This is a genomic window from Mesorhizobium loti, from assembly GCF_003148495.1.
Classification (GTDB): domain Bacteria; phylum Pseudomonadota; class Alphaproteobacteria; order Rhizobiales; family Rhizobiaceae; genus Mesorhizobium; species Mesorhizobium loti.
Window position 1 is genome coordinate 1 of the sequence record NZ_QGGH01000011.1, and the last position, 110,052, is coordinate 110,052.

Below are 110,052 nucleotides of genomic sequence, written 5' to 3' on the forward strand. Positions count from 1 at the left end.
CTGCCGGCGCGCCGACGGCACCAGCGTTGCTGCGTGGATGGTCGAGCACGGCCAGGCGCTCGATTGGCCGCGCTACAGCCACGGCGCGTACGCAGAGCAGCACGCAAAGGCCGAGGCGGCAAAGGTCGGTCTGTGGGCCGGGACGTTTCAGGCACCCTGGGAATGGCGCGCGGGGCATGCGGACGGCGCGAAGCCGGCTGCCAGCAAACCGTTAGGGATCATCAGCCGGCGGCTCTTCACGCAGAGCGGCTATTCGTGCGAGCCCCGGCGAACGTGCAAACAGATCGGCTCGTGCGAGGAAGCCAACTGGTATCTGCAGAACTGTTCTTGGGGCGGCAAGCTCGACCGCGACAAAGACGGTATTCCGTGCGAGAGCCTATGCTGAAATATGTCCTGGTGCTTTGTTTAGCCTCGACGCAATGCCTCGCCGGCACGCCTAAAGGCGAGTGCCCGAACCTTTGGAAGATGTACGGATTGTTCATGCGGGCTTCCCTGATCTGCAACTTTCCGGAGTCGAATGCGATCAGGAAGACCCTCAGTCTGCTGAAAAAGGACTGCCCCACATCGACGGAAGTCCTAGCCCGTAGGTACATGACTGACGGATTTCGCCAGTTCGACAAGGACTCGGCGAGCAAAGGCCATCCGAAGGCGTGCGGAGAGATGTTCACCTTCATGGACTCGGTAGGTGGGCAATAGCAGCGGCAGGGACGCGCCAAAATGAATTACTATATCTATGAGAACTGGGCCAACGATCGTGGCCGGATCCATCGAGCCGATTGTGGATTTTGCAACGGCGGTGAAGGCACACAAGCTGGAACGGGAGATAGGAACGGCCGCTGGCACGGCCCGTTTGACCGAGAATCTGCATCCGCAAGAGCTGCCCAACTCGGTCGCGCCGACATGCGAGCCTGCTCAATATGTGATCCCTAGGCTGTCACTCGGGCGGGCACAAACCCTAGTTCCATAGCGGCAAATCGGTCCAGTTCGCGGGGAAGCCCGCGTGACCGATCTTGATATTTGGCGCCACAGGGAATGTCGCCATATGTACTCTCAGGCGATCCGCCCAGTTGGTTCGCGGGTTAATACCTTTGAGTAACACCCTCATTATTGCCAATGCCGCATAAAGCCTGCGATTAGCTCCAGCCATCTGCAGCAAATGGTCCAGCTCAGGATTTCTCCCTGGCTAGGCAGCGCTGGTTGGTCGACGAGGGGCTTGTTCCAAAGTCGGGAATGATGGGCGCACACGTTTCGTATCACGCTGAGTGACCGTGTCCACGATTTGATGAGATGCGGGCGCAGCCCGCCATAGCTTGCCGAAACCATCTGAATGTCTGAATACCGCATCCCTGATAGAAAGTAAGATAGTGGTCCGAAGTCCAGCAACTCGACGGCGATCCAAACGGGCATATTTTCGCCGGGGTATTTGGCTCTGAAATGATCGGCAAATTCCTCTTTTGAGCTTGCCGACCGGTCATCCAGTTTTTTCAACCATCCCGCATGCATGGAGTCAGCGAAAGCCGGATTTTTGGCGGTCGTGAATCTCTTATCAAGCAAGGCTGGGTTTCGGTGAGCGCGAGGGTCATGCCTGCCGATCGATAATGCCACTTCAGTCCGAACCGATATTTCAATGCGTTCGATTGCATCGAGAACCAAGAGGCGGAGCCCTTTGTCAAAGGCGTATAAGTCGGTTGCGTGTTTGAATTGAGTGCCGGGCTTAAACTCGTTTCCGAGTGCGAAGGAACCGTCTTGCTGCTGGACCACTTTCCGAAACGGATACCAATAGGCGCTGAGGCGGTAGTACCCGATCCGCTGTAAATACTCGTCAGCTTTTGGCGCGTCGGCAATTTCCATGCCCCTCGATTCCAGTAGCGCGCGCTGCTGCGGAATCGTCAAATAAGGCTTGTTGTATGGCATGAAAATAAAAAGGCCGACGCTTGCATTGCAGGGGCGCCGGCCGTGTCGACCCGTTACATGGGTGATTTGACCGGTAATGTCAAGTCACGCGACGCCCCTCCTGTGTCGCGTACCACGACGCAAACTTAGCTGCTTACCAATCAAATGCCAATGGTGTGAACCTTTCCGTGCCCGGTCGCCGAAACGGTCGGCCGCCGCGTTTCAGACGCTTATGTGAGACGCGTATGTGGGACGCCCGATCCTCTTGGCGACAAAGTACCCTAAGCCAATGAAATTGTTGGCGCATCCGACGGTTCGAACCTGTGACCTCTGCCTTCGGAGGGCAGCAGTCAACCTCTGCCCTCAGAATTGGAGAGCTTCTACTAAGCGGCGTGCCTCCGATAGCAAAAGAATGCCCCTTCAATAGTGGGTCTAGCGATGTAGCGGTCTCCCGCTACCAACCCCCGATGGGCAGAGCCTTTCCCATTCGCGCGCCGCAGCCGCCGTTTACACCCCGAGCCGAACGCAGGTCTTCACTGCACCAGGAAAGGCCGCCTACGTATAGGGCATGCTTCATTCATGGCCTTGCAAAAAGGCGAAGCAGTGAGGCGATATTCGCCCGCGCTTCAGCCAATCACCGTGCAGCGGATCGAGCGAGCGCTCGACCGCGTGGCCGAGATCATCGTGGCGCGCGGCAACCAAGGCGAAACGTGGCTACCACTATACGACCATCTTGAGCGCGCTCTGAACGACTACCAAGCGAAGGAGGGGCGCCTCGCTGGAGTCCATCAGCGCGTTACACGATTGAGGGATCAAAGGGCAACACGATCTTCATAAGTTCTTCCTGCCACATCTTCATGTCGCCGCCCTCGCCGTATTTCGGACGGTCGATGGTGTGGCCCATTAGCATCCGCCTTAGCTCCTCATCCAGTCTACCGTTCTTCATGCGGTCTTCGAAAGAATGGCGCAGCGAATAAACGGTGTGCTTGTCGGTCGGGAACAATTTGTGGTTCTCGAAGTGCTTGTTAAGCAGGGCGGATAGCGACGCCTCGCGATCCTTGTACCTCGGAAAGCCATTAGGGTGCCGCTTGAACACCTCAAGCGCCACGCCAACGAGCGGTATCTTACGCACGGATGAGGCTGTCTTGATTTCGCGTGGGTCCTCAGGATCCTCGCGCGGCTGCACCGAGATGTGAGGCACCTCGTGGTCGAGGTGTATGACGCCGTCGTGCAAGTTCGCAAGCTCACTCGGGCGAGCCCCCGTTTCCGCGAAGGCTAGCACAATGCCTCGCGCATCATCGTTGAGTGCCGCAAGCGCGCCGGGCGCGAAGATCCTGTCGCGAATCCAGTCGGTCGGGAATGGTGGGCGACGGCGTTTCGACTTGTCGCTGAATGAGAGATCGGCGAACGGATTCTTCTGTTCGGGTGAACCGAGATGACGATAGTAGTCGCCGTAGAGGGTTCGCAGGTTGCCCATATTTCGGTTGCCGGTCGATGCCGAACGGTCTGGCCTCCCCTTCTCGGGCGCGATTCGATCCAACCAATATTTATGCACCGCACGCGCGTCGTCGCGCGTGATCTCCCCCATTGGCTTGTCGCCGACAAGTGTGATGAAGACATCGACGCTCATTTGGCGTTTTGCCTTCCATCGTTTCTTCTGATCAGCACTTTTGGTGCGGAGTTCGTCGCGGACGATCTCGTCGAAATAGAGCTTCAGCGCTTCCGAAATTTTGTCGTCAGGACGGGAGACAGTGCCAGTGACAGCGTCAACCACGGGAGAGCTGGCAGGCTCTCCGATCGTGGCCTCGGCCCGCTGTAGGATGGTATCCAGCGGCTCGGCAACGAGGATGTCGGCGAGCGGCCGATAGACGAACCCTAACGCCTCGGCGCGCTTGATAGCGCGCTGGTAACGAATGCGCGCAGCTTCTGGGTTTTCGCCAAGCATGAGAGAGGACCATAACGCGTTATCGGCAGCCTCATGGAGGTCACGGGCGGTGCGCGCCTTTAACCGGTCGGTCGTGTCCAAGGAGCGCCGCACATGCTCGCCACGCGCATCAACGTCCCTGAGCTCCTTTGGGACGCGTCGATAATAATGAAAGTGACTGCCTCTCAACCGCAGGAAGCGGTCCGGTTCTTGCTCTTCGCGGCGTCTTCCCATGGTCCAGCGCAGCCATTTGTAGCACAATAGGTAGCACAATAGGTAGCACAAATGACCAGATCGGTGCAAGCACACGGGCACAATTCATAAGATTATCTAGCAAAATCAATGACTTAACGGAGAAGCCGGTGGTACCGTTGGCTGGGATCGAACCAGCGACCTCCGGATCCACAATCCGGCGCTCTAACCATCTGAGCTACAACGGCACGTTTGCCTGAGCGGGATCGAAACAGAAACTCATCCCGACCGCTCTGTCGTTCGGCGATGCGTCCTTACGGGCTTATGGATTCTAATTCAAGGCCTTTGGAAAGCAAAGGTCACTTCCCCACATCGGCGCGGCATTTGCCTGGCAAAAAGAGGGCACAAGGCAAGAGCAGGGCGCCAGACAAAGAAAAAGGCCGGCGGGAGGAGGTGCCGGCCTTTTCCTGTTACGAGCCAGCGGGAGGAGGTGCTGGCTGGTCACCCCGGAGAGCAGAGGGAGGAGGTTCCACCCGCCGGGTATTCCTTGATGGCTACCATCATAGGCCTGATCGTTTTTAAGAAAATGCGACCTTTTGTTGCATCCTCAGATCATGCGTAAATGTTAGGCAACCTTGATTTCCTTCATCGCCTTCTCGAAGGCGGTCTTGATCGGCTTGGAGACGTCCTCGGCTGCCTTGGAGGCGACGGCCTGGAAGTCCTTGGCCTGCTCGACGGTCGTTTCAACGCGCTTGCGCAGGAAGGCGGTCTGCAGCTCGACGACTTCCGACAGCGACTTGGCGCCGATCAGCGCTTCGAGATGGGAGAAGCCGGCCTCGGCATTGGCGCGCAAAGCGGAAATGGTCTTGAGCGACAGGTCGCTGGAAACGGTCTTGGCGGTCTCAAAGGTCGACTCCAGAGCCTTCTGGGTCTCCTCGGCACCGGTCTTCAGCTTAGCATAGGCTTCCTTCGACTGCTCAACGCCCTTTTCGGCGAAAGCGCGCATCTGGTCGGTGGCCTTGGAAGCGTCGAAGCTCGGGAATTCAACGTTTTCGATCGTCTCGGCGGTTTTGGTCCTGGACATTTTCCATCCTTTTTCAGCGGCGGCGGCTTTGACAGAAGGCCGTCTCGTTCATGTATGATGGCAATATAAAGGCAAATTTTGTGCATTGCAATATCTTTGTTGCAGTGCACCATAAATTTCTTTTGGGCCGTTAACCAAGAGCCCAGATTCCAGCCTTTGCACGTTCTGGCTTGTGGACCTTCGCGCCTCCGGCTTTTATTAACAAAGCGTTAACTGCAAATTCGCCGCTCCGTGAGGGTTCGCCAAGCGCATGCCGTCCGAATATTCCTTCCTCGACGTCGCCGTACTCGACGCGGTCCGCCAGCGCTTTGCCGCCGGCGACGCGATCGCGATCCTGTCGGCGGATCTGGAGCAGGTGATCTGGGCCAATGGACCGGGCGCCGCGATGTTCGGCTATCCCGACATCGAGGCGATCATCGGCGCCTCGGCGCAACTGCCCTTGATCGCCAGGCGCCAGATCATGGCGACCAGCGGATTTCCCGAGATTGGCAGTGACCGCGCCATCATGGTGCGGCTGGCGACAGGCCTGACCAGCCGCGCCGTCAGCTTCCTGGCCAGTGCAGTGACCATGCCGGACGCCGAAAAGGCGATCATGCTCGCTGTGCCGGCGGCGCAGACAGGTTCGCGCAGTGCCGGCGAAATCGCCGCTCGCGCCATCAGCGGCTTCACCGAGGATGGCCACTTCATCGCCTTTGTCGACGCCGGCGGCCATGTCGAAGCGGCCTCGGAAGGATTTTCGGCACTGGGCATCTTGCCGGAGACGCTGGCTGCGCTCGTCGCCGATGTCGCGGCCGAGAGCGACCGCATCGTCAAGCGCCTCGTCCCCGGCCGCACGGTCTCCTATCCGGCAGGGCTGGCAAGATTGACCGAGGAACGGCATCTGCTGGTGGTGATCGACGAGGACCAGCTCGACGACAAAGCCGCTGCCGACGACAGCGTCGTGGAAGCACTGCAGCCAGCCCCAACCGAGACTGCAGCTCCGGAAAGCACGATCGCCCAGCCGGAACCGGATCAGGACAACAGACCGACAGTCGACAGCGAACACCCGGCTGCCGCGGTGGACGAACCGAGCGTTGCGGAAGCCGCCGAGACCAAATCGGTGCCTGCCGAGCCTGAGAATGTCCATACAGCCGAGCAACCCGCGGAGACGGCGGACAACGACCCGGGGAGTGCCGACGGCACGCCGGCACAACATGATCACTGGTACTTCAATGCCGGTGAGGATGATGCACAACGAACCGACCGGCCAGCCGCAACCGAGCCCGTTGAGCCTCCCGGCACCCTTCCGGAGGTTGCAGCGGAAAATCCGACGCAGGACGATACGAAGGCCGCCGCGCCTCTCGAACGCCCGGTTGCGCGGTCGATCGACCGCACGGCGGCCCCGGTACGCTTCGTCTGGCGCACCGATGCCGAGGGTAAGTTCAGTGCGCTGTCGCCGGAATTCACCGACATCGTCGGCAAGCCGGCAGCCGACGTGATCGGCCGGCGCTTCAGGGATGTCGCGGCCACCTTCGGCCTCGATCCCTCCGGCGAGATATCAGGCCTCCTGGAACGGCGCGATACCTGGTCCGGGCGCTCCGTGCTGTGGCCGGTCGTCGGCACCGATCTTAAGATACCAGTCGACCTCGCGGCGCTGCCTGTCTATGGCCGCAGCCGCGCCTTCGAGGGTTTCCGTGGCTTCGGCGTCGCGCGCGCCAGCGATGCAGTCGTCGATCCGGAAGCGATCGGCATGGCGCTGGTCCCCAATGGCGAGGCGCCGGCGACGCCGGAACCGCAAGCCGTCGAACCCGCGCTCGAACAGCCTAAGGCTGAAGAGCCGAAGGCCGAGGACGCTCAGGCATTGGACCCGTTCAAGGGCGAAGTGCCGGCGCTGACCATCGTGCCTAAACAGGAACGACGCTTTGCCGATAAGGTGATCCGGCTCGCCGAACATCGCCAGCCGGCCAACGACAAGGGTCTGTCGACCCTGGAACGCAGCGCGTTCCGCGAGATCGGCGAGCGACTGAAGAAGGACAGCGCCCCGGTCGAGCCGGCAGAGACCGAGAAGCACGGCCTCGAAAGCTTCGGGGAAGCGACGACCGAGACATCTGCTGAACCTTTGGCGGAAACTGCGGATGTGCCGACCGCTAAGGCCGAAGCTTCAGTCGAGGCGGCCGGCGACCCGACGCATGCCAGCGAGATCACTGCGGCAGAGCCAGAGAACGAACCGGTCGAGCCGTCCGATGTCGATGCCGAAGACGAGCGGGATCTGGCGCGGCTTGACGGCGGCCATCTGGACGAAGCGGCTCGTGAGGAACCTTCCGAGCCGAATGTGACGGGCTCGTTGCTCGACTATGCTGGCCATGATGACGACGGCGGTCCTGTCGCGGACAACAGTGACGAGGCCCCTGTTTCCGAACCGGTGGCGGCGAAACCAGAAATCACCAAGCCCGTCGCGGCTGGCGAAGAGCCGGCTGGCGCTGATGCGACACATGACGCCGTCGATGACGACAGCATGACGTCAGCTGATTTTCGCGATGCCGAGGATAGCGAGGATTGGGCGCAGCCCGACGCGGATGGCGCGGTGCCTGACAAGGAGGCGGCTGCATCCGCCGAGGAAACCACCAGCGCAAGCGACGCCGTCGCGGCACGCGTCGAGCGCCCTCGCCTGCAGGTGCCGCCGCTCAAGACTGAAGGCTTCGTGCCGTCGGCGTTTTCCGTCGGAGATGAGCACAAGGCTCCAGACACCTCGCTGCTCGGCAAGCTGCCGGTGCCGCTGCTCATCCATTCCGGCGACCAGTTGCACTATGCGAACGAGGAATTCCTCAATCTGACCGGCTATGAGGCGCTCGATGACCTGGCGGATGCCGGCGGCCTCGGCGCGCTGTTTGCCGACCCCTACGCCGACGACGGCGCTACCGACGGCACTGATCGTGCGCTGCGGTTGAAGACGCGTGACGGACAGGAATTCCCGATCGAGGCCATCTTGCGCTCTGTTCCCTGGCGCGACGGCAAGGCGCTGATGCTGGTCGTGCGCCGCTCCGGCGAGGATGACGCACCGGCGGCCCTGCATGCGGTTGGCGACGAGCAGACGCAACCCGACATTCCCGAGCTCAAGGCGCGCATCGCCGAGATGCGCACCATCATCGACACCGCCACCGACGGCGTCGTGCTGATCGGCCGTGACGGCACCATCCGCTCGATCAGCCGTCCGGCCGAAGCGCTGTTCGGTTTCGACAGCGACGACGTCACCGGCAAGCCATTCGCCTCGCTGTTTGCGATCGAAAGCCAGCGCGCGGCGCGCGACTACCTCAACGGACTGTCCGAGCCTGGCGTGGCGAGCGTCATGAATGACGGCCGCGAGGTGATCGGGCGCGAGGCGCAGGGGCGCTTCATCCCGCTGTTCATGACCATTGGCCGGCTGCCCAACGATAGCGGCTTCTGCGCTGTCGTGCGCGACATCACGCAGTGGAAGCGGGCCGAAGAGGATTTGACGCAAGCGCGTGCGGTGGCCGAGCGCGCGTCTTCACAGAAGACCGATTTCCTCGCCCGCATCAGCCACGAGATCCGCACCCCGCTCAACGCCATCATCGGCTTTTCCGAACTGATGGTCGACGAGAAGTTCGGACCTGTCGCCAATGACCGTTACCGCGACTATCTGCGCGACATCAACCGCTCGGGCAATCATGTGCTCGACCTGGTCAACGACCTGCTCGACATCTCGAAGATCGAAGCCGGCCAGCAGGAGATGGCCTACGAGGCGGTGTCGCTCAACGACACACTGGCCGAGACGGTGGCGATGATGCAGCCGCAGGCCAACCGCGAACGCGTCATCATCCGCTCCAGCTTCGCTTCGCGGCTGCCGGAAGTGGTGGCCGACCTGCGCAGCGTGCGCCAGATCGCGCTCAACATCCTGTCGAATGCCATCCGTTACACCCAGGCCGGTGGCCAGGTGATCGTCTCGACCGCCTATGAGACATCGGGCGACGTCGTCATGCGGGTACGCGACACCGGCATCGGCATGAGCCAGGCCGAGATCGAGCAAGCGCTGAAACCGTTCAAGCAGATCAACGCGCTGAAGCGTGGGCGCGGCGACGGCACGGGCCTTGGATTGCCGCTGACAAAGGCGATGGTGGAAGCCAACCGCGCCCGATTCACCATCAACTCGACACCGGGAGAAGGCACTCTGGTCGAGGTCGCCTTCCCGTCGACCCGCGTGCTCGCGGAATAGGCCAGCCCCGGTACCGATAAAAGAAAAGGCGCCCAAAGGACGCCTTAAGAGATGGGATTGCTGTCACAACGGGGGCTTGAGCGAATTCGGATCCTCCGGGGGCTGAGGAACGGGATTTCTCCCTCAAGTTGTATGCGACTATCGACGCCGGACGTTAACAACTCCTTACCGGCGCGGCGGAAAATTTACGAATGTGTACCACTCGTGAAATCTAGGTAAATTCTACCGACATATTTGGTTAACCATGCCGGATAGTCTTTTTCATGCATGTCGGTGTCTCAAAACCGGGGTCACTTTCGAGCGACATGCATTAGCAGCTACTCGGCCAATTGCGGCAGGTTCTTGAACAGCTCCAGCGCCTCTGGATTGGCGAGCGCCTCCTTGTTCTTGATGGCGCGGCCGTGCACGACGTCGCGCACCGCAAGTTCGGTGATCTTGCCCGACTTGGTGCGCGGGATGTCGGTGACGGCGACGATCCTGGCCGGCACGTGGCGCGGGCTTGCGCCGCTGCGGATCTTGGCGCGAATGCGTTTTTCGAGTTCCTCGTCGAGCTGCACGCCGGCGGCCAGGCGCACGAACAGCACGACGCGCACGTCATTGTCGAAGTCCTGGCCGATGCACAGCGCTTCCAGAATCTCCGGCATCTGTTCGACCTGGTTGTAGATCTCCGCCGTGCCGATGCGCACACCGCCCGGGTTGAGCGTGGCGTCGGAGCGGCCATGGATGATCAGGCCTCCATGCACGCTCCATTCGGCGAAATCGCCATGACACCAGACATTGTCGAAGCGCTCGAAATAGGCCGCCCGGTATTTCTTGCCCTCGGGGTCGTTCCAGAAGCCGATCGGCATCGCCGGAAAGGCCTTGGTGCAGACCAGTTCGCCCTTCTCCTGTCGGATCGGCCTGCCATCGTCGTCCCAGACATCGACGGCAAGGCCGAGGCCGGGTCCCTGGATCTCGCCGGTCCACACCGGCTGCGTCGGCACGCCGAGCACGAAGCAGGAGACGATGTCGGTGCCGCCGGAGACCGAAGCCAGGTGCACGTCCTTCTTGATGCCGTCATAGACGAAGCGGAAATCCTCCGGCGACAGCGGCGAGCCTGTGGAGGAAATCGCCCGCACATCAGACAGATCATGCGTGCGGATCGGCTTGAGACCGGCCTTGCGCACGGAATCGATGAACTTGGCCGAGGTGCCGAAGAAGGTCATCTTCTCGGCATCGGCGAAGTCGAACAGCACATTGCCGTCGGGGTAGAAGGGCGAGCCGTCATAGAGCAGCAGCGTGGCACCCGAAGCGAGCCCCGACACCAGCCAGTTCCACATCATCCAGCCACAGGTGGTGAAGTAGAAGAAGCGGTCGCCGTCGGTGAGACCGGCATGCAGCCGATGTTCCTTGACATGCTGGATCAGCGTGCCGCCGGCCGAATGGACGATGCATTTGGGAATGCCGGTCGTTCCCGACGAAAACAGGATGTAGAGCGGATGCGAAAACGGCAGCGGCTCGAAGGTAACGGGCTTGCCGGCGAAGGGCGACAGCGCTTCTTCCAGCGCCACCGCCTTGTCGATGGTAGCAGCGACATCACTCGATGTGCCGAGATAGTCGACGACCAGGATCTTGCGGACAGTGCCTAGCTTGGCCGCGACCGCGGCGATCTTGTCGGCGACCTCGATCGCCTTGCCATTGTACCAATAGCCATCCGGCGCGATGAAGACGACGGGCTCGATCTGGCCGAATCTGTCGAGCACGCCCTGCTCGCCGAAATCGGGAGAGCAGGACGACCAGACGGCGCCGATCGAGGCGGCTGCCAGCATGGCGGCGATGGTCTCCGGCATGTTGGGCATCATGGCGGCAATGCGGTCGCCCTTCTTCACCTTGAGCGACAGGAAAAGCTGCCGCAGCCGCGAGGTCAGTGCGTGCAATTCGTTCCAGGACAACCGACGCTCGACCTTGTCCTCGCCGCGAAACACGATTGCCTCACTGGCGCCGGTCTTCCTCAGCAGATTCTCGGCGAAGTTCAGCGTGGCATTGGGGAAGAAGGAGGCACCGGGCATCCTGTCGCCATCGACGAGCGCGGGCTCGCCCCCATCAGTGCCCTTGTCGCCGACGATGCCGCAGAAATCCCACACCAGGCTCCAGAACCCTTCGCGGTCCTCGACCGACCAGCGATGAAGTTCGGCATACGAAGAAAACGTTACGCCGGCTTCCACAGCGGCTGCCTTGGTGAAAGCGGTCAAGGGCGCGGCGTCAATCTGGTCTTGTGTCGGGGTCCAGAGCGGTACTTCGGCAGCCATGATCGTTCCTCCACGGTCGCCATCGCTTATGCATATCGCAGCGCAGCAGAGCAAGATTTTGTTCGGTCAATGCGACCAGATGTGCGCAAATGCCATCGCCGGGCCATAAAGACTTGAAATGCCTCAGCCCTAAGTCGTAGTGACGACTGGAAGTCGTGGTGACGACTGGGTTACGCCCGTCGGGCGATTTTTGTCGGAATGGAAGCATACGGGGCGATATGCCATCATCTTTGATCCGGCGCGGAATATGGACGATCGGCGCTGCCGGTATCGTCATCGCGCTGGTGGTTGCCGCCCTGCCGCTGATCGCTTCCACCCGTATCGTGCGCGACCGCATCGCCTGGGAAATGAGTGCGTGGAGCGGCTTTCGGGTCGCCATCGAAGGTTCGCCGCGCATCGAGGTCTGGCCGACATTCCGCGCCATCCTGACCGATGTGACGCTCTCACAATGGACCGACACCGACGCGCCGCCGGTCGTCGAGGCAGAACGGGTCGAGGTCGACCTGTCCGCCATGGCGGCACTGCGCGGCGACGTGGTGTTTTCGACGGCGCGGCTGGTGCGGCCGACGATCCGGGTTCAGCGCACGCCAACCGGCCTCTTCCTGCCCGCCGTCCCGACCGGCGGGCGCATCACGCGCTCCATCGATACGGCCCGCCGCGTGGTCAATGCCGACCCCGCCAAGCCGGACCTCGACAAGCTGCCGGCCGACACCTTCGGCACGGTGGAGTTCCGCGACGGCCGTATGGTGGCCTCCATTGCCGGCAAGGACGTCGAAATCCTGAGCAGTTTGACCGGCCAGGCGAATTGGGCGGCGATGAACAGCAATGCGACGCTGTCGGCAACAGGGATCTGGCGCGGCGAAAGCGTTGCGCTGGACGTCGCCTCGCCGAAACCGCTTGTGCTGTTTGCCGGCGGTACGGCGCCGCTCACGCTGTCCTTCAAGGCGGCACCCGCTACCTTCTCGTTCGATGGCACGGCCAGCATGTCCGAAAATACCTATTTCGACGGTCAGGCGAAATTCTCGGCACCCTCGCTGCGGCGTGTCCTGGAATGGTCGCAGGCCGGCATCGCTCCGGGTGCTGCGATCGGCTCGGTCAGCATTTCCAGCAAGATCACGGCGACCGGCGGGCGCGTCAAGTTCGACAACACGGCCATTGCCCTGGACAACAATCCGGGAATGGGTGCGCTGGACCTCTCGCTTGGCGAAGCACAGCCGGTGATCTCCGGCACGCTCGCTTTCGACACGCTCGACCTCAGATCGTTCCTGTCGGCCTTCACGCCGCTGGCGCCAACCGGAGGGGCGGGGCCTGGCGAAATCGACACCAGTTTCGCCGACAAGATCAACCTCGATCTGAGGTTGTCGGCAGCACACGCCACGGCGGGACCTATCCAGCTCGCCGATGTCGCCGCCACCGCCCAGGTCAAGGACGGTCTTTCCGTCTTCGACATCTCCGACGCCTCGGCCTTCGGCGGCAACATCCAGACCAGCCTTCGCTTCGACCGCAAGCCGGAAGGCTCGCAGGTCGAGATCCGGCTGCTGGCGTCCGACATTGACGGCGGTGCTTTCGGCACGGCGGCCGGAATGACCCGGCTGGTGCCGGTCGGCACGGGTACCGTCTCGGTGATCCTCAAGGGACCGGGCAGAACCTGGGACTCCATCTTCGACAATGCCGACGGCTCAGTCTCGGCGACCTTTGGACCGGGTGCGTTGAGCAAGCTCAACCTGCCGGCCTTCCTCAAGCATACCGAGCAAGGCGGCTTCTTCGCGCTTGATGACGTCTCCGACGGAACGCTGCCGATCGACGGCGCCGAGATCAAGGCCAGCATTTCAAAGGGCGTGGCACGGATCGACAAGGCCGAGGCCAATTCGGCGAAGTACAAGATCTGGCTGTCCGGCATCGCGTCCTACGCCGGCCGAGGACTGGCCTTGTCCGGTGGTGTCATTCAGGCGGACCAGGCGGCAACACAGACCAATGGTCAGCAAGGCCCCAACCAGTCGTCGTTCTTCGTCGGCGGGACCTGGAGCACGCCATTCATTTCCCCGATCAGCCGCGGCGTTTCGGGGGAATAGGCCGCCGCGCTTTCCACCTTCAACCGCGCTGTGCGGCCCGTTCGTCGAGCTGGCGCTGCACCTCGCGCCGCTTGTTGGCAAGCGAGGCGATGATGACGCCAATCGCCACAACGGCAATCAGGATGGTGCAGGCGGCGTTGATCTCCGGCGTCACGCCGAGGCGAACCTGGCTGTAGATCTTCATCGGCAGCGTCGTAGCGCCCGGCCCGGAGGTGAAGCTGGCGATGACCAGATCGTCGAGCGACAGAGTGAAGGCCAGCATCCAGCCGGACACGATGGCCGGCATGATGACCGGCAGCGTGATCTGGAAGAAGGTCTTCACCGGCGTTGCGCCCAGATCCATTGCGGCTTCCTCAAGCGAGCGATCGAAGGTGATGAGGCGCGACTGCACGACGACAGCGACGAAGCACATGGTCAGCGTGATGTGGGCGAGCGTCACGGTGAGGAAGCCGCGGTCGAGGCCGACAGCAACGAAGAGCAGCAGCAGCGACAGGCCGGTGATGACTTCCGGCATGACCAGCGGCGCAAAGACCATGCCTGAAAAAAGCACCCTGCCCTTGAAGCGCGTGTAGCGGGTCAAAGTGAGTGCAGCCAGAGTGCCCAGCACCGTCGCAACGGTGGCCGAGATCAGGCCAACACGCGCCGTCACCCAGGTCGCGTCCATGAGGCCCTGGTTGTGGAACAGCGAGACGTACCATTTGGTCGAGAAACCGCCCCAGACAGTGACCAGTTTCGACTCGTTGAAGGAGAAGACGATGAGCAGCACGATCGGCAAATAGAGAAAGGCAAAGCCAAGCACGATCGAGGTGATGTTGAAGCGGCTCCAGGTGGTGTTCATGAGGTCACCTGTCCATTTCTTGAGCGCGCGCCTGAGCCCGCTGGAAGAGCATGATCGGCACGATCAGCAGCAACAGCAGGATGACGGCCACGGCCGACGACACCGGCCAGTCGCGATTGGCGAAGAACTCGTTCCACAGCGTCTTGCCGATCATCAGCGTCTGCGATCCGCCGAGCAGGTCGGGAATGACGAATTCGCCGACGGCCGGAATGAACACCAGCAGACAGCCGGCGATGACGCCGGGTAGCGACAGCGGGAAGGTGATCTTCCAGAAAGCGCTGGTCGGCGGGCAGCCGAGATCCTTGGCCGCCTCGATCAGCGAATAATCCATCTTCTCGAGAGCGGAATAGAGCGGCAGCACCATGAACGGCAGGTAGGAATAGACGATACCGATGAAGATTGCCGTATAGGTGTTGAGGATGATCAGCGGCTGGTGGATGACGCCGGTGGCAAGGAGCAGCTGATTGAGCAGCCCTTCGGGCTTGAGAATGCCGATCCAGGCGTAGACGCGGATCAGGAACGAGGTCCAGAACGGCAGGATCACCAGCATCAGCAAGGTTGGGCGGATGGTTGCCGGCGCGCGCGCCATGCCGTAGGCGATCGGATAGCCGACTAGCAATGTCAGGACCGTCGAGATCGCGGCGATGATGACGCTGGTCACATAGGCGTTGAAGTAGAGCGCGTCCTGCGTCAGCCAGGTGTAGTTGTCGAGGCTGAGCTGTTTCAACTGGGCAAGGAACCCGGAAATGCCGCCGCTGAAATCGAGTGCCGGCGTATAGGGCGGAATGGCGATCGCCGTCTGCGACAGCGAGATCTTGAAGACGATGACGAACGGAATGAGGAAGAAGAACAGCAGCCAGACATAGGGGATGATGATGACCAGGCGGCCAAAGAAGGCAGCGCCCAGCCTGGCGAGGGCGGATTTGCCGGCATTGGTTGCCGGAGAGGCTGATGCGGTGGTGACGGCGGCGCTCGACATGCTCGCCCCCTACCGCGTCAGCACGACGCCGGCATCCGGCCGGAAGGAAACCCAGGCCCGGTCGTTCCAGCTCAACGGATCCTCGGTGATGCGGGCCGCGTTCATGGTGCTCGCGCGCACCACCTGGCCGTCGTCCAGCCTGACGTGATAGACGGTCATGTCGCCGAGATAGGCGATGTCGTAGACCTCGCCCTCGATCGCGTTGACCGCCTCGGCCGGCTTCTTCGACGACACCTTGATCTTTTCCGGCCTGATGGCGAAGGTGACGGCCGTCCCGGCGCCGGCGGTACCGGCATTGTCAGTGCGGATGGTGATGCCATTGCCGGCATCGATGCTGGCGCCGCCCGCCTCGCCACGCGCGATCTTGCCCTCGAACATGTTCACATTGCCGACGAAACCGGCGACGAAGCGCGACCCCGGCGCCTCGTAGACTTCGGCCGGCGTTGCCACCTGCATCACCTCGCCCTTGTCGATGATGGCGATGCGATCGGCCATCGTCATCGCCTCTTCCTGGTCGTGGGTGACGACGACGAAGGTCAGGCCGAGGTTCTGCTGCAGGTCCATCAGTTCGAACTGCGTTTCCTCGCGCAGTTTCTTGTCCAATGCGCCGAGTGGCTCGTCGAGCAGCAACACCTTCGGCCGCTTGGCGACCGAGCGGGCGAGCGCTACGCGTTGGCGCTGGCCCCCGGACAGCTGATGCGGCTTGCGCTTGGCGAACTGCTCGAGCTTGACCAGCTTCAGCATCTCGGCAACGCGCGACGCGATCTCGGGCTTCGGCATGCCGTCCTGCTTGAGGCCAAAGGCAATGTTGTTCTCGACCGTCATGTGCGGGAACAGCGCATAGGACTGGAACATCATGTTGACCGGCCGCCGGTAGGGCGGGATGCCACGCATATCCTGCCCATCGAGCAGGATGCGGCCGGCTGTCGGCTCCTCGAAGCCGGCGAGCATCCTGAGCAGCGTCGATTTTCCGCAGCCAGAGGCGCCGAGCAGAGCGAAGAACTCGCGCTCGAAGATGGTCAGCGACAGATTGTTGACGGCGGTGAAGTCACCGAACTTCTTAGTGACGTTGTCGAACTGGATGTATGGCTTGGCGTTCGGGTCGTTCCACGGCGCAAAATCCCTGCGGATGCTGCCAAGCGATTTCATGTCCCACTCCGTCCTGATTCTTGCTTCTTGCCCCAGAAAGAATGGTCCCGGCAGGTGGCTGCCGGGACCATGTCAGATTGCTTACTGGCCAGTAACGATCTTGGTCCAAGTGCGCGTGATCACGCGCTGGGTCTTGGGATCGTATGGCGAGACGGTGTAGAGCTTCTGTATCGTCTCGGCATCGGGATAGACCGAAGGATCATCCAACAGTGCCTTGTCGACGAATTGCTGCGACGCCTTGTTGCCGTTGGCGTAGAGCACGTAATTCGACGACTTGGCGATAACTTCCGGCTTCATCATGTAATTGATGAACTCGAGCGCCTCCGCGACATGCGGCGCGTCGGCAGGGATCGCCATCTGGTCGAACCACATCTGAGCGCCCTCCTTCGGCACGGAATAGCCGATCTCGACGCCTTGCTTGGCCTCGACCGCGCGGTTGCGGGCCTGGAACACGTCACCCGACCAGCCGACCGCCAGGCAGATATCGCCGTTGGCGAGCGCGTTGATGTATTCGGAGGAGTGGAACTTCCTGATATAAGGCCGGACCTTGAGCAAAGCCTCCTCGGCCTTGGCGATGTCATCTGATGACGTGCTGTTCGGGTCGAGGCCGAGATATTTCAGTGCCGCCGGGATGATGTCGGCTGGCGAGTCCAGCACATAGACGCCGCAGTCCTTCAACTTGGCTAGGCTGTCGGGATTGAAGAAGACATCCCAGCTGTCGATCTTGTCGGTGCCGAGTGCCGCCTGCACCTTCTTGATGTTGTAGCCGAGACCAACGGTACCCCACATGTAGTTGACCGAGTATTCGTTGCCGGGGTCATATTTGGCGGTGCGCTCCGAAACCGTGTCCCACATGTTGGAAATGTTCGGCAGCTTCGACTTGTCGAGCTTCTGGAACACCCCGGCCTGGATCTGGCGCGCAAGGAAATTGCCGCTGGGCACGACGACGTCATAACCGCTGCCGCCAGCAAGCAGCTTGGTTTCAAGGATTTCGTTGGAATCGAAGGTGTCGTAGACGACCTTGATGCCGGTTTCCTTGGTGAAATCGTCGATGATCGAACTGTCGATATAGTCCGACCAGTTGAAGACGTTGACGACACGGTCTTCGGCGTGACCGCCGACGGTGAAAAGCGTCAGAAATGCCGAGGTTGCCGAAAGCCAGAGCGCTTTGCGGATCATGCTATTCTCCTTTGGTGAGTGTTCCTTCGCCGGCTCGTCGCGGAAGCCGCGCGACCGGGCATTTGTTTCAGACTATTGAGCTTTCCAAGGGGCGACAAGCGCGAACTGCCGACACTATGCAGGCGGTTCGATGAGCGACAAGAGATTGCTCTGTGTCCCTGCGGCGGCTTGGGAGGCGTGCCTATGCCGTCAGAGGCTTTCGCCATGGCGCGGGCAGAGATACGACGATATGGTCCGGTCTCGATCTGACCGGCTGGGAGACTTGGCAAGATACGCCTGTCTTGTTGTTGCCGTATTCCCAGCCTGCCCGCGCGGCTACGAAGTTGTCAATGGCAAAGCTGCGCGCCGCCTCAATTAGGCGATGGCACCCCGGTGACCCCAGCGCGCTCGGGCCGTGTTTGGCGCTTGAATTCGAGCCCGATATGGACAAGCAACGCCGTCACCACCACCGCGCCACCGATGATGGTGCGCGCCGACGGCACCTCGGAATGGATGAGCCAGACCCATATCGGGCCGAGGATCGGCTCGAACGTGCCGAGCAGCGCCGCGATGGCTGCCGGGATCAGCCGTGCGCCGGTGGCGAAGAACGCGAGACCAACGCCGAGATTGACCACGCCGAAAGCAAAGAGAAAGCCCATGTCACTGACCGATACAGCGAATGTCGATGCCTGTGAGGCGGCAAAGCCTGCCGCAAGCATGGTGCCGAGGCACGTTGCCGGCGTCATGCGTACGCTGGAAAACCGCCGGGTTATGACTGTGGCGATCGAGAACATGATCGCGATCAACAGCGCCAGCCCGTCGCCTATCGGCGAAACGGCGCCATCAAGCGATTCCGACACCATGATGGCGCCTCCGGCAATGACGGCGGCAATCGCCACCCAGGTCGCGGCACCAACCCTTTCGCGAAACAACGCCCAGGCAAACAGCGCCGCCAGCAACGGCACGCCGGCCTGCATCAACAGGATGTTGGCGACGGTGGTGTAGGTAAGCGCCACGACGAAGGCGGTCGATGCTGTGGCGAAGCAGATCCCGACGGCAAGGCCGGGCAGGCCCATGTCGCGGAACATTTTCAGCATGCCGCGCCAGCCGTCGCGCCAGACCATGAAGCAGATCAGGAAGGCGGCCGCCCAGACGGAGCGCCAGAAAATAACCGTCCAGCTGTCGCCGGCGGTGATGAAGCGGGCGATGGTGCCGCCGAAACTCCACATCAGCGCCGACAGGAACACCAGCAGGAAGCCGATGCGCTCCTCCCGCTGCGGGACGGTCGAGGAAGCAAGGATCGGCGATGATGCGGTGTCGGTCATGGGCGCGACTGTCGGGCTTTTGTGGACGGGACGATGCGCAAGGGACGACGAAAAGGTGCCCTGTTCGCGTAACGCAAAGATGCCGGCTGGGGGTGAGCCAGCGACCGGCGACAATTGTGGCACCTTGCCGTGGCGTTACTGGAAATCGAAGGCGCTCAAGCCCGTCACCATCTCGTCGAGGCCAAGCGGACGCGTCACCGGTGGTTCGGCGCGCGCCAGGCAGCCGACGCGTTCGCAAAGCCGGCAGGCAGGCCCGACCGGCGTCGCCGCTACACTGCCGGCCTCGGCCTTTGCGGAGGTAACCACGCCGGGCAGTGCCGCGCCGTAAATGATGTCGTCACGAAAGCCGATGTCGCAACCGAGCAGCAACGCGGTGCGGCGCGGGCGTTCCGAGAACGCGCCTTGCGGCCCTTCCAGCGTGCGGGCGATGCACAGGAACTCGGCGCCGTCGGGCATTTCCACTGCCTCGACGAAGATCTGGCCGGGCTGGGTGAAGGCAACATGCACGGGCAGTTTGGGACAACCGCCGCCAAAGCGGCTTTGCGGAAAGCCCTGGCTGCCGGCCTTGCGGAAGCGGTTGCCGGCATTGTCGACCTCCAGCATGAAGAACGGCACGCCTGAGGCACCCTGCCGCTGCAGCATGGTCAGCCGGTTGGCCACCTGTTCGAAGGAGACACCGAAGCGCGAACGCAGGACGTCGATGTCATAGCGGGCGCGCACGGCAGCCGCGTGAAAGGCCTGGTAAGGCATCATCAGTGCATGCGCCGCATAGCGGCCAAGTTCGAAGCGGGCCAGCCGGCGTGCTTCGTCGGTGGTGAGTTTGAGCGCCTGGATCTCGCCGGCGATCGCGACCGTCATGCGGATCAGACAGGCCTCCATCGCGACTTCGCGCAACTGGTCGAACGGCGACAGGCGTTCGGACAGGAACAGGCGCTGCGAATGACGGTCGTAACGGCGGCGCCAGTTCGGCATGGTGGCGACCGGCAGCACCTTGACGACGATGCCGTATTCGCGCTTCAGCCAGGCCTTCAGCGCACCGAACAGGTCGTCGCCGGGATCGAGCACCGAGGTGAACGCCGCGGCCTCCTCCTCGAGGGCTACAAAATGGTTCGGCCGGCGCTCGAAAATCTCGTGCACCTCGTCGATCGGCAGGCGGGCGCCGGAGAGCGCCGTCGCCCGACCCTCGCGCGCCAAAAGCTCGTTGAGGTCGGACAGGCGCTCGGCCTGCTCGCGATAGGCGCGGAACAGCTTTATCACCGCCGCGGACGCGTTGGGCGCCGCATCGGCAAGCTCGATCAACTCCTGATCGCCCGGCAGCTCGCCGACCAGCAGAGGATCGGTGAACACCTCCTTCAGGGCCGCGACAGACCCTCTTGCCTCGCCCTGCAGTTCGTGTGGGTCTACCTTGTAGACGGACGCCAGTTTCAGGATCAGCTGCACCGTCAGCGGCCGCTGGTTGCGCTCGATCAGGTTGAGATAGGATGGCGAAATGCCAAGGCCCTCGGCCATCGCCGTCTGAGTCAGGCCCTTGGCGTTGCGGATGCGGCGGATGCGCGGCCCGGCGAATATTTTCTGGTCAGCCATCGACTATCCTTGACAGAATTTACACAAATTTCGCGGCGATCTCGCCGCGTCGTGCTTTACAAGCGTGACAAATTTACAGCGCAGGCCTGTCAAACGCAACACAGGTTTTCCTTTATATTTTAGCGATTTCCTTGATTCTTCTGGCTCATTTCGCGCCGCAATGTAAATTCAGTCATATTCCGGCGCACAGATGATTGATGCCCGGACCTAGGTGCAGAAACCGTTCGGAGTGACCAATGACTGATTTTTACAACCTCGTCCCATCGGCGCCGGAAGGTCGCTTCGACGGTATCGAACGGCCCTATTCCGCGGCGGATGTGAAGCGGCTGCGCGGTTCGGTGCAGATCCGCCAGAGCCTCGCCGAAATGGGCGCCAACCGGCTGTGGAAGCTCATCCACGAGGAGGATTTCGTCAACGCGCTCGGCGCCATGTCCGGCAACCAAGCGATGCAGCAGGTGCGCGCCGGACTGAAGGCGATCTATCTGTCCGGCTGGCAGGTTGCCGCCGACGCCAACACGGCTGGCGCGATGTATCCGGATCAGTCGCTCTACCCGGCCAATGCGGCGCCGGAACTGGTCAAGCGCATCAACCGCACGCTGCAGCGCGCCGACCAGATCGAAACGTCCGAAGGCAACGGGCTTTCGGTCGAGACCTGGTTCGCGCCGATCGTCGCCGACGCGGAAGCCGGCTTCGGCGGACCGCTCAACGCCTTCGAAATCATGAAGGCCTTCATCGAGGCGGGCGCCGCCGGCGTCCACTATGAGGACCAACTGGCGTCGGAAAAGAAATGCGGCCATCTCGGCGGCAAGGTGCTGATCCCGACCGCGGCGCACATCCGCAACCTCAACGCCGCGCGCCTGGCGGCGGACGTGATGGGCACGCCGACCCTGGTCGTCGCGCGCACCGATGCGGAAGCCGCAAAGCTGCTCACCTCCGACATAGACGAACGCGACCAGCCTTTCGTCGACTACGGCGTCGGGCGCACGGTAGAAGGTTTCTATCATGTCAGGAACGGCATCGAGCCCTGCATCGCCCGCGCCATCGCCTATGCGCCTTACGCGGATCTGATCTGGTGCGAGACCTCGAAGCCCGACTTGGTGCAGGCCAAGAAATTTGCCGAGGGCGTGCGCAAGCATCACCCCGACAAGCTGCTCGCCTACAATTGTTCGCCATCGTTCAACTGGAAGAAGAACCTCGACGACGCGACGATCGCCAGGTTCCAGAAGGAGCTCGGCGCCATGGGCTACAAGTTCCAGTTCATCACGCTCGCCGGCTTCCACCAGCTCAACTATGGCATGTTCGAACTGGCGCGCGGCTACAAGGCGCGGCAGATGGCGGCCTATTCCGAGTTGCAGGAGGCGGAGTTCGCGGCCGAGGCCAATGGCTACACCGCGACCAAGCACCAGCGCGAGGTCGGCACCGGCTATTTCGACGCCGTGTCGATGGCGATCACCGGCGGCCAGTCGTCGACCACCGCCATGCATGAATCGACCGAGCACGCGCAGTTCAAACCGGCCGCGGAATAGCGGATCACAGAAATACAGAGGAAACGCCCAACAGGGCTTGGAACACAAGGAGAAGACCAATGGCATCGATAAGCCGTGTCAAGGAACGCGCCGAGGAACAGTCCACGACGATGAGCGTCGATCAGCAAGCGACGATCCGCATGCTGGCCAACGACCTGCACCGCCTCAACCAGTCGGTGATGAAGGCGGTCGAGGCGGGCGTCTCGGTTGAGCTCGTGCGCTCGGCACGGCATCACGGCGGTGACGGCAACTGGGGCGATCTGCTGATCCCGGTGATCGTCACACAGCAGAGCCACGGCTGATCGAAATCATTGCAACCGACCCATCACCTGCGCAGCCTCTGCGCAGGTGAATTTTCTTTTCATGAAATTCACGTGTGGACAGTTGAGTACAGTAGCGTTGCTTTAAATTCACTGCTCCCGGAGATGATTTCGGGTCCTTTTATTTCAACTTGACATGGGTAGCGATCTCACGCCAATTGCGCCTGAGATTCAACTCTGCATTGAAATAGGGACGAGCTTCTTGGCCGACTTGTGTGCCCAGTGAATCGCGAAGGCGAGACTCCAAGACATCCGAATCTGGTGACCCGCGACACAAGCACCGAGACGATCCGTGATCCGTCGCAGGTGCTTGTCGTCGGCAGATCGCCAGTCAATCGCGTGGTGATTTCAAAGATCGTCGAGCGATCCGGGCTCAAGCCGATTTCGGAATCTCCCGACACGGCGGCAAGGATCTTGCGGTCCCTCATTCCCGGCGCGGTTGTCCTTGACGGCGGCGCCGACAACAAGGACTGCGACAATCTGATGTCCAGCATCGCCGCGTTGCGGCGGGCCTCGGGCAAATCACAGCCACCGGTGATCCTGCTTTCAACCAAGAATGGCACGACGGAAAGCCTGGGCCTGTCAGATATCATCGACGTAGTGGTCGCCAAGCCGATCACGCCCGAACGGTTGCAACCGGTGATCGATCGCCTGATCGGCCGCTAGAGCAATTGCAGGAAAAGTGTGTCGGCGGTTTTCCGTCCGGAAATGCGAAAACAAATAGCTGGATCCGGCGATCAGCCTGCACTCACGATGCTTTCAACCAGTCCGGGCAGTTGTCCGAGATCGGATATCTGGCGGAACCGCGGTTCGGCAGCCGGCGCCTCGACATGCTCCAGCACCCAGGTCAGTTCATGCGGCACATGGACACCCCAACCGCCGGCCTCGATGGCCGGCACCACGTCCGACTTCAGCGAGTTGCCGACCATCATGCTTTTCGCCGGACCATCGCCGTGGCGGCTGAAGAGCCTGCTATAGGTGGCAGCACTCTTGTCGCTGACGATCTCGACCGCATCGAACAGATCGCCCAGGCCAGAGCCAGTCAGCTTGCGCTCCTGGTCGAAGAGGTCGCCCTTGGTGATCAGCACAAGGCGGAATGCGCCGGCAAGCTTCTCGACAGTCTCGCGCGCGTGCGGCAGGGCCTCGATCGGATGGCTCAGCATCTCGCGGCCGGCATCTAGAATTTCCGATATGACCGATGCCGGCACGCGGCCTTGCGTGACCTCGACCGCCGTTTCGATCATCGACAGGGTAAACCCCTTGATGCCGAAGCCATAGACGGCGAGGTTGCGCCTTTCGGCCTCCAGCAATCGTGCCGAGATGTGCTCCTCTTCGCCATGATCGGCAAGCATGGCGGCAAAGCGCTTTTCCGTCAGGCGGAAGAACTGCTCGTTCTGCCAGAGGGTGTCGTCGGCGTCGAAGCCGATCGTCGTCAGTTTGTTGTCGCGCCGCATTCAATTTCTCGATTAAGATTGGGGGCCTCGATTGGAATTGGGACGGCCGAAACTAAGCCGATTGGAGCGATTTTCAACCGCGTCAGCCAATGCCCGACGCGGCTCCCCTTCCCTTCCATAGGGGCGCACGGCTATACTCCACAATCCGCAACCCAATCTGGTGAATGATGCCGCCTGCAAAAAAGGAAGTCCGTCCGTCGAGCCGCGGAGGACGTGCCCGCACGCCTGCCTTCGTGAAAAACCAACGGGGCGTCAAGAACTGGAAGGAAGTCAGCGCCTGGCTGGAATGGCGCGGCATCGAGGACATCGAGTGCATCACGCCCGATCAGGCAGGCGTCGCGCGTGGCAAGATGATGCCATCGAAGAAATTCACCTCCAACACCTCGCTAGCACTGCCGTCGGCAGTCTTCATGACGACAATTTCCGGCGGCTACCCCGAGGATGGCAACGGCTTCCATTACCCGGAAGACGACGGCGACCTCAAACTGATGCCGGACCTGTCGACGCTGACAGTGGTGCCCTGGGAAGAAGACCCTACGGCCGCGGTCATCTGCGATCTCGTCCACCAGGACGGACGCTCGGTCGAATTCACGCCGCGCAATGTGTTGAAGCGTGTGGTGGCTGCCTATGACAAGCTCGGCCTGAAGCCGGTGGTGGCGCCCGAGATCGAGTTCTACCTGGTGCGCAAGAATCCCGATCCGGACTATCCGCTGACCCCGCCGGTCGGCCGTTCGGGACGCGCGATCGGCGGCGGCGCCGGCTATTCGATCGCTGGCGTCAACGAATTCGACGAATTGATCGACGACATCTACCATTTCTCCGAAAGCCAGGGCCTGGAGATCGATACGCTGATCCACGAGGAAGGCGCCGGCCAGCTGGAGATCAATCTGCGCCATGGCGACCCGATCGAACTGGCCGACCAGGTGTTCATGTTCAAGCGCACCATTCGCGAGGCAGCACTCAAGCACGAGATCTATGCCACCTTCATGGCCAAGCCCATCCAGGGGCAGCCCGGCTCCGCCATGCACATCCATCAGTCGATCATCGACAAGAAGACTGGACAGAACATCTTTTCGGCCGAGGACGGCTCGGAAACCGAAGCCTTCTTCCATTTCATCGGCGGCATGCAGAAGCATGTGCCGAACGCGCTGGTGATGTTCGCGCCCTATGTCAATTCCTACCGCCGGCTGACACAGGCGGCGTCGGCGCCGGTCAACAACAAATGGGGCTATGACAACCGCACCACGGCGTTTCGCGTGCCACGCTCGGATCCGGCGGCACGGCGCGTCGAAAACCGCATCCCGTCCTCCGATGCCAACCCCTATCTGGCGCTGGCGGCATCGCTTGCCTGCGGGCTGATCGGCATCACCAACAAGATCAAGGCCGAGCCTCCGGTGCTGACCACCGCCAATGCGGACGAGATCGACCTGCCGCGTGGCCTGCTCGAAGCCGTCGACCTGTTCGAGGGCGACGAGGAACTCTGCGCGCATCTGGGCAAGTCGTTCGCCGCGACCTATGCGGCGATCAAGCGCGCGGAATTCGAGACTTTCATGGAAGTGATCAGTCCGTGGGAGCGGGAGTATCTGCTTCTCAACGTGTAGGGGAATAAGGGAGTAGGGCAGTAGGGCAGCCAAGATTGAATCGTACAGGGATTTAATTGTCTGGCAGCAAGCTATGGATCTGGCGGTATCGATCTACGAAACAACCAGAGCTTGGCCAAGGGATGAGCTTTACGGACTGACGACTCAGGTACGCCGTGCAGCCACCTCCGTTCCCGCCAACATTGCCGAAGGTTACGGGCGCGAAAGCCGAGCTTCCTATCAGCAATTTCTCAGGATCGCCCAGGGATCCCTCAAGGAACTGGAGACCCATCTGCTGATCGCGCAACGCGTCGGAATCGCCTCGCACGAGACGGTCGAACCATTGATGACCCGCAGTGAGAGCGTAGGAACGCTCTTGCGGCTTCTGATCCGAAAACTGTCACCGGAATAGCCCCACCTACTGCCCTACTGCCCTACTGCCCTACTGCCCTACTGCCCTACTGCCCTACTGCCCTACTGCCCTACTGCCCTACTGCCCTACTGCCCTACTGCCCTAGGACTTCTCATGCCTTACCAATCCCCGATCTCCCCCGGCCGCTCCTGGTACGAGGACACAGCCGGCCCGAGACCTGAATACCCGGCGCTGGATGGCGACCGGACATGCGATGTCGTCATCATCGGGGGCGGCTTTACCGGTCTGTCGGCGGCAACCCATCTGGCCAAGGCGGGCACCAATGTCGTGCTGATCGAGGCGTATCGCTTCGGTGATGGCGCCTCGGGGCGCAATGGTGGTCAGCTCGGCACCGGCCAACGCGCCTGGGCAGAGGAGCTGGAAGCCGAGTATGGCTTCTCCCGCGCCAAGGCGCTGTTCGATCTCGCCGAAGAGGCGAAGACGCATCTCCTCGAATTCACTGCCGCCAACCAGATCGATATCGACTATATGCCGGGCCAGCTCTCGGTGGCGCACAAGCCGCGCTACGTCGACGACTACAAGGCGCATGCCGAGACCATGGCGAGCCGTTTTTCCTACCCGCATATTTCGTTCATGGATGCCAAGGAGACGGCGGAGCGGTTGGGCTCGACCGCCTATTTCGGCGGGACGCGCGACACCGGCACTGGCCACATCCACCCGATGAAGCTGGTGATCGGCACGGCGCGGGTGGCAGCGCAAGCGGGCGCGCAGCTGTTCGAGGGAACCCCATCGACCGGCATCATTTCCAATGGCGGCAAGGTCAAGGTTTCGACACCGAGAGGCACGGTGACCGCGCAGAAATGCCTGATCGCAGTCAATGCCTATGGCGGCACGCTCGAGCCGGTGAGTGCGGCGCACATCATGCCGATCGGTTCCTTCATCGGCGCGACCGTTCCTCTGGGCGCGGACTCAGACGTGCTGCCGGGCGGCGAGGCGGTCGACGATTCCCGCTTCGTCGTGCGCTATTTCCGCAGATCGAAGGACGGGCGATTGCTGTTCGGCGGACGCGAGGTTTATGGCGTCAACGATCCGAAGGACATCCACATCCACATCCGCCGCCAGATCGCGGAACTCTATCCGGCACTCAGGGATGTCGAGATCACGCATGGCTGGGGCGGCTATGTCGGCATCACGGTGCCGAGAAAGCCGTTCGTGCGCGAAGTGATGCCCAATGTGATCTCGGCCGGCGGCTATTCCGGCCACGGCGTCATGCTGTCCAACTTCTTCGGCAAGCTCTATGCCGAAACCGTTGCCGGCAACCGCGACCGGCTGAAGCTGATCGAGGATCTGAAAATCCCGCAGTTCCCCGGCGGCCGGCGCTTCCGCACGCCACTGCTGTTCCTGGCGCTCAACTGGTTTGCGCTACGGGACAGGATATAGAGCCTGTTCCGTCCCGACGGAAACAGGATCGGTTCCATCTGCTGGTTGGCATGATTTTTGGCGAGGGCCTGAAGCCACTTTCGGGATCCTGCCTCAGGCTGGACAGGATCGTTCTGAATTCCTGTAATATTGCTGTAATATTTGTTGCCGTAGCGGCACATTGCAGAATCCCCGGCAAAGGTGCAGAATCGCAGGGAAGGCGTAGTGATGCCACAATCGCCGGCAAAAGATGCCGGTTGTGGGCGACTGACGGGGAATTCTGCGGGCTTGCCCGCTTTGGTTTCTTGGGACCGATGCAGATCTGGCGCCAGGTTCTTGGCATTCGATCGAAAGAACATCGGCCCGCTTATGGAGGTGGCAAGAGTGAGAGAGCCCTTCAGTTTCGGTACGCCGGAACGTCGGCGCTTTGCCATGCAGTTCGGATATGACATGCGGCCGTCCTTCTGGCAGGAAGTCCGTTCGAATTCGCATCTGGTGATCGCCGCGATCGGCACCGCCGCACTGCTTGGCGTCGCCGCGGTGGCACTGTGGCTGGCTTTGCCGGCCAATGACAGGCAGGCGGCCGCGAGCCCCGAGCAGACCATTCCGACCATTCCGGTGAAAACGACGAAAATCGCCCCGGTGGGGGCCGCAGTCGCTGCGGCGGCCGTGCCGCAGGCGCGCAAGTCCGACGCGGTTTCACCAAGTGTGGCGGCCGCGCAAACCAACGTACAAGCACTCGCGGCCAACGATCCTCGTTGGACCGGTTCGCAGCCGAAGGCTGCATCCGCTTCGGACGCGCCTGCTCCCAGCCAGATGGCGAACCAGGCCGAACAGGCGCCGGACAAGCCGACGGCGGCATTCGTGCAGCCGGCAACCGATACTGATGCCAGCACCGAACTCGCCAAGGTTGCCGCGCCGACCGCAGCGGCGGGCAGCCATCCCGATGGCGCACAAACCGCAGCCATCCCCACGGTGCAGCCGCAAGTGCCGGAGCAGCAGCCCGCGGCGGCGGAAAGCGACGGCAGCCAGGCCAAGGCGAAGCCCAGGAAGCTCGCAGCCGCCGGAACGGGGCGTATCCTGAGGACCGTGACCATGCGAAGCGGTCCGAAGAAAAATGCCGCCGCCATCGGCACGGTGCCGGCGAGAACCTCGGTGCAGGTAATGAGCTGCAAGCAATGGTGCCAGATCACCTACAACGGCAAGACCGGCTGGGTCTACAAGAGCTACATCAAGACCGGCGCCTGACAGCCACCGCAACCTGTCGCCGAAACGCTGGCTGCGTTGGCGTACCTCTTGTTTTGGTGCATTTCGTTGCCCCAAAATCGCTTCGCACTTTTGGGCGACATACACCAGGCTTTCAGATACAGCGGCCGCCGTCGACCTCGATCGCCACACCGGTGATGAAGGCCGCCTCGTCCGAGGCAAGCCAGAGCGCTGCGTTAGCAATGTCGAGTGGCGTCGAAAGCCGGCCGAGCGGGATCGATGCCCGAAACTTCTCGCGGATTTCGGGCGTATCGGCACCCATGAACTTCTCCAGCATGCCGGTCTCGCCGGCAACCGGACAGAGGCAGTTTACGCGGATGTTCTTCGGCGCGAGTTCCACCGCCATCGATTTGGTGGCGGTGATCGCCCAGCCTTTCGACGCATTGTACCAGGTGAGACCCGGTCGCGGCCGCAGACCTGCGGTGGAGGCGGTGGTCAGGATGACGCCGCCGCCTTGCCGTTCCATGATCGGCACCACGGCCAGCGCCGCGTGATAGATCGCCTTCATGTTGACCGCGGTGATCAGGTCGAAGGTTTCCTCGTCGACATTGAGCATGTCGCCGTTGCGATGGGTGTAGCCGGCATTGTTGACCATGATGTCGATGCGGCCGAAGGCGCTTTTGGCGGCATAGACCATCTCGTCGAATTCGGAGCGCAGCGAAACATCCGTCTGGGTCCAGATCGCCGCTTCACCAATATCGCTGGCGACGCGCTCCGCACCCTTGGCATTGAGATCGGCGACAACGACCCTGGCGCCCTCCTCGGCAAAGCGCCTGGCGATGCCCTCGCCAAAGCCCGACGCGGCACCAGTGATGACGGCAACCTTGTTTTCCAGACGCATGTTTTTCCCGCTCATGACTGGTGACGGTCTACCAGTGCGCCAACGGCGCTCATCCGCGCAAAGCCACGGCTTCTGACCGGATTGGTCGAAAGATGTGCGGTCATTGCCGATTTCTCCTTTGGCTTTCGCCTCGATCCCGCTCTATGCTGCAACTGCGAAGGCTTCCGGAGCCGCGCCTGTCGACAAGCCCCCAGGTCATCGGACTGTCAAGGGGCAGGCGCATACACCCAGATGTGACACCATGGCACTGGAAAATTTAAATCGATTAGATTATATCAGCCGCGTCACAGCGACCGGCGTCAAAGCGGACAGACCATGACCAGCCAGATCATCCCCGTCGACCCTTTCGACTTCATCATTTTCGGCGGCACCGGCGATCTGTCGGAGCGCAAGCTTCTGCCGTCGCTCTACTATCGCCAGCGCGACCATCAATTCTCCGAGCCGACGCGCATCATCGGCACGTCACGCTCGAAGATGAGCGATGAGGAATTCCAGGCCTTCGCCAAGCAGGCGATCTCCGAGCACGTCAAACCGGCCGATATCGACGCCAAGGAACTGAAGACCTTTCTGGCACGCCTCTCTTATGTCTCGGCCGATGCGACAAGCGGGGCCGGATTCGACAAATTGAAGAAGGCGATCGGCGACAGCGACCGCATCCGCGCCTTCTACCTGGCGGTGGCGCCAGCGCTGTTCGGCGATATCTCGCATAAGCTGAAAGAGCACAATCTGATCACGCCGAACTCCCGCATCGTGCTGGAGAAGCCGATCGGCCGCGACCTTGCCTCGGCGCAAGCGCTCAACGACCTGGTCGGCGACGATTTCCACGAAAGCCAGATCTTCCGCATCGACCACTATCTCGGCAAGGAGACGGTGCAGAATCTGATGGCGCTGCGCTTTGCCAACGCGCTGTACGAGCCGCTGTGGAACTCCGCCCATATCGACCACGTGCAGATCACCGTGGCCGAGACCGTTGGGCTGGAAGACCGCGTCACCTATTACGACAAGGCCGGCGCGCTGCGCGACATGGTGCAGAACCATATGCTGCAGCTCTTGTGCCTCGTCGCCATGGAAGCGCCGTCGTCGATGGATGCAGACGCGGTGCGCGACGAGAAGCTAAAGGTGCTGCGGGCGTTGAAGCGCATCAACGGCAACGAGGCGCCGAAGCACACCGTGCGTGGCCAGTACCGCGCAGGCGCCTCGGCCAGCGGAGCTGTAAAGGGCTATGTCGAGGAGCTTGCCCACGACAGCAACACCGAGACCTTCGTCGCCATCAAGGCCGAGATCGGCACCTGGCGCTGGGCGGGCGTTCCGTTCTACCTCAGGACCGGCAAGCGGCTGGCGACCAGGGTTTCGGAAATCGTCATCGAATTCAAGCCGATCCCGCATTCGATCTTCGGCGACAGCGCCGGGCCGATCTTCGCCAACCAGTTGGTCATCCGGCTGCAGCCCGACGAAGGCGTCAAGCAGTTCATCATGATCAAGGACCCGGGTCCGGGCGGCATGCGGCTGCGCCAGATCTCGCTCGACATGAGCTTCGCGCAATCCTTCGATGGCCGCGCGCCGGATGCCTATGAGCGGCTGATCATGGATGTCATCCGTGGCAACCAGACCCTGTTCATGCGCCGCGACGAAGTCGAAGCGGCCTGGAAATGGATCGATCCGATCCAGAACGCCTGGGAAAGCGCCAGACAGGAAGCGCAGGGCTATACGGCAGGCACCTGGGGTCCCTCGGCCTCGATAGCGCTGATCGAACGTGACGGGCGGACATGGCACGAGAGCAATTGAACAGCGCCGCCTATAGCTGGAACGGCTTCGCCGGGCGCCAGGAATTGGCGGCGGCGCTTGCCGGTCATGTCGCCGGCCGCCTGACCAACGCAATCGCCGAGCGCGGCACGGGGCTGCTCGCCGTCTCCGGCGGCACTACGCCGGCAAAATTCTTCGCCGCCCTTTCGGCGATACCCATCGCCTGGGACAGGGTGATCGTGACGCTGGTCGACGAGCGCTTCGTGCCAGCCTCCTCGCCGCGTTCCAACGCCGGCCTGGTGGCCGCCAATCTGCTGCAGAACGCGGCCAGGGCGGCGCGCTTCGTGCCGCTCTATCACGAAGCCACCAGCATCGAGGATGCGGCTTCATCCGACAATGCGGCGCTCCAGTCCCTGCCCTGGCCGCTCGATGTCGTCGTGCTCGGCATGGGGCCGGATGGCCACACCGCCTCGTTCTTTCCCGATGCCGACGACCTGGCAACGCTGCTCGACCCGTCTTCCGACAGGATCGTGCTGCCGGTTCATGCGGCAAGTGCGGGCGAGCCGCGGCTGACCCTGTCGCTGGCGCGCATCGTCAATGCCGGCTTCATCGCGCTGCACATCGAAGGCGAGGACAAGCGCACCGCCTTCGACAGCGCGGTGGCACCTGGACCGCGAAAGCCAATCCGCGCCGTGCTCGACGCCGCACACAAGCCCGTAGAGGTTTTCTGGGCCCCCTGATTTGAACTTGCTGAGGGTCCCGGCGGACAGCCGGATTGTGTTCCGGGACCTCGCCTGAAAGGACCGACACCATGACCGCCAGACGCGACATCGAAGCCATCACCGAGCGCATCCGCCAGCGTTCAAAGCCAGGCCGCGAGCGCTATCTCAGCCGCATCGCCGAGGCATCGAACCGCACCGCCAACCGGGCCGTGCTGTCGTGCGGCAATCTTGCTCACGGCTTTGCGGTGTGCAGCCCCTCGGAAAAGCTGGCGCTGGGTGCGGACAAGGTGCCGAACCTCGGCATCATCACCTCCTACAACGACATGCTGTCGGCGCATCAGCCGTTCGAGACCTTTCCGGCGCTGATCAAGGACGCGGCACGCGAAGCCGGCGGCATCGCGCAGGTGGCCGGTGGCGTGCCGGCAATGTGCGATGGCGTCACGCAAGGCCAGCCCGGCATGGAGCTGTCGCTGTTTTCGCGCGATGTCATCGCCATGGCCGCGGCGATCGGCCTGTCGCACAACATGTTCGACGCCGCCGTCTATCTCGGCGTCTGCGACAAGATCGTGCCGGGGCTGGTGATCGCAGCCCTCACCTTCGGCCATCTGCCGGCGGTGTTCATTCCGGCCGGGCCGATGACGACCGGCCTGCCCAATGACGAAAAAGCTAAGGTCCGCCAGCTCTATGCCGAGGGCAAGGCAGGACGCGCCGAACTACTGGAGGCCGAGTCCAAATCCTACCATGGGCCAGGCACCTGCACCTTCTACGGCACGGCGAATTCCAACCAGATGCTGATGGAAATCATGGGCCTGCACACGCCGGGCGCGTCCTTCGTCAACCCCGGCACGCCGCTGCGCGAGGCCTTGACCCGCGAGGCGACCAAGCGGGCGCTGGCGATCACCGCGCTGGGCAACGCCTATACGCCGGTCGGCCGGATGATCGACGAGCGCTCGATCGTCAACGGCGTCGTCGGCCTGCATGCCACCGGCGGTTCGACCAATCACACCATCCACCTGATCGCCATGGCTGCGGCGGCCGGCATCGCCATCACCTGGCAGGACATTTCCGATCTTTCGGAAGCGGTGCCGCTGCTGGCGCGGGTCTATCCTAATGGTCTCGCCGACGTGAACCATTTTCACGCCGCCGGCGGGCTCGGCTTCCTGATCCGCGAACTGCTCGACGAAGGCATCCTGCACGAGGATGTGCAGACGGTATGGGGCGAAGGCCTGCGGCCCTACGCGGTTGAAGCAAAGCTTGGCGCCGATGGCAGCGTCGTGCGCGAAGCCTCGCCGCGGACAAGCGGCGACGAGAAAGTGCTGGCGCCGTTCAACAAGGCGTTCCAGGCGACCGGCGGCCTGAAGGTGCTGTCGGGCAATCTCGGCCACGCCGTCATCAAGACTTCCGCCGTAAAGCCGGAGCGCCGCATCATCGAAGCGCCGGCCAAGGTCTTTGACAGCCAGCAAGGGCTGAATGAAGCGTTCAAGGCAGGCACGCTGACCGGCGATTTCATCGCCGTTATCCGCTTCCAGGGACCTAAGGCCAACGGCATGCCGGAACTGCACAAGCTGACCACCGTGCTCGGCATCCTGCAGGATCGCGGCCAGCGCGTGGCGCTGGTCACCGACGGGCGCATGTCGGGCGCCTCCGGCAAGGTGCCGGCGGCGATCCACGTGACGCCGGAAGCGGTCGAGGACGGTCCTATCGCCAGGATCCACGAGGGCGACGTTATCCGGCTGGACGCCGATGCAGGCACGCTGGAAGTGTTTGTGCCGGCACCGGAATTCGCACTACGCCGTACGGCGGAAGCTGATCTCATCGGCAATGAATTCGGTTTTGGCCGCGAGCTGTTCGCTGGCTTCCGGCAATTGGTCGGCCGCGCCGATCATGGCGCCAGCGCCTTCGGCACGGCTTGATGGGATCACCATCCTGCCCATGAAAAAGGGCGGCTCGTGGCCGCCCTTTTTCATGGGGTTAAGGCAGTTACTTGACGGTGACCTCGACGCGTTCGCCGGCCTTGACCGTAGCCGTACCTTCCTTTGAGTCGTTGTCGGAGGTGTCGGCGACAATCGCGTAGTCGCCAGCCGGCAGCGTGGTCTGGAACTTCGCGTCGTAGTTATAGCCGATCGACTTGCGGTTGCCGTTGATGTCCTTCTTCGTCTCGAAAATCTCGATCTTCGAGGCGCCGGGCGCGGTGATTGCCAGCACGCCGGCATTCATGGCCACTTTCACGTCCTGAGACTCACCGGCCTTCACCGTGAACGGCTGCTCGACCTCTGCCAACTCGACCGTCGCGATCAAAACATAGTCGTCCGGCGGCAGATCGAACTTGCTGTCGGGACCATAGGCATAGGTCACTTCTTCCCTGGTCCCGTCGATCTTCTTCTTCGCCTTGAACACCTTAAAGCCGATGCCCGAACCGTCAGCCTTGTCGCCGCCAGCGGTATAGTAGGCGTTGGCAACGATATGCCCGACGCCGACGATGATGTCCTTTTCGACCGTTTTGCCGGCAGCGAGCGGAATCGTTTCGGCCGCCACGCCCTGGCCGATCGTGACCGTCACTTTCTCGTCACCGGCCGGCAACACGATCTTGGTGGTGCCATAGTAGGTCGCGGGTGCATCGGCGCCCGGGTAGTCGATCACGACAGCCGCGCCGTCGACAACATCCGCCCCCGCGCTTGGTCGCGGATGAATGATGAGCGTGCCGGCATTCAACGTGAACACCGGCTTGTAGACCTGGCCTGCCTCGATCTTGAGCTTCTGTTCGGTCTTGGCCTCACCGTCGCGCGCAACGATAATGTAGTCGCCCGGCTCCAGATTTCCTTTGTAGGCGCCGTATTCGGTGGTGACGTTGTCGCCGCGCGTGCCGTCGGATTTCGCCTTGTAGATCTCCCAGGCATTTCCGTCGGTGACAGGATCGCCGCCTTCGGCAAGCACTGCGGTGGGCAGAAGATTGAATTCCGGCTTGGCAGGCTCGGGCGCCGGTGCTGGGGCCGGTGCCGGCGCTGGTTCGGGTGCAGGCGCCGGTGCTGCGACGGTCTCGACAAGCGCCTCCTGCAGCGCCTTCTCGTCGGAGGCCTGGATGTATTTGCCGCCGGTGTTGTCGGCGAGGCAGGCAATCTGCTTGCCCTCATCGGCGGTGAGGCCGAAGCCGACGACATCGGCGGTGAAGTCGACGCCGGATGCTTCAAGCTCCTTGCCAAGCGCGCAAGGGTCGCCACCGCATGTTTCGAGCCCGTCGGTGATGAGCACCACGGTCGCCTTGTCCTCGGTGTATTTCAACGCTTCGGCCGCCTGCTTGACGGCCGCCGTCAGCGGCGTCTTGCCGAGGAATTTCAGGCTGTCGGCGGCGGCCGAAATGGCGCTGGCAGAACCTGCCTGTGGCGGCACGATCAACTGAATGTCGTCGCAGCTGCCCTTTTCGCGATGGCCATAGGCCATGAAGCCGATCTCGTCCTCGGCGGGGACCGATTGAAGCACGGACCTCAGCGATTCACGGGCGATCTCGAGCTTGGGCTTGCCGTCGATCTGCGCCCACATCGAGCCGGAAGCATCGAGAATGATGATGACCTTGTTTGCGGCAAAGCCGAGTGTCGTCATCGACAAAAGAAGGATCGCCGCAGCGACGCCCCGTGCAAGTCCCGCCATCGATATCTCCTCAAATCCGCCCCTGATCCGGGCGGGAAAGCTATTTGACGCTGCGTCAGGACACAAGTCCGGGCGCGGCTGTGAGGGAGCCGAATGCCAAACTTTTCGGCGAAAGCGAAAATCCGCTCAGTAGGTCGTGCGGCGCTCTTCCGAGGGCGGCCTGCCGAATTGCAGCCGGTAGCTCTGGGCGAAGTAGGAATGCGAGGTGAAGCCGGTCGCGATCGCCACATCGAGGATCGGCATGTTGGTCTGGCGCAGCAATTCGCGCGCCCGCTCCAGCCGCAACCGCATGTAATAACGGCCGGGCGTGACGCTGAGATGGCGCAGGAACAGGCGCTCGACCTGGCGCACCGACAGGCCGGCGGATTTGGCCAGTTGCACGGCCGACAGCGGCTCGTCGAGGTGGTCGGCCATCAGTTCGACGATGCGCCTGAGCTTCTCCGACTTGCCGGTCAGGTCGCGTTCCGGCCCGACACGCTGGCGGTCTCCGGCCGAGCGGATGCGTTCATGCTGGAACTGGTTGGCGACGCCATTGGCGAGATTCGAACCGAAATCGCCGCGCACGATCTCCAGCATCAGGTCGATCGAGGTGGTGCCGCCGGCGCAGGTATAACGCTTGCGATCGATCTCGAAGACGTTGCCCGTGCAGTTGATGTCGGGGAACCGTTCGACGAAGCCTGCGCGATTTTCCCAATGGATAGTGCAGCGATAGCCTTCGAGCTGGCCGGCCTCAGCCAGCAGGTAGGAACCGACCGACAAGGCACCCAGTGCATTGCCGCGCCGGCCCCAGCTGCGCAGTGCCGCCAGCACCTTGCTCTTGCCAGGAAATTCCGTCGTCAGCCCGACCGAGACGAAGAGGATGTCGACAGGCGGCAGGTCGGCAACGGCGTAGTCGATCTTGAGCGGTAGGCCATTGGAGGCCATCACCGGATCGCCGTCGGCCGACACCGTGGTCCAGCCATAGAAGTCGCGGCCGAGCAACCGATTTGCCGACCGGAACGTGTCGATCGCCGCGGCCAGCGAGAACATGGAGAACTTGTCGACCAGCAGGAAAGCGAACTGCCGGCCGCCTTGAACGGGATCGGTTATGGCCGGCCGTTCCAAGGGAATAGTGGGGTTCGGCAAAGCTGCGGCTTTCTGGCGGGTCAGAAGGACGGCCGTTTCAATCCGGCCGCAAGGTAGGCAGAGGCTAACGTATTGGCCATCAGCATGGCAATGGTCATCGGCCCGACACCGCCGGGCACCGGCGTGATGGCGCCGGCGGCCTTGGCCGCTTCGGCATAGGCAACATCGCCAACGAGGCGCGACTTGCCCTCGCCCTTTTCCGGCGCCGGAATGCGGTTGATGCCGACATCGATGACGGTGGCGCCCGGCTTCACCCAATCGCCCCTGATCATCTCCGGCCGGCCGACGGCCGCGACAAGAATGTCTGCGGTGCGGGCCAGTGCCGGCAGATCCTTCGTGCGGCTGTGCGCGACGGTGACGGTGCAGTTGGCGGCAAGCAGGAGGTTGGCCATCGGCTTGCCGACGATGTTGGAGCGGCCGACGACGACGGCATTGAGGCCGGACAGGTCCTTGCCGCGCACACGCTCGATCAAAAGCATCGAGCCCGCCGGCGTGCAAGGCACGAAGGCGGTCTCGAGTTCACCGGTGCCGAGCTTGCCGACATTGATGAAATGGAAGCCGTCGACATCCTTTTCCGGCGCGATGGTCTGGATGATCTTGCCGGCGTCGATATGGGCCGGCAGCGGAAGCTGTACCAGGATGCCGTTGATGGCCGGATCGGCGTTGAGGTCGCCGATGATCTTCAGCAATGCCTGTTCGGAGGTTTCGGCCGGCAGCGTGTGCTGGACGGAATGAAAGCCGCATTCCTTGGCGGTGCGCGATTTGGAGGCGACATAGACCTGGCTGGCCGGATCCTCGCCGACGATGACCACGGCAAGACCGGGCTTGGCGTTGCCTTTGGCAACCAGCTCGGCCGTCAGGGCCTTGACCGTCCGCACCACATCTTCAGCCACGCTCTTACCATCAATCACTTCGGCCATGGACCATCCTCAACACCAAAATGCCCAAGCGCGTCGCTTCCGGAAGCGACGCGCTTTTTGATCTTTCACCGCGTGGCATTTTCACGAAAATTCCAACACGCAATCCCGCCAAAGCGCCTTCCCATGCCGTTTACGCGAAACCGGCATGTTTTTGTACGGCACAGCGAAGAATTTTGTGGCTCAGAAGTACCGGCGACGCGCGCGGCTCTCGGTGAGTTCGCGAACCGCTTCGCGGAATTCGCGCAGGCTGGCGCGGATTTCCTCGATTGGCGCCTGCTGCTCGACGTCCGCCTTGGGCTGCGGCGCCTCCACCGATCGCTGAGGCGCCTGCTGCGGCGGGATGGGCGGCTGCGGATAAGGCTCAGAAGCAGGCTGAGGCGGATAGGGCTGCTGCCCGGCATTGGGGGCGGGCATGGACTGCGGATGGGTATGGCCGGGCTGCTGCGTGTAGGCCAATGGCTGCGCGTAGGGATAGAGCTGCGGGCCCGAATATGGTCGCTGCGGCACTATGTGAGGCGGTAATGGCGGCTGCGCCATCTGCTGCGTATATGGGGCCTGGGCGCCCGGCTGGAAAGGCGACGGCGGGTAGGCTGCTGCAACCTGCTGCTGGGACGCAAAGGCCGGTGCCGACTGGAGATAGGCGGGGTACGCCGGATCTCGCGTTGGCTTCACGTTTTCATCAGAGACCCACTCAGTATCGAAAGGCTCTTCCGGGGACGGCTTGCGGGACACGGACTTGTGCAGCCTCGACAGCAAGGCACCGATCCGGCCGGAACCTTCGGCCGAGGCGACCTCAGCTTGCTGGACAGGTGGTGGTGCTGCCGGCGGTGGCGCAGGTGGTGGCGGTGCAGGCGGGGGTGTCGATGGCTGCAGTACTGGTGGTTGTGGCGGTGTCGGGGGTACTGCCCGATATGGCTTGTCCTCATAGGGCGCCCGGCGTTCATCCACGCTGCGGTCGCGGCGCGATCGCGAATTGGCTGTGTCACGCAGGCTCTCATAGGCGCCACGCATGGCGCCGAGGCCAATGCCCGAGGCAAAGCCCAGCAACAGGCCGGCAAGCGCTACGAAGACCCGCGACGGCCCGTTCGGCTCGAGTGGCGCGAAGGCTTTCGAAATCACATTGATGTTGGCGGTGTTGATGTCCTTCTGCTCGCCGGTCTCCTTGGCGCGCAGCAGATACTGTTCGTAGACGGAACGCTTGGCGGTGGCCTCGCGCTCCAGTTCGCGCATCGACACCAGATCGCTGTTGACGTCGCCGCTGCGGACCTTGAGCTGAGCCAGACGAGAAGCGAGATCCTGTTCGAGTTGCACGGCGCGCTTGAGGTCGACCTGCAGCGACGAGCCGATGCGGCGCAACTCAGCGGCGATGCGGTCGCGTGCGCCGGCAATCTGGGCATTGAGCGCCTGGAGTTCGGGGTGGCGCGGACCGAACCGGATGGCGGCGCGGTCGGCTTCCTGCTTGAGCGACGCATATTGCGAACGCAGATCGCTCATCGTGTTGGAGTTGATCTCCTCCGGCAAGGTGCCGGTGAGAACCGAGTTGACATCGACCGAGCGCGCCGAAGCCGCCCGAGCATTGAGTTCCAGGGTGCGGGCGCGGGCAACCGACAGCTGCTCGTTGAGCTTCAGCATCTCATCGTCGCTGATGAGGTGGCCCTGCGCGTCGACAAGGTCGTGCGTGGCTCTGAAATCCTCGACCTTGCGCTCGGCCGCCTCGACGCCCTTGCGCAACTCGTCCAGCCTGGCCGTGAGTTCGTCCGTGGCGCGGCCGGCGGTGTCCGATTGAATCTGGCCGAAGGTCTGCAGGAAGACATCCGTCATCGTGTTGGCGATGAGAGCCGATTTCTCACCATTCTGCGTTGTCGCGCTGACGGTGATGACGAAGGTCTTGCCGCCGCGCTCGACCGAAAGGCTCTCAGCCAGATTGCCGACAGCCAGCGCACGGCGGCGGGTGTCGTCGACACCGCCCGGTCCGTCATTGCGAGACAGGACGGAGCGGATGAGCGACATGACGCTGAGGCCGCCGCCTTGCCCATTGAATTCGGGGTCGTTGACCAGATTGAGCTTGTCGACGACCTTGTTGAGAACGGTGCCTGATGTCAGCACCCGGACCTGGTTCTCAACGATGGCTAGCGTGGCGTCGGAAGCGACGACCGACTGGGTGAGATCGCGGTCAGTCAGCTTCAGGTCGCGCGGATCGACGATCAGCTCGGTGGTGGCCTCGTATTTCTTCGGCGTCGACAGCGCGATCGCAATGCCGAGCGCGGCACCCAGCATCGTCGTCGTCACGATCAGCAGCTTCGACTTGCCGACACCGCGGACGACCTGCATTGGATCGATCAGCGGCTTCCATTGCTGGCTGTCGGCGCCGTCATTGTGGGACGTCGGCGCGGCGCTTGAACGGTAGCGTTCGGATGCGCCGGTTTCAGACTGTGTCCGTGGCGTGGTTTGCGGATGGCTCACCGACGAGGCTGGCTCGTAGCCGGCCTGATACCCGTCTGTTGCGACCGGATCCGACAGCTTCGGGTTCGTCCGCGTTTCGCGCCGTGAACGGGCGAGGCGATGGCGGGTGGCGGCATCCTCGCGCCATGACGGGTCTGCCCGATCCCCGATCGAGACCAGGGACGCGTCAGGTTCGTCGCCGCGCACAGCCTGGCCAAGCGCCAGCAACGAGCGCTCGCGCTTCCAGTCTTCGCGGTTTTCCCTGTCGACCATTGTCTGGAACTTTACCCTTGGCGACCTGCAAACGGCGATTGGCCATTCGTTAAGCCACGCTAAACAGGCATGGAAAACAAAAGGTTAATTTTCCCGCGCCGAGCCTGCGGTTTCCCTCTTCGGTTGCATCTATTTTCGACACAACCGTAGACCCCAGAACGGCACGTTAAGTTTTCCGGCCTAGGCTCTCCGTGAGACATGACGCAGGCCAGTGATATACCGCAAAGGCGGCCCCTCGCCCGGATCGGCATTTTTTTGGCCGAACGACGGGGGCTGCTTCGCGACTATTTCTCGGCGATCAGCGGCGCCGGTGGGCGACTGGTGTTTTCACTCGCCTACTTCATCGCACTGGCCAACACGCTGTCCATTTCCGAGTTCGGCATGTTCGCCACCGCATCGGCGGCCGGCGTCATGCTGTCGCGCATCCTCGCCTTCGGTTTCATATCGGCGCTCTACCGCACTGCCACCATCCGACCCAATCTGATCGGCACCTTCACCGCCGGCTTCCTGCTGCTCGGCGTGCTGTCGCTGCCGCTGCTGGCGGCGGCCTCGTTCGGCGTCTACCTGATTTTCTTCGCCGACACCGTGCCGCTGTCGGTGTTTGCTGCAATCGTCTTTGCCGAAGCGCTGCTATGGCGGCCGGTGGAGGTGGCGCTGATCGTCAACAACGGTCTGGGCAAGTTCGGCCGCGCCGCGCTGCTGGCCATCCTGGCGACGGCGCTGCGGGCGCTTGGCGCGGTGCTGTTCATGTTCTGGGCGCAACACAGCGTCTGGATATGGTCGTGGTTCTATATCGGCGCCAACGCCGCCTCGCTGCTGATTGCCTTCGGCTTCTTCTACCCGCGCCAGCGGCTGCGGCTGCGCATCGAGCTCTATCTCAGGCGATTGGCCGATTCCATCTATGTGGCCGGCGCCGAAGTGCTGTTCTACCTGCAGATGGAGTTCGACAAGCTACTGGTCCTGGCGATCGGCGGCCCGCATCTGGCCGGTATCTACGCCATCATCATGCGGCTGGTCGATCTGACGGCCATTCCGATCCGCACTTTCTCGATGATGCTGGTGCAACGCATGATGCGCGCGCCGGAACTGCTGTCGCGACTGGCGGTCAAGAGCGGCATCGAAGGCGGCGTGTTCGCGGTGTCGACGCTGGCGCTGCTGACGCTTGGCATCGTCCTGCACTTCTTCCCCAATGCGCTCGGCAAGAATGTCGCCGAGGCCGCCCCGCTGGTCGTGCTGGCGATCTGCGTGCCGGGACTGCGCAATCTGGTCGAATACCAGGCCGAGCTTTTGTTCGCACGCGGCCAGACGCTGGTGCGGGCGCTCAATCTCGGCCTGCTCGCCGGGCTGAAGGCGCTGTTGCTGACCTATGTGCTGACGACCATCCTCGACACGCCGAACCTGGTGCTGTCGCTCAACGTCGTCTTCCTGCTTTTGTATCTCGCCTCGACGCTGCTCACCTATTCGGCGATGCGCAAGCCGGCCAAACCCGTCTAATCCAACCCAATCAGACGGCGGATGCGGCCGATATCGGTGCCGATGAAGGATTGCATGCCTATCGCCACCTGCTCCGGCGCCATGGCGGCAACGAAGTGGCGGAACTCGTCGTCCGACAGCGCTTCGCCGGTCCAGTGGATACGGCAGAACTCCTCCGAGCCGTGGAAGTGGCCGGCGCCCTCCAGCAGATCGTCGACATAGCGGCCGTAGATCATGCATTCGGAGAATTTGCGCGCCGAGCCGACGACCTCGACCCAGTTGCGGCCATGGACTCTTTCGATCTCGCCGCACATCGCCAGTACGGTGTCGCGACGCCAGGCGATCAGCGTCGAAATATAGTCGTGGATCGATGTCCGGGACGGATCGATGCCGAGTGCCGACCCGGCGTTGCGCGACCAGATGCGATGCTCATCATGACCTTCGTCCGCCAGCACGCCGTCACGCCGGAACAGCCGCGCCTTGCCGTCGCGCCAGAAGGCGCCGCAGTCGAAAGGTTTCAGGAAGGCGACGTCGGAATCGCAGAAGATCAGCACGTCTTCGGATGCGTGCGCTGATATGGCGATGCGGCGCAGCTGTTGCACGTGCCAGCCGCGCAACGGCTGCGTCTTCAGGCTGAGCCAGACGCGCCGTCGAAACAGGCTGAGCGGGTCGTCGAAGGCATACAGCCAGCGTGGCAGCAGATCACGCTCGTCGACGACCGTGCGGCGGCCGGTCTCCAATTGGCGAAACAGCCTGACGTCGCGATGTTCGACCAGGATGTAGTGGTGCGCCGCGCCGGAAACGTGGCGATCAAGTGTCTCGCACAGCAGGCGGCAGCGCTCGAAATCGGGCGCGTAGCTTGCCGTCACGATTGCCACCGTCGGTGTCTGCCGAAGCGGGCCTGGTTCGACAGCGGCGCCTGGAACGAACCTGCTGTTCACTGGCTGTCCCTCGCTGTTTCGGGTGTACGCGAGAATCTCTGCCTGACGACGCGCAGCAGGAACAGGGGATTGCCGACCACATAGCGGCGCCACAGGCGGCTCGGTTCGACAGCCAACCGAAACAGCCATTCAAGCCGCAGCCGGCGCATCCACAAGGGTGCCCGCGGCACCGAGCCGCTCAGGAAGTCGAGCAGCGCGCCGACGGCGATCGGCAGCGTACAGTGGCGCGCGTCGATATGGCGTGCGATCCACAATTCCTGGCGCGGCACACCCATGGCGACGAGCAGCACGTCCGGCCGCAGCGCGGCGATCCGGTCGACGATTTCCGATTCCTGCGAAGCGGGGAAATAGCCGTCGTGGATCACCACGAACCGGTGCTGCACGGCCAGTGCTGCCAGCTTGACCGACGCCGCTTCGGCGTTGACGCGCGTCGCGCCGAGCAGCCCAACCGTCAGCGGCGTCGTCGAGGCTTGCAGGAAGGCGGGGACGAAATCAGTGCCGTTGAGATTGTCCGGAAACGGCGCGCCGTAAAGAAGTCTCGCCGCCAGATCGACGCCGATGCCGTCGGGCAGGATGAGGAAATCATCCAGCGCCTCGGCGAAGACCGGATCGGTACAGGCGATGTTGGCGTTGTGGGCGTTGAGGAAACTGACCTTGGTGAAGCGCCGCTCGGCGATCAGCCGGTTCAGCAGGACGATGGCATCGTTCCAGCGGATCGCAACCACCGGGATGCCAAGGATCGTCTTGAGCTTGTCGAGCCCGAAGGCGGCGCGGGCGGAATGCATGTTCATGCAAACGCCTCCTGCCTGACAGGCCCGAGCTTTTCGAGGCCGAGACGGATGGCGGCGTCGAGCGCCTTGACCTGCGAACGCCGGAACGCGCTGCCGTCGACGTCGCGGATGTCGGCAGCCGCGGCTTCGAGAGCCTTGGCGAAGGCAGCGGGGTCGTCGGTGACGACACAATTGGCCGGGCGATGGTCAATGCCGCGCAGCGACCGGCTGGTGGCGACGGACGGCAGGCCGAGCTCGAAGGTTTCGATGGTCTTCAACTGGACGCCGCTGCCGGCGGTGCTGATCAACGGGATGACGGCAGCGCTGCTTACGAACGCCTGCGCGTCGGGCACGCGGCCGACAAATTCGACACCGGGATGCTTCGACGTAACGCCGGCAGGCATGCTGCCGGCGACGCGGATGCGGAAATCGGAGCGTAAATGCGGTACGACCTTGCCCAGGAACCAGTCGAGACCGATGCGGTTCGGCTGCCAGGTCCAGGTGCCGATCAGGGCGGCGTCGCAGTCGATGCGGCGCGGGCCTTTCCGGGTTGGCGCCGCGGCGCCGGTCACCAAAGGCAGCACCGCCGAGCGGTCGTCCGAGGCGACACCGAGTGCGGCGCGGTCTTCCTCGGCCAGCGTGAAGACGAAGCGCGCCCGTCGACAGAGACGTTCTTCTACGGTCTTGAGCAACCTCGCCTCGCGGCGGAACAACAGGCGCTGGAAGAGGCTTCCGGCCGCAGCGGCATTCTCCTGCGCCGAAAGATGCTCGACATTGTGGGCAACGAAGATCGAAGGCCGGTCAGCGAACAGCTTTTCAAAGGCACCGGCGAACTGCACGGAATTCAACACGTAGCCGTCAAACGGGCCGGTGCGCTCGACAGCAGCAAGTACATCGCCTTCGGACACCGCGCGCAACTTGACCGACGCAAATGTGAGGCCCGAAAGCAGCGCCTTGCCGACCCAGGCCAGCTTTTGCCGTGCAGAGGCATTGTCCGTGCGCACGTCGATCGCACCCAGCACCACGGTGTTTTCGGGATCGGCCGCGGGTCTCCCCGGCCAGGTGAAGCCGATGACGGTGACGCGCGCGCCAGCGCGCCGCAAGGCAGCGATGATCGCAGCGTTGGCGATCTCGTAGCCCGAGGCGAGAGCGCCGTCGGGCACGATCGATGTGGCGAACAGCAGATGCATCTCACCTATCCAGTGGTGTAGCCGGTAGCAAAGTGCGGTGAACCCTTGATTAAGCGAGCACATTCGACGACCGAAAGCCCCTGCCTGGCGGGCTTCTCCGTGCAAGGTGATTAACGAAACCTTATCACCGGGGTGCTACCAGAACCCAACTCACCATGTGGCTGGACACGGATGATCCCTTTGCCATCGGACGGTTCGGTATCGATCGCTGGACGCTCGCCGCGGCTTGACCTCGAGGCCGTCGAAGCGGTCGTCACCTTGCCGACCTTCAAGCGGCCCGAGCAGGTGCTGGAAACGCTGGCGTCGTTACGTGCGCAGCAAACCGGCAGGCGCTTTGCCGTCATCGTCATGGAAAACGAAGCCGAAGCGCGGGCTGGCGCCAAGGCGGCAGTGCCGCTGTTCGAGCGCGGCGAGATGTCAGGTCTGGTCATCATTGCGCAGGAGCGCGGCAATTGCAGCGCCTACAATGCCGGCTGGCAGACAGCGATCCTGCAATTCCCGAACTTCAGGCATCTGCTGGTCATCGACGACGACGAGATCGCCGATCCGCGGTGGCTGGAACGGATGTGCACGGCAGCCGAGACGCTCGGCGCCGATATTGTCGGCGGCCCGCAGGTGCCCGTGTTTGCCGATCCCGCACATGCGCGATGGGCCGAGCATCCGGTGTTCGCGCCTCCCTACCGGGAAACAGGGCGCGTGCCTGCGCTTTATTCGTCCGGCAATCTTCTGGTCGGGCGCAACGTGCTGATCGCCATGGGTCCGCCCTTTCTCGATCTGAAGTTCAACTTCATGGGCGGCGGCGATTCCGATTTCCTGAGCAGGGCGGCGCAGCGCGGTTTCGTGCTTGGCTGGTGCGCTGAAGCGCAAGTGCAAGAAACCGTTCCGGCCCGGCGTGTCGAGGCCGACTGGATCCGTGCCCGCAGCCTGCGCAACGGCGTCATCTCGACACTGGTCGAAAAGAAGAAGCGCGCCGGCACGCCATTGGCCGGCGTCAAGGTGTTGCTGAAGAGCCTGGTGCTGCTTGCCGCCTCGCCGTTTCGCGGCCTGATGCGGCTGGCGCGAACCGGATCGCCGGCGATCGCCATCTACCCCGTTCATGTGGCGCTAGGCCGCGTGCTGGCCGAATTCGGATATGCCAATGAGCAATACCGCCAGCCTGAGAAAAACTGAGCGCGCGCCGCTCAGCGCCGCGTTCACGCGCGAAGGCGTGGCCACTGCCATTGCCGCGCTGCTGTTCACCGTCATCATGGTGTCCTTCCGGCCGTTCCAGCCGGCCGGCGCCGAGCTCACCGGTCAAGGCGGCGACATCGTCAACCAGCTTGGCTTCAGTTCGCTCGGCGCCATGTCGATCTTCTCGCTGATGGCTTTTGCCGATCCGCGCGTAGTGCGCTCGCTGCTCAGCCCATCCTGGATGCTGATGCTGGGCTTCTTTTTCCTGTCGGTGGTGCTGGCAACCGACCCGCCCTCGGCCATGCGTGCCGCCTCCTTCACGCTGATCGGCATCCTGACGATGGCGACGATCCTGGTGCTGCCGCGCGACGCCGAGGCCTTCTCAAAAGTCATCATCTTCACCGCCGTCGCGGTCATGGGCCTTTCCTATCTCGGCCTCATCGTCTTTCCGCACGAAGCGATGCACACCGCCGACTCACAGGAGCCCGAACATGCCGGCCTGTGGCGCGGCGTGTTCACCCACAAGAACATCGCCGGCCCGATCATGGCCTGCCTCAGCTTCGCAGGTCTTTATCTCTACCGGCGCGGGCAGCGCTACTGGGGCGCCGGGATCTTCCTCGCGGCGATGATCTTCATGCTGCACACCGGCTCCAAGACAACAGCTGGCCTGGTGCCGTTCTCGATCCTGATCGTGATGTTCCCGAGCCTGATAGGCATGCGGCTCGGCACGCCGATCCTGTTTGCGCTAGCGATCATCGCCACGGCGGTCGGCACGCTGGGCATCGTCTTCCTGCCGCCGGTGAAACATCTGGCGGCAATCTATTTTCCCGACATGACCTACACCGGCCGCACGACGCTGTGGGAGTTTGCCGGCAGCATGCTGGCGAAGAAGCCATGGACCGGCTACGGCTATGAGAGCTTCTGGGGAACGCCGCTGCTGCTCAATCAGGACCAGCCCTTCGACCGGCCCTGGGACATCAGAACCATCGTGCACGGCCATGACGGCTATCTCGACATCGCCGTGCTGATGGGCATTCCGGCACTTTGCGTGGCGGTCTACACCTTCCTCATCGCGCCGCTGCGCGACTACATGCGCATTCCGCTGCGCAGGGAAAACATCTTTCTCGGCGACTTCTTCATGATGGTGGTGCTGTTCACGGCGCTCAACGCTTTCCTCGAAAGCTTCTTCTTCCATCGCGGCGACCCGGTCTGGCTGTTCTTCGTGCTCGGCGTGCTTGGCCTCAGGCAAGTCTCGCTGCGACCGATGGCGGTGCGTGATCCCGATCACGATGCGCAATCTTCCCGTCCGTCCTGACAGGGCTTCCCCAGCGAAGCGCTAGCGTCTATGTGATGGCCTTCCTTCGGAGGGCTTTCGATGACGATCAGGCTTGTTCTCGCCGGCTGCGGCAATATGGGTTACGCCATGCTCTCAGGCTGGCTGAAATCCGGCAAGCTCGCGCCGTCGGCGGTTTTCGTGGTCGAGCCCAATGCCGATCTGCGCAATCGCGCGGCAACGCTGGGCTGTGCGACATCAACCGATGCCAGTAGCATTCCGGCCGATGCCGTGCCCGATCTCGTCGTCATCGCGGTGAAGCCGCAGGTGATCCGCGACGTCACCGCCGCCTACAAGCGCTTCGCAGATGGCCGCACCACCTTCGTCAGCATCGCCGCCGGCACGCCTGCCGCTACCTTCGAGGAAATCCTGGGCAGCCGCACACCGATCGTGCGCTGCATGCCCAACACGCCGGCAGCAATCGGCAAAGGCATGATGGTGGTGTTCTCCAATAGGCTGGTTTCCGAAGACACCAAGCGTTTCGTCGCCGACCTGCTGTCGGCGAGCGGCGAGGTGACCACCATCGATGACGAGGGCCTGATGGATGCGGTGACCGCCGTGTCGGGGTCGGGGCCAGCCTATATCTTTCATTTCATCGAGGCGCTGACCGTGGCAGCCGAGAGGGCTGGGCTGCCGACGGCAACCGCCAAGCTGCTCGCCATGCAGACCGTCTACGGCGCTGCCTCGCTCGCCGCCGAAAGCGGCGAGGAGCCGGGCGTGCTACGCCAGCAAGTGACCAGTCCCAAGGGGACGACGGCGGCGGCGCTGGAGGTGCTGATGGGCGAGGACCGGCTGACCAATCTGCTGACCCGGGCAGTCGAGGCGGCGCGGTTGCGGTCTGTCGAGCTGGGGAAGTAAATCCTCAGCTTGCCCCGTAAAGCATCTCATCCTGGAGTCGGCGCAAGGCGAACAGCCTCGTCGTCTGATCGGGTGACGCATTGTCGGCGGTCAGCAATTCGCCTTTCCTGACCGATTTCAGCACCTTGCCGCCCTCGAGCAGGCCGACCGGCACGGCGCGCCGGGCACGGGCTTCGCCGACAGTCATGGTCCAGGAACGATAGCAGGTCTCGCCGATCGCATCGAAGGTCTCGCCGGCGGCAAGGTCGCGCTTGGCGACGGCGCACACCTCGGCCACCGGCCTTGGCAGCGGCACCATGTCAGGCTTGCCGAAAAGCATGATGCGGGCGGCGGTCAGCGGCACTTCCAGCGAGGTCAGATGATAGGGCCTGAACAGGCTGTAGTAAGGACCGTGGCCGATATGCAGATCGTCCATGCGCTCGATGATGCGCGGATGCGTCGCCTCGACGATGACGAAGACGCCGGGCGCGACGCCTTTGCCGACCGTGTAGTCGACGACGCCTTTCTTCAGCAACAGACCGCCATCCTCACGCGGAATGAGCACCTTGGCGAGATCGTCGCGGTCGGCCTTGGGGCCGTGCATGCCGGGCACATCGGGCACGAGCCCGGTGGCGTTGGCGATAGCGCACATCTCGACCATGGTCTTGGAGCCATCCACGAACTCGACCAGCATGCGCGGGTTCATGTTGCGGCGGATCGCTTCCTCGCGATAGTCATCGGGCACGGCATCGTGGTTGAGCGGGTTGTTCTTGCCCTTGCCGGCTGAGACGATGGTTAGCCCGAGCGCCGACGCGAACTCGATCAGCTCCATGCAGCTCGACGGCTCGTCGCCAGCACCCACCGAATAAACGACGCCAAGCCGGTCAGCCTGCTGTTTGAGGTAGCAGCCGATGGTGACGTCGGCCTCGACGTTCATCATCACCAGATGCTTGCCGTGCTCCATCGCCGACAGGCAGAAATCGGCGGCGACACCCGGCTTGCCGGTGGCGTCGATGACGACGTCGATCAACGGATTGGTGACCAGCATCTCGTTGGAGGTGATGGCGATCTTGCCACTCTCTATGGCGCCGGTAACTTTCGACGCGGTGTCGGCTTCGACCGCCATGGCTTCATCGCCATAGGCGATGCGGATGGCATCGCGCGCGGTGTGCGGGCGGCGTGTCGAGACGGCGCAGACCGAAATGCCCGGCATCAGCATGCCTTGCGTGACCAGATCGGTGCCCATCTCGCCCGAGCCAATGACGCCGATGCGCACAGGGCGGCCCTCGGCGGCACGCCTGGCGAGATCGCGGGCAAGGCCGGTCAGGGCGACATTGGTCATGCAGGAATGTCCACAGCTTCGTGATTATGGTCGGATAGCAGGGAACCGGCTCCATTTGCCAACGAAACCGTTGGCGACCGGCATTTTCCAGCGAAATCGCCCGAACAAGGGACATTCGTCCCGGGCGATTGGCACAAAGGGTTGCCAATTGACATTGTCGTGAACAGCCACAATAAAACATTCGTTCGCCAACAAAGGCAAATGTTCATCGACAGATCAGAGAGCATGCGCCTCGCGGCGGACTGGGGAGTGTCTTTGCGCCAGGGTGGCGTCAAAGGCTGGATGGAGCATCATTGCGAGGCGTCGAGCGAAGGCTCGGGGGCTCCAGGGGAGGAATAATGGATACTGTTCTCGCGGGCCTCAAAGGGGCCATCGACACGCTCGGCCCAACGATCCTGCTACCGATCGTCATTTTTATCATCGCCGTGGTTCTGGGCGCCAAGATCAGCAAGGCTTTTCGCGCCGCCGTCACCATCGGCGTCGCCTTCATCGGCATCAATCTCGTGCTTGGCCTCATGTTCACGTCGATCGGAGACGTTGCCAAGGCCATCGTCACCAACACCGGCATCCATCGCGACATCATCGATGTGGGCTGGCCTTCGGCCGCGGCGATCGCCTTCGGCTCATCGGTCGGCCTGTGGGTCATTCCGGTCGGCATCCTCGTCAACATCGTGCTGCTGCTGACACGCATGACGCGCACGCTCAATGTCGACGTCTGGAATTTCTGGCATTTCGCCTTTGTCGGCTCACTGGTCGTCGCCGCGACAGACAATCTGGCCTATGGCATCGCGGTCGCAGCACTTGTCGCCGCGCTGTCGCTGCTCTTCGCCGACTGGTCGGCACGCGCGGTGCAGCAATTCTACGGCGTGCCCGGCATTTCCGTGCCGCACCTTGCCTCCGCGCAGATCCTGCCGATCGCCATTGTGCTCAACTGGATCATGGACCGCATTCCCGGCATCAACCGCATCAACATCAACACCGATACGATCGAGCGCAGGTTCGGCGTGTTCGGAGAACCTGTCGTGATGGGCCTGATCATCGGCCTCGTGCTCGGCGCGATCGCCTTCTACAATGCGGGTGATCTCAGCGTGGTGCTGGCAAAGGTTCTGGGCACCGGCATGACGTTGGCGGCGGTCATGCTGCTGCTGCCGCGCATGGTCAAGATACTGATGGAGGGCCTGCTCCCGGTTTCCGACGCAGCCCAGGCGTTCGTACGCAAGCGCACCGGCGACCGCGAGCTGCTTGTTGGCCTCGATTCGGCGATCCTGATCGGCCATCCGGCCGCGATCTCGTCGTCGCTGATCCTGGTGCCGATCGCGATCATCCTGTCCATCATCCTGCCAGGCAACCGCGTCATCCTGTTCGCCGACCTGGCGGTCATTCCCTTCATCGTCGCCATGACCGCGCCTCTGGTCAAAGGCAATGTGTTCCGCATGGTGGTGATCGGCACGGTGACGCTGGCCATCGGCTTCTACGTCGCCAACGCGCTGGCGCCGCTGTTCACCAGTGCTGCCGTCGCATCAGGCTTCAAGCTGCCGGCGGATGCGCTGCAGATCACCTCGGTGGTCGACGGCTTCCTGTGGGTGCCTTACGTGATCATCGAGGCGATCCAGGGAATGGGGCTTGTCGGCATCATCGTGATCGCGGTGGTCATCGCGGCATTGTTTGTCCTCTACCGCCGCAATCCGCTCGGCTGGGAACGGGCCGCGGGCGCCGAGGACGAGCCGGCCGAAGAGACGGTCTGAACCTGATAGCGCCTTGCGTTTGAACCGATCGTGCGCCCTTCACGGGCGCACGATTTCATCGACGGAGCAAAGAAATGCCTGACGGCCTCATGCAGCTTCTGGATCCCGAAGCGATCGTGCTCGGATCCGATGCATCGACCAATGAGGAGATCATCCGCATCCTGGCGGGCCGGCTCGAGATGCTTGGTTATGTCAAAAGCTCCTATGCCGACGCGGTCGTGCGCCGCGAATTGACCATCCCGACAGGACTGCCGCTGGAGCGCCCCGACAATGTCGCGGTACCGCACACCGATCCGAAGCATGTGCTGAAGCCGGGCATCGCGATGGGCACGCTGAAGCAACCGGTGACCTTCGCCAACATGGAAGACCCCGACGAGATGCTGCCGGTCGGCTTCGTCTTCCTGCTTGCCATCAATGACAAGGACAAGCAGATTGAGGCGCTGCAGGCCGTCATGGCCATCATCCAGAACCCGCAAGCCTTGGACGGCTTGAGGTCGGCCAGAACCCTCGAAGACGTGCGAGCCGTACTCGGCTGAAACAAGGAGAAGCAGAGATGTCCAGACAGAAAACCATTCTCTTTGCCTGCGGCACGGGCATCGCCACCTCGACCGCGGTCAACGTCGCCGTCACCGAGGAAATGAAGAAGCGCGGCCTCACCTTCAATGCCCAGCAGGCAAAGGCCACCGAAGTGCCGGGACTGGCCGACAATGTCGACTTCATCGTCGCCACCACCCCGATCTCCGCTTCGGTGACCAAGCCGGTCATCAAGGGCCTCGCCTTCCTCACCGGCATCGGCAAGGACAAGATCCTCGACGAGATCGAGGCGCAGTTGCGCAAGTGACGATCTCAAGGCGTCGCCGAGGCTGGCGCGGCCTCGGTGACAGGACGAGGCTTCAGACCACCCTGACGTAGCTCGTCATTCCCGATTTCTGGTGCTCGATGACGTGACAGTGCAGCAGCCAGTCGCCGGGATTGTCGGCGACGAAACCGAGCTGAACCTTCTCATTGGGCTGGATGAGATAGGTGTCGGAAATGACAGGCTGAACCTGGCGCGTCGAGGATGACAGCACCTTGAAGCTCATGCCGTGCAGATGCATCGGATGGGATTGCGGCGTCAGGTTCTCCATGTCGATGACATAGCTCCTGCCGAGCTTCAATTCGGCCAGCGGGGCGGTCGGATCCGGCGTATCGCCGGGCCAAGGCACCTTGTTGATGGCCCAGAAACTGTAGCCAAGCGAACCGCAGATACCATCGCTCGGGACGTTTTCCGCCGTGGCGCTCAGAGCCAGGGAAATATGTTGGGCGCTGGCGAGATCCACTTCCGCCATCGGATTGACCTCCAGCGGAGCGACATCGCGAATGTCCCGTTTGAGGGATTTTCCTGTCGCGCGCAGGGTTGCCAGGATTTTTGGCTTGGTGCCCCTGACGTCCCTCAAGCTGACGATCGCGCCCTCGTCGTCGGGCATGCGGATAGCCAGCTCCATGCGCTGTCCCGGTCCAAGCAGCAAGGCATCGGGCGAAAAACGCTGCGGCACCGGATTGCCATCCAGCGCGATGACTGACGCCTCGGCGCCGTCGACGCGAAAGGCATAGATCCGGGTGACGTCGGTGATAGCGACCCTGAGCCGCACCAGCCCTCCGGCCGGCGCATCATATTGCGGCTGATCGAGCCAGTTGGCGGTGCGCACCGTGCCGTAAGTGCCGGTTTTTGCGGCATCGCGCGGTCGGAACTGATCGATGAACTGGCCATCGTCGCCGAGGCGCCAGTCGCGCAGGTTGAGGACGATTTCGGCATCGAATTCCGGATCGCTGGGGTTCTCGACCACGATCACGCCCGTCAGGCCGTGGCCCATCTGCTCCAGCGTGTTGCAATGCGGGTGGTACCAGAAGGTGCCGGCGTCGGGTGGCGTGAAGGCGTAATCGAAATGGTCGCCGGTATACACGTAGGGCTGGACCAGGAACGGCACGCCGTCCATCTTGTTTGGAACGCGAATGCCGTGCCAGTGGATCGTCGTCGGATCGTCGATGGCGTTGACAAGACGCGCGGCAAAGGGCTCGCCCTTTTTCATCCTGAGCACCGGCGGCATTCCGGCGTTGCCATAGGTCAGCACATCCCTGGTCTGGCCGACATCCATCAGCTTCGTCTGGATCTTTGCCGTCTGCAAAACCACCGGCTCAGGCGTGGCAGCGGCCCAACCGCCAAGCCGACCCAGGGCCGAGAGCCCGATCCCGCCCGCGCCGGCAACCGCAGCCGCTTTCAAAAGCCTGCGGCGTGTGAGTACGGTCATTCGGCACTCCAACTGCAAAGACGGCTGCCTTGGGTTTATCGCAGCCTTGGATCGTAAGCGAGCAGCCTGTGCAAAACCGGCCTGCTGGCAGTTGAAGCTGTTTCTGGCGCGGCAGATCTACTCAAGATACCAGCCGATGTAGACGGAGGAGCGCGACTATTTCAACCGCGCCCCATAGGCGGCAAGAAACGCTTCGACCGAAGCATCGGCGTGCCGCTCAAGGTCAGCCTTCGAGCGCGGGTTGCTTCCGGTGAACATGGCTTCGTTCATAGGGATCCAGAGAAGCATTCCGAAGAGATGACTGGCCGCCAAACGGGGATCGCTAGTCTGCAACAGGCCTCGACTGGTAAGTTTTTGAAAGCATGATGCCACCGAGGCAAGCATGCGCTCAAAACCTTTTTCATACCAGCTGCGGCCAAGCTGCGGCATTCGATCCGAGTTGGCGATAATCAGACGCCGCAGCTTCAACAAGTTGTCGTCCATCAGCGTCGTTGTCATGCGCCGGGCAAGCTGCTGCAGACCGCCCTCCATGAATTGCGCCTCGGAAAGCAGCATCGTCACGGACTCGACAACATCGTTGGTCTGGCTGGCGGTGGACTCGACGACTTCGCTGAAAAGCGTCTCCTTGTCCGTGAAATGCTTGTAGACGGTCTGCTTGGAAGCGCCTGCCTTGGTGGCGATCTCTTCCATGCTGGTTCCATCATAACCCTTGGCGATGAACGCGGCTGTGGCCGCTTCGATGATTTCACGATCCTTGCGAGCCGACCTAGTCTCACCATTAATTTTCATAGCGCCTCTCAACTAGTACTAGACGGTACCGTTCCCGCATGGTAGCCACAAATACAGTACTAGACTGGCTAGTACCCGTCAACGAAAGCAAGGCTTAGACCGATGACCAAAATGATCTTCCTCAATCTACCGGTACGCGATCTGCAGGTGGCGACCAAGTTCTATCTCGCGATCGGGGGCACGCTGAATCCGCAGTTCTCGAACGACCAGGCCAGCTCGATCATGTTCTCCGACTCCATTGGGGTCATGTTGCTTACACACCAGCATTACAGCCAGTTCACAGCGCGCCCGATCGGCGATGCCAAGCGTGACAGCCAGATGCTGATTGCGCTCACCACCGACAGCAAGGACGAGGTCAATGCCGTAATCGAGAAGGGCGTGGCGGCAGGCGGTCGCGCCGATCCCAACCCAGTGCAGGATCTCGGTTTCATGTTCAACCGCCACATCGAAGATCCGGACGGCAACGTCTGGGAGCTGCTGTGGATGAACCCGTCCGCCATGCAATAGCCCACCGGAACCGAAGCGGGCCAGGATGACAATGGAGAAGCGATTGGCATTCGCCTGTCGCTTCTCCATCAGACGCGCGCCGGCATCAGCTATTTAGCCGCCTCGGCATAGTGTGCCGGCACGTAGTTGAGGATGGGGCCAAGCCAGCGCTCGACCTCGGCCAACGGCATCGCCTTACGAACAGCATAGTCCTCGACCTGGTCGCGTTCGACCTTGGCGACGCCGAAGTAATAGCTTTCGGGATGCGAGAGATAGATCCCCGATACGGACGAGCCCGGCCACATCGCATAGCTTTCAGTCAGGCTGACGCCGGCATTGGCTTCGCCGTCGAGCAGCCGGAACAGTGTGGCCTTTTCAGTATGGTCGGGCTGCGCCGGATAGCCGGGCGCCGGGCGGATGCCGCGATAGGGTTCGCCGATCAGCTCGTCGGGCGCCAGCGCTTCGTCTGGCACGTAGCCCCAGAACTCCTTGCGCACCTTCTCGTGCATGCGCTCGGCAAAGGCTTCGGCGAAGCGGTCTGCCAGCGCCTTGACCATGATCGAGGAATAGTCGTCATTAGCGCGCTCGAAGCGCTCTGATATCGCCACCTCCTCGATGCCGGCGGTGACGATGAAGCCGCCGATGTAGTCGGGCTTGCCGCTATCCGCTGGCGCGACGAAATCCGACAGCGCGACATTGGCCTTGCCGTCGCGCTTGGTCAGTTGCTGGCGCAACGTGAAGAACGTCGCCAGTTCCTGCGACCGCTTCTCGTCCGTGAACAGCCTGATGTCGTCGCCAACGGCATTGGCCGGCCAGAAGCCGATGACACCGCGCGGCGCGAACCATTTTTCGGCAATGATCTTCTTCAGCATCGCCTGCGCATCTTCGAACAGCTGGCGCGCGGCGGCGCCTTGCGCCTCGTCTTCGAGTATCTTCGGATAGCGGCCCTTCAACTCCCAGGTCTGGAAGAACGGTGTCCAATCGATGTAGCGCGCGAGTTCCGTGAGGTCCCAGTTCTCGAACACCTTCACGCCGGTAAAAGACGGCTTCGGTGGCTCATATTCAGACCAGTCTATCCGATGCGCGTTGGCCCTCGCCTTGGTCAGCGGCAGCCGCTGCTTGTCGGCTTCGGAGCGGGCATGCGCATCGGCGACCTTCTTGTATTCGGCCCGCACGGCGTCGACATAGTCAGCCTTGCTGTCATTTGACAGCAAGGCTGACACCACGCCGACTGCCCGGCTGGCGTCGTTGACATAGACGGTCTGGCCCCTGGTGTAGCGCGGATGGATCTTCACCGCCGTGTGCACGCGGCTGGTCGTCGCGCCGCCGATCAGCAGCGGAATGTCGAAGCCTTCGCGCTCCATCTCGGCGGCCATGTGCGCCATCTCGTCGAGCGAAGGCGTGATCAAGCCGGACAGGCCGATAATGTCGACTTGTCTCTCGCGCGCCGTCTGCAGGATTTTTGCCGCCGGCACCATGACGCCGAGATCGATGATCTCGTAATTGTTGCAGGCCAGCACGACGCCGACGATGTTCTTGCCGATGTCGTGGACATCGCCCTTCACCGTCGCCATCAGGATCTTTCCGGCCGTCTGGCGTTCGCCATTGTCGATGCCATTGGCGGCGTTGGCCAGCTTCTCGGCCTCCATATGCGGCAGCAATCCGGCCACCGCCTGCTTCATCACCCGCGCCGACTTCACCACTTGCGGCAGGAACATCTTGCCCGCGCCGAACAGATCGCCGACGACGTTCATGCCGGCCATCAGCGGGCCTTCGATGACATGCAGCGGGCGCTCGGCCGCCAGCCTGGCTTCCTCGGTGTCGGCGTCGATGAATTCGGTGATGCCATTGACCAGCGCATGGCTGATCCGCTGTTCGACTGTCCATTCGCGCCAGGCAAGATCGCGCTCCTTGGCTTCCTGGCCCACCGTGCCCTTGAAGCGTTCGGCGATCTCCAGCATGCGTTCGGTGGCGGTGCCGCCGGCCTTGGGCACACGGTTGAGCACGACATCCTCGCAGGCCTCGCGCAGCGCCGGCTCGATCGTGTCGTAGACGGCGAGCTGGCCAGCATTGACGATGCCCATATCCATGCCGCGCTGGATGGCATGGTAGAGGAACACTGCGTGCATGGCCTCGCGCACCGGCTCATTGCCGCGGAACGAGAAGGACAGGTTCGACACGCCGCCGGAAATGTGGACATGCGGCAGCGTGCCGGTGATCTCGCCCGTCGCCTCGATGAAGTCGACGCCGTAATTGTCGTGCTCCTCGATGCCGGTGGCGATGGCGAACACGTTCGGATCGAAGACGATATCCTCGGGCGGGAAGCCGGCCTGCTCGGTCAAGAGCTTGTAGGCGCGGGTGCAGATCTCCACCTTGCGCGCTTTGGTATCGGCCTGGCCGTCTTCGTCGAAGGCCATGACGACCACCGCCGCGCCATAGGCGCGCACGAGCCTGGCATGATGCAGGAACGCAGCCTCGCCTTCCTTCATCGAGATGGAGTTGACCAGCGGTTTGCCCTGCACGCATTTCAGGCCGGCCTCGATGATCTCCCATTTCGAACTGTCGACCATGACGGGAACGCGGGCGATGTCCGGCTCGGCGGCGATCAGGTTGAGATAATCGACCATCGCCTTCTTCGAATCGATCAGCCCCTCGTCCATGTTGATGTCGATGATCTGCGCGCCATTGGCGACCTGGTCGCGCGCCACGTCGAGCGCGGCGACATAGTCGCCCGCCGTGATCAGCTTCCTGAACTTGGCCGACCCGGTGACATTGGTGCGCTCGCCGACATTGACGAACGGAATCTCGTCGGTCAGCGTGAACGGCTCCAGCCCGGACAGGCGCATCCTGGGCTCGATGTCCGGAATGGTGCGCGGCGGATACTTCCGCACCGCATCAGCGATGGCGCGGATGTGCTCCGGCGTCGAGCCGCAGCAGCCGCCGACGACATTGACCAATCCCTCGCGGGCAAACTCCTCGATCTGCGCGGCCATGAAGTCCGGGCTCTCGTCATACCGGCCGAATTCATTGGGCAGGCCGGCATTCGGATAGGCGCAGGTGAAGGTGTTGGCGACGCCTGATATTTCGGCCAGATGGTCACGCATGGCGTTGGCGCCGAGCGCGCAGTTGAGGCCGATGGTGAAGGGGCTGGCATGGCGCACCGAATGCCAGAAGGCCGTCGGCGTCTGGCCCGACAGCGTGCGGCCGGAGAGATCCGTGATGGTGCCGGAGATCATCACCGGCAGGCGCACGCCCTTCTCGATGAAGATCTCTTCTGCTGCGAAGATCGCCGCCTTGGCGTTCAGCGTGTCGAAGATGGTCTCGATCAGGATGATGTCGGCGCCGCCGTCGATCAACCCCCGCAACTGCTCGCCATAGGCGAGGCGCAGATCGTCGAAGGTCACGGCACGATAGCCGGGATTGTTCACATCCGGCGACATCGAGGCGGTGCGGTTGGTCGGCCCGAGCGCGCCGGCGACGAAACGGCGCTTGCCGTCCTGCTGCTCGGCACGAATAGCGGCGCGCCGCACCAGTCGCGCGCCATCGCGATTCAGCGCGTAGACGGCATCCTCCATGCCGTAATCGGCCTGGGCGATCGAGGTCGAGGAGAAAGTGTTGGTCTCCAAGATGTCGGCGCCTGATATGGCGTACTGATAGTGGATTTCCTCGATCGCCCCAGGCTGGGTCAGGATCAGAAGATCGTTGTTGCCTTGCTGGTGGCAGGCGCAGCCGGCGAAGGCCTCGCCGCGAAACTGGTCCTCGTCAAAGCCGAGGCCCTGGATCTGCGTGCCCATGGCACCGTCAAGGATGAGGATGCGTTCGCGCGCCGCCACTGTGAGCGCCGCAAGCACGTCCGAACCGTCGGGTTTTGCCGCGACGGGGCCGAACAATGCGTCCAGCGATGCAGAATTCTGCGACATTTTTTATCCCTTTGGCGACAAGCCGATCCATGTCACATAAGGATATCTTTATGTCAATATACGACAGACGCTCATGATTGTCACCCACCCGCCACGAAGGCGGGGTCCGGGGCGCCGGTTTTCTGACGGACCTACGCTCTGTCGACGCTTGCCAGGAAGCGGGCGAAGATCGGATTGAAGCGATCCGGCGAATCCCAGAATGGCGCATGGCCGGATTTGTCGAGCAAATGGGCCCTGCCTTCCCACAGGTTGGAGAACTTCACCGTCGCGACGAAATCGGTGTCGACGAATGGCTCGTCGACACCGTTCAGAACGGCGATCGGCGGCGTCTTGCCGGCGACGATCTCGCGCTGGTTCCTGCCGGTGCCGGCCGCGAATTTTTCGAACATCAGGCGCCGTGCCCGTCCGTCGGTGCGCGCCACCGTGTCGAGGAGAAACGGTTCGAACGGCTCGCCGCAGGTGCTGCGCGCATAGGCCTCGACATCGGCGGCACTGAAGGTTTCCTGTCCGGCAAGGTGCATATGCGGGCTCGGCTTGAAGCCGTTGCCGACCTCGTCAGGTGATACCGGCGGCGTGCCGGTGATCATCAGCCCGAGCAGGCCCGGAAAGCGGTCGATCATCTCAAGCCCGATATGGCCGCCGAGCGACCAGCCGAAGACGATGGCCTTGTCGACACCGAGCAGCCCGAGCACTTCGGTCATGGCATCGGCATAGCCTTCCATGCTGTAGGAACGCTCCGGATCGATCGCATCGCCGGACGCTCCATGGCCGGGCAGGTCGGGAGCGATGATGTGGTAGCGCTCGCCTAGCGGGCTCTCCAACTGGTTGCGGAAAACGGCGCTGGAAGACGAATTGCCGTGGATCAGCATGACAGTGGTTTCCTGGCCGCCGGTCTGGCGCACCGCGATCTTGCCGTGGCTGGTTTCAAGGGTCTTCTGCGAGATCGTCATTGTCGGCTCCGTCTGGAATTGCCCTGTTTTGAAGCAGCTGCGCAACAAAGCGCCACTGTCTCCCATGTCCCGCCGGTAAACATTTCTCGGTCAGGTTACGCTGAAAAATCCTTTTCAAATAAGAACAATTATGCGTAGATTGTCAATTATCCAACTCCCGATGAACGGGAGGAAAACAGGGAACAGCACGATGAAGCCGAAATCCGCCGCAAGTCGAATCCGCCATATCCTGATGAGCACGACGCTGATCGGCATGTTTGCCGCATCAGGCGCGCCCGCTTTCGCCGAGGTCGTCAAGATCGGCCTGCTTGCGCCGCTGACCGGGCCGGCCGCGGCGGACGGCCAGGAGTTCCAGCGTGGCGTGCAGATGGCCATCGACGAGGCGAACGCAGCCGGCGGCGTTGCCGGGGATACGTTCGAACTGGTGGTCGGCGACGTCAAGGATCAGTCCGCCGGCAACGTCACCAGTGCGGTCGAGCGCCTGCTTGGCGATCCGGGCGTGCATTTCATGCTGACGGGCTATGCCAGCCTGACCAATTTCGAGATCGACAACATGGCCGAGGCTGACATGCCTTACATGCTGGCGGCCACCTCGCAGCAGACCAGGGACATCATCGCACCGAGCCCCGACAAATACATGTGCTGCTGGTCGCTGACGCCTTCCTTCGACGCCTACAACACCGACGTCACCCTGTTCGTCGAGAAGCTCGCGGCCGACGGCAAGATCACCTTGCCAACCAAGAAGGTCGCCATCATCTCCTCCGACAATGCCTATTCGAAGACCATCTCCGAAGGCATGAAGAAGACCTTCAAGGAGAAGGGCTGGACCATCACCGTCGACGAGATCGTGCCCTTCGGCGAAGTGACCGACTGGCGTTCGATCCTGGCCAAGGTGCGCGAGAACGTTCCCGACGTCGTCATCAACACCGACTATCTGCCGGGCAATTCGGCGTCCTTCCTCAACCAGTTCCTCGAGCAGCCGACCAAGAGCCTCGTCTTCCTGCAATATGCACCGAGCGTTCCGGAATTCGTCGAACTGACCGGCAAGAAGTCGGATGGTGTCATCTACAATCTGCTCGGTGGCGCGCTGACGACGCCAAAGAACCCGCGCGCCGATGAGGTGGCGGCCAAGTTCAAGGCAAAATACGGCGTCGAGAGCGGCACCTATGGCGTTGGTCTCTACGAAATGACCAATGTCTATTTCGACGCGGTCAAGAAGGCCGGCGGCGCATCCGACCATGCGGCGATCATGAAGGCGCTGTCGGAGACCGACAAGCAGGTCGCTGAAGGGCGGCTGAAATTCGATCCCGCCACCCACCTTGCCACGCAGGGCGACGACTACATCCCGATCACCTTCTTCCAGATCTGGGACGGCCAGCGCACGCTGATCTCGCCTGAGAAATACGCCACCGGCGCCTTCAAGCTCCAGCCCTGGATGAAGTGAGGAATGGCCCTGCTTGAACTGGACGACGTGTCGAAGGCGTTCGGTTCGCTGAAGGCCGTCGACGGCGTGTCGTTCAAGGTCGAGGCCGGCGAGATCTTCGGCATCGCCGGCCCGAACGGCAGCGGCAAGAGCACGCTGTTCAACATCATCACCGGCATCCCGTTTGGCCCTGACCGGGGCAGCATCCGGTTTGACGGAAATGCCATAAACGGCAAATCGGGACACGCTATCGCGCGCCTCGGCCTTGCCCGTACGTTTCAGCGCGAGACCAGCTTCGACGGGTTGACCGTGTTCGAGAACACGCTGATCGGCGCCAGCTACGGCAAGCAGGAAAAAACGGCGGCAACGGCCCGCAATGCGGCCGCCGAGGCGCTGGAGTTCGTCGGCCTGGGGTCCGCTTCCTTCGGGCGGCTTGCCGGCGAATTGTCCGTCTTCGAGCGCAAGTGCCTGATGCTTGCCACCGCGATCGCCATGCAGCCGCGCATGCTCTTGCTTGACGAACCGGCGTCGAGCCTGACCAAGCCCGAGATCGAGACATCGATCGGCCTGATCCGTCGCACCGCCGAACGCGGCATCACCATCCTTTTGATCGAACACGTGCTGACCTTCCTGATGAGCCTTTCGCAGCACTTGTTGGTGCTCAACAATGGCCGCGTTCTGGCCGCCGGCGACCCGGCCGGCGTGATTGCCGACCCGCGCGTCATCGAGGCCTATCTCGGCACCAGGAGGTCGGCGGCGTGAACCCCATTCTCAGCGTCGAAGGCGTCACCGCCGGCTATGGCCGCGTCACCGTGCTGCACGATATCTCGCTGGAGGCCGGCCGCTTCGGCAATGTCGGCCTGTTCGGCCCCAACGGCCATGGCAAGACGACGCTGCTGCGCGCCATCTCCGGGCTGTTGCAGCCGAAGAGCGGCCGTATCCGGTTCGACGGGCAGGACATTGTCGGCCACAGCGCGCGCGCCATCGTCGGCGCCGGCCTGATCCATGTGCCGCAAGGCAACCGGCTGTTTCCCGATCTCTCCATCGCCGACTGCATGGCACTCGGCGCTTATTCGCCGCGCGCGCGGCCGCATGAGGCGGAGAACCGCGAGAAGGTGATCAAGCTGTTCCCCAAACTGGCGGAACGCTGGCGCCAGCGCGTGCGCACGCTGTCGGGCGGCGAGCGCCAGATGGTGTCGATCGGCACGGCATTGATGAGCCATCCGCGCCTGCTGATCCTCGACGAGCCGACGCTTGGGCTGGCGCCCAAGATCAAGGACGAACTCTGCGCCTCCGTCATGGACATTTCGCGCGGCGGCGTGCCGCTCATCGTCGTCGAGCAGGACATCGAATTCCTGCTCGAGCTGACGCAGCAACTCTACCTCGTCAATCATGGCGCGGTGGCGACCGAGATCAAGCCGGGCGAAAGCCTCGACCACGGCGAGATCATGTCGATGTATTTTGGCCATTAGGAACTTGGGAATGAGCGCATTGGCGGAAATCCTGTTCGGCGGCCTGTTCCAGGGCTCCCTCTACGCCATGATGGCAGTCGGGCTCGCGCTCGTCTGGACGACGATCGGCGTGTTCAATTTCAGCCATGGCGTGTTCATGATGCTGGGCGCCTACATCGCCTGGCAGCTGGTCGAACTCGGCCTGCCGGCGGCGGTCGCCTTTCCGGTCGCCGTCGTCGTCATGGCCGGCGTCGGCTGGATCCTGCAGGCGAGCGTCGTGCGGCCGTTGATCGGCCGGCCAAACATCGTGCTGGTCGTCGTCATCACCACGCTGGCGGCCGGATCACTGATCGAGAATGGCGCCTTGACCATCTGGGGACCACGCTCGAAGCAGATCCCGGCGCTCATCGCCGGCAACACCACCATCGGTGGCGTCGGCGTCTCCCTGCACCAGATCGCCATCATCGTCATCACGCCGCTGATCCTGGCCGCACTGTGGATGTTCCTCAACCGCACACGGCTCGGGCTGGCGCTGCGCGCCGTGGCGCAGAACGAAGACGCCAGCCACCTTGTCGGCCTCAATGTCACCGCGCTCTACGGGTTGGCCTTCGCCATCGCCGCCTCGCTGGCCGGGCTGGCCGGTATCTTCATGGGCGGCTACCGCTTCATGTCGCCGGTGATGGGCAGCGATCCGCTGCTCAAGGCGCTGATCGTCGTCGTTTTCGGCGGCATATCGAGCATCTCGGGACCGATCTTCGCCGCCTATCTGATCGGCTTCTTCGAAGCCGCCTGCAGCTATTATTTCGGCTTGTACTGGACACCGGCGCTGCTGTTCGGCGTGCTCATCCTGACCCTGATGGTGCGCCCCGAGGGCATTTTCGCCAGCCGCTCCCGAGGCCTTGCATGACCGACACGACATCCCCGATGACCCTTAGCCACGCGGAGGCGGCAACCCCGATCGCTCCCGGCCGCACGCCGTGGAAGCACGAGGCCATCGGGTTCGTGCTCGGCTTTGCGCTGCTGGCGCTGCTGCCGCTCATCTTCGGCGACACCTATGCCCGCCACATCCTGATCATGGCCTTCATCTATGCGATCGTCGCCTCGAACTGGGATCTCAGCCTCGGCTATGGCGGTGTCTTCAATTTCGGCCATCTGGCGCTGTTCGGCATCGGCGTCTATGCCTACAGCCTGCTGACCAAGCTGGCCGCATTCGACCCGTGGGTCGCGCTGTTTGCCAGCGGTGTCATCGCCACATTGGCGGCGATCCTGGTGACCATCCCGATCCTGCGGCTGAAGGGCATCTACATCATCCTGGTCACCTTCGGCTTTGCGCAACTGGTGATGCAGGTGATCATCAGCCAGTCCGCCATCACCGGCGGTACGCAAGGGCTGGTCCGCATTCCCGGACTCTACGTGTTCGACCACAACATGGTCCGTGACGGCAAATCAGCCTATTTCTACATCGCGCTGGCGCTGCTGGTGGCGAGCACGCTGTTCCTGCGCGTGTTCGTGCGCTCACGCGCCGGGGCCAGCATCGTCGCCTTGCGTGACAATGAGGAATACGCCATCAGCCGCGGCGTCTCGATCGTGCGCCAGCGCATGCTGACGCTTGCCGCAAGCGCCTTCTTCACCGGCATCGCCGGCGCCTTCTATGCCGCCTACCAGCGCAACGCCTCGATCGATGTGTTCGGCATGAGTCTCGCGACCATCATCCTGTCGATGGTGCTGCTTGGCGGCACCAGCACCATCTACGGCGCCATCATCGCCTCTTTCGTGCTGACGATCTTCGCCGAATGGATGGCCGATTTCGGCGCGTGGCGGCCGATGATCACGGCGGTGCTGATCATCGGCGTGATGCTGGCCTACCCGAGCGGGCTGGTCGGCATGATCAAGGCTTCATGGGGCGCCCTCGCCGGACGCCTGAAGCGCCCGGCCTGACCGTTTCGAAACGGCGGTCCCGCGTCAGCGGATACCGCACCAGTCGATGACCGAAGCTGCAATCACCTTGGCGGTCTCGACCACCGATTCGACTTCGACATACTCGTCGGAACCATGAAAACCGTCGCCCGACGGACCGAAGATGACGCCGTCGACACCAGCGCCGGCATAGTGCGCCGCATCGCACACGGCGACGAAGCCCCGCGCCTGTGGCGCCTTGCCGACCATGGCCTTACGCTTCATCAGCGATGTCACCAGGGGGTGGTCGACCGGCGTGTTCATCGGCGGGAAATAGAGGCCGCCGAGTTCCCACTGAATCGTCGGCGGGTTGTCGCGCAGCCAGGCATCGGTCTGCGCGAAATGATGGACGAAGCTCTCGAAGTCGCGGCGATAATCGGCCGAGTTCTCATCCGGTAGGAATTTCATGTCGAGGTCGAGCACCGCGACATCGGGAATGATGGCCGGATTGGTCATGACGGTCGGCAGGCCGTGTTCGCCAAGGCCGGTGCCGCCATGCATGACGCCGATGTTGATGGTGTTCATGCCGAGCGGCAGCAGCGGATGGGATTTCGCCCGTGTCCGGTCCAGCTCATATTGGCGCACGGCGGCAATGAAGCGGGCGGCGATCTCGATGGCGTTGACGCCTGGCTCCAGCCGGTCCTTGTCGTGGCGCTGCGGATAGATCTCGTTGTAGCGCAGTGCCGAATGGGCGTTGCGGCCACGGATCGTCACCCGCGCCCATTCGAGCCCGCCTTCGACCGGCAGGACATCGCCCCAGGTCGGTTCGGCGACCAGCACCGCCTTGGCGAGCTTGCCCTTCTTCACGGCATCCATGGCGCCGAAGCCGCCGGCTTCCTCGTCGACGACGGAGTGGATGGCCAGCCGGCCTTGCAGTGTGATGCCCGCCTTGCGGATCGCATGTGCTGCAGCGATGCAAGCGGCGACGCCGCCCTTCATGTCGACGGCGCCGCGGCCATAGAGACGGCCATTGGTGATCTCGCCGCCGAACGGATCGACCGACCAATCCTTCATCGCACCGACCGGCACGACGTCGATATGGCCGCACAGGATCAGGCTGCGGTCCTCGTCTCCCGCCCATTCGCCGACCAGATTAGGCCGGCCGGGCAAGGCATCCCATTGCTCGGTCTTGAACCCGTCCTGCTTGAGGATCGGCTCAAGCAGCGCCTGGACATCCGCCTCGCGGTTGATCGCCGGGTTGGGCTCGAATTTGGGGTTGACCGAAGGGATGCGGACCATGTCGCGGGTCAGCCCGATCAACCAGTCGCGATCGGCCTCGATCTCAGCCTGCACGGCGTCGATGATGGTCTGGTTGTCCGGCATTGTCGTTTCCTTCCTTGCATCGCCGCGCTGGGCGCATCGACGCTATTTCCTTGGGAGTTTGGCGGCATCATCCGCCGCGGGCGACAGGGCGGCATCGAGGGTGACGGCATTGGCGCTGCGGATTTTCTCGATGTCCTCGATGCGCTTGCGGACCCCGGCGCCATGGCCTTCTAGCGCATGGGCAAAGACGGTTTCCATCTGGGCGACGGCCGTCGCCAGCGTGTCGAAAGGCGAGTTGGCGTCGATCGCCGCGACCATGGTCAGGTCGGCGACCTCTGATATCGGTGACAGCCACACATCGGTGAACAGCAGGATGGAGACGCCGCGTTCCTTGGCCTGTTGCGCAAATCTCACCACGTCCGACTGGTAGCGCCGGTAGTCGAAGACGACGAGCAGGTCGCGTTTGCCAAGGTCGATCAACAGGTCGAAATCGGCAGGGCTCAACGAACCGATGTCGCGCACGCCGGAGCGGAACTGCAGGAGATAACCAGCAAGCATGGATGCGATATGCCGGCTGAACCGGCCGCCCAGCAGCACGACCTGGCCCTTGCTCTCAAGCAGCATGTTGACCGCGCGCGTGTAGGCCTGCACCGGCACCGCGGTGCGGGTGCGCTCGAGACTGTCGGAAACAGAATGGAAATAGGCGAGTGCGGTGCCTTCGCTGGAGCCGCCCGGACGCTTGGCCTCCATCATCAAAAGCGGCGAATGCAGCCTCGATTCGACTTCGGTGAGCAGGCGTGCCTGGAAGTCGGCAAAGCCGACATAGCCAAGCTTGGTCATCAGGCGCGTCACACTCGGGTCGCTGACGCCGGCCCGCCGCGCCAGCCGGGTCGCCGTACCCAGCCCTGACATCGGATAATCGGCAAGCAGGACCTGAACGATCTTCTCTTCCGCGGAGGTGAACGCCACGGTCGTGTTGGCCAGTTCTTCACGGATGGACATGGTCATCGCCTATCGCTGACGGAAGATGATTATCTTACAATTTCATGCAAGATTGTCAAATTTGGAAATTATCTTACATAACCATCCGGCAAGATTCAGGATGGATTGTGAAATCCCTCGACGATCCCGCGATCCGTATCGTGCAACACATTTCATGTTGGGTCGAACAGGTGCATTCGCCGTCCACGACACGCCTGCTTCCTGTATGTCAAATCCCGGCCGAAGCCAGCCTATTTGAAGCTGGCGATGGGCAAGAACTTGACCGCGGAGCCGGTGAAGCGGCGGTGATCGGACGATTCTCTTCGCGGCCTAAATCCGTCGAGATAGACGTGCTCCGGCGCCGTGCGGATGAAATTGGCGGCAATGACGGGCGCAGTCGCAGGCCCGACGCCACCGGCGATGCCGCGACCTGTCCCAATCGGCCGGCCGGACAACGCGACCGGCACATCGACGGCGATGGCTTCGGGATCGAGACGTGGCTGGACACGGTCGGCCTTCGGGCTGGTCCTGGCGCGATCTTCGAGCTTCGATGGGGCAACTGCAACCCGCTGGCCGGCCAGCCTGTCAAGGCTGTCATCGGCGTGGTTCAGGGCCAGCAAGGCACCGATTGCGTCGCCGGATTTGACTGCTTCCGGCTGGCGCGCCGGGCTTGTCTGGCTTTCCGGTCGCCATGTCGGCAAGGGGATGTTGAGCGCCATCATGTCCGGCGCGCCGCTCGCGGCAGCGGCATCCGCCTTGCCCAGGGGAATTTCGGCATTGGCGGCTGCCGGCTTGGCATCGGCCAGTTCGGCCCGCGCCGCGGGCGCACCGGCGATCGCGAACGGTGCGGTTTCCGGAGTGGGAACGGGCGCCGAAAGCCCGGCGCGTGGTGCAAAGGCCGGCAGTGGCACTGAGCCCGGCGCCATCGCCATGACGATCGCTTCAGGCGTCTTTGGCTTTTGCCCAACTGGCAGTTCTTCAGCGGTATCGGCGGAAGCCATCTGGATGTCCGCCCGCTGGACATCCTGCAGCGGTACGATGGCGATACCCTGTCCGGCTGGCCTGGATTCAACGGACCCGGCCTGCTTGCGCGGCGCAGGTACCGCTTCCGCGACATCATCCGACTCGTCTCCGCCACCCAAAAGCGTCGTCAGCAGGCCACGCGCCGGCCTGCGTTGGCCGCCATCGACTCTTGCCAGTTCGATGTTGGGCGTGCCCTTGCGAGATTTGTAGGCGGCAAACGCCTGCTGGTAGCCGGGCAGCGGTCTGCCGTCGCTTGGCACATGCAGTGTGTTGCCGTTCGGAAATACCCTGGCGAGTTCCTGGCGGCTGATGCCCGGCCAATGCCGCACATTGCCGACATCCATGTGTATGAAAGGCGAACCGGAGGTAGGGTAATAGCCGACGCCGCCGCCCTGCATCTTGAGGCCGATGTCGCGCAGCTTCTTCAGCGGCACATCCGGCAGGAAGAAATCCATCGCGCGGCCAACCATGTGTTGGCTCTCGCGAGCCACGCCCTTCGAGCGGCTGCGCAGCATTGCGTTCGTCGCCGGCGAACGATAGGCGCTGACCACATGGATATAGGCCCTTGAGCCGCTGGCACGATAGGCCTGCCAGACAAGATCGAGCAGGCGAGGATCCATCTTCGTCGGTTCGTTGCGACGCCAGTCGCGCAGCATGAGATTGATCCTCTTCAATCCCGCCGGATCGTAACGCCCATTGCGCTTGAAGACGATTTCAGCCTTCTCGCCGGTATGGAGATGTTGAATCCTCAGAGCCCGCGTCTCCGCGAACGCGCTGGTGACGCACAGGCAAAGGAACGCTACCATGATGACCGGCAGCAATGTCCAACGATGGGAGGCGTCGGGCGCGTTTTGCTCGCTTTCAATCACGTTCATGCCTTGCACATTCTTTTGTTTCGGGCGGTTTGAGGTCTCCGCCCAGATGAAGAGGCTTTCGGCCTCTAACCGACAGAGCATGGCCTTGACCGGCGCAGGCGCGCATCCATGCCGAAAACACGTCATGTCGATGAACAGCATCTTGGTTAATGAATCGTGTCGGGTGCCGAGAATGCGCTTCGGCTGGAGGTTGCCCTGGCAACTCTTTTCTGGAGCAATGCACTGCTGATCAGGTCTGCCGGCACGATCGCCGCGCCGCCCACGCAGATGCAGAGGACGAAGGGGGCTAACAAGGATGATGGTTGGAAACTGGTGCTGCGAGAGAGGATTGAACTCTCGACCTCTCCCTTACCAAGGGAGTGCTCTACCACTGAGCTACCGCAGCAATCGGCGCCTCAATAGCCGCGAATGCCTTGAATTGCAAGGCGTTGCGACGCCCTTGTGAGGGGTGCGCCAAAATGGCTCGCCGTAACCAGTGCGGCACCAGACTGGCACCAAACCACCACCAATCGGCACCAGCGAGGCGAGAGCTACACCAATTTTGCAACCAAGTTGGTGCCATTCTGGATGCGGAATTGAAATAGAGCCTCGCCAGACGCCTTCTGGCACCCTCGGCCTTCACCAACTACCGGCGAAGGCCTCCACGCGCGTCCTTGCCATGCCCACGCCTCGAATTGACGGCAATGCGGGGTTTCCCTATGCCCTGTTTTGACATGCCGACCCGAAAACAGAAAAAAGCCGAATACGACTATATGCGCTTCATCGAGAAGGTGGGCGAGCAGCCAGGCTATTACAGGCCGAACATGGCGGCCCTCCGACGCGGACTGAAACAGGGCGCGATTCGACGCGTCCCTGGTCCTCACGCCGATCATTTCGAGTTGACCGAGGCCGGCCGGCAAATCTTCGACAACATCAAGCGCATCAAGGCGCTGTAGGCGCTAGCGCTTCTTCGGCTGGAATACTTCGATCCGGGCGTTCGCGCCGTCGGCTACCAGCGAATCGTACAGCGCCTTTGCTGCTTCCTCGTCCTTCGTGGAGAGCAGGCTGCGCCAATGAGGCTTGTCGTAGACCGACACGACGTAGGTTGGCTTGGCGTCCATAGCGCATAATAACCGGGTAATTACCGGGTTAAAACGGCAAAAACCACCCCTCCCGGCCCGAAGGCCAGAAGGGGAGACTGCATTGGAGAGGATGCTATTTCAGTTGCAGGTCGGGTCGATCAAAAAGCGATCCATGTTGCAAGGTTGGTGCGCGCACGCCGACAGAGCCAGCAGCGCGGCCAGCATCGTGACAAAGAGCGTCATGGTGAAGTCCTTCCGTCAGCTTGCCGGTTTCTCGGGCGTCAGCGGCTCGAGCGGCGCCGGCGCTTCGGTGATCTCGAAATAGGCCGGCGGCGCATTGACGATGATCGGCTTCGTCATCTTGTGCCAGAGGTTGCAGGCATAGGAAAAGCGGACATCATAGCGCGCTTTGCCAATGGCCGCGGCCAAGGGAACGGTGATCGAGCGCTGATAACTCTCCCGGCCTTCCGGCGGATAGCCTTCGATGAAGGCGCGGCGATCCACGGTATAGGTCGCTGGGACGTGAGCCGTCCCCTCTGAATCCGTGACGAGGCGATCAACGGATGCAGCGCAGACCCGGTTTTGAACAACGGTGTACTGGATATCGAGCACGCCACCTTGCGGGACTTGGGGTGTCAGGACCCTCGCTTGCTCGAAGATCGTCGGTGGATCGTTGTCGAGTGCCGAGGAAACCACGCTGCCAAGGCCAACGCCGGCCAGCCCAGCCATGATGAATATGAACCCGGCGGTGATGTCGGTCTTGCGCCAGAAAGCGTTCCACGACCGTTTCAGCAGCATCAGTGCTTTCCTCCGGTCGAGCCGAAATAGGCCACCACCTGGTTGATAGCGACCAGCGTTCCGGCGACGTAGAGCAGGAGCTTCATGGCGGTCTTGGCTATCCATGTCGTGCGCGTCCACAGTTCGACGATCTTGAAGCCGGCCTCGAACTTGTCCCTGTCGAGGCCCAGAAACAGGTCGAGGCGATCGCGCTTGAACTTTGGCAGATGGCCCGCCCAGATCAGCGCCTGCCGTTCTTCTGTTGTCAGTCGATCCAGCCATCCGATTGTTTCATCGTCGAGATCGACGAGCCTTCGCGGGAGCGCGTGACCTTTGCCATCGTCATGCTCCGTCATTCACGTTCCCCGGCGCCTGCACTGCCATGCCTACAACCCCATTCTATCGCGCGAAGTTCCGCGCCGTTGCCCTTTACGCTTCATTCAATCGCGTGGGGCTATGGTCTTGCCAGCCTTGGCGATCCTACCGATCGTCGGGGTCAGACCCTGCCGGTCCGCTGTAACGGGACGGCAGGGTCGCTTTTCAGTCTGCGGGAGTTAGGCGCGCGCCACGCCGAGGAGGAGAAGCACGAAAAGCGTCACCAGGATCGCGATATTGAGCATCTGCTGCGGCAGGCGCGAGCCGGTGACCTTGTCGCCGAAATAGACGAGCAGGGCGACGAGGAGAATGTCGAAGCGGTCAATCATGGGATTTCCCTTCAGGTTCCATTGTCAAACTGGGCCTTCTCGCCCGACATGACGAGACAGGCGACCTTGCCGTTGCCGAGCAGGACCGAGAACGTGCCAGCGTCGGATTTGAGGATGAGCATCTGCCGGCCGGTCGCATCGCCGCTCATGACGACGAATTCATGGAAGCGATCGGCGAGATTTTTCAGAAGCACGGGCAGCGGGCCACACGGCAGCGGATCGGCATGCGCCCGGATGGTGAGGAACGTGATCGCTGCCAGGCAAACCGCGATCAGGATGCCGGCGACGATCAGTACGCGGCGGATGACCGGCGTTGCTAGGTCTTGCAGCCCTTCCATGCCCATGTCCGTCTCCTACTTGATCAGAGCTTTGATGGTGACGCCCTTAGTATGGTTCAGGCGCCGGCACTCGCCGAAAGTCGCTCTGTCTCGAGCCCACAGGCGGCTTGCCTCATGATCGGGCAGGAAGCGGTGCGGAACATCGACCAGTTGCCCGCATTCGCGCATGACGCTCGGATCGACATGGGCCTTCGGCTCATCTACCGACAGCGTCGATACCGATTGACAGCCTGGCGGGGATGCCGCGCCCAGACTTGCAAGCGCCAGCAGTGTCACCAGCCGCGTTCGGGCCATTGTCTTCGTCCTTCTGTTGCCGGATGCGATCCTCGAGATCGGCGATGCGCAGCGTGTCGGCATCGGCTTGATCGGCGAGCTCTTGTGCTGCGGCGTCGATCTCGGCCTGCTTGGCCTTTGCCTTTGCCGCCGCTGCAAGTTCGGCGCGGCGCTGTTTCTCCTGCCAGACCAAGCGTTCGTTCAGTTGGCCGGCGGCGTACTCGCGATCGACACGCCCATCGACGAAGCCGGCCAGCACCGGACCAGCATAGGGGATGTATCGAAGCGGCCCGATCGGCAAGCCCTCATAGAACAGGACGATGCAGCCGGCGACGACCAGCGGCAGGCCGACGCGGCTGGTGCAGAAGGTCCAGATCGGACCAAGCACGACAAGGATAGGGCCGAGGAACATCACGGTCCTTCTCCTGGCGGTGGCGGCATTGCCGGCCCTGGTGTAGGCATGTCAGCCGGAACGACGGTGCGCTGATACATCTCGGTCTGCATGCCGCCGCCGCCAACGCCGCCGATGTTGGTCAGACCGCCCTTGTCGTCCCAAACCGCTCCGAAGACATACGAGCCGATGACTGACGCCATGAGCAGCAGCAGCCCATTGACCGCGGTCTCGGAAAGCTGGATCGGCCGGCCGAGGATCGCCAGATAGGTCACCATCGCGCCGCACCAGACGAGCACGATGACGATGATCCGCCTGCGCATCGTCCACGACGAGCGGAACGCATTGCGCGCGGCGCTGCGCGGGTTCATGTCAGCCGACCCATTCGGCCGTCAGGGCGGCGTCATAGTGCTGCGCAATGACAGCGATCTCCTGTGCCCGATCGGTGCCGTTGATGATGCGGCGAGCTTCGACGAAGTCGGAATGCTGCAGATCGATATAGTCGGAAAGCTTGCGGCCGGTGAACCAGCCTTCGCGCATGCCAGTCACAGCGATCTTGGCCGCATTGGCCGGATCGAGCGCAAGCGTCGGATCCTGATCGAAGGCCACGCCGAGCTCGCGGGCGGCGCGCTGATAGTTCGCCTGCCAGGTCAATTGCACGAATCCGCGACCGAACCACGGATAATAGCGCAGGTGCGCCCGGCGCCAGTCTTCCGACAGCCAATAGGCCTCGACGACCGGCCGCATGGTATGCGCGGTCTCCCAGAAGGTGGTGGCGAGCACATAGGCGCACTGGTTGCGGAGCAGGCCTTGCGCCTTGCTCTCATCGATGAGCAGGCGGGTGCAGCCGAGGGATAGATCCATCGCGTTTGCCTTTCCATGGTCGGGGAAATTGTTCGCTTTCGGGGTGCTTAACCAATCGCTAATGCAACCCCTTGCTGCATTGCGCAGCCGGGCCTATGCTTTGAAGGCACGGGGAAAATAGTTGCGGCAGGGCTATGGGGGACGCTGCGATGTTTCGTATTCTGCGTAACTTTTGGAACGATCAACGCGGTGTCGCGATGCTGTTGGTCGCGATCATGTTGCCGGTTCTCATCGGGTTTTCTTTGCTGGCCATAGACATGAGCCGGGCAACCGGGCTTCACCAACAGTTGCAAAAGGGCATCGACGCCATCGCTCTGGCCGCCGCCGCGGAACTGGATGGCAGATCGGATTCGATCACGCGGGCCAACCTCACCGTAACGACGCTGCTCGCCAACCAGACATTGTATTCGGAACTTGGCGGTCACACGCTCGTCCCGGCAGACGTGACGGTCACCTACCTGACCGGGATACCCGCCAGCGACGAAACCGCATTGACCGCCGCTGGCGTCGACGCCAACAGCGTGAATTGGGCGAGCAGCGATCCCAAACTGGTGTCTTTAGCCGAAGTGACGATAAATGCATCCGGCTTGGCAAAGGGCGCCGGTGCCTTCGCGACAATCTTCCCCGCGAGCCTCGTCGGGAGCACAGACACTTTCGACATCCGGCCGCAGGCTGTCGCCGGGTTCGTTCAGTCGATCTGTGAAACGGTTCCGCTGTTCATGTGCAATCCGTTCGAGACCACGGATTCTTCGACCAGCAAGACGATCCAGCAAGCCTTTGCCTCTGGAGACACCTACAGCCGCGAATTCCGCGTCCTGAAGGTCGACAGCAACCCTGGCCCTGGCAACTTCGGACTGATCGACAACAACCTGAGTTCATTGCGCGATGCCATAGCGATGGGCACATCTGGTACCTGCTATAGCCGCGACGCACTCACCACAAAAACCGGCGTCACGCTCGGCCAGGTCAACACGGGCCTCAATGTCCGCTTCGATCTTTACAGCGGCTCGTTGAATAAGAGCAGCAAGGATTTCAATTACCGGCCAGCGACCAATGTTCGCAAAGGCCAGAAGACGGGTTGCAGCAAGTACGATCCCGTGGCTGACAACACCGCGCTGCCCCTGCCACCAGGAACGAACTATGTCGATGCGAAAGGAATGTCAGACGCGATTGGTTCCCAAGGCTTTTGGACGAACTACTGGCAGATCAACCATGGCGTGCCGTACCCGAACGTTCCCAGCGCTACCAACCCAACCGGCTCCACGAGCGCTCCCGCATCACGATATGACGTCTACAAGTACGAGATCGCCAAAAAACTTGTCAGTGATAAGTCGCTGGCTCCGACCAAGGAGAACGGCGATCCATCCTGCTACAAGGGGGATACGCCGACACTCGATCCAGACCGCCGACTGCTCAACATGGCGATCGTCAACTGCATCGCCAACCAAGCGAAGCTAAACGGCCACATCTCAATCAAGCCGGACGGCTATGCCAGCGTCTTCGTGAACACACCCGTTCTCAAGCAGGATAACACCAAAGACCCAGAAGATCCCTCTGCTGGCGAGAAGCCGATCAGCCTGGAGATCGTCGATGTCGATGGCGGTTTCGCCAACAACACCCTTGTCGACAAGGCATTTCGCAACGAGGCTCAGCTTTACCGGTAGGCCTAAGACCAGACCGTCGACAGATCCTGGAGCGCCGAGTCCGACATCGGCGCCCAGACGTGGATGAAGCGGATATAGCCGCCGTTGACCGTGACATCGCCGGGCAGCCCGCCGAAAGCCGCTGCTTCGGCCGTGGCGACCAAACTAGTTCCGACAGTCGCCACAGGATCGCCGTTGACTGACATCGAAAGCCGCCCGCTGACCCTGGTTACCGCGATCTGGTGCAAGTTGGCGGAATAATGGGAGCGCGGATCGGTGACTGTGCGGCTTGCCAGCAAGGCGTTGAAGTCCGACGCCTGCATTGCGAGGTTATCGGCCGAGGCGAGCCGCTCGAGCGTGACGCCATTGTCAAGCGCATTGGTCGCAACGGCCAACGGAATAGTGACATGATCGTTGTTGTCTTCCTCGTAGCCGACGAGGATGGTCCAGTTCATCGACGTCAGAGTTGCTAGGAACGTCCCGATTATGCCGATCGGCACGTCGCCATAGGGAATCTCGAGACCGAAGGCGGAGAGCGCACCGGGTGTATCGACGATATCGGCTAGCGTTTTCGATACGCCTGCGACGGAATAGACCCCGTTGAGGAAGTCTGCCGAGGCGAGGGTACTGCCGGGCAGGCTATAGGTTGGGCGGGCCGAAAGCGTAGGCAGATCGGCGTCGGCCTGGAGGTCAAGGCGTTCGATCGAGCGGATGTAGATGCTATGTGCCAGATAACCGGCGCCTGGCGCAGCGCCCAGCGAAAGCGCAGTTGCTGTCAATGCAAAGACATCGGCTGTTGTGGTCTCAACTGCGTTGCCATCGGCCGACATCGAGAGGCGGCCGGCCGAGCGCGACAGCGCGACCTTGTGAACACCAGTAGGGAAACCCGCTGTATCGTTGACTTGGCGGAAGTAGATGCCGACGGTGTCCGTGGCGTTCATATAGCCGCTGGTCAGACGGGCCAGATAATAGGTGCCGTCACCGGTGTCCGTGTAGAGGAATGGATAGCTGGTGCCGCTATCGGCGCGCTGGTAGTATTCGACGACGACGGTCTGATCGTCGCCCAAGAAGGCGGCGAGCGCGTCGCCGATCACCTCCACCGAAGGTGAAGCCTCAGAGTCCAATATCTCAAGCCCTGCGCTTGTGACCCAGCCCGGCTGGTCGATGACGTCGGCAGCCGTGACGGTGACGCCTGCGACTGTATAGCTTGCGCCCTTGAAGTCGAGCAGGGTCGTGTCGAGCGGAGGCGTTGGTGTTCCAGCGCCCTGCGATGCCCAGATGCCGAACGAGGTCATACCAGTTTCCCGATTGCCAGCCAGACGTCGGTCGAAAGCTGGATCAGTTCGGCGCCTGCATATTGCCCGTCGAGAACGACCGACCCGCCGCTGACGCCGTTGATGGTGACGCCCGCATCGCCGGTGATGGTGACTGCCCCTGCCCCGAGCGCGGCAACCTTGATCGAAACCTCTGCGTCATAGGCAACGTCGGCGTGTGCCGGCCATGTCACCGCAATCGCGCCTGCATTGCTGCAGGTGATCAGTTTTCCGGCGTCGCCGATGACGGGCGTGTAGCTCGTCCCCGTCTGCGCATTGATGGGCGTCTTGGTGTAGAAGGCGTAAAGTTCCGTGAACATGTCGTTGAGCATGGAGCCAGCCGCACGGGCTTTGGTCCCGGTCCCGTCGTTTGCCGACGCGCCGAGTGCGATGGTTTGCTGTGCCATTGGCTATTCCTGATCGAATGAGACGAAGGTGCTGTCGAAGGACCAGACATCGGAATCGAATGACGGCACGAAACCGCCGTCGAGAATGATGTGAGCCCGGGCCCTATAGCCGCGCCCTGCAACTTGCCGCGCCTGACCCGCCACCAGGATATCGATCGCGGTCATCATGAAGACGTCGAAGGTGATTTCCGCCGGCGGATCGGATCCAAGATCGGACGCCACGTCGGCGCTGGCATAGTGGACGCTGCCTGTGCTTGAGGTCAGCGTGCGCTTGTAGGTAGGGCCGTCATAAATATCGACTTCGAAGGCAAGTGCCGCCTCGCCAAAGGTCACAGGGTTGAGGCCGGCTGCGAGCCGCGAGCGATAGTCCCAAGAGATGTCGAGACCATCCGGCGAGCCGATTGCCGCCGACAGATTGACGCACGCATAGGGCGTTTCCGCCGCGCCGATGATCGTATGCGGCACCACGGTTCCCGTCGCCGGGTTCTGGGTCAGGCCGATGGCCTTGTAATATTTCGTCGCGTATAGATCGGCCAGCGAGTGCGAGACGCCCTTGATCCACGACGCATCGATCATGACGAAGCGGTCACCGACCTGGTGCAGAGATGCGAACACCTCGGTCCCGCGATAGCCACGGATCGTGAACCCGGACAGCGTGAAGGTGCCATTTCCGTTGTCGACCGCCGTCTTGTAGCCGACACCCTCCCAGCGACCTTGCGCGCCGATAAAGGCGAAGTTCGCCCCGGCCAGGACTTGGTCCTCAGTCTTGTCGACCAAGAGCGCCATGCTGCCGGCGGTCTTGCGGATCGTCACTGTGGAATCGTCTGTCGTGGCGAACGGATCGAGCGGGTTGGCCAGAACCGTCTCGCAGATGCCCACAACGCCATATTGCGGGGCCTGTGAGAGCAGCGCCGTCAAATCTGCCGCCGTATCGCCCCGATAGAGGACGCCGCCGCCCCAGCCAGCCTGCCCGCGCGAGGCGACGACGCCATATTGACGGAGCCCAAGCCCGCCTAGATCGTCCGCATAGTGGAACAGCGGCACGTCGAGGTGGATGTACTGGCTCTGCAGGCTCACCGCGACCGGGCCGAGGCCAACGCTCGTGACTGGCGTGATCGTGGTGGCGACTGAGGTCTGGAAATCGCTGGCCTGGATGTCGGCCGACATATCCCGATTGAGCCCGACACTGGCGATCTGGACGGCATAGGTGATTGCACCACTTGGGACCGAGACGACATCGCCCGGCAACAGGGTCGGCTGGCCAATGACCGAATAGGTATGGTCACGGCGCTGCGCCTGTGCCTCGAAATATTTCTGGGTGCAGAAGGTTTTCGCATCGAGGTCCGACAGCACCATCGGCGTCGAGTATTTGTCGACCTTCCTCGAATTGTTGATCGGCGGCATCTGGAAGGACGCCGGGCGTGAGTTATAGCCCTGCTCCCTGGAGATGTAGTCGAGTTCGACCCGTGATGTGGTCCGGATCGATGCTTCATCGGTGCTGTCGATCGCCGAGTTTTCGGCGAACACCAGATCGGCGGTCGTCAGTATGGCGTCGAGCGCGAACGCGTCGTCCCGGCCCGGCTTCTTGAAGTAGAAGCCAGATCCGATATCGGCGAAGGAAAACCCGTAGATATCGGCAATCGATTGCAGTGCGGTCCTGACATTGGTGTCGCTGGCGATGACAAAACCGTATCCTGACAGACCGCTGAAGCCTTCAAAAGTCAGTTCCTCGGGCGCATAGCCGGCGAGGAACATGACCTTGGTAATGATGTCGGACAGATCGACAAGTCGCGGCGAGGTGCCGGGCAAGCGGTATTCTACCCAGACGTGATTGACATAGAGGAAATAGGACGCCTTGGTCTGATCGACGAAGGGGACTTCGAAGGTGAAGGCAGGCACCGTGAAATCGCTGATTTTGGCCGCTGTCTTGGCCGCGATATCAACGCCCCAGATTTCGTGCGTTCCATGGATGAAAATGGCAGTGCCTGACTTCGGAACTGTCCGATCGGTGTTCAGCGGCCCAGACATGCTTTCCAGCAGAACGGAGACGGTGAAGGTGTCGACAAGGCCGGTGTCGGGCGCGATGCGGCGCGCGTTGAAGGTGCTGCCGTTCTTCTCCATCACCAGCAGGTATTCGGTCAGCGGGTCATAATGGATGCCGGAGACATTGCCCGCCGGGCTGTAGACGACGGCAAAGGACCATGCATCGCCATTGAAGGTGACCTCATAGACATCGCCGCCGCTCGCCGCCGTATTGGAGAAGAACGACGCCGAACCTGGCCCGATCCTGCCGCGCACGAAAGGACCGCTGAAGGCGGTTGCATTGCGGGTGACGTCGACCGATCCGGCGACAAGATCGATAACGGCAAAGGCAGACGGATTGCCGCCCGAACCGTCGGCGTCATTGCCCGCGATCAGCCACTTGTCGACGAACTGTTCGGCGACATACCAGACGAAATCCTCGCCGCTATCTTCGGAAAACTCGGCGACAATGGCACCCGTGGCGATGTTGTAGACGCGCGTCGGGGAGCCGAGGTCGGACGGAATCGAAAGCTTGACCCAGACATAGCCGGAGGCGCGCAGGCAAAGCAACGTCGGCGTCGTGCTCGCGGCATAGGCATCGGAACCAGCCAAGGGAATCCGATAGCGCTCCAGATGGGTATCGGCATCGAGCACAGAGAGGTAGCATTGACCAAGGCCGGGCAGATCGGCTGCGGTCAAGACCTGGTAGATTGCATTCTCTGACGGATCGTAGCCGGCATGCTCGTAGGAATACAGCGGAGCGCCTGTGGTTGGCGCCGCACCGGTCCATGCGATTGGCTGCGTACCGCCGTCATCGTCGGCAGCATTCGAAATGACAGCTTTGACCGTAGGTGCGCTGCTGGCGACATAGCCCGACAGGTAGACCATGGCAAAGCCCTGCCATGCTCCGGCCTTGGTCCCGATGACGTCAGCCGTGATAGGGTCAACCGTCGTCTGGGTGCCGCCATAGAAGCGAAATGTCTCGGACGCTCCGATGCCATTCTCGGCGTCGAAGACGACTTCATCGTTGATCTCGAGGCGGATCAGTTCATAGCCGTCGCCGAACGGATCATAGGCCAGAAGGTAGCCGAGCTGCGCGGACTGCTGCGTCGCGTAGATCGGCACCTGGACTGGGCCAGCGGCTCCAATGTCAGGTATGAAGTTGCCGGTCTGAAACCCGATGATGCCCGATCCACCGGTTGGGTTTGGCACCGAATTGTATCCGGTTATGACCTGGGTCGTGGCTGCTCCGCCAATGACCGGGGCACCATCGACCTTGCCTGTTCCGATGACGATAGGAATGGAGCGGCCAAGAACCTTCGACACCGAGAACGGGCCATCCGCAGAAACAGGCTCGACCGCTTTTGTCGTGTCCGGACGAGCACTTCCGGGGATGATGTTGCCCGTCGCGAAGCCAATGATCCCGGCCATCAGTTGCCCCCCAGCAATTCACCGGGTGTGTGGTCCTGGCCGGGGTAGCGATTGATATTGTTGAACGAGATGCAGCCGTCGCGGGTGAGCGGGCAGCCGGCATGAATCGTCAACGTGTCGCCTACCTCGATGTCGAGCGGGAAGCCGGTGACCATTTTGACCACGCTTGTTCCGGGCACCCAAAGCATCACATCGTCCTTGGCGCCGGCACATGCGCCCGATGTCATCTCGACGCCGCCATGGGTGAAATCGAGCGCGTCAGGGTTGCTGACGGTAATGGTGAATTTGCTGTTGTCGGTCTTTGTCGCGATGACGGCTGTGACTGTGTATGGCGTGAGATTGACGCCGCATTGCGGGCCACCGAACTTGTAGCCGCACTCCGGCTGAATGGTTGGCAGGATGATATCGGCGAGCGCATCGGCCTTGGTGATGATCTCGATCTGCCCTGCCAGCCGATCGGTAAAGCCGGTCTTGCCGACAAAACCGTCGATCAGGATTTCGCGGACAGAGGGATCGTCATAGTCGGCGACGAGCCAGACCGTGATCGAGGCGCCGCGCCAGACACCGCGCTTGATATGGTCGCTGTAGAGCGGGCCGATATCATCGAACGGCAGCGTGAAATCTAGGCCGGCCGGTCTCCCGCCATTGGCCACGGAAAACTTGGTAACGGTGAAGCCGGGCGAATGGACGAAGGTGTCGTCTCCAATCGTCAGGTCGATGTCGATGTCGGTCATGCGAACGACAGGCGTGATGCCGTTGTCCATCTCGACCATGTAGCAGCGGCGGATTTCGCGCGCCTGTAGCTTGGTAACGAAGGTCGGCGACCAATCGTCCCTCACGGGATGTCCTCGACGCACTGGAGACCATCGACCGACAGGATATCGGGCGAGAGGTAGGGAACAGACGCATCGAACACATCGCCTTCGAAGGCGACGGGAACATCGAAGAACCCGGTCGCGGTCGGCACCGCATCGTATTCCAGCGGCGCCGTGAACGTCACCAAGCCTGTCGCGTTGACGGTGTAGTCGACGCCCAGATCCTGCTCGACGCCATCGACCTTGACGACGAGCGTGCCCGCCCTGATGTGCCGGATGACACGATAATAGGGGTTCGAGCCTGCCGATTCCGTCTTGGTGATCTGGAAGGCGGTGGTTTCGTCATCGCCGATGCCGAACGGCTCGTCGACAAGGCGATAGTTCGTCCAGTCCCGCATCAGGAAGGGTTTGAGGTCGCCGCGGCGATCATAGAAGAACGAGCGCAAAGCCTCGACCATTTCGGCCGGCGCATCCACAATCGCCCAGGTATAGGCATGCTCGGCAATGGTCGTGTTCGGCAAACGGGTTTTCTGCCTGTTCACCGAAACCACCTTGTCGGTGTAAAAGCGCGGCCCGCCCTTGAAGCCGATCGAAATGTCGTCCGGCATGATGAGGTTATCGACCATATTTGGCCCTCTCGGCATCCTGGAAGCCAAGCGCTGTTGCCCTGCGAACCGCAGCCAGGCTGTCCTTTGATGGCGGCGCGTTGCCGTTCCAATGGTTTGTCTGACTGAAGGCGATCGGGCGGCCGGCGGAACCCGCATCGCTCGACGTCTTTGGCTGGCTGCGCGCATCGGTGAACTGGTCAGGCCTTGCGATGATGACGCGCTCGTTCGGGTTCTTGAAGAACTCGACCTTTTCCGTATCGCCTGAATCGCCGCCGATCATGCCGCCTGGTGCGAAGCCATAGATCGCCTTGTGGCGCCGCGCCTCTGTAGCGGAGCGATCGGCGGCGGTCTGCGCCAGCGTATTTTCATATTGATTGGCGCCGGGGCTCCCGATCGACGACATGCCGCCATAGACGATGTTGTACGCGATCTGCTCAGGAGACGCGCCAAGCCCCTGCGAGCCGTAGCCAATGTTTCCGCTGCCAACGATGCCGGCAGCGGCAAAGTTCGCCCTCGCGGTGCCGAGAGCCTGCAGATATTGCTGGAACTGCTCATTGCCCTGGCTGCCACCCGACGAAGATCCTCCATTGTTATAGGACGATCCCCCGCCGAGACCCGAGCTTCGGCTTGCCGTGTTGATCTCGTCGAGCAGTTGCGCGGTCTTCTGCGTGGCCGCCTCGATGTTCATCAAGACAGTCCAGTAGCGATCGCTTTCCTTGGTCGCCTCGCGGCCCGTGAAGCCGGATTGCGGGTTGGCAAGAGGCGTGCCCTGCATCGCCGCCATTTGCTGCGGCGTGAAGATGCCAACGGTCTCTTCCGGGCTCTTAAAGAACGAGACTTCCTGGCTGTCGCCGGGATGGATCATGCCGCCGGTGGCGAAGCGCGTGACATTGACCGTGCTGGTGCCGAGACCATCGCCAGAACCGCCCATGGAGCCGTATCCGCCAGTGCGCGGCACGGTGTTCGCGGTCATCGACGGGCCGGACTGCGAGCCTGGCGCGGCGCCGTATCTCGTCACGCCGACTGTGCCATAGCCGCCCGTCTGGTTCGGAACGCTGTATTGCGACTGCGTGCCCGAGCCGATCTGCTGCGTCTTAACCGTGATCGTGACGGTGCGGTTGGGGATATTGCGGATGTCTTCCGACAGGCCCTTCACGCTCGACTGAAGCTGGCGCACCTTGATTTCGCCGGAGATGATGCTGTCGAAGAAGGCGTTGATCGCGACAGGATCACCGCCCTGGGCAAGCAAGGTCTGGCGCAACAGGTCGACGCTGTCGTTGACGGTCCTGATCGTCGCATTGCCTGAATCGTAGGCGGCAAAGAGCCGGTCGATGGAATTGACCGTGCGCTCGATCGCCGTCTGCGCCTCGCGCGCGTTGCCCGCAAAACCCTCGCCGAACACCTGGTCGACTGAGGCGTGACCTGCCGCGTCGAGGATTTCCTGAAGCTGCTTGGCCTCGCCCTGCGCCTTGTGCAGTTCGGTCGTGGCACCTTGAAGCTGGCCCAGCTGCGCCAGCTTGGCGTCCTCGAACGCGCGCGAGACGTTGATGATCTGCTGGCTCATCCCGCCGAACGAGACTTGCACGCCATCCGCCGCCCTGCCGATGCCGCCCACCGCAGATGACAGCCCGTTGGCGCTCGACGTCGCGCCGCCAAAGCTGATCTTCGACAGTTCGCCCAGGCTTTCAAGTGCGTGGTTGGTCTGGATCTGGTCGACCACCTGCTTGCCGAAATCGCGCAGCGGCGTCGAATTGAGGATGCCGACCACGTCCTTCAGGTGCTCGGCATTCTTGGCAGCGAGATCGAACGCGGCCGGATTGGCGAAGCGCCCGAGATCTGCATGCTCAATTTGGGGCAGGATGCCGCCAAAGGCGTTGTTCAGGCTGTTGACCGCGTCCGCGACCTTGTTGACCGCGGCCTCCATCGTGGAAACCAGTGCATTGGCGGCGCCCACGGCAGCGGCCTCAACAATCGTAGGAAGATTGTTCCAGATGAACGCCATGTCGGAGCCGACGGCGCGAAAATCGTTGATGGTCCATTCGGCAAGGTCGGTCGCCGCAGAGCGCAGCTTGTCGAAGGCATATTTCGCGCCCGTCACCAGTGCATCGAACATGCCGCCAACCGCGGTGCCCCTGAGATCATTTCCGATCGTGTCGAAGATGGCGCGGAAGGTCTCGCCAAACCCGACAGAGCGATGCTCTGCCTCGCTCGCCGCATCCTTGACCGACATGAAACCTTCGGTAAGACCGGCCAGGAGAACAGCGCCGCCCCTGAGCAGTGAACTGCTGGCGACAAAATTGCCGATTTTCGATGCAGCCTCGGTGATGGCAGTTCCGATGGCTGAAAACGCCGCCCTTGGACCGCCCGGGCCGGAGGCGACAAAGCTCAGGTGGTTCATCTGACTGGTCAGCGCCTGCAATGGCGAGATGCCAAGCGCGATCTGTTCGGCGAAGCTGCGCGCAGCGTGCGTCAGCGCCATGGTCTGTTGCGTGCTCAGGCCTGCGGCCTTACCATGCTCGTTCAGCGCTCCGGTGTGCCCCTTGAGAACAGCGATCGCCGCAAGCGTCGACTGCCGGCCGCGCGACAGAGCCTCACCGGCCTCTGTCTCCGAAATGGCGCCAAGCTTGGTCGCGATGCGCAGTTCTTCCTTCAGCGTGAGATATTCGCGCGTCACGCGAAACAACGGATTGTACTTCGACCGGATGTCGTCGAGCGCCGCGCCATAGGCCTGGATGTCCTCGGCGCGCGCAGCGGTGCCATTGGCCATCTGAAGGTTGGAGGCCGCGAACTGCTGGTTTGCAGCGACAGCGCGCTGGATGCTGGCGGCGGCGTTGGTGCTTTCCGAAGCGAGGCGACCGACGGAGGCTGATGCGGTTGCCGAACTGGCGCTTACGCCGGCGATCGCCGAACTCGCCTGTGTCGATTCCGTTGCCAGTTTCGAGACGGCAGTTGCCGCCGGCGTGGCTGCGCCAGTCAATTTCGCCAGCATGGCGTTGGTCTGCTCGACCGCCGCCGCGATCTTGGCTATGCCGGCTTCCGCCGCCGACGAGCCCGAAAGCTTCTTCGACACCTCGGCATCAAAGGCGTTGGCCATCTGCCTGCCCTTGGCCAAAGCGGCTTCGAACTGCGCAAGATTGCCCTTGATCTCGATGCTGACGGAACCGGCTGGATCTTCGGCCATTGTTGCTCCGTGCGAAATGTTGGGTTAGCGTTGCCGTCCCTGGGGAGGGCGAACGATGTTGAGAGTGGGACTTTTGCTGGTGCTGATGACCGCGAGCGCGGCGGCGCAGGAGATCGTCGACAAGTCAGGAAGCGACTTGCCGGAGACAGGAGAATTCGTCGCGCGGGCCACCAAGGGCCTGCTCGACCCCGGCAGCGCTCAAATCCGCAGCATTGCCCGATCGGCGCAAAACCCCGACATCATCTGCTCTTTGATGAACGCCAAGAACGCCATGGGCGGCTATACCGGGTTCCACATTGCCGCGATCGACATGAAGACGCACCAGCGCTTCGTCTATGCCGAACTGGTCAAGCAATATGGCGAGCAGTGGACCGACACCGTCATCGTGTCGAAGACGGGTTGCGAGCGGGAATAGGCGCCGGAGCGCTCTTCACCTTGCGTCCGAACAGCGCGTCGAACAATCCCGGCGTCAGTTTGCGGCTCGAGACGTTCGGCTTTGCCTGACGGGGCGCCGCTTCCTCGTCTTCCTCGCCTTCCGGCTTGCTGAACAGCGCCCGAAGGAATTCGTCCTGGCCCTCCAGAGCCATGACGATGATCAGGCAATCGGTCTTCATGGCCCGTTCGAAGGACCAGAAAAGCCGGCCCATAGCGTCCCTGACCAGGGCATTGGCATGGACCGAATGGCTTACAAAGGGCGCTTTTCGCCGCCTTCCTCTTCGGTCGATTCCGTCTTCAGCGGCCGGCCGCCATTGGCGAGGATCGCTGCAAAATCCTGGAGCTTCGGCATCAGTTCGAGAACCCCAGACCGGACAACGATCGACGCCATGTCGCGCGCCTCCTGGCCCTTGAGCCGCAGCCCCGCAACGACGGTGTCGGCCATGGCCTTGGCGTTGAGCCGCGCGATCGCAGCCATCAGCGGGGCGAAGCCGTCATAGGCCATCGACAGGTCGAGCATCGCTTCCGGCGACGGGATGAGGATATGCTCCTCGCCCAGAAGTTCGATCGTGATGCGGGCTTGCTTGATGTCGGACGCGGTTACTTTGGCCATAAATCACCTTGGTTGGGGTTGGGAAAACGAGCGCGGCCGCCACGGTGGACGGCCGCGCGCTAGGCTTAGGTCGCGGCGACCTTAACCACATTCGAGTTAATTTCGATCGTGGCGTTCAGGTTTCGGACGGTGTTGGCGGCGCCGCCGGCCGAACTGGCATTCATCACCAGGCCGACGAAGTAGGCGACAGACGGTTCGCTGCCGCTCGCCCCGGAAGCGTCATTGAAGAGGACCTTGAAGGCATAGTTCGACTTGTTGTCGCCTTGCGCGGCGGCGATCAGCGCGATCTGGCCTTCGTCCTCCGAGATTTCCGCGAAGACGTTCTGCATCGAGCCGGCGTTTGTCGTGCCCTTCTGCTTGATGTCGCGGCCGCGGTTGATCAGCTGGGTCGAGATCAGCGCTGCGGTGTCGCCAAACGCGCCCATCTGGCTCCAGCCGTCGACCTCGACGAACTGGTCGGGGCTGGTGACGAAGTCGCTTTCGATGAAATCATCGATCTGGGTAGGTGTGATGCCGCCGATGTAGAACTTGCAACCAGCGACGGGATAAAGGTCTGTACCGGCCATGAGGGATCTCCTTTGGAATTGGCTGGTTTCATGAGGGTGAAATCAGCAGGGTCACCGACACCGGCTGCGGGTTTTTCGGGCACCGCCCGTGGGATAGGGTTTTATTCAGCCGCCGGCTTGGCGTAGAGGCTGATGGTGAGCGTCACGCGCCGGCCGACACGGCTTTCGTCGTCGACCGGCGCCGGGTATGGCCCCTGGGCAGTGATCTGGGTGACGCTATAGTTGGTGACGGTGATCGCTTGGCGCTGACGATGGAACAGCGAGTGGATCAGTTCGGCGCACGTCTCGACGTCGCGATACTGCTTGTCCTGCTCGCCGTAGATACAGATGTCGATGACGACGCGCGGGCGGAAATCGTTGATGCCGTCGGCTTCCATGCGGGTCACGACAGGTCCGATGGTGATGGCTGGATACCTGGCCTCCGCCGGCACCGGGCGGCGCGTGTGCGCAGATGGCTCGGAATTGTAGAGGCCGAGCAGACCGACGATGTCCGAAGCGTTGACAATGGCCGTGCGCAGCGGCTTGAGAATTTCCAGCGGAGGTGCGCCGCTCATTTCAGCGCCGCCCTGATCTCCCCCTGGATATCGCTTTCGATCTGATCCTTGCTGTTGGCAAGCGCTGGCCTCGCAAACGAGCGCGGGGCCATGTTCTCATTGCCGAACTCAAGCGATGCCGCTTGGGCCGTCGACCAGTGCACGGTGCCCGTCAGCTTTTCCGTGTCGAACTCGGTGCGGCCGGACTGGATCGTGGCGCCGGTATCGCTGGCGAACGGCTCGCCTGGTGCCGAGGCTTTGTGATCGACGCCGCGACGATGGTAGACCCGGCCGGTCTTGGGCGTGTCGAGGATCAGCGAATTCGCCTCCTCATGCACGCCGAGCGTGGCCTTGATGACTCCCCGCAGCGTTCCGGCGCGAATCTTCGCGAGAACTTCTGGCCCGCGCCAATCCACCGACATTTTATCGCTCCCTGCTTGTAACCAGATTGGTTACGCACCATGTTTCTTGCGGTTACAACAAAGGAGATTCGCGTGAACACCCTCAGCCGCAAGCGGCAGATCGAAGTGCTTGAAGCCGCATGGAACAGCCTCGAACTGACGCCGATCCCGTTGGAGAAGGCGTTCGCCGCCATCGCCGAGCAGAGCCGCCGCGCTCAGACCGGCGCGCTGATCTCGAAGCACTGAAGGCGCATGGTGGCTGAAGCCGGATCCTGATCGAGGATTTCCCTGACCTTGTGCCACTGCGCCTTGATATAAATCTGGTCGCCTTGCTGCGGCACGGTGCGCGGCTCGACGGACTGGAGCAGGACGAGCACGCCGACATCGGTTTGCGGGATTCCTGCACGGACTCTGAACGCTGCATCGAACGTTTCGCGGATGCCATTGAAGGTGAAGGTCGGCGTCGTGCCGGCGTTCGGGTCGCCAAAATCGTCATTGCCGGTTCCAGGCACCTCGCGGCGCAGCACGCCGTCGGTGAGTTTTCCCCGGAATGCACGGGCCACGGTGCGGGCCAATGGACCTTCGAGCAGCGATGCCATAGTCTCCCTTTCCGTGACAGAGCCCCCTGATCTTTCCGACGACGAAGCCGCCGACATGCTGCACCGCATGGCGTTCGAGCTCGAAGGCAGGCGCGGCATGACGCGGCGCGCCGATACCGCGCTGAAAGCAGCCCGGGCCGCTCTGTTGATGTTCCTGGCTGGATTGATCCATGCCGGCGAGGCTAAGCCGCCGCCTTCTGACGACCAGCCAGCCGATTCACCACGACACAACGGCAACCGATGACGTCTTTCGCCGGTGCGCCCAGCGAGGTATCGCCGGGAAACATCAGCAGCGCGCCATCAGGCGACTTGAACGGCTGAGTGAAGCCGACCACCTGTCCATCCATGGCCCTATGCGCGTCGCGGGTGCGCTCGTCGCGGGTGCAGCGCCAGACCTTGGTGACGGTGCTGGCGTCGATCCCCGCCTTGGCGATGACCTGGGCGAAGGCTTCGCGCTGGGCGGCGCCAGTGGCCTGCGTCGCTTCCGTGCGGCCGATGGTTTCGCCGCGGAGCGCGAGAAGGCGGTTTTCATATTGGGTGACGGCGCGCTCGACGACTTCTGCCTCGATCGGTGCCTTGTCGGAGATCGCCTTGATGACTGCCTTGTCGAAGCGCTGGTCCCGGGCCTGGCGCGCGAGGTAGGCGCGGAGTGCTGCCGGATCGCTCGATGCCAACTGATCGCGGGCACCGGCGACGGCCTGATATTGCCCCGATGTCAGCCCGACAATGCCACCCTCGCGCTGTCCTGTCGCCCTGTTGAGCCGTCCGACCACGTCGAGCGCCACGGTGCGCGCGGCGCGCCCGGCCTCAAGCCCATCGGAAAGCGCCTTGCGCAAGGCCAGCTTCTGATCGTCGAGGATTGCCGTGACGAGTTCAACGCCCCTGTTCTCGACCCAGCGCGCCGCACTTGGAAAGCCCGGGTCGAAGCGGAACAGGATCGGAATGCCCTGCGCATCCCGCAATGTCGGAATATCCCGTGCCACGACGACACCGGTTTCCTCGAAGGCGGTGCGGATGGCGCGCTGCAGGCCACGGAAGGCCGCCGGGTCGAGTTCGACCAGTTGCAGCGCCCTTTCGACGTCACCCTTCTGAAGCGCATCAGCGATGGCTGCAATGCGCGCCGTGTCGCGGATTTCCTGGATGGAGGCGAGAAAGGCCTGCCGGATTTCCTCGCTGAAGCGCTCGAGCAGCGCGTCGAGGCGCTGGCGCGGCGTCTGGGTCTTGGCCATCAGTTCGATGCCTGAGTCTCGAATTGGGTGAGATCCACAGCGAGCCAGGAACCGTCTGGCAACTGCCCGACTGCCGAGCGCGCCTCGTCTGCGTCGTCAGTCTCTTCGCCATCGGCGTCGAGCAGGGTTTCGAGGTGAACGGTTGCCCCGTCATCCATGACCGCGATGCGCTGGGCAACGTTGACTGCCGCGACATCGACCGTCAGCGGAAGTTCAGCCATTACGCCTGACCCAGAAGCTTTTCAGCGTAGGCGGATAGGTCACCCTCACGCGTCGCGCCGAACACGAAGCGCATGGCGATCTCGTTCATGCCGATGTCGCATTCCTTGCAAAGAGCGCGGAACTGTTTGCGGCCTCCGATTTTGTCGGCGCAAATGTTCCATGACGCGTGCGACGGCCTAGCCCCGCAGCGCGCGCATGGCACGCGCCGGATGCCGATCGCCGAATAGGGCTGCGTCCGCATCACGCCCTCAGGAAGAAACTCGAGGAGGTGGTCGACCGCTTGCCGATAATCCCCGACAGCGCCTTGTCGATGATGGAAAAGATCGTCTCGGCAGGAGCTCCATCGGTATAGGTGATATCGACCGATCCAGCCTTCAGTTCCTTGATCTTGCCGCCGCGCTCCAGATCGGGCGAGAGCGAGCCAGGATCGGCCAGTTCACGCACCGCTGCCTCGCAGGTGGCGTTCTTGATCTCGACGGGAACCTCATCGTCATCGATATCCTCGCCGAACTGGTCGACCGCTTCTTTGCGAGGCCATTCAAGCGCCTGGGTGCGGCCAAGTAGGCGTTTTCCGGGAAAGCGCAGACGATACTCGCCGTCGATAAAATCAGTGGCGCGGATCAGCGCGCCTTCTTCATCTCCAGAAGGCAGCGCTGTTGCGCGCGAGTCGAGATAGGCTTCAAAATCGGCGACGCTGACATAGGAGTTCGCGCCGGCGAGCCCGGTGCCGTCTTCGACAACGAGTGCCATATCAGCGCATCCTTGCCGCCGCGCGCATCGCGGCCGCTGTGTGTTCCCTGATCGCACCGAGAGGAACGTCCACGTGCGTGACGAAGCCGCCACTTGCGGGTGGCGCGCGGCACAGCAAATCCGCACCGACAGCAATGCCGCATTCCAGCTCGTAGGAGATGATCGTCGGCGGTTTGCCTATCGAAGTCGCCCATACGTAGCCGGAAATGCGCGTGCGCACGCTCTCCGGCGTGTACACGACGAGATCGCCGATCTGGAACTGCGCTGCAATTGCCGTTTCGAGATCGGTCATACTCAGCGCTCCTTGATCTTCAGCTTTTGCGAGAAATCATCTTCCTCGCCGTCCGACATGACGATGTGGTTGGTGATGAGATAGGTGGTTCCCTCAACCCCGCCCGAGATGCGCACGGTCGTGTTGGTGTCGGTGAAGGACGATGCGACCTTGACCAGGTCGCCACCGCCGGCCCAGGTTTCGCTATTCAGCAGCCATGTCGATGCCGCGATGGTTGATTCCCCGATGTCGGCCGTCCAGTCGATGCCGAAATCGCGGATCGCATCCTTGTCTTTCGGTCCCCACGTCATGATTGGCTTATCCTTGAGACTGGGTCGACTGTGGCGGAACGCGTCACATGGTCGGCGCTGGCGTTCCGTATTCCGGCATTGACCAGCACGCCGCGGTTGACCGCATCAGCGATGGCGAAAAATCCGGCCTCGGTCGGGAACACCAGGTCGACCGGGACGAAGCCGCCACCGAAAAAGCGCTTGCCGAAGAAGTGCCGACCGAACCATGACCCGGAAAACATCAGGTCGCGTCCGTCGCGACGGCTGAGCGATTCCCATCTGAATCGACGGTTGCCGTCAGGCGGTTCTTACTGTCGGCCGCGTCGCGGAAATGCACAGTCGTTCCGGCCAAGCCGTTGGCCTTGCCGTAGAGCGCGGCGCGGGCTAGGCGGAAATGATCCTGCACCGTCTCGGCGCCTTCGTAGGTGGCCGCCAGGAGCGCGTCTGCATTGTCAGAAGGGCTTGGGATCGAAATCGCAGAGATGTCGGCTGCCGTTGCAAGCGCTGCATCCGTGATCGACTGATCGACGTCGGCTGACGATAGATCGTTGAGCGCGGCGACAGCGGTGCCGATTCCGTCGATGCTGCCTTGAGCATGGGCGATGTCGTCGGCCAGATCGCCGAAATTCGGCGTGCCGATGCGGCCTTCAATGGTTCCGGCTGCCGCGCCTGTATCGGTCAGCACCTTGCCCGCCGTTCCGTCCGTGGCATGGCCGGCAAGCGCTTCATCCCAGACCGCGACAGCAACTTCGCTTGCCGTCGGCGCGTCAGGCAGGGCCGCAATATCCGCGATGATCGTGTCGGCCTTGCCGTCAGCCGATTGAGCCGCAGCCGTCCCGTCAAACAGGATCTCGGCCGCTTTTCCGCCGCCGAGATAGTCGGCAATCGTGGCCGACCAGACACCGGCCTTGATGTCGTCGACCTTGGGCAGCGCATCGCCGTTTTCGTTGAGCACCCAGAGCTTGCCGGCGGTCTGGGCAATGGCGTCCTGCCACGCCTTGATGCTGTCGACTTTGCCATCCGTGGTCGCTAGCGACGCGGCGGTAGCGAAGCCGGTAGCGGTTGCCCAGGTGCTGTCGCCATGCGACTGCAGCGCAGTGAAGGCGCTCGCGATGTCGGATGCATCGGCTGGGTCGGACGGAAGGTTGTCCGTCTTGGCCTTGACTGCTCCGGTGTCGCTTTTCACCGCTGCGACATCCGCTGAAACAGATGCGCCTGATGGCGCACCAAGTCGACCCATGATCGCATCCGTGGCAGCAATGATCAGGCTTTCATCAGCCGGATCGCTTGGCAAATTGTCCGTCTTGGCCTTGATAGCGCCGACATCGCTGGCCGTTATCCCGGTCACGCTGCCGACCGAGCCGGTGACGTTGCCCCCAACGTTTCCGGCGACAGAACCCACGGCACCGGTGACGGAACCGACGGTCCCAGTCACGCTAGCGATGGTAACGTCACTGGCCACCTTGGCGTCAGTAATTGCATCCGCGGCGATTGCGGCGGCGGTCAGTACTGCAGCCGCCATGGCGCCGACGCTGGCGTCGATGCGGCCGGAAACGAGCGCGGCGGGAATGCGTGTCTGGATGTTGTCGGTATCGGCCTGCACGCCGGCAATGTCAGCGCTGATCGATGCACCAACCGGGGCACCGATGCGGGCAAACACGTCGCTCGCAAGATTGTCGACCAGTTGCACATCGACGCTGGCCTGCACCATGCCTGCCGCGCCCTTGATCACGATAGCGACGCTCTCGGCACCGGTGGCAAAAGCCGCATCCGGCACATCAAGCCGATAGATGCCAGGCATGTTGGCGGAATCGACTTCCTTGAAACCGCCGGATGACCACGCCGTGTTGGCGGCAGCGAGCGTGGCCAGGGTGATGGCAACGGCAGTGTTCTGGTTGCGCACATAGTAGGCGGTGAGGCTTGACGTGTTGTAGGCAAGCCCGGTCTTGCGCCCGCCCGTTGTCGATGCCGAATCCAGCACGTCGACATAGATCGACTGGCTGGTGGCGCCTTTTTTTATGGTGCGCATCTTACCTCACCCAGAAAAGCATCTTAGTTCCGCTTTCCGTATGGCCACATAGAGCCCCAACCTTGGCTGGCATATGTGGGAGAACCAGGAGTTGACGGGGCAGGAATGCTGGCCTGGCTGAAATAAGCAACCAGTCGACTGGCGCTTATAAAAGATATGCCTGCAGTCTGTAGATTCAGTCCTATCCAAATAAGATCACCGGCATTTGCCGCGAGCCCTGATGTGAATGGAACAGTATTCACCCCTTGCACGGCGCCGGTTATGGATGAGCCATTTGCAAGTCGAGTGCTTAGTGCACCGACACCCGTAGAACCGTAAGCTACCGGTTCGAATACAGCAGAAGCAGCTGCTGCTGTTGCCCGGAATTTAACGCCGCTTATCAACATATTAGCTGGAATTAAAAAGGGCACCAATCCGACAAAACCATTACTGAACGTCGAACCAGCTACAGAATCTATTCCGGCCGGCGGCGAATCAACATTGTTGTCCGAGATTAAAACCCAATCTGTTGCGGCGCCCGTATCCTTGCCCATATAGATTTTGTGGTTCGTTGTATCCACATAAACCTGTCCATTCTGTGCCGGGGCGCTACCCGGCGCGCCGGAGCCCTCGGCCAGATTGGGCGTCGATACCAGGAAATCGCGCAACATCTGCGGCGTGATGGCTCCGCCGGTGTTGTCCGCGAAGAGTACCTGCAGTGCAGCCAAAGTCCGTTGCGTATCAGCCATCAACTAAATCCATTCGAAAAGCCGCTGGAGAAAGCGCGCGTTGAGCTGAAGACGAAGATGTAGGGACCGCAAAAGGTCCACATGCGCATGCCTAGGATCGACATCAATCAGCCGCGCATTGCCAGTTCGGCTTCGATGGCCGCAACCGCATCAGCCGCGCTGTTGATGGGCTGATCACTCAATTTCGTGGCAAGGCCGCGCAGTGAGGTGCCGCCCTTTGACCGCGGCAGGTAGGGGAGGAATTTCCAGTCGTCTGGAATCTCGATCGGCCCGGCCGGCTGCTCGTCTTGGTCAGGCTGCTCGATGAACGCGCGCTCGTCTGTGGCCATTGAGAATTCTTGGTGCCGATCATTGGCGGCAGGTGCGACCTCCGCGCCATTGGCAAGCGCGTTCGCTTCCTCGCGTGAAAATCCATCAGAGCGCGCCTGGTAATAGCGGTTGCGCTGCTCCTGGATTTCCTGGCGCTGGCGAAGCACGGCCTCGCTGATGACGATGCGGCGCATGTTACTTCCCGAGTTTCTTCTTCAGGAAAGCCGGCATGGCCTTTGCCTTGCCCTTGGCCTTCTTGGCGCCGGCTGGTTTCTTGCCGAAGAACTTTGCCTGTTTGGCGGTCATCTTCTTGGCCATGCGTGATCCTCCATTTGGGACGGAAAGCGAACAGAGCGGAACAAATGGCCAAAAGGCCGGGGAACAGATGGCGGCAGCTGCCCGCCGCCATCGATGTCGGGTCGTTACGCGATTTTGTGGCGGAGCATCACGATGCGAACGTTCTTTTGCTCGTAGACGCGGCTCCAGTTGCCGGCGGCTGCGAGTTCAGCGTCGCTCGGCGTGACCGATGCGGGAACGCCCGAACCCGGGTCCCACTTGATGCCGCGAGGATGCAGCACGTAGTGGCGGCGGGTCACCAGATAGTCCTGGCCACCATTGATCAGCGGGTTGCGGCCGACTTCGGACGGAACCTTGGGGTTGCCGTCGGCAAAGCCGATGGCGCCCGGGCCGAACAGGTAGGTGTCATAGACGCCGTTGGTGCCCGCGTTGGCATCGTCGACGATGAGTTCCTTCTGCATGAAGGTCTTCATGACGATCTGGCCGTCGGAGTCACGGATGGTGTCGATGAGGTTGTTCTTGGCAAGCAGGGCTTCCACAGCCGAGTGCATGAGCACGCCGCTGATCTGGTCCTTCTTGTCGCCGAGCATCTGGGCCGCGTCGATGAAGGACGTGCCGTCGATGATGGCGGCGGCACCCGACAGGCCCGAGATGTCGAGAGCGTTGACATCGGGGGACTCGGCGAGCAGCGCGCCCATGGCACCCTTGAGCGTGGCGATGAGCTGGTAGTTGAACTCACCGGACCAGTTCTCGGCGATGCCCGAGGCGATAGCGGCCATGGCATCGTCGCCGGCGAGAGCCGCCGAGAGATCGGTGCCACCGTAGACAAGGGCGCGTGCATGCTGCACGGCCTTGTCCTGGCCGGTCTGGACCTTGCGGATTTCCAGATCCTGGGTGTCGTCGAGAAGCTGCGCACGCTCGGACAGCGCCTTCCAGAACGGCATGTTGATTTCGGTGCCGCCCTGGTTGCCGAAGGTGAGGTCGGGAACCGAGGTGACGATGCCGGAGCGGAAGAACGCGTTGACCTGCGTGGTCAGTTCGCGGAAGTACGGGTTGAAGCGTTCCGGGACGATGACGTCCGCGAGAGCAGTGGGGGTGTCAGCCATGGGAAAATCTCCTCTGGTTAGGCTGGTTTCGCTGTGAAATCAGCCGCGTCACCGACACCGGCTGCTGATGATTGCGGGCACCGCCCGCGGCGTTGAACTGGCAGGCTTGATGCCGGCCAGGATGGTTATTTGAGCGGACCGGTCGACCGGTTGGCGTGGTTGAGATCCTTGAAGCCGGCGGACTTCGCCAGACGCTCCGCCTTGGCGCGATCAGAACCGAGCAGCGCGCCTTGCTGGCTGATGTTCCATGTCTCCTTGGCGTAGGGGTTGGTTTCGCCATTGCGCAGGTTGCGATTGCCCCCGCGCTCGTCGGCGCCCGAAGGCGGCGCGATAAAATCCTTAGCCTCGTCGCTCTGCGACCAGTTGCCGATGAACTTGTCGAGCTCGTCACCGCCGAGGTCCGTCTTCATGCGGGCAACGCGCTTGCCGTCTTCCTCGACAATCTCGACATCGCCTTCGAACATGCGCTGCGCGGCCTTGAGCAGGGTCGGTTTGACGCCGGCTTTGACCAGCGCCTTGGTGAGCCCATCGCCAACGAGCGTGGTGCGCAGATCGCCTGTGATGCTGGCGATCGCGGTGTCCTTCTCGGCGATGATCTCGTCCTTGGCCCTGATCGCCGCGTCGTGGCGCGTCTGCATCTGCCGTTCCTTGGCGGCGACAGCGGTCTCGACCTGCTTGCGCACGTCCTTGCCTTCGGGATCGGCCTGGCGGGCTTCGTCCTCGGTCTTGAGGCGTTCCCATTCGGCGGCATCGAAATCTTCGGGCAGGCCCTTGAGCTTCTTCTCTGCCGCGGTGAGTTTTGCGCGCGCTTCGTCGCGCTCGCGCTTGGAATTGGTGTGGCCGTTTTTGAGAGCGATGACGGCGGGATGGTCGTCGATCCCGTCGATCTGCAAGATGTGCTTGCCGTCCTTCTCCTCATAGAGGGCATGGAGGGCTTCCTCGATACCATCGAGGCTGGAAACGACTGACTTCAAAGCCACCGGCTTTTCTCCTTTGGGGTTGAGAAGCCCGCACCGCGAGCACGAAAAAACCCGCCGGGATGGCGGGCTGGAAAGCATCAGAAATGAGTAGAAATCACCTCGGATTTGAGGTCGTGACCGGACGGAAAAGGCGGAAGGCCTTTTGACCGGATGACAAATCCGATCCGACCTTCCGCCCCTGGCTCCACACCGCGGGCGGGAGAAGGCGAAACTAGCACCGCGAGGCGCGTTGGATCAAGTCAAGCCGGCGTCGTGATGGTCAGGAGGGATTTCATCAGTCGCTCGGGCTGGTTGAGGCGTTGGTGAGAGAGCCGGTCACGGCGAAAGCGCCCGCCGACCCCTGGTTGCTGGCAAAGGCCGCAGCGTTGCCCGTAAAGAGGACGGACCCCGCAGGGAAGCCTGACGGATCAGCCGGCTTGCCGTCAGCATCTATGAACTTGCGGCGCGTCGCCTCGGGGATATTGCCGTCGCCATCCAGAAGTGAAGTTCCAAACGCAATCCAGACATCGGCAAACTCGATCGCCACTTCACGCGGGAACGAAATCGGGTCGTCGAACCCGCCGAAAATCCATTTGCGGCCGTTGATCGTCATCACGCCGCCCGGCAGAAACCCACTATGCAGCACGAAGTCGGGGTCGAGATCGCGCTGCGCGACATCATCAAGATATTGCTGGGCCTGCGGATCAGCCATGTCGCCAGAGAACAGCATGTGATGCCATGCGCCCTCGATGGTCGAGAACTGGTTGCCGGCCTGATAGCCATAGGTTAGGTCGGCCGAGTAGGAATAGACCGACACTTCTTGTGCACCGGGGCCGTTCGATGGGAAACTGACCGCCGGAGTGGTTGACGCGTCTTCCTGGGTGACACCAAACCAGTACTGCTCGCCCACGGGCAATGTAGGGGTTTTGAACCAGATGCTGAATGAGAGAAGCCCCGTGTCGGCGGCCGTGGCGGCGGCATTGACCAATTGCGTTGACGGGTCAAAGGCTACAGCCTGCGCCACATATGGCGCACCACCACCACCGACATTCGGCGCGCTGGCGAGACCCAGCCCGAAAGCAGGCGCTAGAGAGAACCCGCTCATGCGGCAGGAGCCGTGAAGCCGCGGATTTCAGCCGTGCCATCGCGATCATGCGTGGCGCGGGCATAGACCAGTTGGTCCGTGCCGAGCGTCGATGACAGTTCGCGCGTGCCGCTGATCGACAGGATCATGAACTGGTCCTCGTCGATATTGGGCTCGGTATCGCCGATGAAGACCGCGACGTCACCTTGGATCAACTGGATGCCGAAGCTGCCATCGGTCGAACCGTCGGCGATCGCGGTCCATGCGCTATAGGTCAGAGCCTGGCTGAAAGTGCCCATGTTGGTTTTTCCTTTTTCAGGCGAGCGCGGCGTCGACCACGCGATAGGGGCAGCGCAGAAGAGCTGCGATCTCGGTGCGCTTGCGTCCCATGCCGAACAGCCGGCGGATTTCTGCGGCGCTGTTGACGTTCATCGGTTCGAGCGATGGCTCCGGCTTGGGCGGCGCAGCCTTCACCTTGGCGGCAGCCTCGGCGCGGGCGTGGCGCTTCTCAGCAGCCGCTTCCGGGTCACGCGGCTCGTGCTGGACGCGGCGCGTGACGTTGAGCCTCGCGGCAAGCTGGCTTGGATAACTGGCAGACATGCCGAACGCCTTGGCGATCTCGGCTGTCGGCACGCCGGCGACATACAGGCGCATTATCTCGCGGCGCTTGTCTTCGCTCAGCGGCTTGATCATGGAATTTCCTGGTCTATCCGGCGCCACCGCTTCCCCGCCACAATGAACCGCTTGCCAACGGCTGCCCCGCGCGGGTGCTTCTTAGGGTCGAGCGAGTGGCCTTTTGGCCGTAGCCGGTATCAGGCTTAAGGACTGCAGGGCAATTTCTGGAGCGGAAGTCGGAGCGTCCGCGAAACTGTTGGGCGGCTTTCGGTCAGATGCCCCCGACCGTTAGCCGCCCCGCTTTTGGCTCCAACCAACGGAACCGAAAACTGTTGCCCGGTCTCTCAACCGGGCAGGGCCAGATGCTTGCCTTTAGCGCCATCCTCACCCTGCAAGTCTGCAAGTGTCGGCCGAAGCCTTCGTCTTCAAACTGCAGGTCTATCGGATCTGGTTGCGGGGGTCCGATTTGAACGGACGACCTTCAGGTTATGAGCCTGACGAGCTACCGGGCTGCTCCACCCCACGAAACCATCTGGTGCCAGAATGGTTACAATCTCACGCCGATGTCAAGAGCGATGGCTGTGGACAATCCGAACCGAGCCAGTCGGCGTCGGGTTTGCCGAGGAGTTCGGCGGTCCACCCGCCCATCGACCGCACGAACGGCGCGAGGTCCGCCAGATGCGCCCGCCATGCCTGCCGATACCGCTCCACCTGACGCCATGGCTGGCCATTGTAGAAGTGCGGCGAGGTGTCCATCGGGACGCCGCCAAGAACAATGCGCTCATAGCCCAGTTCAAGCAGGCCCTTGACCGCAAGCAGCCCGGTCGAGCCGCCCCAATCGGGCGTGGTCTTGTCGATGCCAGGCGCTGCCTTGTGCGCCCAGACCTCGGGTTTGTTGCGCCCTGCCTTGACGCGCCGTGACACCGCGTCTCGGATGCCGATCCAGTCGATGCATGCGCCCGGATGCAGCGTGAACCAGTAGTCGAGATGCCCCTGCCATTCGATGCCGATGTTGTTGGCGGCGGCGACAGCGTTCGGCGTGAACAGTTTCAGCGCAGATGCGGCGTCGGCATGGACACAGGCCGCATCGCCCAAAACCAGGGCCGTTCTCACGGGATCAGGTCTCCAGTCGGTGAGCACGGGTGCATCCCGCTCTGGTTCGGGCCAGATGTCGCCCGCTGCTACCAGGCGCACGCGCTGCCGGCGCGCCAGATGCTGCATCACAGGCAACTCGATCGCGAAATCATGGTTGCCCGCCTTGCTCACTCCGCCCTTGTAGGCGGAGAAGCTGAAGGTGCCGGGGTTCTTGCGATAGGTCGGCGAAAAGGCCTGGTCGAGCTCCAGCGTTTTTCCCGCTGCGATATTGTCGAAGCCGACAAGGGCAATAGTCGATCCGCGCTGCGCCCGCTCGATCGCCCAGCATGTAGCGATCGTGCCGCGCGTGAACTGGAGCCGCCCCGTGGCGCCAAGCCCGCCGAGCTTTTCGCCGATCGTGTTCCAGGGCTTCTGGTCGACCAGCTCGGTTCCCTTTGGCATGTCGCAGCGGTCCGGTTGGTGCAGGATCGATGCGACCCAGCCGCGCGCCGGCTTGCGCCGGTTGTTCTGCTGGAACGTCTTGATCATGGCCGGGTGCGCTTCGAGCAGCCCGAAATCGTACTTTTGACCGTAATCGACCGCATCCTGCCAGGCGCAGTCCCACATGCGGATGACGGTGTCGCAACCGTCGATGAACTTGCCCCAGCGCTTGCCCTCCGGCGAGCGGCCGTGGCCGATGATCGCTATCGTTGCCATTCGATCAGCAGCACCGGATAGAGGCCAGGCGAGCCGCGCCAGCGGTTGATGCGGCGGCGGCCGTCGAGCACGATCGTGCGGCGCTGCGGTCCGCCGCGCATCAGCGTCACCGGGCCATCCTCGAAGCGCGGCGGCAGGTCGGTCCGATAGTGATCCTCCGGCTCGGCCGTGGCATCATGCTTCGACGCCATCCAGTCGATGACCTTCACCAGATCGGCCGCCGGCCAATATGTCGATGTAACCCGATGCGTTTCGGGCGACGGTTGGACATGTCCAAACCATTCGCAGGCAATGCGCTGCATCTCGAAATAGGGCGTGTGGCCATGATGCTGGAACTGCGCAAGCACGTCGTCCCATGTTGGGGGGCGCAGCCGGAACATCTCCTCGACGCCGTCTTGCGTGATCTCGGTGACTCGGCGGTCTTCGATGTAGAGCCCGTCAATCGCCGTATACCAAGCCGAAAGCTGGTGTGTCTGGTTGACGCGGATCGTCTCGTGGCCGTGCCTGATCGTGGCGACGATTGTTCGGGCAACGCGCCGCAGTTCGGCGACGGCGACCTGCATCTCACTTGGCCGAAGCCAATCGAGGAGCCGTGTGCATATCGCTGTGGCGAAGTCGCTGTCATGGTAGGGCAGCGCGAAAATCGATCCCTGAAACGTGGCAAACTCGGGATAGCGCGCGCTCGCCACCGCCAACATGTCGGCCGAGACATCGACACCGGTCACAGCAAACCCGCGCTCGCGGTAGATTTCGCCATAGCGCCCGGTGCCAAGCGGCACGTCGAGCACCGGACCATCTCGAACGAAGTCGGCGACCGCCAGTTGCTCGCGCGCCCAGCGCAGGGAATGGCAGCGCTCGACGTCATACCGCTCTGCGATGGTGCCGTGATACTTGTCGGGGTTCAAAGCCGGTCCATGACGTGAAGCTTCAGATGCTCGGCGATCCACAACGCAAACTCTCGCGACATGTGGGAAGATTGAACCACAAAATCGTCATCGTCCTTGTGGAAGCCGACGATAATCACCTGATCCCACGATTCCCGACTGCTGTAGGCAAGCGCCTCTTCTGGCGTCATCTTGTTGTGTGGGCCGAGTTCAACGACCTTTTCGTTGGCGCTCATCGTGCTTGCCAGGCTGCCGCGTGTTCCACCCCATGCTTGCAGCCGTCGCTGTTGCAGCCGCCACAGGGCGAAAGACCCTCACGAGACCGAAGCAACTGCATGCGACGCTTGCGCATTGCCGGCGAGGTCCAGATGTCGAGCAGGTGCTCGTGAGCGGCAGAGCCGAAACGCACCACCTTATGCCAATCCTGGGGGCAGAGCAGAACGTCGCCATTCCAATCCAACATCAATTGGTATCCGGCGTACCAGCATGGCCGTGTCGCATCGATCGGCCGCTGCTCGCCGACATTGATCGTCCCGGCCCGATTGGTGAGGTGCGACAGGCCGAAATTCTCTTCCTCCGGCTGCCAGCGGTCGCGCAGGATGAACTCGCTCGAGCCAGCCTCGGCAAAGATAGCCTCGAAATGCTCGATCTGGGATGGCCCGTCATACATCGAGACGCAGATGTAATCGCAGCCGGCCGCCGTGAGGTCGCGCACCATGCTCGCGGTGAGCCGATCGCCATTCGTGGTCAACTCGACGCGGAACTCGCCGAAGGCGCGCACCAGGTCGATGATTTTCGGATGCAGCAGCGGCTCGCCGAAGCCGCAGATATGGACCGTTCCCTCGTAGGCGAGGTCTTTCAGGTCGGCCGCGATCTTGCGCGCCAACTCCACAGACATGTGGAGCCGCTGGTTGGGGTAAATCGCGTCATCGACGCGCGGGCAGAAGACGCAAGCCCGGTTGCAAAGTTCGGTCGGGTTGATCTCAACGAACGAGAACAGCGGCACCTTGCCGACCATCTGGACGCGATCAACGAAGGTCGCCTTGCGCGCCAAGTTGCGGAGCGTGGCGTCGTTGGCGTTCATCAGGCGGCAATGCGCTTGTGCACGTAGACCGAACGATCCGGCGTGATCCGGTAGCCATCGAACTCGACGCCTGCGCCTGGAAGGGTGCCCTTGTCGAGATAGACCCTGCTTCCGTCGCGAAAAATCACGACGCCTTCAATGCTTTCGTCCGATGACAGGACGGCGGCGATTTCCTCGGTGTCGATCTGCAGCTTTTCCATCATCCAACCTTCCTGAAAATCATGAGCCCGTCGCGGTGCACCAAGCGCCCGCTGTCGTCGTAGCTGGCGTGGATGAGTTGGAGCCGATCGCTGGCGAGGAACAGTTTCAGCGCACCGGTAAAGCCGTTGGCGATCTCGGCGCCGTAGCGCTGCTCGCCGTGCAGGAAGGCCTGCGACACGACCAGCAAACCATCGGCGCGCAAGGTGCGCAGCATGTTGGCCAGCGTCACGTCGAAGCGGTGCAGCACATACCAGAGGCACTGGCCGAGCACGACGAAGTCGACCGAGACGCAACCGAAGTCGTCCGCTGTGATGTCGCCCTGCCGGAACACCGCGTCGTGCTGGAGGCTGCGCGCGGTCTTGACCGCCGCTTCGCTGATGTCGATCCCGATCATGGGGCAGATCGCGGCGCGTAGCATCGCGGTCAAGTGACCGTGGCCGCAGCCGATCTCGATGCCGGCATTGAACGGCCCGAGCCTGCCCAGCGTCTCAACGAGGCGCGTGCGGCTCACGGCGTAATAGGCCGCCATCTGGCCCTTGCGGCCGGCCTGGTCCCAAGGATCAGGGTTTTCCGAATAGACCCTCTGCCAGTCGCCGACGAGTTGGAGCTTGCCGTCGGTCTCGGCGAAGACGCCTTCCATCAGGCCGCTTCCGCCAGCCAGAAGGTCTCGATGGCATCAAGCACATCCGGCGCTGTCACGCCGTCGCGAAACACGCCGCCGATCTGGCAATATGCGCAGATGGTTCGTTCGGCATGATGCGCTCGGCCTGCCCGATATAGATGCTCGATCCACTCGAACGGCGACATATCTGCCTTCTCGTTGTTGCACGCGAAGCAGACGATAATCGCCAGCGTGCCGCCCTGCGAGCGAGGGAAAATATGATCCCTTGTGGTGTGGAAGATGCTGCGATTGCGCCCTAGAACCATCTTCACACCGCAGTATGGGCACGGCTTTCCAACGGCCTTTTCGCGTCGCTTGTACAGGTCGATCACGTTCATACCGACTCCACAAAGATGCTGTGGAACCGCTGCATCAGCGCCCCAGAGCCGCACGTCACAAGCAGATGCCCGTCGAGCGGCGCCGGGAAACCCGCCTTCACATGCACGCCGCGCACCTTGAGCGCCGCAGCAACCTCGCTCGCGCGCTCGCCCGGCCCGATCAGCACGTGGTTTGCGAACCAGCCCCGAACATCGAAGCCGTCGGCGCGCAGCGTCTCGCGCAGCCAATCGCGGCCGGCGCAGACCTCCGCAATGCCGGGCTCGATCCATTGCGCCCACATGTCCATCAGCACCGTGGCGGCATGCAGCGAAGGGCCTGAAATCTCGCCGGACTCCCGAATGGCATGAAGCGGCCGGATCACCGAAGGCTGCCCGATGGCATAGCCGACGCGAAGCGCAGCACCGCCGAAAGCCTTCGAAAAGGTGCGCATGATCAGCACGTTGTCGAACTCGTCGACCAGCGGCAGCGCCGTTTCGGCACCAAAGCCGTAATAGGCCTCGTCGATGGCGAACACCGCGCCGATCTCCTGGCAGCGCTGCGCGATGCGCCTCAACTCAGCGAGGCAGAAATAGGTCTCGACCGGCTGGCCCGGGTTCGGCAGGATCAGCAGCCGAACGCCGCTGTCCAGCTTGTCCACGATGTCGGCGACGCCGAGCAATCGTTTCGGGTCCGTGACGATCCGAACCGGCCTCGCGAGGAAAACCTCGGAATAGACGTCGAACATGGCGCAGGTCGGCCAGGTGAAGGCAAACCCATCCGCCGGCTCGCAGCAGAGCAGGATGAGGGTGCGGATAAAATCCTCGATACCGGCGCCGACGACAAGCCGTTCCTCGGCCACGCCGGTGAAAGCGGAAAGCCTGCGATAGAACGCGGCATAGTCCGGATACCAGTTGTCGGGCGGGCCGGCGCGCATCGCTTCCACGACTTCGCTCGGCCATGGCTCGGGGCGTTCAAGACGGTGCAGGCGCATATCCTCGCGCGGGATCGGCGGGATGCGCTTGCGCTCGATCGAGCCCAGATGCCGAAAACACTCACGGAACAACGTCACAGCGCGCGAAACTCCGTCTCGGTCGAGCGGCGCGTCAACAGCTTGACCTCGCCACCATCGGGCAGGATCTTGCCTTCAAGCTCCAGCACCACGCTCGACGTTCCTGGATCCCACGATGCCCCGACGATGCGCACGCGGCAGCGCTTGTCGGGCCACATTTCGCGCTCCAGCACCTCGCGATAGATGCGCAGCGTGGCTCTCACGCTGCGGCGGCCGGCGCCGGGATGGCGGGAACGGCATGAACGGCGGGATTGCCAGGCGCGGCCGGATCGGCAGGATTTGCCACGCCGCCGATGACAAGGCCGCTCTCGTCGAGCGTGCCCTGGCCCGATGCCAGTTCCCTGTCGATGAGCGCCTGTTCTTCTTCCGCGGTGCGCTCGGCGCTGACCGCTTCGCCCTTCTGCAGGCGCTCGTACATGGTCTGGTAGGAATAGCCGCCCTCCTGCCAGCCCTTGATCACGTCGACGACTTCGGCAGGAGTCAACTGGCTGTCGATGAACGACAGGTTCGGCTTGACGATCACCTTTTCAGGATCGAGGCCCATCATGACAGCGATGTAGCGCAGCGCCTTTTCCAGCCCCTTGGCAGAGGCTTGCGCGATGGTGACGAGCGTTGCCGTCTGGGCAGCGAAGCGCAGGCGGCGCGCGTCACCCGATTCCTGGGCAGGAGCATCGGTGTCGAACAGCCTCGCGCCAGCCGCGACCGCATTGTTGCGCTCATCAGTGATGGCTGTGCGGTGCGCCGCGATGCCCGTGCCGGCCGGGCCGACATATTTCGCGTCGGGTGTCTGCTCGCCATCGGCTTTGAGCGAGACGATGACGCCGGCGCCAACTGCTTCTGGCTCATCGCCATTGATGATGAACAGCGTTTCCTGGCCGGTCATGAAGAGTTGCCAGCGGTAGTCGGCTGACAACTGGTACATGCTGACCGCCGAGCGCGCCACGCCGATCAGCGGCGGCGTCTCCGGATCGATCGACAGGTCGCGCGCGCCCATGACGACGAAGGGGATTTGCTCGAGAGCCTTGTCGCCGCGCGCCGTCGGAATGACCGGAGCGCCAGCGCTTAGCGTATCGCCGGAATGGATCGTGGCTTGGTATTTGCCGTCGACCATCTCAAGCACGCGATACTGCTTTTCCTCAACCCAGTCGAAGCCTTGGCGCACGAGGCCAGTCTCATCAAGCACATAGAAATCACCGGCTTCCGACCAGTTGATCAGCGCTTCGGTGCAATAGGTCACGATGTACGGCAGGTCGCTTCCGGTGCTCGCGGCGCCCGCCAACAGGCCATAGCGCCCAGTCGTCAAAAGCTCTGCCGTGATCCTCGCATGCAGCGCCTCCAGCGGCAGGCCTTCCTTTGTCGCCTTCTCCCACAGCGGCTGCATCGCCGGTGGCATTTCGATCTGGCTTTCGGTGCGATGGATGACACCGATCATGCCGCCAACGGTCGGCCCAACGATCTCGGGGAACTGCGCCCGCATCTTGTAGGCTTCGTACATGGCGTCGCCGGCCGGCTGCGCCTTGAAACCTGACGGCCTCGGCAGGTAGGTGATCGTTTCGCACTTGATGGCCGTTTCGCCACGCGCCGAGTCACGCATCAACCGCCACTCTTCGATCCGAAGATCGTAGTAGGGATGATGGCTGTCGACGGAATTGGTCATCAGTATATGCCTGCGTACCCCGTTTTGGTTTCCTGTTTGCGCTTCAGCAGTTCGTTGAAGGCGCGGCTTGTCGAGTCCGCATCATCGTCATGCAGACCTTCGGGAAAGCCTTCCAGTTCGTTGAACCAGTCGGTGTTCCATGGGCCGCGAAGGACGAGGACGTTTCCGGCTTCAGCCTGGGCGGAAAACCCGCCGAAGCGCGTCACCTTGTCGCCCGTTTCAGGCGAGGAGCGCACGCGATAGCCGGCGAGCAGCTTTGTCAGCGTCGCTATTTGAGCTTTTCCCGCCTGGCCGGGATCTTGTGGAAGCGAGATATCGACCTCGCGCCCGTCTTCGGATGCGGTGTTCTTGATCATCGTCTCGACGCCGGATGGCGATCGCCTGTCGCGTCTATGATCGGTGACGATGTAGCGCCCGTCCGTGAGCAGGCCGACCCTTGTCCCGCACGTCCAGTCTGGGTCGTTGGCCTCGGTCTTTGGCGTCGCGCCAAGGTCCCAGGCGCGCATCCATTTCGAGACCTTGGGAACAGCATCGACAATTTCGCACCAGGAGCGCTGGAAATAGAGGCCGGCAGCGGGCCGGATCTTCCAGTTGCCGCCGAGAAGGCGCTCGCGCTCCACCGTGGGCAGCGCCATGAGGTTGGCGAGATAGCCAGGATCGGCCGCCATCAGCGCCGGATTGTCGGTCAATTTTGCCGGAATGAACGTCACCGACTTCGGCGGGATCGGCGTGTTCGTGATCGGATCGATATGCTGCGCCAAGTCTTCCGGGCTATCGGCCCAGATGATGGCGTCGCCGATGCGGACGAACCAGCGCAGGATGCCGGCGCGCTCGGGATTTGCCCGCCCCGTCTCGGGATCGATCCACCAGGCGATGAACTCGGCGACCCAGGAGTCGGCATCGGGATTGCAGGTGGCGCGGATATAGGGCCGCACCCCGCTCATGGAGCGGTTGCGCGAGACCATGTACCAGAACTGTTTCGCCGAAAAATGCGTGAGCTCGTCGAAGCCCAAATAAGCGACCTGACTACCTTGCCAATTGAGGACCGTCTTGTCGTGTTCGAGGTGAGCGAACGACATGGACGCGCCGGCCGGGAACTTCCATTCCAGCACGTGCTCTTTCGGGTCTGCTCCCGCAAGCGGATAAAGCTTGAAGCTTTCGTCCCAGAGGCCGCCCTCGTTGCGGACCTGGACCGTGGTGCGGCGGAAGATGACGCCGCCGAAGGCTGGGTTGTGCACGTGGCGCAACGGCTCGAGCAACAACGCCCAACTTTTTCCACCCCCGGCCGCACCGCCGAGTATGGCGATGTCGGCCGGAGTGGCGAGAAACATCAATTGAGGACCAGGCTGCGGCCGAATGACCGTCTGCGCAGCGCCTGTCGCGCTATCCCCTGCCATTGTCGGGAAGCTGGAAAATCGCCACAGTCGCCGGTATTGGCGGCAGGTCTTTCCCGTCCTTGCCTGTCAGTTCACGCCGGTTGGTGAAGGCGTTGCCCTGTTCCTTGGCGGCCTGTTCCAGCAGTTGCGCCGATAGCGCCATATTGCCTTGCGTCTCGGCCTTGTCCGCCATGCGCTGGAGGGCGCGGAGGCGAACGGCGCGGTGCGAGATTGCGATCGGCGCGGTGTCTTCGAGAAAAGTCTTGCGCGTCTCATCGAACAGCGCGCGCCACTTCGGTGCGACCCTGGCGCCGGATTTCTTCGTATGGTCGTGGCTCTCGACCAGCTGGCGCGTGATATCCAGCCCAAGTTCCCGTTTGACCGCCGCGACGACCACAGACGGCGTGTCGAAGCAGGCGAGCCCCTGAATGATGAAGGCTTTCACCTCGTTCGAAAGCTTTGCGACCATGGCGCTGGCCGTCTAACCGCGGTCCAATGGCGACGGGCGCTTGCCTGATAGCTTGCGCTTCTTGCCCTTGACCGCCTTTTTTTTCGCCAAGCTGACCGGCTTTGCCTTGCGCTCGGGCTTGGCCTTCGTGCCGGGGATCTGCGTGTAGCGGATCATGCCGCTGCCCTTAGCTGGCAGGTGCCGCAGGCTTGGGAGATGCGAACGTTGGCGATCTCTGGTCCAGCATTGGCAGCATCTACCAGTTCGCGAACATGGGCGGCGTCTGCACCGTAGCGGCGGACGACGCCGATAAATTCTTCGACGTCATGTCCACGGATGGCGAAGGCCGGCAGGCCGGACTTGCGGAACTTTGGAGCGCCGAATGCGTCGCGCTCCTGCCCTGCATGATATGTTTCGTGCTCCACCAGCGCCATGAACTCGGCGTCGGAACACGTGTCGCAATATCCCGCATCGAACGTGAGCAGGAAATCCGGGATGTCGCCGAACCAGTCGAGCATCTGGCGCTCTATCCGGCCGCGCAACCATTTGCCGGCGGGTGGCAGGCCGCGCTCGCATTGCCCGATGACGGAACGCCCCGCCCTGCCGTTGGGAACATTGGTCCACAGTGCCGCGAGCGTCGCGGAGCGCAGGTGCTTGTGATCTTCGTTGAGAAGGCTCGCGCCCTCATCGATGAAGCACTGGCGCGCCCAGGTGATGATCTCGGGCGCCGGGCGAAAGATCGGCTCGCCTGAAATTTCGAGGATGTCCTCGGGCGGACGAGGCCGCATGGCGACCGGCGATCCCGCACGTGCTTCGGCCACCGGCCGGAAATCACGCTGCATTGGTTTGAAGCTCCGCTTCGATGAATTTTCGACTGTACCCACTTGTAACCAAAATGGTTACGTCCTATCCTCTACCAGAGGAAGGGGGAACGCTCATGACCCAGTTGCAAGTTCAATCGCTGAGAACGAACCAGCTTTGGGCGTTGCTGCGCACGAACAATGCGCACAGCGATCAGGTTTACTGGACAAAGGTTGAGTTGCGTCGGCGCGGCTATGCCGTTTGACGGGCGGATTCGGGAAGCGGGCACGACAGACTCAGGATGCATGAATCGCTAGCGACCCCCACCACTTCCGTCAAGAACTATTTGCAACCATTTTGGCACCATCCACCACGGAGAGACACGATGACCTGCGAATGCATCGCCAAAGTCGATGAACTGCTCAAGCCGCACAACACGCGGCTGCAACTGCTCCTGATCCTTAGCGGCCCTAACAGCGAACTGCCGTACATCGGGACGGAGCAGATCGAGAAGGGGCGCGGCAAGCCTAAGGCGAAGACGATGTTTCCGAGCTTCTGCCCGTTCTGCGGCACGAAATACCGCGCCGATGAGGTCGAAAACTCGGCGGCGGCGTAACGGCCTCCACCCAATCACCATCCACACCCATGGAGCGAGCAATGACGAAGATCGATGACGGCGGGCCGATGTTTCCGACACTCGCGAAGGTAGGCGCTGTGGCTGTATCGGAAGGCGGCATGTCAAAACGCGAGTACTTTGCAGGTCAGGCGCTTGCAGGTCTGTTCGCGCAGACCGGCCTGACCATTGACATCGATGGATCGCGCTTGGGTGAGAAGCGCGCCGGCGTGTGCGTGGCGATGGCCGACGCGTTGATAGCGGCCCTTGAAAAGCCGCCTTTCGACCCGTCCGACGTCGAGCGCAAGGTGCGCTACGCCTTCACGGATGGTGCGAGTTTCCCGCCAGCATCCCTCAACAACATCGGCGATTGCCGTCTCGCTTGGGTCAACGAGGGCGACATCGGCATGCTCGGCAAGGAAATCGCCTAATGGCTTCCGTCCCCTGCAATGGCTGCACCGTGTGCTGCCGGAACGAACTGATCTTCCTTTATCCAGAGCATGGCGACATCGTTGCGGCCTATGATGCGGAGCCAGCGGTAAATCCCGTCACGGGAAAGACAGGATACGCGCTCCGGCGAAATGAGAGCGGCGCTTGCGTCTACCTGGGCGCAGCCGGCTGCACGATCCACGATCGGGCGCCGACGATCTGCAAGACGTTCGATTGCCGGTTGTTCCTGCTTCGCTTTGGAGACAGGGCGGGTCAGAGGCGCGCGCTTCATGAGGGGCGGATAGATCGCGAGACCTATGGAGCGGCACGGGCGCGGCTGCATACGCTTGGCGATTTGGACAAGTCCAACGCCTTGCCAGTCGCGATTTAGCATATTCCACTTGTAACCAAAACGGTTACACCGTATATTGATCTGGCTACAAGATTTCCTGCCACGGAGACCCGACATGCTCGCCCTGCTTCCCCAGACAAAGCCTGAGTTCCTGCGCGATGTCGTGCGCATGAAAAGGAGCCGCGGCGACACCGACGTGTCCGAGTTCATCGACATCTGCCGCGATTTTGCATCGGGTAGTTTCGCCACGATCGAAGGTGCTGCGCGCCACATGCGCCGGCAGACGCAGGGCAAGAGCCGGTTCAACGAATACTGGCGGGCGCGATTTGCCTTCCTTGCCGACCTCGATGCGGTTCTTGACGGCTCGTTTGGGCTCGATTTCATGGCGACGACAAATGCTTGAGCGCACCACAATCACCGAAGCGCTCGCCATGTGGTCGCACTGGCATTGCGACATCTCCCCGCTCGGCCCGCGTGGCGACTACGCCCTCGACATGCAACTCGCGGATGCCTTCCGTGCCCTGCTCTATCGGCCGGCCCTGAAAGACAGGCTTGCCTGGATCGAGCGGGAGTTGCGCCGCGCTAGCCGCAGGCGCCCCAGCGACGACCGTTACCACGCCGAAATCATCTCATGGTGGCTCGCGATTTGGGAGACCGAGAAGGCTCCCATCGTTGCCCGCCGTTTCCACGAAAGGGAGTTGCGTCTATGCGTTTCGTAATGATTGATTCCGGCCTTCGCCGGGTGTTCGACCTGATGACTCCGTGCCGGATCGATGAGGAATTCATCGGAACAATGGTGCGAGGCGATTCCCTGGAGCGCGTCGAATTGGCCGACGATCTCGACCTTTGGGTCTCATCCGAACCCGTGAAGACGCGCTTCCGGCTGTTTGCCGACGGTCCGGAGTATGTCGGGAGCGGGTTGCTCATCGGGCGCAGCGCGCTCGGCGACGTGA

At 62.4% G+C, this 110,052-nt stretch carries 114 protein-coding genes and 3 tRNA genes (1 of these 117 only partly in view); 39 read left to right on the top strand and 78 right to left on the bottom strand.

Annotated elements, in window-relative coordinates; genetic code table 11:
• Positions 1–385 (top strand): excalibur calcium-binding domain-containing protein (locus tag C8D77_RS27735; RefSeq protein WP_146211813.1); only part of this gene is annotated, 385 nt, incomplete at its 5' end.
• Positions 379–696 carry a hypothetical protein gene (locus C8D77_RS27740; protein ID WP_109670211.1) on the top strand — a complete coding sequence of 106 codons (318 nt, stop codon included), beginning with the start codon at positions 379–381 and terminating at the stop codon, positions 694–696. The genes C8D77_RS27735 and C8D77_RS27740, both read left to right, overlap by 7 nt.
• 408 nt (positions 697–1,104) lie before the next feature.
• Here C8D77_RS27740 and C8D77_RS27745 read toward each other — a convergent pair whose 3' ends face one another.
• From C8D77_RS27745 to C8D77_RS27760, 4 genes are all read right to left on the bottom strand, one after another.
• Positions 1,105–1,851 (bottom strand): Abi family protein, encoded by a 747-nt coding sequence (locus C8D77_RS27745; RefSeq protein WP_215732085.1) that lies wholly within the window; start codon positions 1,849–1,851, stop codon positions 1,105–1,107.
• A gap of 838 nt (positions 1,852–2,689) precedes the next feature.
• Positions 2,690–4,051: a DUF6538 domain-containing protein gene (locus tag C8D77_RS27750; RefSeq protein ID WP_109670214.1), complete on the bottom strand. Its 1,362-nt coding sequence runs from the start codon at positions 4,049–4,051 to the stop codon at positions 2,690–2,692.
• A gap of 129 nt (positions 4,052–4,180) precedes the next feature.
• Positions 4,181–4,257: transfer RNA gene (locus tag C8D77_RS27755), tRNA-His, on the bottom strand.
• A 377-nt stretch (positions 4,258–4,634) separates the two neighbouring features.
• Positions 4,635–5,093, bottom strand: a complete 459-nt coding sequence (locus C8D77_RS27760; protein ID WP_109670216.1) for a phasin — start codon at positions 5,091–5,093, stop codon at positions 4,635–4,637.
• 250 nt (positions 5,094–5,343) lie between these two features.
• On the opposite strand from C8D77_RS27760, the gene C8D77_RS27765 reads away from it, so the two are divergent.
• Positions 5,344–9,303: a PAS domain S-box protein gene (locus tag C8D77_RS27765; RefSeq protein WP_109670218.1), complete on the top strand. Its 3,960-nt coding sequence runs from the start codon at positions 5,344–5,346 to the stop codon at positions 9,301–9,303.
• 317 nt (positions 9,304–9,620) lie between these two features.
• On the opposite strand, the gene C8D77_RS27770 is transcribed toward C8D77_RS27765, so the two are convergent.
• Positions 9,621–11,591, bottom strand: a complete 1,971-nt coding sequence (locus C8D77_RS27770) for an acetoacetate--CoA ligase (RefSeq protein ID WP_109670220.1) — start codon at positions 11,589–11,591, stop codon at positions 9,621–9,623.
• A gap of 218 nt (positions 11,592–11,809) precedes the next feature.
• Here C8D77_RS27770 and C8D77_RS27775 point away from each other — a divergent pair, with 218 nt between their 5' ends.
• The gene (locus C8D77_RS27775; protein ID WP_109670223.1) at positions 11,810–13,663 is read left to right on the top strand and encodes an AsmA family protein; all 1,854 of its coding nucleotides are present in this window, start codon (positions 11,810–11,812) and stop codon (positions 13,661–13,663) included.
• Between the two features lie 19 nt (positions 13,664–13,682).
• On the opposite strand, the gene C8D77_RS27780 is transcribed toward C8D77_RS27775, so the two are convergent.
• The 6 genes from C8D77_RS27780 to C8D77_RS27805 form a co-directional block, all read right to left on the bottom strand.
• Positions 13,683–14,501, bottom strand: a complete 819-nt coding sequence (locus C8D77_RS27780) for an ABC transporter permease (protein WP_109670225.1) — start codon at positions 14,499–14,501, stop codon at positions 13,683–13,685.
• 4 nt (positions 14,502–14,505) lie between these two features.
• Positions 14,506–15,480, bottom strand: coding sequence for an ABC transporter permease subunit (locus C8D77_RS27785; protein ID WP_109670228.1), 975 nt, complete (start codon positions 15,478–15,480; stop codon positions 14,506–14,508).
• A gap of 9 nt (positions 15,481–15,489) precedes the next feature.
• Positions 15,490–16,629, bottom strand: coding sequence for an ABC transporter ATP-binding protein (locus C8D77_RS27790; RefSeq protein WP_109670230.1), 1,140 nt, complete (start codon positions 16,627–16,629; stop codon positions 15,490–15,492).
• An 81-nt stretch (positions 16,630–16,710) separates the two neighbouring features.
• On the bottom strand, positions 16,711–17,808 hold the full coding sequence (locus tag C8D77_RS27795; protein ID WP_109670233.1) for a polyamine ABC transporter substrate-binding protein: 1,098 nt from the start codon (positions 17,806–17,808) through the stop codon (positions 16,711–16,713).
• A gap of 350 nt (positions 17,809–18,158) precedes the next feature.
• On the bottom strand, positions 18,159–19,112 hold the full coding sequence (locus C8D77_RS27800) for a DMT family transporter (protein WP_109670235.1): 954 nt from the start codon (positions 19,110–19,112) through the stop codon (positions 18,159–18,161).
• A 135-nt stretch (positions 19,113–19,247) separates the two neighbouring features.
• Positions 19,248–20,696, bottom strand: a complete 1,449-nt coding sequence (locus C8D77_RS27805) for a helix-turn-helix domain-containing protein (RefSeq protein WP_109670238.1) — start codon at positions 20,694–20,696, stop codon at positions 19,248–19,250.
• Between the two features lie 236 nt (positions 20,697–20,932).
• Here C8D77_RS27805 and aceA point away from each other — a divergent pair, with 236 nt between their 5' ends.
• The 3 genes from aceA (at position 20,933) to C8D77_RS27820 (ending at position 23,208) form a co-directional block, all read left to right on the top strand.
• On the top strand, positions 20,933–22,222 hold the full coding sequence (gene aceA / locus C8D77_RS27810; protein ID WP_109670241.1) for an isocitrate lyase: 1,290 nt from the start codon (positions 20,933–20,935) through the stop codon (positions 22,220–22,222).
• Positions 22,223–22,281: 59 nt separating this feature from the next.
• Positions 22,282–22,524: an SMc00767 family acetate metabolism repressor gene (locus C8D77_RS27815; RefSeq protein ID WP_006202762.1), complete on the top strand. Its 243-nt coding sequence runs from the start codon at positions 22,282–22,284 to the stop codon at positions 22,522–22,524.
• Positions 22,525–22,803: 279 nt separating this feature from the next.
• A complete protein-coding gene (locus tag C8D77_RS27820) occupies positions 22,804–23,208 on the top strand; it encodes a response regulator (protein WP_425453766.1) in 405 nt (134 codons plus the stop codon).
• Positions 23,209–23,279: 71 nt separating this feature from the next.
• Here the strand turns inward: C8D77_RS27820 and C8D77_RS27825 are convergent, their stop codons facing one another.
• Positions 23,280–23,996: an HAD family hydrolase gene (locus C8D77_RS27825; RefSeq protein ID WP_109670247.1), complete on the bottom strand. Its 717-nt coding sequence runs from the start codon at positions 23,994–23,996 to the stop codon at positions 23,280–23,282.
• Between the two features lie 164 nt (positions 23,997–24,160).
• Between C8D77_RS27825 and C8D77_RS27830 the strand changes: the two genes are divergently transcribed.
• The 4 genes from C8D77_RS27830 (at position 24,161) to C8D77_RS27845 (ending at position 28,616) form a co-directional block, all read left to right on the top strand.
• Positions 24,161–25,597, top strand: coding sequence for a glutamine synthetase family protein (locus C8D77_RS27830; protein ID WP_164548587.1), 1,437 nt, complete (start codon positions 24,161–24,163; stop codon positions 25,595–25,597).
• A 34-nt stretch (positions 25,598–25,631) separates the two neighbouring features.
• On the top strand, positions 25,632–25,988 hold the full coding sequence (locus C8D77_RS27835; RefSeq protein WP_281040328.1) for a four helix bundle protein: 357 nt from the start codon (positions 25,632–25,634) through the stop codon (positions 25,986–25,988).
• 114 nt (positions 25,989–26,102) lie between these two features.
• The gene (locus C8D77_RS27840; protein WP_109670593.1) at positions 26,103–27,389 is read left to right on the top strand and encodes an NAD(P)/FAD-dependent oxidoreductase; all 1,287 of its coding nucleotides are present in this window, start codon (positions 26,103–26,105) and stop codon (positions 27,387–27,389) included.
• A gap of 363 nt (positions 27,390–27,752) precedes the next feature.
• Positions 27,753–28,616 (top strand): SH3 domain-containing protein, encoded by an 864-nt coding sequence (locus C8D77_RS27845; RefSeq protein WP_164757879.1) that lies wholly within the window; start codon positions 27,753–27,755, stop codon positions 28,614–28,616.
• A gap of 112 nt (positions 28,617–28,728) precedes the next feature.
• Here C8D77_RS27845 and C8D77_RS27850 read toward each other — a convergent pair whose 3' ends face one another.
• Entirely contained in the window at positions 28,729–29,475 is a 747-nt protein-coding gene (locus tag C8D77_RS27850; RefSeq protein WP_109670597.1) for an SDR family oxidoreductase, read from the bottom strand.
• A gap of 315 nt (positions 29,476–29,790) precedes the next feature.
• Between C8D77_RS27850 and zwf the strand changes: the two genes are divergently transcribed.
• From zwf to edd, 3 genes are all read left to right on the top strand, one after another.
• Entirely contained in the window at positions 29,791–31,260 is a 1,470-nt protein-coding gene (gene zwf, locus C8D77_RS27855; RefSeq protein ID WP_109670254.1) for a glucose-6-phosphate dehydrogenase, read from the top strand.
• Positions 31,242–31,958 (top strand): 6-phosphogluconolactonase, encoded by a 717-nt coding sequence (gene pgl, locus C8D77_RS27860; protein WP_109670257.1) that lies wholly within the window; start codon positions 31,242–31,244, stop codon positions 31,956–31,958. The genes zwf and pgl overlap by 19 nt, the downstream gene beginning before the upstream one ends.
• A gap of 71 nt (positions 31,959–32,029) precedes the next feature.
• Entirely contained in the window at positions 32,030–33,853 is a 1,824-nt protein-coding gene (gene edd, locus C8D77_RS27865; protein WP_109670260.1) for a phosphogluconate dehydratase, read from the top strand.
• Positions 33,854–33,920: 67 nt separating this feature from the next.
• Here the strand turns inward: edd and C8D77_RS27870 are convergent, their stop codons facing one another.
• The 4 genes from C8D77_RS27870 to C8D77_RS27885 all read right to left on the bottom strand — a co-directional run bounded on the left by C8D77_RS27870 (position 33,921) and on the right by C8D77_RS27885 (position 40,345).
• The gene (locus C8D77_RS27870; protein WP_109670263.1) at positions 33,921–35,585 is read right to left on the bottom strand and encodes a vWA domain-containing protein; all 1,665 of its coding nucleotides are present in this window, start codon (positions 35,583–35,585) and stop codon (positions 33,921–33,923) included.
• Between the two features lie 126 nt (positions 35,586–35,711).
• Positions 35,712–36,710 (bottom strand): GlxA family transcriptional regulator, encoded by a 999-nt coding sequence (locus tag C8D77_RS27875; RefSeq protein ID WP_164548583.1) that lies wholly within the window; start codon positions 36,708–36,710, stop codon positions 35,712–35,714.
• 20 nt (positions 36,711–36,730) lie between these two features.
• A complete protein-coding gene (gene folD / locus C8D77_RS27880) occupies positions 36,731–37,630 on the bottom strand; it encodes a bifunctional methylenetetrahydrofolate dehydrogenase/methenyltetrahydrofolate cyclohydrolase FolD (RefSeq protein ID WP_109670266.1) in 900 nt (299 codons plus the stop codon).
• Positions 37,631–37,810: 180 nt separating this feature from the next.
• Positions 37,811–40,345 carry a Wzz/FepE/Etk N-terminal domain-containing protein gene (locus C8D77_RS27885; protein ID WP_109670268.1) on the bottom strand — a complete coding sequence of 845 codons (2,535 nt, stop codon included), beginning with the start codon at positions 40,343–40,345 and terminating at the stop codon, positions 37,811–37,813.
• A 198-nt stretch (positions 40,346–40,543) separates the two neighbouring features.
• On the opposite strand from C8D77_RS27885, the gene C8D77_RS27890 reads away from it, so the two are divergent.
• The gene (locus tag C8D77_RS27890; protein WP_109670271.1) at positions 40,544–41,839 is read left to right on the top strand and encodes a lipopolysaccharide biosynthesis protein; all 1,296 of its coding nucleotides are present in this window, start codon (positions 40,544–40,546) and stop codon (positions 41,837–41,839) included.
• Here the strand turns inward: C8D77_RS27890 and C8D77_RS27895 are convergent.
• From C8D77_RS27895 to C8D77_RS27905, 3 genes are read right to left on the bottom strand one after another with little or no spacing between them, the layout of a single operon-like run.
• The gene (locus C8D77_RS27895) at positions 41,836–42,759 is read right to left on the bottom strand and encodes a DUF6492 family protein (RefSeq protein ID WP_109670273.1); all 924 of its coding nucleotides are present in this window, start codon (positions 42,757–42,759) and stop codon (positions 41,836–41,838) included. The two genes, C8D77_RS27890 and C8D77_RS27895, sit on opposite strands and share 4 nt — an antisense overlap.
• Positions 42,756–43,550, bottom strand: a complete 795-nt coding sequence (locus C8D77_RS27900) for a WecB/TagA/CpsF family glycosyltransferase (protein ID WP_109670275.1) — start codon at positions 43,548–43,550, stop codon at positions 42,756–42,758. The genes C8D77_RS27895 and C8D77_RS27900 overlap by 4 nt, the downstream gene beginning before the upstream one ends.
• Complete coding sequence (locus C8D77_RS27905; RefSeq protein WP_109670278.1) at positions 43,547–44,719, bottom strand: glycosyltransferase; 1,173 nt, start codon at positions 44,717–44,719, stop codon at positions 43,547–43,549. The genes C8D77_RS27900 and C8D77_RS27905 overlap by 4 nt, the downstream gene beginning before the upstream one ends.
• A gap of 171 nt (positions 44,720–44,890) precedes the next feature.
• Between C8D77_RS27905 and C8D77_RS27910 the strand changes: the two genes are divergently transcribed.
• The 3 genes from C8D77_RS27910 to proC are packed head-to-tail and all read left to right on the top strand — an operon-like array spanning position 44,891 to position 48,080.
• Positions 44,891–45,889, top strand: coding sequence for a glycosyltransferase family 2 protein (locus C8D77_RS27910; RefSeq protein WP_109670280.1), 999 nt, complete (start codon positions 44,891–44,893; stop codon positions 45,887–45,889).
• Positions 45,858–47,204: an O-antigen ligase family protein gene (locus C8D77_RS27915; RefSeq protein WP_109670282.1), complete on the top strand. Its 1,347-nt coding sequence runs from the start codon at positions 45,858–45,860 to the stop codon at positions 47,202–47,204. Before C8D77_RS27910 ends, C8D77_RS27915 begins: the two co-directional genes overlap by 32 nt.
• A 60-nt stretch (positions 47,205–47,264) precedes the next feature.
• On the top strand, positions 47,265–48,080 hold the full coding sequence (gene proC, locus C8D77_RS27920; RefSeq protein ID WP_109670284.1) for a pyrroline-5-carboxylate reductase: 816 nt from the start codon (positions 47,265–47,267) through the stop codon (positions 48,078–48,080).
• A gap of 4 nt (positions 48,081–48,084) precedes the next feature.
• On the opposite strand, the gene C8D77_RS27925 is transcribed toward proC, so the two are convergent.
• Complete coding sequence (locus C8D77_RS27925; RefSeq protein WP_109670287.1) at positions 48,085–49,401, bottom strand: NAD(P)H-dependent oxidoreductase; 1,317 nt, start codon at positions 49,399–49,401, stop codon at positions 48,085–48,087.
• A 338-nt stretch (positions 49,402–49,739) separates the two neighbouring features.
• Here C8D77_RS27925 and C8D77_RS27935 point away from each other — a divergent pair, with 338 nt between their 5' ends.
• The 3 genes from C8D77_RS27935 to C8D77_RS27945 all read left to right on the top strand — a co-directional run bounded on the left by C8D77_RS27935 (position 49,740) and on the right by C8D77_RS27945 (position 51,987).
• Positions 49,740–51,146 carry a PTS galactitol transporter subunit IIC gene (locus tag C8D77_RS27935; protein WP_109670291.1) on the top strand — a complete coding sequence of 469 codons (1,407 nt, stop codon included), beginning with the start codon at positions 49,740–49,742 and terminating at the stop codon, positions 51,144–51,146.
• Between the two features lie 74 nt (positions 51,147–51,220).
• Positions 51,221–51,682: a PTS sugar transporter subunit IIA gene (locus C8D77_RS27940; RefSeq protein ID WP_109670293.1), complete on the top strand. Its 462-nt coding sequence runs from the start codon at positions 51,221–51,223 to the stop codon at positions 51,680–51,682.
• 17 nt (positions 51,683–51,699) lie between these two features.
• Positions 51,700–51,987 (top strand): PTS sugar transporter subunit IIB, encoded by a 288-nt coding sequence (locus C8D77_RS27945; RefSeq protein WP_056583361.1) that lies wholly within the window; start codon positions 51,700–51,702, stop codon positions 51,985–51,987.
• Positions 51,988–52,039: 52 nt separating this feature from the next.
• Here the strand turns inward: C8D77_RS27945 and C8D77_RS27950 are convergent, their stop codons facing one another.
• Both C8D77_RS27950 and C8D77_RS27955 read right to left on the bottom strand, forming a co-directional pair.
• Positions 52,040–53,434, bottom strand: coding sequence for a multicopper oxidase family protein (locus tag C8D77_RS27950; protein WP_109670296.1), 1,395 nt, complete (start codon positions 53,432–53,434; stop codon positions 52,040–52,042).
• 156 nt (positions 53,435–53,590) lie between these two features.
• A complete protein-coding gene (locus C8D77_RS27955; protein WP_109670298.1) occupies positions 53,591–54,223 on the bottom strand; it encodes a TetR/AcrR family transcriptional regulator in 633 nt (210 codons plus the stop codon).
• A gap of 102 nt (positions 54,224–54,325) precedes the next feature.
• Between C8D77_RS27955 and C8D77_RS27960 the strand changes: the two genes are divergently transcribed.
• Positions 54,326–54,730 (top strand): VOC family protein, encoded by a 405-nt coding sequence (locus tag C8D77_RS27960; protein ID WP_109670300.1) that lies wholly within the window; start codon positions 54,326–54,328, stop codon positions 54,728–54,730.
• An 89-nt stretch (positions 54,731–54,819) separates the two neighbouring features.
• On the opposite strand, the gene metH is transcribed toward C8D77_RS27960, so the two are convergent.
• Complete coding sequence (metH, locus tag C8D77_RS27965) at positions 54,820–58,629, bottom strand: methionine synthase (RefSeq protein ID WP_109670302.1); 3,810 nt, start codon at positions 58,627–58,629, stop codon at positions 54,820–54,822.
• A 131-nt stretch (positions 58,630–58,760) separates the two neighbouring features.
• The gene (locus tag C8D77_RS27970) at positions 58,761–59,579 is read right to left on the bottom strand and encodes an alpha/beta fold hydrolase (RefSeq protein WP_109670304.1); all 819 of its coding nucleotides are present in this window, start codon (positions 59,577–59,579) and stop codon (positions 58,761–58,763) included.
• 190 nt (positions 59,580–59,769) lie between these two features.
• Here C8D77_RS27970 and C8D77_RS27975 point away from each other — a divergent pair, with 190 nt between their 5' ends.
• From C8D77_RS27975 to C8D77_RS27995, 5 genes are read left to right on the top strand one after another with little or no spacing between them, the layout of a single operon-like run.
• The gene (locus tag C8D77_RS27975; RefSeq protein WP_109670307.1) at positions 59,770–61,023 is read left to right on the top strand and encodes an ABC transporter substrate-binding protein; all 1,254 of its coding nucleotides are present in this window, start codon (positions 59,770–59,772) and stop codon (positions 61,021–61,023) included.
• Between the two features lie 3 nt (positions 61,024–61,026).
• Positions 61,027–61,764: an ABC transporter ATP-binding protein gene (locus C8D77_RS27980; protein ID WP_109670308.1), complete on the top strand. Its 738-nt coding sequence runs from the start codon at positions 61,027–61,029 to the stop codon at positions 61,762–61,764.
• On the top strand, positions 61,761–62,474 hold the full coding sequence (locus C8D77_RS27985; RefSeq protein WP_109670310.1) for an ABC transporter ATP-binding protein: 714 nt from the start codon (positions 61,761–61,763) through the stop codon (positions 62,472–62,474). The genes C8D77_RS27980 and C8D77_RS27985 overlap by 4 nt, the downstream gene beginning before the upstream one ends.
• Positions 62,475–62,484: 10 nt before the next feature.
• On the top strand, positions 62,485–63,360 hold the full coding sequence (locus C8D77_RS27990) for a branched-chain amino acid ABC transporter permease (protein WP_109670313.1): 876 nt from the start codon (positions 62,485–62,487) through the stop codon (positions 63,358–63,360).
• Positions 63,357–64,391 carry a branched-chain amino acid ABC transporter permease gene (locus C8D77_RS27995; RefSeq protein ID WP_109670315.1) on the top strand — a complete coding sequence of 345 codons (1,035 nt, stop codon included), beginning with the start codon at positions 63,357–63,359 and terminating at the stop codon, positions 64,389–64,391. Before C8D77_RS27990 ends, C8D77_RS27995 begins: the two co-directional genes overlap by 4 nt.
• Positions 64,392–64,415: 24 nt before the next feature.
• Here the strand turns inward: C8D77_RS27995 and C8D77_RS28000 are convergent, their stop codons facing one another.
• From C8D77_RS28000 to C8D77_RS28015, 4 genes are all read right to left on the bottom strand, one after another.
• Entirely contained in the window at positions 64,416–65,732 is a 1,317-nt protein-coding gene (locus tag C8D77_RS28000; protein WP_109670319.1) for a M20 family metallopeptidase, read from the bottom strand.
• 42 nt (positions 65,733–65,774) lie between these two features.
• Positions 65,775–66,674 (bottom strand): MurR/RpiR family transcriptional regulator, encoded by a 900-nt coding sequence (locus C8D77_RS28005; RefSeq protein WP_109670599.1) that lies wholly within the window; start codon positions 66,672–66,674, stop codon positions 65,775–65,777.
• A 230-nt stretch (positions 66,675–66,904) separates the two neighbouring features.
• Positions 66,905–68,551, bottom strand: coding sequence for a peptidoglycan L,D-endopeptidase MepK (locus tag C8D77_RS28010; protein ID WP_170136828.1), 1,647 nt, complete (start codon positions 68,549–68,551; stop codon positions 66,905–66,907).
• 310 nt (positions 68,552–68,861) lie between these two features.
• Positions 68,862–68,936: transfer RNA gene (locus tag C8D77_RS28015), tRNA-Thr, on the bottom strand.
• A gap of 367 nt (positions 68,937–69,303) precedes the next feature.
• Between C8D77_RS28015 and C8D77_RS28020 the strand changes: the two genes are divergently transcribed.
• Positions 69,304–69,486, top strand: a complete 183-nt coding sequence (locus C8D77_RS28020) for a hypothetical protein (protein WP_146211814.1) — start codon at positions 69,304–69,306, stop codon at positions 69,484–69,486.
• A gap of 3 nt (positions 69,487–69,489) precedes the next feature.
• Here C8D77_RS28020 and C8D77_RS37715 read toward each other — a convergent pair whose 3' ends face one another.
• From C8D77_RS37715 to C8D77_RS28050, 8 genes are all read right to left on the bottom strand, one after another.
• Complete coding sequence (locus tag C8D77_RS37715) at positions 69,490–69,651, bottom strand: hypothetical protein (RefSeq protein ID WP_170136829.1); 162 nt, start codon at positions 69,649–69,651, stop codon at positions 69,490–69,492.
• 219 nt (positions 69,652–69,870) lie between these two features.
• Positions 69,871–70,410: a hypothetical protein gene (locus C8D77_RS28025; RefSeq protein ID WP_109670325.1), complete on the bottom strand. Its 540-nt coding sequence runs from the start codon at positions 70,408–70,410 to the stop codon at positions 69,871–69,873.
• Positions 70,410–70,745 (bottom strand): hypothetical protein, encoded by a 336-nt coding sequence (locus C8D77_RS28030; protein WP_109670328.1) that lies wholly within the window; start codon positions 70,743–70,745, stop codon positions 70,410–70,412. Before C8D77_RS28030 ends, C8D77_RS28025 begins: the two co-directional genes overlap by 1 nt.
• A gap of 198 nt (positions 70,746–70,943) precedes the next feature.
• A complete protein-coding gene (locus tag C8D77_RS37720) occupies positions 70,944–71,093 on the bottom strand; it encodes a hypothetical protein (protein WP_170136830.1) in 150 nt (49 codons plus the stop codon).
• A gap of 11 nt (positions 71,094–71,104) precedes the next feature.
• Positions 71,105–71,431 carry a hypothetical protein gene (locus tag C8D77_RS28035; RefSeq protein WP_215732086.1) on the bottom strand — a complete coding sequence of 109 codons (327 nt, stop codon included), beginning with the start codon at positions 71,429–71,431 and terminating at the stop codon, positions 71,105–71,107.
• Positions 71,432–71,627: 196 nt separating this feature from the next.
• Entirely contained in the window at positions 71,628–72,116 is a 489-nt protein-coding gene (locus C8D77_RS28040; RefSeq protein WP_109670334.1) for a hypothetical protein, read from the bottom strand.
• Positions 72,116–72,466, bottom strand: coding sequence for a hypothetical protein (locus C8D77_RS28045; protein WP_109670337.1), 351 nt, complete (start codon positions 72,464–72,466; stop codon positions 72,116–72,118). The genes C8D77_RS28040 and C8D77_RS28045 overlap by 1 nt, the downstream gene beginning before the upstream one ends.
• A 1-nt stretch (position 72,467) precedes the next feature.
• Positions 72,468–72,959 (bottom strand): carboxypeptidase, encoded by a 492-nt coding sequence (locus C8D77_RS28050; RefSeq protein WP_170136831.1) that lies wholly within the window; start codon positions 72,957–72,959, stop codon positions 72,468–72,470.
• Between the two features lie 149 nt (positions 72,960–73,108).
• Between C8D77_RS28050 and C8D77_RS28055 the strand changes: the two genes are divergently transcribed.
• Positions 73,109–74,623, top strand: coding sequence for a TadE/TadG family type IV pilus assembly protein (locus C8D77_RS28055; RefSeq protein ID WP_170136832.1), 1,515 nt, complete (start codon positions 73,109–73,111; stop codon positions 74,621–74,623).
• 2 nt (positions 74,624–74,625) lie between these two features.
• Here the strand turns inward: C8D77_RS28055 and C8D77_RS28060 are convergent, their stop codons facing one another.
• Genes C8D77_RS28060 through C8D77_RS37725 form a run of 6 tightly spaced genes read right to left on the bottom strand, consistent with a single transcriptional unit; the run spans position 74,626 to position 84,379 of the window.
• Positions 74,626–75,897 carry a hypothetical protein gene (locus tag C8D77_RS28060; protein WP_109670342.1) on the bottom strand — a complete coding sequence of 424 codons (1,272 nt, stop codon included), beginning with the start codon at positions 75,895–75,897 and terminating at the stop codon, positions 74,626–74,628.
• Positions 75,894–76,322, bottom strand: a complete 429-nt coding sequence (locus C8D77_RS28065) for a hypothetical protein (protein WP_109670344.1) — start codon at positions 76,320–76,322, stop codon at positions 75,894–75,896. Before C8D77_RS28065 ends, C8D77_RS28060 begins: the two co-directional genes overlap by 4 nt.
• 3 nt (positions 76,323–76,325) lie before the next feature.
• Positions 76,326–79,775 carry a phage tail protein gene (locus C8D77_RS28070; protein ID WP_109670346.1) on the bottom strand — a complete coding sequence of 1,150 codons (3,450 nt, stop codon included), beginning with the start codon at positions 79,773–79,775 and terminating at the stop codon, positions 76,326–76,328.
• Positions 79,775–80,614 carry a baseplate hub domain-containing protein gene (locus C8D77_RS28075; RefSeq protein WP_109670348.1) on the bottom strand — a complete coding sequence of 280 codons (840 nt, stop codon included), beginning with the start codon at positions 80,612–80,614 and terminating at the stop codon, positions 79,775–79,777. The genes C8D77_RS28070 and C8D77_RS28075 overlap by 1 nt, the downstream gene beginning before the upstream one ends.
• Positions 80,611–81,216 carry a DUF2460 domain-containing protein gene (locus tag C8D77_RS28080; protein ID WP_170136833.1) on the bottom strand — a complete coding sequence of 202 codons (606 nt, stop codon included), beginning with the start codon at positions 81,214–81,216 and terminating at the stop codon, positions 80,611–80,613. The genes C8D77_RS28075 and C8D77_RS28080 overlap by 4 nt, the downstream gene beginning before the upstream one ends.
• Entirely contained in the window at positions 81,206–84,379 is a 3,174-nt protein-coding gene (locus C8D77_RS37725; RefSeq protein ID WP_170136834.1) for a phage tail family protein, read from the bottom strand. The genes C8D77_RS28080 and C8D77_RS37725 overlap by 11 nt, the downstream gene beginning before the upstream one ends.
• 55 nt (positions 84,380–84,434) lie before the next feature.
• Here C8D77_RS37725 and C8D77_RS28085 point away from each other — a divergent pair, with 55 nt between their 5' ends.
• The gene (locus C8D77_RS28085; RefSeq protein ID WP_146211815.1) at positions 84,435–84,794 is read left to right on the top strand and encodes a hypothetical protein; all 360 of its coding nucleotides are present in this window, start codon (positions 84,435–84,437) and stop codon (positions 84,792–84,794) included.
• Here the strand turns inward: C8D77_RS28085 and C8D77_RS28090 are convergent.
• The 5 genes from C8D77_RS28090 to C8D77_RS28110 form a co-directional block, all read right to left on the bottom strand.
• The gene (locus tag C8D77_RS28090; RefSeq protein ID WP_146211816.1) at positions 84,760–84,993 is read right to left on the bottom strand and encodes a hypothetical protein; all 234 of its coding nucleotides are present in this window, start codon (positions 84,991–84,993) and stop codon (positions 84,760–84,762) included. The genes C8D77_RS28085 and C8D77_RS28090 overlap by 35 nt on opposite strands.
• A gap of 71 nt (positions 84,994–85,064) precedes the next feature.
• Complete coding sequence (locus C8D77_RS28095) at positions 85,065–85,427, bottom strand: hypothetical protein (RefSeq protein ID WP_109670356.1); 363 nt, start codon at positions 85,425–85,427, stop codon at positions 85,065–85,067.
• Between the two features lie 65 nt (positions 85,428–85,492).
• Positions 85,493–85,993 carry a hypothetical protein gene (locus tag C8D77_RS28100; protein WP_109670359.1) on the bottom strand — a complete coding sequence of 167 codons (501 nt, stop codon included), beginning with the start codon at positions 85,991–85,993 and terminating at the stop codon, positions 85,493–85,495.
• 101 nt (positions 85,994–86,094) lie between these two features.
• On the bottom strand, positions 86,095–86,547 hold the full coding sequence (locus tag C8D77_RS28105; RefSeq protein WP_109670362.1) for a hypothetical protein: 453 nt from the start codon (positions 86,545–86,547) through the stop codon (positions 86,095–86,097).
• The gene (locus C8D77_RS28110) at positions 86,544–86,948 is read right to left on the bottom strand and encodes an HK97-gp10 family putative phage morphogenesis protein (RefSeq protein WP_109670364.1); all 405 of its coding nucleotides are present in this window, start codon (positions 86,946–86,948) and stop codon (positions 86,544–86,546) included. The genes C8D77_RS28105 and C8D77_RS28110 overlap by 4 nt, the downstream gene beginning before the upstream one ends.
• Before the next feature lie 72 nt (positions 86,949–87,020).
• Here C8D77_RS28110 and C8D77_RS37730 point away from each other — a divergent pair, with 72 nt between their 5' ends.
• A complete protein-coding gene (locus C8D77_RS37730; RefSeq protein ID WP_170136835.1) occupies positions 87,021–87,173 on the top strand; it encodes a hypothetical protein in 153 nt (50 codons plus the stop codon).
• On the opposite strand, the gene C8D77_RS28120 is transcribed toward C8D77_RS37730, so the two are convergent.
• From C8D77_RS28120 to C8D77_RS28150, 6 genes are all read right to left on the bottom strand, one after another.
• On the bottom strand, positions 87,143–87,526 hold the full coding sequence (locus C8D77_RS28120; protein ID WP_109670370.1) for a hypothetical protein: 384 nt from the start codon (positions 87,524–87,526) through the stop codon (positions 87,143–87,145). The genes C8D77_RS37730 and C8D77_RS28120 overlap by 31 nt on opposite strands.
• Positions 87,527–87,708: 182 nt before the next feature.
• On the bottom strand, positions 87,709–88,755 hold the full coding sequence (locus C8D77_RS28125) for a phage minor head protein (protein WP_109670373.1): 1,047 nt from the start codon (positions 88,753–88,755) through the stop codon (positions 87,709–87,711).
• Entirely contained in the window at positions 88,755–88,976 is a 222-nt protein-coding gene (locus C8D77_RS28130) for a hypothetical protein (protein ID WP_109670375.1), read from the bottom strand. The genes C8D77_RS28125 and C8D77_RS28130 overlap by 1 nt, the downstream gene beginning before the upstream one ends.
• Positions 88,977–89,217: 241 nt before the next feature.
• Positions 89,218–89,727: a DnaT-like ssDNA-binding protein gene (locus C8D77_RS28140; RefSeq protein ID WP_109670380.1), complete on the bottom strand. Its 510-nt coding sequence runs from the start codon at positions 89,725–89,727 to the stop codon at positions 89,218–89,220.
• Between the two features lies 1 nt (position 89,728).
• Positions 89,729–90,019, bottom strand: a complete 291-nt coding sequence (locus C8D77_RS28145) for a hypothetical protein (protein ID WP_109670383.1) — start codon at positions 90,017–90,019, stop codon at positions 89,729–89,731.
• 2 nt (positions 90,020–90,021) lie between these two features.
• Positions 90,022–90,309, bottom strand: coding sequence for a phage fiber-tail adaptor protein (locus C8D77_RS28150; RefSeq protein WP_109670385.1), 288 nt, complete (start codon positions 90,307–90,309; stop codon positions 90,022–90,024).
• A 47-nt stretch (positions 90,310–90,356) separates the two neighbouring features.
• On the opposite strand from C8D77_RS28150, the gene C8D77_RS37735 reads away from it, so the two are divergent.
• Positions 90,357–90,518, top strand: coding sequence for a hypothetical protein (locus C8D77_RS37735; RefSeq protein WP_170136836.1), 162 nt, complete (start codon positions 90,357–90,359; stop codon positions 90,516–90,518).
• Positions 90,519–90,529: 11 nt separating this feature from the next.
• Here the strand turns inward: C8D77_RS37735 and C8D77_RS28160 are convergent, their stop codons facing one another.
• The 24 genes from C8D77_RS28160 to C8D77_RS28260 all read right to left on the bottom strand — a co-directional run bounded on the left by C8D77_RS28160 (position 90,530) and on the right by C8D77_RS28260 (position 107,746).
• Positions 90,530–92,317 carry a hypothetical protein gene (locus tag C8D77_RS28160; RefSeq protein WP_109670389.1) on the bottom strand — a complete coding sequence of 596 codons (1,788 nt, stop codon included), beginning with the start codon at positions 92,315–92,317 and terminating at the stop codon, positions 90,530–90,532.
• A gap of 23 nt (positions 92,318–92,340) precedes the next feature.
• Complete coding sequence (locus tag C8D77_RS37320; RefSeq protein WP_146211817.1) at positions 92,341–93,045, bottom strand: hypothetical protein; 705 nt, start codon at positions 93,043–93,045, stop codon at positions 92,341–92,343.
• 107 nt (positions 93,046–93,152) lie between these two features.
• A complete protein-coding gene (locus tag C8D77_RS28165) occupies positions 93,153–93,548 on the bottom strand; it encodes a hypothetical protein (protein WP_109670391.1) in 396 nt (131 codons plus the stop codon).
• A gap of 1 nt (position 93,549) precedes the next feature.
• Complete coding sequence (locus C8D77_RS38855; protein WP_281277045.1) at positions 93,550–93,672, bottom strand: hypothetical protein; 123 nt, start codon at positions 93,670–93,672, stop codon at positions 93,550–93,552.
• 104 nt (positions 93,673–93,776) lie between these two features.
• Positions 93,777–94,757, bottom strand: a complete 981-nt coding sequence (locus C8D77_RS28170) for a major capsid protein (protein WP_109670393.1) — start codon at positions 94,755–94,757, stop codon at positions 93,777–93,779.
• 125 nt (positions 94,758–94,882) lie between these two features.
• Complete coding sequence (locus tag C8D77_RS28175) at positions 94,883–95,737, bottom strand: hypothetical protein (protein ID WP_146211818.1); 855 nt, start codon at positions 95,735–95,737, stop codon at positions 94,883–94,885.
• 274 nt (positions 95,738–96,011) lie between these two features.
• Positions 96,012–96,821, bottom strand: coding sequence for a hypothetical protein (locus C8D77_RS28180; protein ID WP_146211819.1), 810 nt, complete (start codon positions 96,819–96,821; stop codon positions 96,012–96,014).
• Positions 96,818–97,099 (bottom strand): hypothetical protein, encoded by a 282-nt coding sequence (locus C8D77_RS28185; protein WP_109670400.1) that lies wholly within the window; start codon positions 97,097–97,099, stop codon positions 96,818–96,820. Before C8D77_RS28185 ends, C8D77_RS28180 begins: the two co-directional genes overlap by 4 nt.
• Positions 97,100–97,115: 16 nt before the next feature.
• Positions 97,116–97,493 carry a helix-turn-helix domain-containing protein gene (locus C8D77_RS28190; RefSeq protein ID WP_109670402.1) on the bottom strand — a complete coding sequence of 126 codons (378 nt, stop codon included), beginning with the start codon at positions 97,491–97,493 and terminating at the stop codon, positions 97,116–97,118.
• A 370-nt stretch (positions 97,494–97,863) separates the two neighbouring features.
• Positions 97,864–97,940: transfer RNA gene (locus C8D77_RS28195), tRNA-Met, on the bottom strand.
• 30 nt (positions 97,941–97,970) lie between these two features.
• Positions 97,971–99,206 carry a type 1 periplasmic-binding domain-containing protein gene (locus C8D77_RS28200; protein WP_109670404.1) on the bottom strand — a complete coding sequence of 412 codons (1,236 nt, stop codon included), beginning with the start codon at positions 99,204–99,206 and terminating at the stop codon, positions 97,971–97,973.
• Positions 99,194–100,111: a class I SAM-dependent methyltransferase gene (locus C8D77_RS28205; protein WP_170136837.1), complete on the bottom strand. Its 918-nt coding sequence runs from the start codon at positions 100,109–100,111 to the stop codon at positions 99,194–99,196. The genes C8D77_RS28200 and C8D77_RS28205 overlap by 13 nt, the downstream gene beginning before the upstream one ends.
• On the bottom strand, positions 100,108–100,326 hold the full coding sequence (locus C8D77_RS28210; protein WP_109670408.1) for a hypothetical protein: 219 nt from the start codon (positions 100,324–100,326) through the stop codon (positions 100,108–100,110). The genes C8D77_RS28205 and C8D77_RS28210 overlap by 4 nt, the downstream gene beginning before the upstream one ends.
• The gene (locus tag C8D77_RS28215) at positions 100,323–101,174 is read right to left on the bottom strand and encodes a radical SAM/SPASM domain-containing protein (protein WP_109670410.1); all 852 of its coding nucleotides are present in this window, start codon (positions 101,172–101,174) and stop codon (positions 100,323–100,325) included. Before C8D77_RS28215 ends, C8D77_RS28210 begins: the two co-directional genes overlap by 4 nt.
• Positions 101,174–101,377, bottom strand: coding sequence for a hypothetical protein (locus C8D77_RS28220; protein WP_146211820.1), 204 nt, complete (start codon positions 101,375–101,377; stop codon positions 101,174–101,176). The genes C8D77_RS28215 and C8D77_RS28220 overlap by 1 nt, the downstream gene beginning before the upstream one ends.
• Positions 101,374–102,015, bottom strand: coding sequence for a class I SAM-dependent methyltransferase (locus C8D77_RS28225; protein WP_109670414.1), 642 nt, complete (start codon positions 102,013–102,015; stop codon positions 101,374–101,376). The genes C8D77_RS28220 and C8D77_RS28225 overlap by 4 nt, the downstream gene beginning before the upstream one ends.
• Entirely contained in the window at positions 102,015–102,374 is a 360-nt protein-coding gene (locus C8D77_RS28230; protein WP_109670416.1) for an HNH endonuclease, read from the bottom strand. The genes C8D77_RS28225 and C8D77_RS28230 overlap by 1 nt, the downstream gene beginning before the upstream one ends.
• On the bottom strand, positions 102,371–103,423 hold the full coding sequence (locus C8D77_RS28235) for a pyridoxal phosphate-dependent aminotransferase (RefSeq protein ID WP_146211821.1): 1,053 nt from the start codon (positions 103,421–103,423) through the stop codon (positions 102,371–102,373). The genes C8D77_RS28230 and C8D77_RS28235 overlap by 4 nt, the downstream gene beginning before the upstream one ends.
• Positions 103,420–103,626 (bottom strand): hypothetical protein, encoded by a 207-nt coding sequence (locus C8D77_RS28240; RefSeq protein ID WP_109670421.1) that lies wholly within the window; start codon positions 103,624–103,626, stop codon positions 103,420–103,422. Before C8D77_RS28240 ends, C8D77_RS28235 begins: the two co-directional genes overlap by 4 nt.
• Complete coding sequence (locus C8D77_RS28245; RefSeq protein ID WP_109670423.1) at positions 103,623–105,080, bottom strand: DUF4055 domain-containing protein; 1,458 nt, start codon at positions 105,078–105,080, stop codon at positions 103,623–103,625. The genes C8D77_RS28240 and C8D77_RS28245 overlap by 4 nt, the downstream gene beginning before the upstream one ends.
• Positions 105,080–106,477: a phage terminase large subunit gene (gene terL, locus C8D77_RS28250; protein WP_109670425.1), complete on the bottom strand. Its 1,398-nt coding sequence runs from the start codon at positions 106,475–106,477 to the stop codon at positions 105,080–105,082. The genes C8D77_RS28245 and terL overlap by 1 nt, the downstream gene beginning before the upstream one ends.
• Entirely contained in the window at positions 106,464–106,925 is a 462-nt protein-coding gene (locus tag C8D77_RS28255; RefSeq protein WP_109670427.1) for a DUF2280 domain-containing protein, read from the bottom strand. Before C8D77_RS28255 ends, terL begins: the two co-directional genes overlap by 14 nt.
• Positions 106,926–106,937: 12 nt before the next feature.
• Positions 106,938–107,081, bottom strand: coding sequence for a hypothetical protein (locus tag C8D77_RS37740; protein ID WP_170136838.1), 144 nt, complete (start codon positions 107,079–107,081; stop codon positions 106,938–106,940).
• Entirely contained in the window at positions 107,078–107,746 is a 669-nt protein-coding gene (locus tag C8D77_RS28260) for a putative metallopeptidase (protein ID WP_245951892.1), read from the bottom strand. Before C8D77_RS28260 ends, C8D77_RS37740 begins: the two co-directional genes overlap by 4 nt.
• 95 nt (positions 107,747–107,841) lie before the next feature.
• Between C8D77_RS28260 and C8D77_RS38860 the strand changes: the two genes are divergently transcribed.
• The 7 genes from C8D77_RS38860 to C8D77_RS28290 all read left to right on the top strand — a co-directional run.
• Complete coding sequence (locus tag C8D77_RS38860) at positions 107,842–107,970, top strand: hypothetical protein (protein WP_281277046.1); 129 nt, start codon at positions 107,842–107,844, stop codon at positions 107,968–107,970.
• 120 nt (positions 107,971–108,090) lie between these two features.
• Entirely contained in the window at positions 108,091–108,321 is a 231-nt protein-coding gene (locus C8D77_RS28265) for a hypothetical protein (RefSeq protein WP_109670429.1), read from the top strand.
• 41 nt (positions 108,322–108,362) lie between these two features.
• Entirely contained in the window at positions 108,363–108,749 is a 387-nt protein-coding gene (locus C8D77_RS28270; protein WP_109670431.1) for a hypothetical protein, read from the top strand.
• Complete coding sequence (locus C8D77_RS39105; protein ID WP_109670433.1) at positions 108,749–109,138, top strand: YkgJ family cysteine cluster protein; 390 nt, start codon at positions 108,749–108,751, stop codon at positions 109,136–109,138. Before C8D77_RS28270 ends, C8D77_RS39105 begins: the two co-directional genes overlap by 1 nt.
• 76 nt (positions 109,139–109,214) lie before the next feature.
• The gene (locus C8D77_RS28280; protein ID WP_109670435.1) at positions 109,215–109,502 is read left to right on the top strand and encodes a hypothetical protein; all 288 of its coding nucleotides are present in this window, start codon (positions 109,215–109,217) and stop codon (positions 109,500–109,502) included.
• Positions 109,495–109,818: a hypothetical protein gene (locus C8D77_RS28285; protein ID WP_109670438.1), complete on the top strand. Its 324-nt coding sequence runs from the start codon at positions 109,495–109,497 to the stop codon at positions 109,816–109,818. Before C8D77_RS28280 ends, C8D77_RS28285 begins: the two co-directional genes overlap by 8 nt.
• A protein-coding gene (locus tag C8D77_RS28290; protein ID WP_146211822.1) for a hypothetical protein crosses the window boundary here: on the top strand, positions 109,806–110,052 show its 5' portion. 200 nt of this gene lie beyond the right edge of the window; the window shows 247 of its 447 coding nt (coding positions 1–247); it begins with the start codon at positions 109,806–109,808; the stop codon falls past the right edge of the window. Before C8D77_RS28285 ends, C8D77_RS28290 begins: the two co-directional genes overlap by 13 nt.

What these genes read in the sequence shown, in the direction of transcription:
- C8D77_RS28220 (WP_146211820.1), bottom strand. Translation starts at nt 101,377, where the DNA reads ATGATGGAAAAGCTGCAGATCGACACCGAGGAAATCGCCGCCGTCCTG.
- C8D77_RS27800 (WP_109670235.1), bottom strand. Translation starts at nt 19,112, where the DNA reads ATGACCGACACCGCATCATCGCCGATCCTTGCTTCCTCGACCGTCCCG.
- C8D77_RS27795 (WP_109670233.1), bottom strand. Translation starts at nt 17,808, where the DNA reads ATGATCCGCAAAGCGCTCTGGCTTTCGGCAACCTCGGCATTTCTGACG.
- C8D77_RS27910 (WP_109670280.1), top strand. Translation starts at nt 44,891, where the DNA reads ATGATCCCTTTGCCATCGGACGGTTCGGTATCGATCGCTGGACGCTCG.
- C8D77_RS28215 (WP_109670410.1), bottom strand. Translation starts at nt 101,174, where the DNA reads ATGAACGCCAACGACGCCACGCTCCGCAACTTGGCGCGCAAGGCGACC.
- C8D77_RS27980 (WP_109670308.1), top strand. Translation starts at nt 61,027, where the DNA reads ATGGCCCTGCTTGAACTGGACGACGTGTCGAAGGCGTTCGGTTCGCTG.
- C8D77_RS28130 (WP_109670375.1), bottom strand. Translation starts at nt 88,976, where the DNA reads ATGGCTGAACTTCCGCTGACGGTCGATGTCGCGGCAGTCAACGTTGCC.
- proC (WP_109670284.1), top strand. Translation starts at nt 47,265, where the DNA reads ATGACGATCAGGCTTGTTCTCGCCGGCTGCGGCAATATGGGTTACGCC.
- C8D77_RS28090 (WP_146211816.1), bottom strand. Translation starts at nt 84,993, where the DNA reads ATGAAGACCGATTGCCTGATCATCGTCATGGCTCTGGAGGGCCAGGAC.
- C8D77_RS37740 (WP_170136838.1), bottom strand. Translation starts at nt 107,081, where the DNA reads ATGATCCGCTACACGCAGATCCCCGGCACGAAGGCCAAGCCCGAGCGC.
- C8D77_RS28000 (WP_109670319.1), bottom strand. Translation starts at nt 65,732, where the DNA reads ATGCCGGACAACCAGACCATCATCGACGCCGTGCAGGCTGAGATCGAG.
- C8D77_RS28125 (WP_109670373.1), bottom strand. Translation starts at nt 88,755, where the DNA reads ATGGCCAAGACCCAGACGCCGCGCCAGCGCCTCGACGCGCTGCTCGAG.
- C8D77_RS28225 (WP_109670414.1), bottom strand. Translation starts at nt 102,015, where the DNA reads ATGGAAGGCGTCTTCGCCGAGACCGACGGCAAGCTCCAACTCGTCGGC.
- C8D77_RS28150 (WP_109670385.1), bottom strand. Translation starts at nt 90,309, where the DNA reads ATGACGTGGGGACCGAAAGACAAGGATGCGATCCGCGATTTCGGCATC.
- C8D77_RS28005 (WP_109670599.1), bottom strand. Translation starts at nt 66,674, where the DNA reads ATGTCCATCCGTGAAGAACTGGCCAACACGACCGTGGCGTTCACCTCC.
- C8D77_RS27950 (WP_109670296.1), bottom strand. Translation starts at nt 53,434, where the DNA reads ATGACCGTACTCACACGCCGCAGGCTTTTGAAAGCGGCTGCGGTTGCC.
- C8D77_RS27905 (WP_109670278.1), bottom strand. Translation starts at nt 44,719, where the DNA reads ATGCATCTGCTGTTCGCCACATCGATCGTGCCCGACGGCGCTCTCGCC.
- metH (WP_109670302.1), bottom strand. Translation starts at nt 58,629, where the DNA reads ATGTCGCAGAATTCTGCATCGCTGGACGCATTGTTCGGCCCCGTCGCG.
- C8D77_RS28020 (WP_146211814.1), top strand. Translation starts at nt 69,304, where the DNA reads ATGCGCTTCATCGAGAAGGTGGGCGAGCAGCCAGGCTATTACAGGCCG.
- C8D77_RS28165 (WP_109670391.1), bottom strand. Translation starts at nt 93,548, where the DNA reads ATGCGCCGCATCGTCATCAGCGAGGCCGTGCTTCGCCAGCGCCAGGAA.
- C8D77_RS28070 (WP_109670346.1), bottom strand. Translation starts at nt 79,775, where the DNA reads ATGGCCGGGATCATTGGCTTCGCGACGGGCAACATCATCCCCGGAAGT.
- terL (WP_109670425.1), bottom strand. Translation starts at nt 106,477, where the DNA reads ATGGCAGGGGATAGCGCGACAGGCGCTGCGCAGACGGTCATTCGGCCG.
- C8D77_RS27915 (WP_109670282.1), top strand. Translation starts at nt 45,858, where the DNA reads ATGAGCAATACCGCCAGCCTGAGAAAAACTGAGCGCGCGCCGCTCAGC.
- C8D77_RS27805 (WP_109670238.1), bottom strand. Translation starts at nt 20,696, where the DNA reads ATGGCTGACCAGAAAATATTCGCCGGGCCGCGCATCCGCCGCATCCGC.
- C8D77_RS28100 (WP_109670359.1), bottom strand. Translation starts at nt 85,993, where the DNA reads ATGGCCGGTACAGACCTTTATCCCGTCGCTGGTTGCAAGTTCTACATC.
- C8D77_RS27945 (WP_056583361.1), top strand. Translation starts at nt 51,700, where the DNA reads ATGTCCAGACAGAAAACCATTCTCTTTGCCTGCGGCACGGGCATCGCC.
- C8D77_RS27960 (WP_109670300.1), top strand. Translation starts at nt 54,326, where the DNA reads ATGACCAAAATGATCTTCCTCAATCTACCGGTACGCGATCTGCAGGTG.
- C8D77_RS28120 (WP_109670370.1), bottom strand. Translation starts at nt 87,526, where the DNA reads ATGGCATCGCTGCTCGAAGGTCCATTGGCCCGCACCGTGGCCCGTGCA.
- C8D77_RS28280 (WP_109670435.1), top strand. Translation starts at nt 109,215, where the DNA reads ATGCTCGCCCTGCTTCCCCAGACAAAGCCTGAGTTCCTGCGCGATGTC.
- C8D77_RS28265 (WP_109670429.1), top strand. Translation starts at nt 108,091, where the DNA reads ATGACCTGCGAATGCATCGCCAAAGTCGATGAACTGCTCAAGCCGCAC.
- C8D77_RS27790 (WP_109670230.1), bottom strand. Translation starts at nt 16,629, where the DNA reads ATGAAATCGCTTGGCAGCATCCGCAGGGATTTTGCGCCGTGGAACGAC.
- C8D77_RS27770 (WP_109670220.1), bottom strand. Translation starts at nt 11,591, where the DNA reads ATGGCTGCCGAAGTACCGCTCTGGACCCCGACACAAGACCAGATTGAC.
- C8D77_RS28040 (WP_109670334.1), bottom strand. Translation starts at nt 72,116, where the DNA reads ATGTTCCTCGGCCCTATCCTTGTCGTGCTTGGTCCGATCTGGACCTTC.
- C8D77_RS28190 (WP_109670402.1), bottom strand. Translation starts at nt 97,493, where the DNA reads ATGATCAAGCCGCTGAGCGAAGACAAGCGCCGCGAGATAATGCGCCTG.
- C8D77_RS28055 (WP_170136832.1), top strand. Translation starts at nt 73,109, where the DNA reads ATGTTTCGTATTCTGCGTAACTTTTGGAACGATCAACGCGGTGTCGCG.
- folD (WP_109670266.1), bottom strand. Translation starts at nt 37,630, where the DNA reads ATGGCCGAAGTGATTGATGGTAAGAGCGTGGCTGAAGATGTGGTGCGG.
- C8D77_RS27890 (WP_109670271.1), top strand. Translation starts at nt 40,544, where the DNA reads ATGACGCAGGCCAGTGATATACCGCAAAGGCGGCCCCTCGCCCGGATC.
- C8D77_RS27765 (WP_109670218.1), top strand. Translation starts at nt 5,344, where the DNA reads ATGCCGTCCGAATATTCCTTCCTCGACGTCGCCGTACTCGACGCGGTC.
- C8D77_RS28185 (WP_109670400.1), bottom strand. Translation starts at nt 97,099, where the DNA reads ATGGGCACTTTCAGCCAGGCTCTGACCTATAGCGCATGGACCGCGATC.
- C8D77_RS28080 (WP_170136833.1), bottom strand. Translation starts at nt 81,216, where the DNA reads ATGGTCGATAACCTCATCATGCCGGACGACATTTCGATCGGCTTCAAG.
- C8D77_RS28160 (WP_109670389.1), bottom strand. Translation starts at nt 92,317, where the DNA reads ATGCGCACCATAAAAAAAGGCGCCACCAGCCAGTCGATCTATGTCGAC.
- C8D77_RS28260 (WP_245951892.1), bottom strand. Translation starts at nt 107,746, where the DNA reads ATGCAGCGTGATTTCCGGCCGGTGGCCGAAGCACGTGCGGGATCGCCG.
- C8D77_RS28095 (WP_109670356.1), bottom strand. Translation starts at nt 85,427, where the DNA reads ATGGCCAAAGTAACCGCGTCCGACATCAAGCAAGCCCGCATCACGATC.
- C8D77_RS28145 (WP_109670383.1), bottom strand. Translation starts at nt 90,019, where the DNA reads ATGACCGATCTCGAAACGGCAATTGCAGCGCAGTTCCAGATCGGCGAT.
- C8D77_RS27815 (WP_006202762.1), top strand. Translation starts at nt 22,282, where the DNA reads ATGGCATCGATAAGCCGTGTCAAGGAACGCGCCGAGGAACAGTCCACG.
- C8D77_RS28180 (WP_146211819.1), bottom strand. Translation starts at nt 96,821, where the DNA reads ATGAGCGGGTTCTCTCTAGCGCCTGCTTTCGGGCTGGGTCTCGCCAGC.
- C8D77_RS28255 (WP_109670427.1), bottom strand. Translation starts at nt 106,925, where the DNA reads ATGGTCGCAAAGCTTTCGAACGAGGTGAAAGCCTTCATCATTCAGGGG.
- C8D77_RS28110 (WP_109670364.1), bottom strand. Translation starts at nt 86,948, where the DNA reads ATGTCGGTGGATTGGCGCGGGCCAGAAGTTCTCGCGAAGATTCGCGCC.
- C8D77_RS28200 (WP_109670404.1), bottom strand. Translation starts at nt 99,206, where the DNA reads ATGGCAACGATAGCGATCATCGGCCACGGCCGCTCGCCGGAGGGCAAG.
- C8D77_RS28170 (WP_109670393.1), bottom strand. Translation starts at nt 94,757, where the DNA reads ATGGCTGACACCCCCACTGCTCTCGCGGACGTCATCGTCCCGGAACGC.
- C8D77_RS37320 (WP_146211817.1), bottom strand. Translation starts at nt 93,045, where the DNA reads ATGGCTGATACGCAACGGACTTTGGCTGCACTGCAGGTACTCTTCGCG.
- C8D77_RS28210 (WP_109670408.1), bottom strand. Translation starts at nt 100,326, where the DNA reads ATGAGCGCCAACGAAAAGGTCGTTGAACTCGGCCCACACAACAAGATG.
- C8D77_RS27830 (WP_164548587.1), top strand. Translation starts at nt 24,161, where the DNA reads ATGATGCCGCCTGCAAAAAAGGAAGTCCGTCCGTCGAGCCGCGGAGGA.
- zwf (WP_109670254.1), top strand. Translation starts at nt 29,791, where the DNA reads ATGACCAGCCAGATCATCCCCGTCGACCCTTTCGACTTCATCATTTTC.
- C8D77_RS27840 (WP_109670593.1), top strand. Translation starts at nt 26,103, where the DNA reads ATGCCTTACCAATCCCCGATCTCCCCCGGCCGCTCCTGGTACGAGGAC.
- C8D77_RS27990 (WP_109670313.1), top strand. Translation starts at nt 62,485, where the DNA reads ATGAGCGCATTGGCGGAAATCCTGTTCGGCGGCCTGTTCCAGGGCTCC.
- C8D77_RS28030 (WP_109670328.1), bottom strand. Translation starts at nt 70,745, where the DNA reads ATGACGGAGCATGACGATGGCAAAGGTCACGCGCTCCCGCGAAGGCTC.
- C8D77_RS38860 (WP_281277046.1), top strand. Translation starts at nt 107,842, where the DNA reads ATGACCCAGTTGCAAGTTCAATCGCTGAGAACGAACCAGCTTTGGGCG.
- C8D77_RS28085 (WP_146211815.1), top strand. Translation starts at nt 84,435, where the DNA reads ATGTTGAGAGTGGGACTTTTGCTGGTGCTGATGACCGCGAGCGCGGCG.
- aceA (WP_109670241.1), top strand. Translation starts at nt 20,933, where the DNA reads ATGACTGATTTTTACAACCTCGTCCCATCGGCGCCGGAAGGTCGCTTC.
- pgl (WP_109670257.1), top strand. Translation starts at nt 31,242, where the DNA reads ATGGCACGAGAGCAATTGAACAGCGCCGCCTATAGCTGGAACGGCTTC.
- C8D77_RS27940 (WP_109670293.1), top strand. Translation starts at nt 51,221, where the DNA reads ATGCCTGACGGCCTCATGCAGCTTCTGGATCCCGAAGCGATCGTGCTC.
- C8D77_RS27870 (WP_109670263.1), bottom strand. Translation starts at nt 35,585, where the DNA reads ATGGCGGGACTTGCACGGGGCGTCGCTGCGGCGATCCTTCTTTTGTCG.
- C8D77_RS28010 (WP_170136828.1), bottom strand. Translation starts at nt 68,551, where the DNA reads ATGAACGTGATTGAAAGCGAGCAAAACGCGCCCGACGCCTCCCATCGT.
- C8D77_RS27745 (WP_215732085.1), bottom strand. Translation starts at nt 1,851, where the DNA reads ATGGAAATTGCCGACGCGCCAAAAGCTGACGAGTATTTACAGCGGATC.
- C8D77_RS28060 (WP_109670342.1), bottom strand. Translation starts at nt 75,897, where the DNA reads ATGACCTCGTTCGGCATCTGGGCATCGCAGGGCGCTGGAACACCAACG.
- C8D77_RS27760 (WP_109670216.1), bottom strand. Translation starts at nt 5,093, where the DNA reads ATGTCCAGGACCAAAACCGCCGAGACGATCGAAAACGTTGAATTCCCG.
- C8D77_RS27740 (WP_109670211.1), top strand. Translation starts at nt 379, where the DNA reads ATGCTGAAATATGTCCTGGTGCTTTGTTTAGCCTCGACGCAATGCCTC.
- C8D77_RS27775 (WP_109670223.1), top strand. Translation starts at nt 11,810, where the DNA reads ATGCCATCATCTTTGATCCGGCGCGGAATATGGACGATCGGCGCTGCC.
- C8D77_RS28285 (WP_109670438.1), top strand. Translation starts at nt 109,495, where the DNA reads ATGCTTGAGCGCACCACAATCACCGAAGCGCTCGCCATGTGGTCGCAC.
- C8D77_RS27750 (WP_109670214.1), bottom strand. Translation starts at nt 4,051, where the DNA reads ATGGGAAGACGCCGCGAAGAGCAAGAACCGGACCGCTTCCTGCGGTTG.
- C8D77_RS37725 (WP_170136834.1), bottom strand. Translation starts at nt 84,379, where the DNA reads ATGGCCGAAGATCCAGCCGGTTCCGTCAGCATCGAGATCAAGGGCAAT.
- C8D77_RS27975 (WP_109670307.1), top strand. Translation starts at nt 59,770, where the DNA reads ATGAAGCCGAAATCCGCCGCAAGTCGAATCCGCCATATCCTGATGAGC.
- C8D77_RS28245 (WP_109670423.1), bottom strand. Translation starts at nt 105,080, where the DNA reads ATGACCAATTCCGTCGACAGCCATCATCCCTACTACGATCTTCGGATC.
- C8D77_RS27900 (WP_109670275.1), bottom strand. Translation starts at nt 43,550, where the DNA reads ATGAACATGCATTCCGCCCGCGCCGCCTTCGGGCTCGACAAGCTCAAG.
- C8D77_RS27970 (WP_109670304.1), bottom strand. Translation starts at nt 59,579, where the DNA reads ATGACGATCTCGCAGAAGACCCTTGAAACCAGCCACGGCAAGATCGCG.
- C8D77_RS28035 (WP_215732086.1), bottom strand. Translation starts at nt 71,431, where the DNA reads ATGGAAGGGCTGCAAGACCTAGCAACGCCGGTCATCCGCCGCGTACTG.
- C8D77_RS27935 (WP_109670291.1), top strand. Translation starts at nt 49,740, where the DNA reads ATGGATACTGTTCTCGCGGGCCTCAAAGGGGCCATCGACACGCTCGGC.
- edd (WP_109670260.1), top strand. Translation starts at nt 32,030, where the DNA reads ATGACCGCCAGACGCGACATCGAAGCCATCACCGAGCGCATCCGCCAG.
- C8D77_RS27995 (WP_109670315.1), top strand. Translation starts at nt 63,357, where the DNA reads ATGACCGACACGACATCCCCGATGACCCTTAGCCACGCGGAGGCGGCA.
- C8D77_RS28050 (WP_170136831.1), bottom strand. Translation starts at nt 72,959, where the DNA reads ATGGATCTATCCCTCGGCTGCACCCGCCTGCTCATCGATGAGAGCAAG.
- C8D77_RS28230 (WP_109670416.1), bottom strand. Translation starts at nt 102,374, where the DNA reads ATGAACGTGATCGACCTGTACAAGCGACGCGAAAAGGCCGTTGGAAAG.
- C8D77_RS39105 (WP_109670433.1), top strand. Translation starts at nt 108,749, where the DNA reads ATGGCTTCCGTCCCCTGCAATGGCTGCACCGTGTGCTGCCGGAACGAA.
- C8D77_RS38855 (WP_281277045.1), bottom strand. Translation starts at nt 93,672, where the DNA reads ATGGCCAAGAAGATGACCGCCAAACAGGCAAAGTTCTTCGGCAAGAAA.
- C8D77_RS28270 (WP_109670431.1), top strand. Translation starts at nt 108,363, where the DNA reads ATGACGAAGATCGATGACGGCGGGCCGATGTTTCCGACACTCGCGAAG.
- C8D77_RS37735 (WP_170136836.1), top strand. Translation starts at nt 90,357, where the DNA reads ATGGTCGGCGCTGGCGTTCCGTATTCCGGCATTGACCAGCACGCCGCG.
- C8D77_RS27955 (WP_109670298.1), bottom strand. Translation starts at nt 54,223, where the DNA reads ATGAAAATTAATGGTGAGACTAGGTCGGCTCGCAAGGATCGTGAAATC.
- C8D77_RS28140 (WP_109670380.1), bottom strand. Translation starts at nt 89,727, where the DNA reads ATGGCACTCGTTGTCGAAGACGGCACCGGGCTCGCCGGCGCGAACTCC.
- C8D77_RS28045 (WP_109670337.1), bottom strand. Translation starts at nt 72,466, where the DNA reads ATGAACCCGCGCAGCGCCGCGCGCAATGCGTTCCGCTCGTCGTGGACG.
- C8D77_RS27850 (WP_109670597.1), bottom strand. Translation starts at nt 29,475, where the DNA reads ATGCGTCTGGAAAACAAGGTTGCCGTCATCACTGGTGCCGCGTCGGGC.
- C8D77_RS37715 (WP_170136829.1), bottom strand. Translation starts at nt 69,651, where the DNA reads ATGGACGCCAAGCCAACCTACGTCGTGTCGGTCTACGACAAGCCTCAT.
- C8D77_RS28105 (WP_109670362.1), bottom strand. Translation starts at nt 86,547, where the DNA reads ATGAGCGGCGCACCTCCGCTGGAAATTCTCAAGCCGCTGCGCACGGCC.
- C8D77_RS28025 (WP_109670325.1), bottom strand. Translation starts at nt 70,410, where the DNA reads ATGCTGCTGAAACGGTCGTGGAACGCTTTCTGGCGCAAGACCGACATC.
- C8D77_RS28065 (WP_109670344.1), bottom strand. Translation starts at nt 76,322, where the DNA reads ATGGCACAGCAAACCATCGCACTCGGCGCGTCGGCAAACGACGGGACC.
- C8D77_RS27825 (WP_109670247.1), bottom strand. Translation starts at nt 23,996, where the DNA reads ATGCGGCGCGACAACAAACTGACGACGATCGGCTTCGACGCCGACGAC.
- C8D77_RS27885 (WP_109670268.1), bottom strand. Translation starts at nt 40,345, where the DNA reads ATGGTCGACAGGGAAAACCGCGAAGACTGGAAGCGCGAGCGCTCGTTG.
- C8D77_RS37720 (WP_170136830.1), bottom strand. Translation starts at nt 71,093, where the DNA reads ATGATTGACCGCTTCGACATTCTCCTCGTCGCCCTGCTCGTCTATTTC.
- C8D77_RS27785 (WP_109670228.1), bottom strand. Translation starts at nt 15,480, where the DNA reads ATGTCGAGCGCCGCCGTCACCACCGCATCAGCCTCTCCGGCAACCAAT.
- C8D77_RS27780 (WP_109670225.1), bottom strand. Translation starts at nt 14,501, where the DNA reads ATGAACACCACCTGGAGCCGCTTCAACATCACCTCGATCGTGCTTGGC.
- C8D77_RS27925 (WP_109670287.1), bottom strand. Translation starts at nt 49,401, where the DNA reads ATGACCAATGTCGCCCTGACCGGCCTTGCCCGCGATCTCGCCAGGCGT.